The organism is Sphingomonas lacunae, from assembly GCF_012979535.1.
Classification (GTDB): Bacteria; Pseudomonadota; Alphaproteobacteria; order Sphingomonadales; family Sphingomonadaceae; genus Sphingopyxis; species Sphingopyxis lacunae.
The window spans coordinates 2,728,621-2,843,963 of record NZ_CP053015.1; the positions used below are offsets into that span (position 1 = coordinate 2,728,621).

Annotated in this window: 110 protein-coding genes and 2 riboswitches (2 of these 112 only partly in view); of the genes, 34 read left to right on the forward strand and 76 right to left on the reverse strand. The window is 61.9% G+C overall.

Translation table 11 applies throughout. The features are described from left to right. Positions 1–609, forward strand: partial view of an N-acetylmuramoyl-L-alanine amidase gene (locus GV829_RS13045; protein WP_169947318.1) — the 3' portion only. Its footprint begins 177 nt before the window's first position; only the last 609 of its 786 coding nucleotides appear in the window; its start codon lies beyond the left edge, outside the window; it ends in the stop codon at positions 607–609. A 61-nt stretch (positions 610–670) separates the two neighbouring features. Then, entirely contained in the window at positions 671–1,777 is a 1,107-nt protein-coding gene (gene dinB / locus GV829_RS13050; RefSeq protein WP_169947320.1) for a DNA polymerase IV, read from the forward strand. Between the two features lie 16 nt (positions 1,778–1,793). On the opposite strand, the gene GV829_RS13055 is transcribed toward dinB, so the two are convergent. After that, entirely contained in the window at positions 1,794–3,545 is a 1,752-nt protein-coding gene (locus GV829_RS13055; protein ID WP_169947322.1) for an acyl-CoA dehydrogenase, read from the reverse strand. A gap of 73 nt (positions 3,546–3,618) precedes the next feature. Between GV829_RS13055 and GV829_RS13060 the strand changes: the two genes are divergently transcribed. Continuing rightward, positions 3,619–4,587: an L-threonylcarbamoyladenylate synthase gene (locus GV829_RS13060; protein ID WP_425505417.1), complete on the forward strand. Its 969-nt coding sequence runs from the start codon at positions 3,619–3,621 to the stop codon at positions 4,585–4,587. A 32-nt stretch (positions 4,588–4,619) separates the two neighbouring features. Here GV829_RS13060 and GV829_RS13065 read toward each other — a convergent pair whose 3' ends face one another. From GV829_RS13065 to GV829_RS13110, 10 genes are all read right to left on the reverse strand, one after another. After that, complete coding sequence (locus GV829_RS13065) at positions 4,620–4,937, reverse strand: hypothetical protein (protein WP_246202887.1); 318 nt, start codon at positions 4,935–4,937, stop codon at positions 4,620–4,622. 100 nt (positions 4,938–5,037) lie between these two features. Further along, a complete protein-coding gene (gene galU / locus GV829_RS13070; protein ID WP_169947324.1) occupies positions 5,038–5,910 on the reverse strand; it encodes a UTP--glucose-1-phosphate uridylyltransferase GalU in 873 nt (290 codons plus the stop codon). 176 nt (positions 5,911–6,086) lie between these two features. After that, positions 6,087–6,614, reverse strand: a complete 528-nt coding sequence (msrA, locus tag GV829_RS13075) for a peptide-methionine (S)-S-oxide reductase MsrA (RefSeq protein WP_169947326.1) — start codon at positions 6,612–6,614, stop codon at positions 6,087–6,089. A 90-nt stretch (positions 6,615–6,704) separates the two neighbouring features. Then, complete coding sequence (locus GV829_RS13080) at positions 6,705–7,865, reverse strand: M48 family metalloprotease (RefSeq protein ID WP_169947329.1); 1,161 nt, start codon at positions 7,863–7,865, stop codon at positions 6,705–6,707. 7 nt (positions 7,866–7,872) lie between these two features. Further along, a complete protein-coding gene (locus GV829_RS13085; RefSeq protein ID WP_169947330.1) occupies positions 7,873–9,594 on the reverse strand; it encodes a long-chain-fatty-acid--CoA ligase in 1,722 nt (573 codons plus the stop codon). A gap of 65 nt (positions 9,595–9,659) precedes the next feature. After that, positions 9,660–10,565 (reverse strand): tyrosine recombinase XerC, encoded by a 906-nt coding sequence (locus GV829_RS13090; protein ID WP_169947331.1) that lies wholly within the window; start codon positions 10,563–10,565, stop codon positions 9,660–9,662. 41 nt (positions 10,566–10,606) lie between these two features. After that, positions 10,607–11,752 (reverse strand): radical SAM family heme chaperone HemW, encoded by a 1,146-nt coding sequence (gene hemW, locus GV829_RS13095; protein ID WP_169947332.1) that lies wholly within the window; start codon positions 11,750–11,752, stop codon positions 10,607–10,609. Positions 11,753–11,755: 3 nt separating this feature from the next. Beyond that, positions 11,756–12,376, reverse strand: coding sequence for an RdgB/HAM1 family non-canonical purine NTP pyrophosphatase (rdgB, locus tag GV829_RS13100; protein WP_169947334.1), 621 nt, complete (start codon positions 12,374–12,376; stop codon positions 11,756–11,758). A gap of 60 nt (positions 12,377–12,436) precedes the next feature. Next, on the reverse strand, positions 12,437–13,153 hold the full coding sequence (gene rph / locus GV829_RS13105; protein ID WP_169947335.1) for a ribonuclease PH: 717 nt from the start codon (positions 13,151–13,153) through the stop codon (positions 12,437–12,439). A gap of 83 nt (positions 13,154–13,236) precedes the next feature. After that, positions 13,237–13,995 (reverse strand): hypothetical protein, encoded by a 759-nt coding sequence (locus GV829_RS13110; RefSeq protein WP_169947337.1) that lies wholly within the window; start codon positions 13,993–13,995, stop codon positions 13,237–13,239. Here GV829_RS13110 and hrcA point away from each other — a divergent pair. Both hrcA and grpE read left to right on the forward strand, forming a co-directional pair. Continuing rightward, positions 13,985–15,037 (forward strand): heat-inducible transcriptional repressor HrcA, encoded by a 1,053-nt coding sequence (gene hrcA, locus GV829_RS13115; protein ID WP_169947339.1) that lies wholly within the window; start codon positions 13,985–13,987, stop codon positions 15,035–15,037. The two genes, GV829_RS13110 and hrcA, sit on opposite strands and share 11 nt — an antisense overlap. Positions 15,038–15,080: 43 nt before the next feature. After that, complete coding sequence (grpE, locus tag GV829_RS13120; protein WP_169947341.1) at positions 15,081–15,647, forward strand: nucleotide exchange factor GrpE; 567 nt, start codon at positions 15,081–15,083, stop codon at positions 15,645–15,647. Here the strand turns inward: grpE and GV829_RS13125 are convergent. The 4 genes from GV829_RS13125 to GV829_RS13140 form a co-directional block, all read right to left on the reverse strand. Then, a complete protein-coding gene (locus tag GV829_RS13125; protein ID WP_169947343.1) occupies positions 15,595–16,110 on the reverse strand; it encodes a hypothetical protein in 516 nt (171 codons plus the stop codon). The genes grpE and GV829_RS13125 overlap by 53 nt on opposite strands. A 98-nt stretch (positions 16,111–16,208) precedes the next feature. Further along, positions 16,209–16,652, reverse strand: coding sequence for a PH domain-containing protein (locus tag GV829_RS13130; protein WP_169947345.1), 444 nt, complete (start codon positions 16,650–16,652; stop codon positions 16,209–16,211). Between the two features lie 63 nt (positions 16,653–16,715). Continuing rightward, positions 16,716–17,204: a vgr related protein gene (locus GV829_RS13135; protein WP_169947347.1), complete on the reverse strand. Its 489-nt coding sequence runs from the start codon at positions 17,202–17,204 to the stop codon at positions 16,716–16,718. Continuing rightward, positions 17,204–17,752, reverse strand: a complete 549-nt coding sequence (locus GV829_RS13140; protein ID WP_169947349.1) for a copper chaperone PCu(A)C — start codon at positions 17,750–17,752, stop codon at positions 17,204–17,206. The genes GV829_RS13135 and GV829_RS13140 overlap by 1 nt, the downstream gene beginning before the upstream one ends. A 227-nt stretch (positions 17,753–17,979) precedes the next feature. Here GV829_RS13140 and dnaK point away from each other — a divergent pair, with 227 nt between their 5' ends. Further along, positions 17,980–19,896: a molecular chaperone DnaK gene (gene dnaK, locus GV829_RS13145; RefSeq protein WP_169947351.1), complete on the forward strand. Its 1,917-nt coding sequence runs from the start codon at positions 17,980–17,982 to the stop codon at positions 19,894–19,896. A 119-nt stretch (positions 19,897–20,015) separates the two neighbouring features. Further along, entirely contained in the window at positions 20,016–21,155 is a 1,140-nt protein-coding gene (gene dnaJ, locus GV829_RS13150; RefSeq protein ID WP_169947353.1) for a molecular chaperone DnaJ, read from the forward strand. A gap of 53 nt (positions 21,156–21,208) precedes the next feature. Here the strand turns inward: dnaJ and GV829_RS13155 are convergent, their stop codons facing one another. Both GV829_RS13155 and GV829_RS13160 read right to left on the reverse strand, forming a co-directional pair. After that, positions 21,209–21,850 carry a cytochrome b/b6 domain-containing protein gene (locus GV829_RS13155; protein ID WP_169947355.1) on the reverse strand — a complete coding sequence of 214 codons (642 nt, stop codon included), beginning with the start codon at positions 21,848–21,850 and terminating at the stop codon, positions 21,209–21,211. A gap of 87 nt (positions 21,851–21,937) precedes the next feature. Then, the gene (locus GV829_RS13160) at positions 21,938–24,286 is read right to left on the reverse strand and encodes a patatin-like protein (protein WP_169947357.1); all 2,349 of its coding nucleotides are present in this window, start codon (positions 24,284–24,286) and stop codon (positions 21,938–21,940) included. Positions 24,287–24,378: 92 nt separating this feature from the next. Between GV829_RS13160 and GV829_RS13165 the strand changes: the two genes are divergently transcribed. Next, entirely contained in the window at positions 24,379–26,553 is a 2,175-nt protein-coding gene (locus tag GV829_RS13165; protein WP_169948367.1) for a primosomal protein N', read from the forward strand. Positions 26,554–26,633: 80 nt separating this feature from the next. Here GV829_RS13165 and GV829_RS13170 read toward each other — a convergent pair whose 3' ends face one another. The 3 genes from GV829_RS13170 to ada form a co-directional block, all read right to left on the reverse strand. Beyond that, positions 26,634–28,079, reverse strand: a complete 1,446-nt coding sequence (locus GV829_RS13170) for a hypothetical protein (RefSeq protein ID WP_169947359.1) — start codon at positions 28,077–28,079, stop codon at positions 26,634–26,636. 664 nt (positions 28,080–28,743) lie between these two features. Then, a complete protein-coding gene (locus GV829_RS13175; RefSeq protein ID WP_169947361.1) occupies positions 28,744–29,238 on the reverse strand; it encodes a hypothetical protein in 495 nt (164 codons plus the stop codon). Between the two features lie 58 nt (positions 29,239–29,296). After that, a complete protein-coding gene (ada, locus tag GV829_RS13180; protein ID WP_246202888.1) occupies positions 29,297–30,367 on the reverse strand; it encodes a bifunctional DNA-binding transcriptional regulator/O6-methylguanine-DNA methyltransferase Ada in 1,071 nt (356 codons plus the stop codon). A gap of 101 nt (positions 30,368–30,468) precedes the next feature. Between ada and GV829_RS13185 the strand changes: the two genes are divergently transcribed. Beyond that, positions 30,469–32,127 (forward strand): S1 family peptidase, encoded by a 1,659-nt coding sequence (locus tag GV829_RS13185; RefSeq protein ID WP_169947363.1) that lies wholly within the window; start codon positions 30,469–30,471, stop codon positions 32,125–32,127. Here the strand turns inward: GV829_RS13185 and GV829_RS13190 are convergent. Next, on the reverse strand, positions 32,124–32,801 hold the full coding sequence (locus GV829_RS13190; protein WP_169947365.1) for a dienelactone hydrolase family protein: 678 nt from the start codon (positions 32,799–32,801) through the stop codon (positions 32,124–32,126). The genes GV829_RS13185 and GV829_RS13190 overlap by 4 nt on opposite strands. Positions 32,802–33,025: 224 nt before the next feature. On the opposite strand from GV829_RS13190, the gene GV829_RS13195 reads away from it, so the two are divergent. The 5 genes from GV829_RS13195 (at position 33,026) to GV829_RS13215 (ending at position 37,931) form a co-directional block, all read left to right on the forward strand. Further along, positions 33,026–33,580 (forward strand): F0F1 ATP synthase subunit delta, encoded by a 555-nt coding sequence (locus tag GV829_RS13195; protein ID WP_169947367.1) that lies wholly within the window; start codon positions 33,026–33,028, stop codon positions 33,578–33,580. Between the two features lie 3 nt (positions 33,581–33,583). Beyond that, positions 33,584–35,113, forward strand: coding sequence for a F0F1 ATP synthase subunit alpha (atpA, locus tag GV829_RS13200; RefSeq protein WP_169947369.1), 1,530 nt, complete (start codon positions 33,584–33,586; stop codon positions 35,111–35,113). 67 nt (positions 35,114–35,180) lie between these two features. Next, the gene (locus tag GV829_RS13205) at positions 35,181–36,056 is read left to right on the forward strand and encodes a F0F1 ATP synthase subunit gamma (protein WP_169947371.1); all 876 of its coding nucleotides are present in this window, start codon (positions 35,181–35,183) and stop codon (positions 36,054–36,056) included. Between the two features lie 58 nt (positions 36,057–36,114). After that, complete coding sequence (gene atpD / locus GV829_RS13210; protein ID WP_246202889.1) at positions 36,115–37,629, forward strand: F0F1 ATP synthase subunit beta; 1,515 nt, start codon at positions 36,115–36,117, stop codon at positions 37,627–37,629. 50 nt (positions 37,630–37,679) lie between these two features. Beyond that, entirely contained in the window at positions 37,680–37,931 is a 252-nt protein-coding gene (locus GV829_RS13215) for an ATP synthase F1 subunit epsilon (protein ID WP_169947373.1), read from the forward strand. Position 37,932: 1 nt separating this feature from the next. Here the strand turns inward: GV829_RS13215 and GV829_RS13220 are convergent, their stop codons facing one another. After that, the gene (locus GV829_RS13220) at positions 37,933–38,346 is read right to left on the reverse strand and encodes a GtrA family protein (RefSeq protein WP_169947375.1); all 414 of its coding nucleotides are present in this window, start codon (positions 38,344–38,346) and stop codon (positions 37,933–37,935) included. Positions 38,347–38,421: 75 nt separating this feature from the next. Here GV829_RS13220 and GV829_RS13225 point away from each other — a divergent pair, with 75 nt between their 5' ends. Then, positions 38,422–39,921 (forward strand): hypothetical protein, encoded by a 1,500-nt coding sequence (locus GV829_RS13225; protein WP_246202890.1) that lies wholly within the window; start codon positions 38,422–38,424, stop codon positions 39,919–39,921. Here the strand turns inward: GV829_RS13225 and GV829_RS13230 are convergent. From GV829_RS13230 to GV829_RS13240, 3 genes are all read right to left on the reverse strand, one after another. Beyond that, positions 39,918–40,637: a class I SAM-dependent methyltransferase gene (locus tag GV829_RS13230; RefSeq protein ID WP_343042874.1), complete on the reverse strand. Its 720-nt coding sequence runs from the start codon at positions 40,635–40,637 to the stop codon at positions 39,918–39,920. The two genes, GV829_RS13225 and GV829_RS13230, sit on opposite strands and share 4 nt — an antisense overlap. Position 40,638: 1 nt before the next feature. Next, the gene (locus GV829_RS13235) at positions 40,639–41,688 is read right to left on the reverse strand and encodes a glycosyltransferase family 2 protein (RefSeq protein ID WP_169947379.1); all 1,050 of its coding nucleotides are present in this window, start codon (positions 41,686–41,688) and stop codon (positions 40,639–40,641) included. Between the two features lie 94 nt (positions 41,689–41,782). Then, on the reverse strand, positions 41,783–42,709 hold the full coding sequence (locus tag GV829_RS13240; protein WP_169947381.1) for a DMT family transporter: 927 nt from the start codon (positions 42,707–42,709) through the stop codon (positions 41,783–41,785). Positions 42,710–42,896: 187 nt separating this feature from the next. On the opposite strand from GV829_RS13240, the gene GV829_RS13245 reads away from it, so the two are divergent. Together GV829_RS13245 and GV829_RS13250 are read left to right on the forward strand one after the other, a co-directional pair. Then, positions 42,897–44,411 (forward strand): TadA family conjugal transfer-associated ATPase, encoded by a 1,515-nt coding sequence (locus GV829_RS13245; RefSeq protein WP_169947383.1) that lies wholly within the window; start codon positions 42,897–42,899, stop codon positions 44,409–44,411. 135 nt (positions 44,412–44,546) lie between these two features. Then, positions 44,547–45,335, forward strand: coding sequence for an SDR family NAD(P)-dependent oxidoreductase (locus GV829_RS13250; RefSeq protein WP_169947385.1), 789 nt, complete (start codon positions 44,547–44,549; stop codon positions 45,333–45,335). A 7-nt stretch (positions 45,336–45,342) separates the two neighbouring features. On the opposite strand, the gene GV829_RS13255 is transcribed toward GV829_RS13250, so the two are convergent. Then, entirely contained in the window at positions 45,343–45,948 is a 606-nt protein-coding gene (locus tag GV829_RS13255) for a M15 family metallopeptidase (RefSeq protein ID WP_169947387.1), read from the reverse strand. A 308-nt stretch (positions 45,949–46,256) separates the two neighbouring features. Between GV829_RS13255 and GV829_RS13260 the strand changes: the two genes are divergently transcribed. The 5 genes from GV829_RS13260 to GV829_RS13280 all read left to right on the forward strand — a co-directional run bounded on the left by GV829_RS13260 (position 46,257) and on the right by GV829_RS13280 (position 51,990). Beyond that, positions 46,257–47,117 (forward strand): class I SAM-dependent methyltransferase, encoded by an 861-nt coding sequence (locus GV829_RS13260; protein WP_169947390.1) that lies wholly within the window; start codon positions 46,257–46,259, stop codon positions 47,115–47,117. A gap of 5 nt (positions 47,118–47,122) precedes the next feature. Further along, complete coding sequence (locus tag GV829_RS13265; RefSeq protein ID WP_343042832.1) at positions 47,123–48,049, forward strand: DMT family transporter; 927 nt, start codon at positions 47,123–47,125, stop codon at positions 48,047–48,049. A 355-nt stretch (positions 48,050–48,404) separates the two neighbouring features. Continuing rightward, on the forward strand, positions 48,405–49,583 hold the full coding sequence (locus tag GV829_RS13270; RefSeq protein ID WP_169947392.1) for a PepSY-associated TM helix domain-containing protein: 1,179 nt from the start codon (positions 48,405–48,407) through the stop codon (positions 49,581–49,583). Continuing rightward, the gene (locus GV829_RS13275) at positions 49,580–49,759 is read left to right on the forward strand and encodes a hypothetical protein (protein WP_169947394.1); all 180 of its coding nucleotides are present in this window, start codon (positions 49,580–49,582) and stop codon (positions 49,757–49,759) included. The genes GV829_RS13270 and GV829_RS13275 overlap by 4 nt, the downstream gene beginning before the upstream one ends. A 35-nt stretch (positions 49,760–49,794) precedes the next feature. Further along, positions 49,795–51,990 carry a TonB-dependent receptor gene (locus GV829_RS13280; protein WP_169947396.1) on the forward strand — a complete coding sequence of 732 codons (2,196 nt, stop codon included), beginning with the start codon at positions 49,795–49,797 and terminating at the stop codon, positions 51,988–51,990. A gap of 55 nt (positions 51,991–52,045) precedes the next feature. On the opposite strand, the gene GV829_RS13285 is transcribed toward GV829_RS13280, so the two are convergent. From GV829_RS13285 to GV829_RS13420, 28 genes are all read right to left on the reverse strand, one after another. Next, positions 52,046–52,705 carry a DUF938 domain-containing protein gene (locus GV829_RS13285; RefSeq protein ID WP_169947399.1) on the reverse strand — a complete coding sequence of 220 codons (660 nt, stop codon included), beginning with the start codon at positions 52,703–52,705 and terminating at the stop codon, positions 52,046–52,048. Continuing rightward, positions 52,702–53,211, reverse strand: a complete 510-nt coding sequence (locus GV829_RS13290) for an ABA4-like family protein (protein ID WP_169947401.1) — start codon at positions 53,209–53,211, stop codon at positions 52,702–52,704. The genes GV829_RS13285 and GV829_RS13290 overlap by 4 nt, the downstream gene beginning before the upstream one ends. A gap of 24 nt (positions 53,212–53,235) precedes the next feature. Then, on the reverse strand, positions 53,236–54,798 hold the full coding sequence (gene gcvPB, locus GV829_RS13295) for an aminomethyl-transferring glycine dehydrogenase subunit GcvPB (protein WP_169947403.1): 1,563 nt from the start codon (positions 54,796–54,798) through the stop codon (positions 53,236–53,238). Next, complete coding sequence (gcvPA, locus tag GV829_RS13300) at positions 54,795–56,150, reverse strand: aminomethyl-transferring glycine dehydrogenase subunit GcvPA (protein ID WP_169947405.1); 1,356 nt, start codon at positions 56,148–56,150, stop codon at positions 54,795–54,797. Before gcvPA ends, gcvPB begins: the two co-directional genes overlap by 4 nt. Before the next feature lie 90 nt (positions 56,151–56,240). After that, complete coding sequence (gene gcvH, locus GV829_RS13305) at positions 56,241–56,612, reverse strand: glycine cleavage system protein GcvH (RefSeq protein ID WP_169947407.1); 372 nt, start codon at positions 56,610–56,612, stop codon at positions 56,241–56,243. Positions 56,613–56,615: 3 nt separating this feature from the next. Continuing rightward, entirely contained in the window at positions 56,616–57,761 is a 1,146-nt protein-coding gene (gcvT, locus tag GV829_RS13310) for a glycine cleavage system aminomethyltransferase GcvT (protein WP_169947409.1), read from the reverse strand. Positions 57,762–57,821: 60 nt separating this feature from the next. Beyond that, positions 57,822–57,934: riboswitch (glycine riboswitch) on the reverse strand. Position 57,935: 1 nt separating this feature from the next. Continuing rightward, positions 57,936–58,035: riboswitch (glycine riboswitch) on the reverse strand. Between the two features lie 36 nt (positions 58,036–58,071). After that, a complete protein-coding gene (locus GV829_RS13315; RefSeq protein WP_246203123.1) occupies positions 58,072–58,707 on the reverse strand; it encodes a Rossmann-fold NAD(P)-binding domain-containing protein in 636 nt (211 codons plus the stop codon). 1 nt (position 58,708) lies between these two features. Beyond that, positions 58,709–59,917, reverse strand: a complete 1,209-nt coding sequence (locus tag GV829_RS13320; RefSeq protein WP_169947413.1) for a deoxyguanosinetriphosphate triphosphohydrolase — start codon at positions 59,915–59,917, stop codon at positions 58,709–58,711. Continuing rightward, positions 59,917–62,049, reverse strand: coding sequence for a hypothetical protein (locus GV829_RS13325; protein ID WP_169947415.1), 2,133 nt, complete (start codon positions 62,047–62,049; stop codon positions 59,917–59,919). The genes GV829_RS13320 and GV829_RS13325 overlap by 1 nt, the downstream gene beginning before the upstream one ends. Positions 62,050–62,243: 194 nt before the next feature. Further along, a complete protein-coding gene (gene ftsZ, locus GV829_RS13330; RefSeq protein WP_169947417.1) occupies positions 62,244–63,779 on the reverse strand; it encodes a cell division protein FtsZ in 1,536 nt (511 codons plus the stop codon). A 138-nt stretch (positions 63,780–63,917) separates the two neighbouring features. Beyond that, positions 63,918–65,168 (reverse strand): cell division protein FtsA, encoded by a 1,251-nt coding sequence (gene ftsA, locus GV829_RS13335; RefSeq protein ID WP_169947419.1) that lies wholly within the window; start codon positions 65,166–65,168, stop codon positions 63,918–63,920. A gap of 9 nt (positions 65,169–65,177) precedes the next feature. Beyond that, complete coding sequence (locus tag GV829_RS13340; RefSeq protein WP_246202891.1) at positions 65,178–66,137, reverse strand: cell division protein FtsQ/DivIB; 960 nt, start codon at positions 66,135–66,137, stop codon at positions 65,178–65,180. After that, a complete protein-coding gene (locus tag GV829_RS13345) occupies positions 66,134–67,060 on the reverse strand; it encodes a D-alanine--D-alanine ligase (RefSeq protein ID WP_169947421.1) in 927 nt (308 codons plus the stop codon). Before GV829_RS13345 ends, GV829_RS13340 begins: the two co-directional genes overlap by 4 nt. Then, complete coding sequence (murB, locus tag GV829_RS13350; RefSeq protein ID WP_169947423.1) at positions 67,057–67,959, reverse strand: UDP-N-acetylmuramate dehydrogenase; 903 nt, start codon at positions 67,957–67,959, stop codon at positions 67,057–67,059. Before murB ends, GV829_RS13345 begins: the two co-directional genes overlap by 4 nt. Next, positions 67,959–69,392, reverse strand: a complete 1,434-nt coding sequence (gene murC / locus GV829_RS13355) for a UDP-N-acetylmuramate--L-alanine ligase (protein WP_169947425.1) — start codon at positions 69,390–69,392, stop codon at positions 67,959–67,961. The genes murB and murC overlap by 1 nt, the downstream gene beginning before the upstream one ends. A 67-nt stretch (positions 69,393–69,459) precedes the next feature. Then, on the reverse strand, positions 69,460–70,629 hold the full coding sequence (gene murG, locus GV829_RS13360) for an undecaprenyldiphospho-muramoylpentapeptide beta-N-acetylglucosaminyltransferase (RefSeq protein ID WP_169947427.1): 1,170 nt from the start codon (positions 70,627–70,629) through the stop codon (positions 69,460–69,462). After that, entirely contained in the window at positions 70,626–71,858 is a 1,233-nt protein-coding gene (locus tag GV829_RS13365) for an FtsW/RodA/SpoVE family cell cycle protein (protein ID WP_169947429.1), read from the reverse strand. The genes murG and GV829_RS13365 overlap by 4 nt, the downstream gene beginning before the upstream one ends. Further along, positions 71,851–73,206 carry a UDP-N-acetylmuramoyl-L-alanine--D-glutamate ligase gene (murD, locus tag GV829_RS13370; protein ID WP_246202892.1) on the reverse strand — a complete coding sequence of 452 codons (1,356 nt, stop codon included), beginning with the start codon at positions 73,204–73,206 and terminating at the stop codon, positions 71,851–71,853. Before murD ends, GV829_RS13365 begins: the two co-directional genes overlap by 8 nt. Further along, on the reverse strand, positions 73,203–74,273 hold the full coding sequence (gene mraY, locus GV829_RS13375) for a phospho-N-acetylmuramoyl-pentapeptide-transferase (protein ID WP_169947431.1): 1,071 nt from the start codon (positions 74,271–74,273) through the stop codon (positions 73,203–73,205). The genes murD and mraY overlap by 4 nt, the downstream gene beginning before the upstream one ends. Before the next feature lie 2 nt (positions 74,274–74,275). Continuing rightward, positions 74,276–75,679 carry a UDP-N-acetylmuramoyl-tripeptide--D-alanyl-D-alanine ligase gene (locus tag GV829_RS13380; RefSeq protein WP_169947433.1) on the reverse strand — a complete coding sequence of 468 codons (1,404 nt, stop codon included), beginning with the start codon at positions 75,677–75,679 and terminating at the stop codon, positions 74,276–74,278. Continuing rightward, on the reverse strand, positions 75,676–77,124 hold the full coding sequence (locus GV829_RS13385; protein WP_169947435.1) for a UDP-N-acetylmuramoyl-L-alanyl-D-glutamate--2,6-diaminopimelate ligase: 1,449 nt from the start codon (positions 77,122–77,124) through the stop codon (positions 75,676–75,678). Before GV829_RS13385 ends, GV829_RS13380 begins: the two co-directional genes overlap by 4 nt. Next, entirely contained in the window at positions 77,121–78,812 is a 1,692-nt protein-coding gene (locus tag GV829_RS13390; RefSeq protein WP_246202893.1) for a peptidoglycan D,D-transpeptidase FtsI family protein, read from the reverse strand. The genes GV829_RS13385 and GV829_RS13390 overlap by 4 nt, the downstream gene beginning before the upstream one ends. After that, the gene (locus GV829_RS13395) at positions 78,809–79,336 is read right to left on the reverse strand and encodes a hypothetical protein (RefSeq protein WP_169947437.1); all 528 of its coding nucleotides are present in this window, start codon (positions 79,334–79,336) and stop codon (positions 78,809–78,811) included. Before GV829_RS13395 ends, GV829_RS13390 begins: the two co-directional genes overlap by 4 nt. Beyond that, positions 79,333–80,313: a 16S rRNA (cytosine(1402)-N(4))-methyltransferase RsmH gene (gene rsmH / locus GV829_RS13400; RefSeq protein WP_169947439.1), complete on the reverse strand. Its 981-nt coding sequence runs from the start codon at positions 80,311–80,313 to the stop codon at positions 79,333–79,335. The genes GV829_RS13395 and rsmH overlap by 4 nt, the downstream gene beginning before the upstream one ends. Next, the gene (locus GV829_RS13405) at positions 80,310–80,822 is read right to left on the reverse strand and encodes a division/cell wall cluster transcriptional repressor MraZ (protein WP_169947441.1); all 513 of its coding nucleotides are present in this window, start codon (positions 80,820–80,822) and stop codon (positions 80,310–80,312) included. The genes rsmH and GV829_RS13405 overlap by 4 nt, the downstream gene beginning before the upstream one ends. A gap of 321 nt (positions 80,823–81,143) precedes the next feature. Further along, entirely contained in the window at positions 81,144–82,304 is a 1,161-nt protein-coding gene (locus GV829_RS13410) for a Gldg family protein (RefSeq protein WP_169947443.1), read from the reverse strand. A gap of 26 nt (positions 82,305–82,330) precedes the next feature. Continuing rightward, positions 82,331–82,705, reverse strand: a complete 375-nt coding sequence (locus GV829_RS13415; RefSeq protein ID WP_169947445.1) for a hypothetical protein — start codon at positions 82,703–82,705, stop codon at positions 82,331–82,333. After that, positions 82,702–83,715: a cysteine synthase A gene (locus GV829_RS13420; protein WP_425505418.1), complete on the reverse strand. Its 1,014-nt coding sequence runs from the start codon at positions 83,713–83,715 to the stop codon at positions 82,702–82,704. Before GV829_RS13420 ends, GV829_RS13415 begins: the two co-directional genes overlap by 4 nt. 325 nt (positions 83,716–84,040) lie before the next feature. Here GV829_RS13420 and GV829_RS13425 point away from each other — a divergent pair, with 325 nt between their 5' ends. Next, positions 84,041–86,056, forward strand: coding sequence for a TonB-dependent receptor (locus GV829_RS13425; protein ID WP_246202894.1), 2,016 nt, complete (start codon positions 84,041–84,043; stop codon positions 86,054–86,056). Between the two features lie 117 nt (positions 86,057–86,173). On the opposite strand, the gene tatC is transcribed toward GV829_RS13425, so the two are convergent. From tatC to GV829_RS13470, 9 genes are all read right to left on the reverse strand, one after another. After that, complete coding sequence (gene tatC / locus GV829_RS13430) at positions 86,174–86,998, reverse strand: twin-arginine translocase subunit TatC (RefSeq protein ID WP_169947449.1); 825 nt, start codon at positions 86,996–86,998, stop codon at positions 86,174–86,176. Next, the gene (tatB, locus tag GV829_RS13435; RefSeq protein WP_169947451.1) at positions 86,995–87,393 is read right to left on the reverse strand and encodes a Sec-independent protein translocase protein TatB; all 399 of its coding nucleotides are present in this window, start codon (positions 87,391–87,393) and stop codon (positions 86,995–86,997) included. Before tatB ends, tatC begins: the two co-directional genes overlap by 4 nt. 40 nt (positions 87,394–87,433) lie before the next feature. Further along, positions 87,434–87,673, reverse strand: a complete 240-nt coding sequence (locus GV829_RS13440; protein ID WP_169947453.1) for a Sec-independent protein translocase subunit TatA — start codon at positions 87,671–87,673, stop codon at positions 87,434–87,436. A gap of 65 nt (positions 87,674–87,738) precedes the next feature. Further along, positions 87,739–88,320: an SMC-Scp complex subunit ScpB gene (gene scpB, locus GV829_RS13445; protein ID WP_169947455.1), complete on the reverse strand. Its 582-nt coding sequence runs from the start codon at positions 88,318–88,320 to the stop codon at positions 87,739–87,741. Continuing rightward, positions 88,317–89,096 (reverse strand): segregation and condensation protein A, encoded by a 780-nt coding sequence (locus GV829_RS13450; protein ID WP_169947457.1) that lies wholly within the window; start codon positions 89,094–89,096, stop codon positions 88,317–88,319. The genes scpB and GV829_RS13450 overlap by 4 nt, the downstream gene beginning before the upstream one ends. Beyond that, complete coding sequence (gene nagZ, locus GV829_RS13455) at positions 89,093–90,106, reverse strand: beta-N-acetylhexosaminidase (RefSeq protein WP_169947459.1); 1,014 nt, start codon at positions 90,104–90,106, stop codon at positions 89,093–89,095. Before nagZ ends, GV829_RS13450 begins: the two co-directional genes overlap by 4 nt. Before the next feature lie 81 nt (positions 90,107–90,187). Then, on the reverse strand, positions 90,188–90,958 hold the full coding sequence (locus GV829_RS13460; protein ID WP_169947461.1) for an SPOR domain-containing protein: 771 nt from the start codon (positions 90,956–90,958) through the stop codon (positions 90,188–90,190). Further along, positions 90,958–92,688, reverse strand: a complete 1,731-nt coding sequence (gene argS, locus GV829_RS13465; protein ID WP_169947463.1) for an arginine--tRNA ligase — start codon at positions 92,686–92,688, stop codon at positions 90,958–90,960. Before argS ends, GV829_RS13460 begins: the two co-directional genes overlap by 1 nt. A gap of 92 nt (positions 92,689–92,780) precedes the next feature. Beyond that, entirely contained in the window at positions 92,781–93,461 is a 681-nt protein-coding gene (locus tag GV829_RS13470) for a hypothetical protein (protein ID WP_169947465.1), read from the reverse strand. A 206-nt stretch (positions 93,462–93,667) separates the two neighbouring features. Between GV829_RS13470 and ispH the strand changes: the two genes are divergently transcribed. Genes ispH through rnhA form a run of 3 tightly spaced genes read left to right on the forward strand, consistent with a single transcriptional unit; the run spans position 93,668 to position 96,080 of the window. Beyond that, positions 93,668–94,663, forward strand: a complete 996-nt coding sequence (gene ispH / locus GV829_RS13475; protein ID WP_425505419.1) for a 4-hydroxy-3-methylbut-2-enyl diphosphate reductase — start codon at positions 93,668–93,670, stop codon at positions 94,661–94,663. Beyond that, positions 94,663–95,625: a homoserine kinase gene (gene thrB, locus GV829_RS13480; protein WP_169947467.1), complete on the forward strand. Its 963-nt coding sequence runs from the start codon at positions 94,663–94,665 to the stop codon at positions 95,623–95,625. Before ispH ends, thrB begins: the two co-directional genes overlap by 1 nt. Further along, positions 95,622–96,080, forward strand: coding sequence for a ribonuclease HI (rnhA, locus tag GV829_RS13485; RefSeq protein ID WP_169947469.1), 459 nt, complete (start codon positions 95,622–95,624; stop codon positions 96,078–96,080). The genes thrB and rnhA overlap by 4 nt, the downstream gene beginning before the upstream one ends. On the opposite strand, the gene GV829_RS13490 is transcribed toward rnhA, so the two are convergent. From GV829_RS13490 to GV829_RS13505, 4 genes are all read right to left on the reverse strand, one after another. Next, positions 96,077–96,922, reverse strand: coding sequence for a glutaminyl-peptide cyclotransferase (locus GV829_RS13490; RefSeq protein WP_343042834.1), 846 nt, complete (start codon positions 96,920–96,922; stop codon positions 96,077–96,079). The genes rnhA and GV829_RS13490 overlap by 4 nt on opposite strands. Positions 96,923–96,945: 23 nt before the next feature. Beyond that, a complete protein-coding gene (locus GV829_RS13495; RefSeq protein ID WP_169947472.1) occupies positions 96,946–97,122 on the reverse strand; it encodes a YegP family protein in 177 nt (58 codons plus the stop codon). 114 nt (positions 97,123–97,236) lie between these two features. Continuing rightward, on the reverse strand, positions 97,237–98,352 hold the full coding sequence (locus GV829_RS13500; RefSeq protein ID WP_169947474.1) for an NAD(P)/FAD-dependent oxidoreductase: 1,116 nt from the start codon (positions 98,350–98,352) through the stop codon (positions 97,237–97,239). After that, positions 98,352–99,332, reverse strand: a complete 981-nt coding sequence (locus GV829_RS13505) for an alpha/beta fold hydrolase (RefSeq protein ID WP_246202896.1) — start codon at positions 99,330–99,332, stop codon at positions 98,352–98,354. The genes GV829_RS13500 and GV829_RS13505 overlap by 1 nt, the downstream gene beginning before the upstream one ends. A 49-nt stretch (positions 99,333–99,381) precedes the next feature. On the opposite strand from GV829_RS13505, the gene GV829_RS13510 reads away from it, so the two are divergent. The 7 genes from GV829_RS13510 (at position 99,382) to GV829_RS13540 (ending at position 106,614) form a co-directional block, all read left to right on the forward strand. Beyond that, entirely contained in the window at positions 99,382–99,870 is a 489-nt protein-coding gene (locus GV829_RS13510; RefSeq protein WP_169947476.1) for an A24 family peptidase, read from the forward strand. Between the two features lie 43 nt (positions 99,871–99,913). Beyond that, positions 99,914–100,960, forward strand: coding sequence for a Flp pilus assembly protein CpaB (gene cpaB, locus GV829_RS13515; RefSeq protein WP_169947478.1), 1,047 nt, complete (start codon positions 99,914–99,916; stop codon positions 100,958–100,960). A 1-nt stretch (position 100,961) separates the two neighbouring features. After that, positions 100,962–102,548 (forward strand): type II and III secretion system protein family protein, encoded by a 1,587-nt coding sequence (locus tag GV829_RS13520; RefSeq protein WP_246202897.1) that lies wholly within the window; start codon positions 100,962–100,964, stop codon positions 102,546–102,548. Between the two features lie 26 nt (positions 102,549–102,574). Next, complete coding sequence (locus GV829_RS13525; protein ID WP_169947480.1) at positions 102,575–103,246, forward strand: CpaD family pilus assembly protein; 672 nt, start codon at positions 102,575–102,577, stop codon at positions 103,244–103,246. Then, the gene (locus tag GV829_RS13530; protein WP_169947482.1) at positions 103,243–104,538 is read left to right on the forward strand and encodes a CpaE/TadZ family protein; all 1,296 of its coding nucleotides are present in this window, start codon (positions 103,243–103,245) and stop codon (positions 104,536–104,538) included. The genes GV829_RS13525 and GV829_RS13530 overlap by 4 nt, the downstream gene beginning before the upstream one ends. A gap of 73 nt (positions 104,539–104,611) precedes the next feature. Next, on the forward strand, positions 104,612–105,598 hold the full coding sequence (locus GV829_RS13535) for a type II secretion system F family protein (RefSeq protein WP_169947484.1): 987 nt from the start codon (positions 104,612–104,614) through the stop codon (positions 105,596–105,598). A gap of 14 nt (positions 105,599–105,612) precedes the next feature. Beyond that, positions 105,613–106,614 (forward strand): type II secretion system F family protein, encoded by a 1,002-nt coding sequence (locus GV829_RS13540; protein ID WP_169947486.1) that lies wholly within the window; start codon positions 105,613–105,615, stop codon positions 106,612–106,614. Between the two features lie 82 nt (positions 106,615–106,696). Here GV829_RS13540 and GV829_RS13545 read toward each other — a convergent pair whose 3' ends face one another. The 7 genes from GV829_RS13545 to GV829_RS13575 are packed head-to-tail and all read right to left on the reverse strand — an operon-like array spanning position 106,697 to position 112,755. Next, entirely contained in the window at positions 106,697–107,704 is a 1,008-nt protein-coding gene (locus tag GV829_RS13545) for a fumarylacetoacetate hydrolase family protein (protein WP_169947488.1), read from the reverse strand. After that, a complete protein-coding gene (locus tag GV829_RS13550; RefSeq protein WP_169947489.1) occupies positions 107,701–108,261 on the reverse strand; it encodes a VOC family protein in 561 nt (186 codons plus the stop codon). The genes GV829_RS13545 and GV829_RS13550 overlap by 4 nt, the downstream gene beginning before the upstream one ends. Beyond that, entirely contained in the window at positions 108,258–109,361 is a 1,104-nt protein-coding gene (gene hppD / locus GV829_RS13555) for a 4-hydroxyphenylpyruvate dioxygenase (RefSeq protein WP_169947491.1), read from the reverse strand. Before hppD ends, GV829_RS13550 begins: the two co-directional genes overlap by 4 nt. 31 nt (positions 109,362–109,392) lie before the next feature. Beyond that, the gene (locus GV829_RS13560) at positions 109,393–109,839 is read right to left on the reverse strand and encodes a MarR family winged helix-turn-helix transcriptional regulator (protein WP_169947493.1); all 447 of its coding nucleotides are present in this window, start codon (positions 109,837–109,839) and stop codon (positions 109,393–109,395) included. 5 nt (positions 109,840–109,844) lie between these two features. Continuing rightward, positions 109,845–110,483 (reverse strand): maleylacetoacetate isomerase, encoded by a 639-nt coding sequence (maiA, locus tag GV829_RS13565; RefSeq protein WP_169947495.1) that lies wholly within the window; start codon positions 110,481–110,483, stop codon positions 109,845–109,847. Continuing rightward, entirely contained in the window at positions 110,480–111,496 is a 1,017-nt protein-coding gene (locus GV829_RS13570) for an SO2930 family diheme c-type cytochrome (RefSeq protein ID WP_169947497.1), read from the reverse strand. The genes maiA and GV829_RS13570 overlap by 4 nt, the downstream gene beginning before the upstream one ends. A gap of 50 nt (positions 111,497–111,546) precedes the next feature. Continuing rightward, positions 111,547–112,755 (reverse strand): parallel beta-helix domain-containing protein, encoded by a 1,209-nt coding sequence (locus tag GV829_RS13575; RefSeq protein WP_169947499.1) that lies wholly within the window; start codon positions 112,753–112,755, stop codon positions 111,547–111,549. Positions 112,756–112,830: 75 nt separating this feature from the next. Between GV829_RS13575 and GV829_RS13580 the strand changes: the two genes are divergently transcribed. Further along, positions 112,831–113,259, forward strand: coding sequence for a DUF2147 domain-containing protein (locus GV829_RS13580; protein WP_169947501.1), 429 nt, complete (start codon positions 112,831–112,833; stop codon positions 113,257–113,259). A gap of 307 nt (positions 113,260–113,566) precedes the next feature. On the opposite strand, the gene GV829_RS13585 is transcribed toward GV829_RS13580, so the two are convergent. Together GV829_RS13585 and GV829_RS13590 are read right to left on the reverse strand one after the other, a co-directional pair. Then, positions 113,567–114,265 carry an aspartate/glutamate racemase family protein gene (locus tag GV829_RS13585; RefSeq protein ID WP_169947503.1) on the reverse strand — a complete coding sequence of 233 codons (699 nt, stop codon included), beginning with the start codon at positions 114,263–114,265 and terminating at the stop codon, positions 113,567–113,569. 177 nt (positions 114,266–114,442) lie between these two features. After that, positions 114,443–115,343, reverse strand: the 3' portion of a protein-coding gene (locus GV829_RS13590) for an NAD(P)(+) transhydrogenase (Re/Si-specific) subunit beta (protein ID WP_169947505.1). Its footprint extends 554 nt past the window's final position; 901 of the gene's 1,455 nt are visible here — the last part of the coding sequence; the start codon falls outside the window, past its right edge — the gene reads right to left on this strand; it ends in the stop codon at positions 114,443–114,445.

Sequence of the window (115,343 nt, forward strand, 5' to 3'; positions counted from 1 at the left end):
AGCAAGGGCAAGGCAGTCAAGGTCGTGCTGACCCGCGACAAGGACGAAAATTTGGGCCTGTCTGACCGGGCACAGGTGGCGGCAGACAGCGATGCCGACCTGTTCCTCAGCATCCATTGCAATGGTCATCCGGATAATCCTGCCGCGAAAGTGCGTGGCAGCGAGGCATTCATTGACCGCAAATATATGCGCCCTGTCTACAAGGTAATCGCCGGCAAATCCTATCCCCAGGAAGGGCCCGGGGTGCCAGCGTCAGGCGTGCGCAACGTCAATGTAGCGGAAGATGCGGCTTATGCGTCGCGCATTGTCACCGCCTTTGTCGAGACATTGAAGGCTTTTGATCCCGGCGCGAAATATCGGTCGAACGCGTATACCGCCACGACCAATGGCGAGACCTATCGCCCCCCGCAAGGCGTCAAAATGACCGCACTGGGCGTGCTGCGTGACGCAAAGTTGGGCACCACCCGCAATGATTGTCGCGCCTGCCTGTTGGAATGCGAATATATCGACAATGCGACGGTCGACCAGATATTGAACGGAGCGCGGGCGGTGGAAGTGCGCAACGCGCTGGCTGCGGCACTCGGCAAGGCGTTGATCGACAGTCTCTAATCAATGGTCCCCGTCCTGCGCATTTGAATGGCAAGGGTGAACATGGTAGGAACATTCCGCCATGTCCGCCCCGCATTCAAAGCCATTGCCTGGCCTGCGCAAAATCATCCATGTCGATATGGATGCCTTTTACGCATCGGTGGAGCAGCGGGATAATCCCGCCTTGCGCGGGCGACCGGTAGCGGTCGGCGGATCGAGCAAACGCGGGGTGGTGGCAGCGGCAAGTTATGAGGCGCGCAAATTTGGCGTGCGATCAGCGATGCCTTCGGTCACAGCCGCGCGCCAATGCCCGGACCTGATCTTCGTCAAGCCCCGGTTCGACGTCTATCGCGCTGTATCGCAACAGATACGCGCCATCTTTCACGAAGTCGCCGATGCCGTCGAGCCGCTGTCTCTCGATGAGGCCTATCTGGATGTCAGCAGCGACAAGGGCGGATTCGGCAGCGCGACGGCGACTGCCCGCCATATCCGCGCCCGCATCCGCGAGGTCACAGGGCTGACCGCATCCGCCGGGGTTTCGACCAACAAGCTGATCGCCAAGCTGGCGTCGGACCAGAACAAGCCCGATGGGCTGACCATCGTGCCACCGGGGCAGGAGGCGGCCTTTGTCCAGACATTGTCGGTGCGGCGGCTGCACGGCGTTGGACCAGTGACGGCGGGGCGGCTCGAAGCGATGGGCCTGCACAGCGTCGCGAGCCTCGCCGCCTGCCCGCGCGAGGAACTTGCGAAAGAGTTCAAGTCCAGCGCCGACTGGCTGCTGGCGATGGCGCATGGCATTGATGAACGGCCGGTTCGCGAGGACCGGCAACGCAAATCCCTTGGCGCCGAACGGACATTCGAGACTGATTTGACCGAGCCCGAGGAACTGCACCGTGCTCTGGCGATGATCAATGATGCGGTGTGGGAACGCAGCGAGCGTGGCGGTGACGGCCCGGCTCGGACGGTTACTCTCAAGCTCAAATTTGCGGATTTCCGGCAGATCACCCGGTCACGCACCACCGAACAGACAGTGCATGACCGTGCGACGCTTGACCGTTTGTCAGCCGAATTGCTCGACGCTGAATTGCCACCGCCGCTCGGTATCCGGCTGATGGGCGTCACCCTGAGCGGCTTTGCCGTGCAGGAAGCCGAACCGGTCGAGGACCTGCCGCTTTTTGCCGGGGCGTAACCCCGACGACGGCCCCTCAGGCGACCAGTTGGCTGGCCTTAAGGCTGTATAGGTCAGCTGCCCCAGCCGTCGCACCCGCCTTGCGGCCCAGCGCCTCGGGGACGATGCGGTCGAGGAAGAAGCGGGCGGTGGCGATTTTGGCGTTGAGAAAGTCAGGATCGCCCTCGCCCGCGGCCAGCGCTGCCTTTGCCGCGTCATGCTGGATGCGCATCAGCCAGCCGGCGGTGGCCACCGCCATCATCGCCAAATAATCGACGCTGCCGGCAAGCCGGTCATCAACGCTGGCGGCGCGCATCCAGTCGGTCACGTCGGCGCAAGCTGCAGCGAGCGCGAGAAGATTGCCCTCGCCTTGCGCTCCGGCGCGAATGTCGGCGACGAGAGCGGACAGCGGCTCGCCATTGCCCATGCTGAGCTTGCGGCCCACAAGATCGGCCGCCTGAATGCCGTTGGTGCCTTCATAGATGGGGGCAATGCGGGCATCGCGATAATGCTGGGCGGCGCCGGTTTCCTCGACAAAGCCCATGCCGCCGTGGATCTGGATGCCAAGGCTGGCGACTTCGCAGCCAATGTCGGTCGGCCAGGCCTTGGCCAGCGGGATAAGGATATCGGTGCGGGCCCGGGCGGCGTCATCGCCCAGCGTGCCGCGATCCGACTGTCCGGCGGCATAATAGACCAGCGCGCGCGCACCCTCGGTCAGCGCCTTCATGCGCAGCAGCATCCGCCGGACATCGGGATGCTCGATGATCGCCACCGGCCCGGCGGCGGGATCGCTGGCGCGGGCCGATTGCACCCGGTCAGCGGCATAGCGCAGCGCATGCTGGGTGGCGCGTTCGCTGATCTGGATGCCCTGGTTGCCGACCAGCAGGCGGGCAGCGTTCATCATCACGAACATGGCGCGCATGCCGCCAAATTCGCTACCGATCATCTCGCCATAGCTGTCACCATCCTCGCCATAGGCCATGACGCAGGTCGGCGAGTTATGCAGGCCCAGCTTGTGCTCGATGCTGCGGCATCGCACGCCATTGTCGATGGTCGGCCTGCCATCGGCATCAAGGCGATATTTGGGGACGAGGAACAGCGAAATGCCGCGCGTCCCCTCGGGCGCTCCCGGCGTGCGGGCGAGCACGAGGTGAACAATATTGTCGGTGAGGTCATGCTCGCCAAAGGTGATGTAGATTTTCTGGCCGCGGATCTTGTACTGGCCCGCCATCGGCCCGTCGGTCACCAACTCGGCGGTCGAGCGCAAGGCACCGACATCGCTGCCCGCGCCCGGTTCGGTCAGGTTCATCGTGCCGTTCCATTCACCCGACACCAGCTTGGGCAGCCAGGTCGCCTTTTGCTCCTCGCTGCCATAGGCCATCAGCGCGTGGATCGCGCCGGGGGTGAGGATGTTGATCAGGGTGAAGCCCATGTTGGCGGTACCCAGCGATTCGATGATCACATTGGCAAGGCTGAACGGCAGGCCCTGCCCGCCATAGGCCGTCGGTCCGTCGATGCTTCCCCAGCCGCCCTCGACAAAGGCCTTGTACGCCGCCTTGAACCCTTCGGGCATGGTGACGCCAGTGGGCGACCATTTGGGGTTGTTGACATCACCAAAGCGGTTGAGCGGGGCATATTCCCCTTCCGCCAGCTGGCCGATCCCCTCGACAATCGCATCGACCATGTCGGGCGTGGCGTCCGCGAAGCGCTCATGCGCAGCGAGCTCGCCGATCCGCACGACATGATCGAGGACAAAACGCTGTTCGGTGACGGGGGGACGATAGCTCATGACCGGACACTCTTTCAGGACGGTGGGCAGATGCGCTGTTGCGATGACGCGGGCGGGGCTATAGCGCCACAGCGTGACTGGCTCAAATCCACCTGATGGCGAGACGCCCCCGGCAGCCCGATGCCTGCCGCTGGGCGACGAGGCCGTAACGGAAGGCGCGGCCCTGATCCGCGCCGGTCAGTGCGTCGCCGTGCCGACCGAGACAGTCTATGGCCTCGCCGCCGATGCCACCAACGCCGAATCAGTGGCGCGAATCTATGCCACCAAGGGCCGACCCAGCTTCAACCCGCTGATCGTGCACGTGTCCGACCGGACGATGGCTGAGCGGCTGGGACAATTTGACGCCCTCGCGGCCCGGATCGCCGACCAGTGGTGGCCGGGACCGTTGACCATCGTCGTCCCGCGCACCCCCGATTGCTCCGTCGCCAGCATCGCCACGGCAGGGCTCGACACGATTGCATTGAGGATGCCCGCGCATCCGGCGATGCGTTCGCTGATCGCTGCTGCCGGCGTGCCGCTCGCCGCGCCGAGCGCCAATGCGAGCGGCGGCGTCTCCCCGACCAAGGCGCGGCATGTTCTGGCGAGCCTGGACGGGCGCCTATCGCTGGTGATCGACGGCGGCACCTGCACCCGCGGGCTCGAATCGACAATCGTCCGGCCGATGGGTGACCATGTCGTGATACTGCGTCCCGGCCCGGTGACGGCGGAGGAGATCAGCGCGGGGCTGGGCGTGCCGGTGACCGATGATCTGTCAGGAAAGATCAGTGCACCAGGGCAACTGGCCAGCCATTATGCGCCGGGCAAACCAGTGCTGCTCGATCAGGCCGAACCGGTCGAAGGCGCCTTCATGATAGGCTTTGGTCCCGGCCCTTGCGACTATTGCCTCAGCCGCCGCGGTGACCTGACCGAAGCGGCGGCACGGCTGTTCGACGCGCTTCACGCCGGGGCAGCAAGCGATTGCGCCACTATCGCGGTTGCGCCCATCCCGCACGAAGGGCTGGGTGCGGCGATCAACGATCGCCTGGCGCGCGCGGCGGTGTAACGCTCCCTCCCGCAAGCGGGAGAGGGCATTGCTCAATCCACCGGCGCGTTGCGCAGGTCGGCGATCTGACCGTCGAGGTCCTCGGCATCGCGGCACGCGTCCTCCCGCCCGTCCCGACAGCGTTCGGCTGCGCGGGCGCGCTGCCGTTCCAGCCGACCGATCTCGGCCTCGCGCTCGCGCACGCGGCGCCCCAGGTCACGGTCGGCCTCGTCCTGGCTGGTTGTCGTCCAGTCGATCACCTGCCCGGCGGCACGCACCGGGGCAGTAACAACATCAACAGCGGTTCGCGCGATACAGCCACTGAGCAGCGGCATCGTCAGGACGGCAAGACAGGCAATGAGCAGACGCACGGGCTTTCCCCCTTCAAAGGAAAGTCAGACAGGATTGGCTCCTGTCGGCCCTGGTCCATGAACAGGGGCTTAGCCGAAGTCGGGCGACCTGCCCAGCCGCTTATCGGTCCAGCATCGCCCGCATCGAGGCGCGCAGCGGATCGGCGAGATGTGACCGCTCCAGCGCAACGGCAACATTCGCCTCGACATAGCCGAGGTGCGAGCCGCAATCGAAGCGGCGGCCGTCAAAGGTCACGGCGTTGAACGGCTGCGTACCGATCATCCGCGCCATGGCGTCGGTCAGCTGGATCTCACCGCCGGCACCCTTGGCCTGTGTTTCGAGCACGCGCATAACGTCCGGCTGGAGTATGTAACGGCCCGAGATGATGAGGTTCGACGGGGCCTCTTCGACCTTTGGCTTTTCGACAAGGCCAGTCACTTCGGTGATTGCGCCATTGCGACCGCCTGGCGCGATGACGCCATAGCTCGACACCTGGTCATGCGGCACTTCGAGCACCGAGATGAGGTTGCCGCCGGTGGTGGCATAGGCGTCGACCATCTGCTTCATGCAGCCATTGCCGGGCGTACCGAGCATGAATTCGTCGGGCAGGAAAATGGCAAAGGGCTCGTCACCGACAATGTCGCGCGCGCACCAGATAGCATGGCCCAGACCGAGCGGTTCCTGCTGGCGGACAAAGGCGGCGTTGCCGGGTTTCAGCCGGGTGCCGTCAAGGATGGTCACATCCTTGCCCCGGTCGGCCATGGTCCGTTCGAGCTCATAGGCGATGTCAAAATGGTCCTCGATCGCATTCTTGCCGCGACCGGTGACAAAGATCATCTGCTCGATGCCGGCTTCGATAGCCTCATCGACGGCATATTGGATCAGCGGCCGGTCAACGATCGGCAGCATTTCCTTGGGGACGACCTTGGTCGCGGGAAGGAAGCGGGTCCCCATGCCCGCGACCGGAAAAACTGCCTTGCGTACCTGTTTCACTGCTGTGTAGCTCCGTTGCTTCCGGGGAACCCAGGTTCCTGAATTCCTGTTGACGGACCCCGGACGGTTAGCTGGCCTCAATGGCCCCTTTGCGCCCGATCCCTTCGGAAAGGGTTAACGTCCGATCGGCCAACCGATTTAGTGCAGGCGAAGACAGTGTCGCAGTGCCGTCGCGTTCAGGCAAGCCGGTCGGCAAACCCCTTGCGCAGCTTCGCAAGTTTGGGCGGGATGACCGCCAGGCAATAAGGATTGCCCTGCCCCTCTCCAACCCAATAATCTTGGTGATACTCTTCCGCCGGCCACCATTGGCCCTGTTCGATGGTGGTAACGATCGGGGCGGCATGATTGGCCTGTGCCCGGGTGATGGCAGCCCGGGCCGATGCTTCCTGCGCCTCGTTCAGCGGGAAGATGGCGGTACGATATTGCGTGCCAATGTCATTGCCCTGCCGGTTGAGCTGGGTCGGGTCATGCGTCGCGAAATGCACATCAAGCAGATCGTCATAGCTGATCACGTCCGGGTCAAAGCCGATACGGATAGCCTCGGCATGGCCGGTTGTGCCGCTGCACACCGCCTTGTAGGTCGGGTTGTCGACCGAGCCGCCGATGTAGCCGCTCTCTACATCGCTTACCCCGGCGAGGCTTTTGAACACCGCTTCGGTGCACCAGAAACAGCCTCCGGCGAAAATTGCGGTGTCAGCGGCCATTGTCATTCTCCCGAAATTTGGCGAGCTCGATAGATAAGCACCGGGCAATGGCGATCAAGGTGCCAGCGCGACCATGGCTTGCCGGCCGCGTCAGGGCTGGCCAAATATCGGGACCACGTGACGCAGCTCCAGCAGCGCCGGCCGGGCTTGCGGATCCGCCGCGAGCGCCGCCCGCATCAGCCGCAATTCATCCTCCAGTGCAGCAACGCGGGTCCGCCAGGGATCATGCAGACGACCATAGGGGTGCGCACTGTCATGATTGGGGCCAAAACGCTGCCAAAAGGTCACCGGCGCGCTGGGCGTATAGCCGGCAATGTGGAGTATCCACACCGACAAGCGATCGGCTTCTTCCTCCATCTTGCGAGAAACGCGCGAATAGCGGTTGAGGTAGCGGGTATAGTCGTTCGGCGTGCCCGCTTCTTGGCTGCGGGCAATATGGCGCAATATGTTATGCGCCAGTTCATGCGCCATGACGGCGGCAAGTTCTTCATCATTGCCGTCGGTATAGGTGCCCATGCCGGCGGTTACCTGTACCACACGTCCATCGGCATAGGCCTGCTCCTCGGTTTCGTCAGACAGCTCGAAACGGGTCGGACACGCAGGGCGCGATTGCAATTCCCAGCTTCGCCGGGTGCCATCATTGGCCAGTGTTTCGAACTGGAGCGGTCCGTTTTCCAGCCTTCGCGCGATCAACCGTTCGCTCGCTTCAAGTGCATGGCGCGACGGCATGGCATAGGGATTGCGCATCGGCGAGCGACCAGCAAGCGAGACAATTGCCATCCCCGGCGTAATTCCCGCACGGGCCGCTGCCCCGTCCGGCGCAACCGAAGCGACGAACAAAACGGCGCCTTCAGGCAATCGCCACTGGTTCTTCACCGCCTGTCGCAAGTCTTTGGGATATTGGCCGATTTCTCCAAGAGTCCAGCCCAGCGATTGCCCCGGATCGCACCAGCCGGCATTGGCCGCTGCAACCGATATGCGCTCACCAATGGCGAGGACACGGTCTTCCTGCTTGCGCCATGTCGTCAATCGGTCCTGTGCCGTCTGCGGACGTGCCGGTGCCGTATCGGCCGGCGCAGAGGGCGGAGGTACCGGTGATGATGAGGGATCTTGTGAGGGCGACGTCGTTTGCGCCGTGGCCGGGGCCAGACCAGGCAGCATGGCGGCAAACAGGGCTGCGGTTGCAAGCCATGACCACCGTCCCGCCCACACCGATCCTCCGCTCATCACCTGTTCCCCAACGATCGCCATGGCCGGATCACTCCCCGACATCCTGACTGGCAATCTCCGCTCTCAATGCCTTGCGGTCAAGCTTGCCGATCATCGTCTTGGGCATGCTGTCCCGGATCACGACAGCATCAACCCGTTCATGCTTGCCCAGTTGATCATTGAGCCAGTGAGTGAGATCTGCCGCGCTGACTCCCGGAGCCTCCGCGTTGAGCGTCACATAGGCGCGCGGGCTTTCGCCGCGGTAGGCATCGGGGACGCCGATCACCAGCGCCTCCTTGACGGCAGGATGCGCATAAAGCAGCGTTTCGATGGTCGAGGGATACACCTTGAACCCGCCGACAGCGATCATGTCCTTCAGCCGGTCAACGATACGGATATAGCCGTCGGAATCAATGGTGCCGACATCACCGGTGCGCAGCCAGTCGCCACTCTCCAGCCGGACAAAGCTGTCGGCATCGGCTTCGGGCCTGTTCCAATAGCCCTGCATGATCTGGGGCCCGGCAACGACAATCTCTCCGGGTTCGCCATCCGGTGCCGGTCGGGTGGGATCTTCCTTGTCCACCAGCCGCACCATGGTCGCGGGGATTGGCTGGCCAATGGTTCCGCTTCGACCGCCACTTTCATAAGGATTGCAGCTGACGACTCCCGCGCTCTCAGTCAGGCCATAGCCTTCGACCAGTTTTGATCCGGTCGCCGCCTCGAACCGCGCCTTGAGCTCGGCGGCCATCGGCGCACCGCCCGAAATGCAAACCCGCAAAGACGACCAGTCGGTACGCGCCATGTCGGGATGATCGAGCAACGCCTGATACATGGTCGGGACGCCCGGCATGGCGGTGACCCTTGTTCGCCGGACGGCAGCCAGCGCCTGGGCAGCGTCAAATCGGGGGAGCATGACAATCTGCCCGCCGTTGAGCACGGTGCGGTTCAGCACAGCCGTATTGGCAAACACATGGAAAAAGGGAAGCACGCCGAGTATCCGGTCCTCACGGTCTTGTTCCGGGTCAATCGCATTGACCTGCCGCGCATTGGCGGTGAGATTCTGGTGCGTCAGGCGCGCGCCCTTGGGCGTACCTGTGGTGCCGCCGGTATACTGGATCAGCGCCACATCCTGTTCCGGATCGATCAGAGGTGCGGCGACATAGCCGGCATTGTCGATCAGCGAGGAAAAGCGGGTGATGCGCGGATCGTCGGGGATATCCACCCGCTCGGCCCGCTTGAACAGGCGATAGGCCAGCGATTTCACCGGTGGCAGCACGCCGGCCACCGAACCGACGATCAGCCGCTCAAGGCTTGATCCCTGCAACACCTTGAACGCGGCGGGCAAAAGCGCCGTGGCCGATAGGGTGACAAGCAGGCGCGCGCCCGAATCCTCCACCTGATGGTTCAGTTCATCGACCGTATAGAGCGGCGAGAAATTGACCACCGTCGCGCCCGCGAGCAGCGCGCCATAATAAGCCGCGAGATAATGGGGCACATTGGGCAGGAACAGGCCGACCCGGTCGCCCTTGCCCACGCCCATTGCCTGCAAGCCTGCGGCAAAGCGGCGGACGCCCTCTGCCACCCGCGTGTAGCTGTAGCGGCGACCCATGAAATCGAGCAGCGGCCGGGGACCGAAGCGCAGCGCCGAGGAGAGGAACATGTCGGGCAGCGACAGTGGCGGGAACCGCATGTCCCATTCAGAGGGATGCTCATAATGGCGCGACCATGGACCGCTTGGGTCAAAGGCCGGCCGGGGGGAGGCGCTGGTCATCGGGGGGTCGCCTTTCTTGCTGGTCTGAACCAGAAGTAATGGCCTGCGGCAAGAGCGCAAGGCCCTCAGGCACGCGGATGCGCGCTCGCATAGACGTCAAGCAGGCGCGCGGTATCGACCGCTGTATAGACCTGTGTCGAGGTCAGGCTGGCGTGGCCGAGCAGTTCCTGCAAACTTCTGAGATCTGCCCCGGCGGCGAGCAGGTGCGTGGCAAAACTGTGGCGCAGCGCATGGGGCGTGGTGCGGTCGCTGAGGCCGAGCCGGCGGCGCGCGCCCTGCACCGAGCGGCGGATCAGCGCCGGGCTGAGCGGACCGCCCCGAGCACCCCGGAAAAGCGGCTCACCCTTGGCGGGTGGCCATGGGCAAAGCGCGACATAATCGGCCAGCGCTTCGCGTATCTGCGGCAACAACGGCACCTGCCGGGTCTTGCCGCGTTTGCCGGTGACGCGCAGCACGTCCCGCGAGTCCAGTGCGCTTCCATCGAGCGACAGTGCCTCTCCGATACGCAAGCCCGCGCCATAGAGCAGCAGGAGCACGGCAAAGTCGCGCGCACCGATCCAGGGTTCGCGCGCCGTGTCGGCAATCTCTCCGGCAAGATCGATTGCCTGATCCGGGGACACCGGTCGCGGCAGGCCGCGCTTGACCCGCGGGCCGCGCACCGCCGGGACGGTTGCTACCGCGCCCCCGGCAAAGGCGAGGAATCCCCGCACGGCGGACAATTCCCTTGCCGTCGAGGCATTGGACAGGCCATCGCCGCGCCGGTCGGCCAGAAAGGCGCGCAGGTCCGCCGGGCCGAGCGTGCCTAGGCTGGCCGCGGTTGGCACCTCGCCATGATAGCGCATCAGGAAATCACACAGCCGTTGGGCAGTAGCGACATAGGCACGGACGGTGTGGATCGACCGCCGCTGCTCCAGCGCCAGCCGGTCTCGCCATGCGGCGACCAGGGGGTGAAGGGGTGCGTCGTCACTCATGGCGCGAGCATAGGCTCAGCCGGCCCCGGTGGGAATCCCCCTCAGCCGAGAGCGACAACCTCGGGCAGGATCGCATCGAGCAGCAACATGCCGGCGGGCAGGACGGCGAGGCGCGGACCGGTCAGGCTCAACAGGCCATGTCCAGCCAGCCGCCGCACTGCCGCCTCATCGACCAGCCTGTCACGGGCGACACCGCTCAGCGCCGCGACATGGTCAAGGTCAACGCCTTCGCGCAGGCGCAGCCCCATCAGCAACGCCTCGGTAGCGCGGGTTTCGGGCGTCAGGTGGCGCTCCGCCTTGATGCCATGCCCCTGTCCGGCAATGGCGGCGAGCCAATTCTCGGGCTTCTTGTGCCGTTCGGTCGCGATGCCATTCCTTCGGCCATGCGCCCCCGGCCCTATGCCGACATAGTCGCCAGAGCGCCAATAGGTGAGATTGTGGCGGCTCTCCTGCCCAACCCGCGCATGATTGCTGATCTCATAGGCGGGCAGTCCTGCCGCCGCCGTCTGTTCCGCCGTCGCGGCGAACAGGTCGGCAGACAGGTCCTCGTCGGGCAGGATGATTTCGCCCCGGTCGAACAGCGTCTTGAACCGCGTGCCAGGCTCGATGGTCAGCTGGTAGAGCGACAGGTGATCGGTGCCAAAGGCCAGCGCGCGGGCCAGTTCGGCCTGCCACTCGGCTAGGCTCTGCCCCGGCCGGGCAGTGATCAGATCAAAGCTGACCCGGGCGAAATGTGCTTGTGCCGCAGCAATCGCCGCCAACCCTTCATCGACACTGTGCGCTCTTCCAAAGAAGCGCAAGGTTTCGTCGTCAAGTGCCTGTATTCCTATCGAAACACGGTTGACCCCGGCGCTTGCCAGTGCGGCGAAATTGGCGACCTCAACCGAATTGGGATTGGCCTCCAGCGTGATTTCGCACTCAGCCGTCAGCCCCCAATGCCGCTCCGCCGCCTCGATCAGCGCGGCCACCGTCGCGGGCGGCATCAGGCTGGGCGTCCCGCCACCAAAGAAGATCGAGCTGACCCGCCGCCCCGCGGTTAGCCCCGCCTCATGCGCCATGTCCGCCAGCAGCGCATCGCGCCACTGCGCCTGATCAACACTCTCCCGCACATGACTGTTAAAGTCGCAATAGGGGCATTTGCTGACGCAAAACGGCCAGTGGATGTAGAGGGCGATAGGCGCGCTCACGCCTCAGAACACCGCCTTCACCAACTTGGCGAATGCGTCCGCCCGGTGGCTGATGGCATGTTTATGCTCCGGGTCGATTTCGGCGAAGGTCTGATCCATGCCCTTGGCAACAAACACCGGATCATAGCCGAAACCGAGCGCCCCGCGTGGCGGCCAGGTGAGGCTGCCCTGCACTTCGCCCTCGACGACCAGCTCTTCGCCATCCGGCCAGACCAGCGCCAGCGTGCAGACGAACCGCGCGCTGCGATCGACATCAGGCCCCATTTCGGCGAGCATCCCCTCAACCTTGCCCATCGCCATATACCAGTCGCGGCCGGCTTCCCCCTCGAACCACTGCCGCTCGGCCCAGTCGGCGGTATAGACGCCGGGGCGTCCGCCAAGTGCCGCGACCTGCAAGCCGCTGTCGTCAGACAGGGCGACATAGCCACTCGCCGCCGCACTGCGCGCCTTTATGAGGGCGTTCTCGGCAAAGGTGGTCCCGGTCTCCTCGGGCTCGGGCAGGCCGAGGTCAGCCGCGCTGATCGCTTCCATGCCATAGGGTTCGACCAGCGCGCGGATTTCCTTGAGCTTGCCCTTGTTATGGCTGGCGAGGACGAGTTTGCCGGGGGTCAGTTTGCGGGTCATGGATGTTCCAATCTCAGCCATCAAAGCCCTCTCCCCAAGGGAGAGGGCTGGATGAGGGGTTCAGCGCCCCGTCGCCTTCCGCTGCGCTGCGAAGATTTCGTCGCAGCCGATGCGGGCAAGGCGCAATAGGCGCAGCAGTTGCTCCTCGTCATAGGGCGCGCCCTCTGCGGTCGCCTGCACTTCGGCGAGACGACCGTCGCCAAGCAGGACGAAGTTTGCGTCGGCTTCGGCATTGCTGTCCTCGATATAATCAAGGTCGAGCACAGGCGTGCCTTCGTAAATGCCACAGCTGATGCCGGCGATCTGCTGGAACAACGGGTCTTCGGTGATCAGTTTTTGTGCCAGCAAGCCATCGATGGCGAGGCGCAGGGCAATCCATGCGCCCGAGATGGAGGCGGTGCGGGTGCCGCCGTCGGCCTGGATGACATCGCAGTCGAGAACGATCTGGCGCTCGCCCAGCTTCTTCATGTCGCAGACGGCGCGCAGGCTGCGGCCGATCAAACGCTGAATTTCCTGCGTGCGACCCGACTGCTTGCCCTTGGCCGCTTCACGGCTGCCGCGGGTGTGGGTGGCGCGGGGCAGCATGCCATATTCCGCCGTCACCCAGCCCTTGCCGGTGTTGCGCATCCAACCGGGCACCTTTTCCTCGATGCTGGCGGTGACCAGCACCTTGGTATCGCCAAAACCGATCAGCACGCTGCCTTCGGCATGCTTGGTGAAGTTGGTTTCGACACTGATGGTGCGCATGGCGTCTGCCGCGCGGCCGGATGGGCGCATGTGGGATTCTCCTGATAGCCTGATGTTGGCGACTGCGAGGCGCGATAGCGGGGCACTCACCCAATTGCACGGAGAAATCCGGATTACGGCTGCAGGACGTATAGGCGCCTGAAGGGATGCACCCTTGCGTCCGCGGGAATGGCGAGCCCCAGCTCATCCAGCAGAGCCCGCATGTCGCGGATAGACGCTTCCGTCGGCTGGAAACACCGGGACTCATGGGACGCGACGCCGGCTCCCACGGGAAAGACTTGCACGTCCAGCGGGCTTTGGGAATCGGACAAAGGCGGACAAGAGTGGGGACGAAGGGGCAAGCCCCGCTTGGGCGCCTTTGCTGGTGGCTGCCAGCCAAGCCGGTACATCTTGGCCATTGCCCGTGCCGCACGCGCAGGACTGATACGCAACTTCTGGCTCGCGATCATCGTCGAGATGAAAGACTTGTCTGCTGTTCCATCCCTGTTTGGCACGGCCATATCCAATGGCAGGCAATGGTTGACCAAACGGCCCATCGCAGACCAATTGACGAACAGGACCCCGTTCTTGCGCAACCCCACGTCGACCATAAGCGGACAATGTCCGAAACGCTCGGGCTGGCCATGGTCATATACCACCCGCACCCATGCCCTCTCAAACTGGTCGGGAGGCTTGGACAGCGCGGCACCAACTGCCGTGCCGATCGCAACAATTAGGACAAGGGCTAAAGCCAAAAGGTTGGACCGCTTCATCTGGGTAGCTTGCATCATGCTGGTGGCGGCATCAACCGCCACCCTCTTGGCGACCAACAGCCTGTTGACGACTCTTGAGCCTGTCATGAATTGCGCTACATCTGCATCCATGATGCCCATGCCGATCAATGACCTCAATGATCGCGCCCGCTCGATCTTCCAGCTGGTGGTCGAGGCCTATATTGATGACGGCCAGCCGGTGGGATCTCGCACCATTTCGCGCCGCTCGACGCTCAACCTGTCACCGGCCTCGATCCGCAATGTCATGCAGGATCTGGAAGAGGCTGGCCTGCTCGCCGCGCCGCATACCAGTGCGGGCCGCGTGCCGACCGAATTGGGGCTTAGGCTGTTCGTCGACGGCATGATGCAGGTCGCCGAACCAAGCGCCGAGGATCGCGCGCAGATAGAGGCGAGCCTGTCGGGCGCTGGTACCAACGGCCCGGTCGAAACCGCGCTGGCCAATGCCACCGCTGCCCTGTCTGGCCTGTCGGCCTGTGCCGGGCTCGTCATGGTGCCGGGGCATGAGCGGGTACTGAAACAGGTTGCCTTTGCCCCCCTGTCAGATCGGCAGGCCTTGGTGGTGCTCGTGGCGATGGATGGCAGCATCGAAAATCGCGTGATTGACGTACCGGCAGGCCTGACTCCGTCGATGCTGGTCGAGGCGGGCAATTACATCACCGCCACCCTCTCCGGCCTGACGCTCGCCGAAGCGCAGGCGCGGATGCGGGCGGAGATCGCCAGCCAGCAACTGGCGATGGACCGGGCGGCGGCGCGGCTGGTCGAGGCGGGGCTGGCGATATGGAGCGCCGACCACAGCGAACGGCCGGTGCTGATCGTGCGCGGACAAGCCAATCTGATCGATGAAAATGCGCGCGGTGACATAGATCGTGTCCGCCAATTGCTCGATGAGCTTGAAACCAAGGAAGACATTTCCCAATTGCTGGCTTCGGCCGGAGAGGGTGCATCGACCCGCATCTTCATCGGCTCCGAGAACAAGCTGTTCGCCCTGTCCGGTTCGTCGGTGATTGCCGCGCCCTGGCGGGGCAGCGACGGCCGGGTGATCGGCGTTGTCGGTGTCATCGGCCCGACTCGGTTGAACTATGCGCGGATCGTGCCAATGGTGGATTTCACCGCGCAAACCTTGTCCCGGCTGATGCGTTGACACTGGCTGGGCGGACACAAATTGCCGAACGAGATTGAAACCAATGACTGCTGAAGAAAGCGAAACTCCCCGCGTGAACGAAGCCAATGACATCGCCAATGAAGCCGCCGCCGAAGCGGTGCAGGAAGCCGCTGACGAAAGCGCGGCCCGCATCGCCGCGCTGGAGGAGCAGCTGGCCAACGCTCAGCAGGAAACACTCTACGCCAAGGCGGAAGTACAGAATGTCCGCCGTCGCGCGGAAAAGGAAGTGGCGGATGCCCACGCCTATTCTGCGACAAAATTCGCCCGCGACATATTGTCGGTGGCCGACAATATCGGCCGCGCGCTCGATGCCATTCCTGCGGCTGCGCGCGAGGATGAGGCGTGGAAGGGGCTGGTAACCGGCCTTGAAGCCACCGGGCGCGAGCTGTCAGCCGTGTTCGAGCGCAATGGCATCACACGCATTGATTCAGTCGGCCAGCCGCTCGACCCCAATTTGCATCAGGCGATGATGGAAATTCCCAGCACCGACGCTGCGCCGGGCACGGTCATCCAGGAAATCCAGTCCGGTTACATGATCAAGGACCGGCTGTTGCGTCCGGCGCTGGTGGGCGTGGCAAAGGCGGGTTGAGGATCTGTCCCAGCTGATGCGTCAGCTGCTTGATCCGGCCGGTCGCCGCCGCCATCTGTGCCTTGCTGACCAGGACACAGCGGTCCAGCGGATCGCTGGCTGTCTGGGCGTTGCGCAAAAGCCAGTGGGTTTCACCGTCAATCTCCAGCTGGGTGGCGGTGCTGTGCGCGCATTCACGGCGCAGCGCGAGCAGCTTGTCCGCTTCGGCCAATATGATCGCTACCCGCCCCTGCTGCCGTTGCTGCAACCCACTGGACTGCTTGGCCGACAACAGGTCAAGGATCGCCCTGATCTTTTGTGAGGGCATCAGCCGGGGATTGGCCGCCGGGTCCAGCACACGCATCAACAGGGTCAGCTTGGCCTCAAAGGCGGCCGTGGCGACAATCAGCCGCCCGATAGCGGCTTCGGCTGGCTCGACCGGTCCGGTCGAACCATGCAAGGGATGATGCAAGGGGGCGTTCATGCAACCTATGTGCCACGCACTTCTTTGCAAAAGTATAAAATCGATATTTTCAACCAATGTGGACTAAAAAATGAATAGTCCCCAACAAAATCCCTTTACTACAAGGGATCTCCGGTAAAGTCGACTTCGCGCACCCGCCGCTTTTGCCGGGCGGTGTCGACCAGCGCGCGGAGCCGCTCACGGCGCGCCGCAGCGTCGGCGATATGGTGCATCACCAGCGGCGCCTCGCGGGTCGTCTCGTCGCTGCTGTCGATGGTGATGGTGCCGATGCCGGCCATCTGGTTGATCAACGTGAAATCGAGCCGGACATCCTTGACCCGGTACAGTTCAATCTCGTCGACACTTTTGACGAAAATGCCCTTGCGCAGCACCAGCCGGTCAGCCGTCAGTTCATAGGTGATGCCAAGGTTACGCACCCAGACGGTGAGGATGATCAGGAAACCCACCCCGGCAAGGCACAGCAACAAGGTGCCCCAGCCGGCCAGCGTCCCCCGCAGCCAGCCCCAGGTCGAGGAACGGAATGTGTCGAGTATCTCTTCCATCGTCTGCCCCCATCAGATCAGTCAGGCATCGCGCAAATGTCGGCGCGAGTCCACATCTGTTGATCAGGCCGGCACGAACGGCAAGATGGATCGGTAGCTCTCGATCGGAGGCGCACCCGGCACGGCATGGCCCCGGCTCAGCAGGAAATAGTGCCGGACAATTTCTGCCTGTTGTTCCAGCCCGTACCGCTCCAGCGGCCAGCCCGGTTTGAGCGTATAGCTGTACCGGTCGGTCGGCCAGCGCATCAGCACCAGGAACCAGCGCCCGCGCGTCTGGGCCTGCCAGACATGCGTCATTTCATGGATGAACAGAGCCTGCAAATTGATCGGCGCTTCGCAGAAATCATCACAATAGAGTCCGCCGCCAGGATTGAAATGGAGATGCCCCATCGGCGCCATCACCACCCGCGAAGGCTGGAAAAAGGCCCATTTGCGGTTGCGTATCTCCACCGCGTCATAATCAATGGCATCGCCGAAGACCGAACGGGCGAGTGCCCGTTCAGTCCCGGTCAGGCCGCGCGACGCGCCGGATGCGGTCGCGGCTGACGGCATCAATGGCCTTCATGCTCGGCGGCACCACCGTCGTCATGCTCGCCGGCCTCTTCGCTGTCAGGAGCAACGACTGCTTCGGCTTCAAGCGTCGCACCACTGGCAAAAGTCAGTACCAGCTTGATCTTGCCCGCTGTGCGCGCTGCCTCGCTGATCTCGTAAAGCATGATGTGCTTGCCGCCCTGGCGGAACTCGACCGTCCCGCCTGCTGCGACCGGGACAGAAGAAATCGCGGCCATCGTCATCATGCCGCCTTCCATCTTGCTTTCATGCATTTCGGTTCGCGCGGCATCGGGCGAACTGGCCGAAACAAGACTGTCATCGCTCGCGCCGCCGGTCAGCACGAAATAGGCTGCAGATGGCGCGGAAGCGTTGGGGTTGAGCCGCAAGCGGGCGTCCTTTACCGCCAGCTCTCCGGTCGCGGCGGGCGCTTCGGCCGCAGCCGATTCCTCGGCCGCCTTTTCCGCCTGCCCGCCACAGCCGGCAACCATCAGCGCAGACAGGGCTGCCAAGGCAATGGCAGGGCGGAAAGTGCGGTGGCGAACAGTCATACAAGGCTCCATCTGGCTCTGGTCGGGGCTTGGCGCCATCGCGCCTGCCGTGCATCAGATACCTAACGATGCATTTGCTGCATGCCAACCGCTTGTCGCAGCGAAATGCCTACCTATATGCCGCTTCAAGCATCGGGGGGATGCGCCAACGCCGGATATGTCCGGCGGATGGCTCGCCCCCGCTATAGACAACAACCTGCGTTGAATAAGAGGCGTCAGAGGGCAGTATGGCAAAAGTAATCGGCATCGACCTGGGCACGACCAACAGCTGTGTCGCGGTGATGGAGGGCGGCAGCCCCAAGGTGATTGAAAATGCGGAAGGCGCGCGCACGACCCCCTCGGTGGTCGCCTTCAGCAAGGACGGGGAGCGCCTGATCGGCCAGCCCGCCAAGCGTCAGGCCGTGACCAATCCGGACGGCACCATCTATGCGGTGAAGCGCCTCATCGGCCGCCGCTATGACGACCCCATGACCAAGAAGGACATGGAATTGGTCCCCTACACCATCGCCCGTGGCGGCAATGGCGACGCATGGGTGACCGCAGGCGGAACCGACTACAGCCCATCGCAGATTTCGGCCTTCATCCTGCAAAAGATGAAGGAAACGGCTGAAGCCTATCTGGGCGAGACCGTGACCCAGGCGGTCATTACCGTCCCCGCCTATTTCAACGACGCCCAGCGTCAGGCAACCAAGGACGCCGGTCAGATCGCCGGGCTCGAAGTGCTGCGCATAATCAACGAGCCGACTGCGGCTGCGCTGGCTTATGGTCTCGACAAGAGCGAGAACAAGACGATCGCCGTCTATGACCTTGGCGGCGGCACCTTTGACATCTCGATCCTCGAAGTCGGTGACGGCGTGTTCGAGGTGAAGTCAACCAACGGCGACACCTTCCTCGGCGGTGAGGATTTTGACACCAAGCTCGTCGATTACCTTGCCGACAAGTTCAAGACCAAGGAAGGCATTGACCTGCGCAGCGACAAGCTCGCTTTGCAGCGGCTCAAGGAAGCCTCGGAAAAGGCGAAGATCGAGCTGTCGAGTGCCCAGACCACCGAGGTCAACCTGCCGTTCATCACCGCCCGCATGGAAGGTGGCGCGACCACGCCGCTGCACCTCGTCGAAACCATCAGCCGCGCCGACCTTGAAAAGCTGGTTGATGACCTGATCAAGCGCACGCTTGAACCGCTCAAGAAGGCGATGACCGACGCGGGCCTCAAGAATGAGCAGATCGACGAAGTCGTCATGGTCGGCGGCATGACCCGCATGCCCAAGGTGCGCGATGTCGTGAAACAGTTCTTTGGCAAGGAACCGCACACCGGCGTCAACCCGGACGAAGTCGTTGCCATTGGCGCGGCCATTCAGGCCGGCGTTCTCCAGGGCGACGTCAAGGATGTCCTGCTTCTCGACGTGACCCCGCTGTCGCTCGGCATCGAAACGCTGGGTGGCGTGTTCACCCGCATGATCGACCGTAACACGACCATCCCGACCAAGAAGGCCCAGACCTACTCGACCGCTGACGACAATCAGCAGGCCGTGACGATCCGCGTCTTCCAGGGCGAGCGTGAAATGGCGGCGGACAACAAGCTGCTCGGCCAGTTCGACCTCGTCGGCATTCCGCCCGCTCCGCGCGGCGTGCCGCAGATCGAGGTGACCTTTGACATTGACGCCAACGGTCTCGTCAGCGTCAGCGCAAAGGACAAGGGCACCGGCAAGGAACAGCAGATCCGCATTCAGGCCTCGGGCGGCCTCAGCGACGCCGACATCGAACAGATGGTCAAGGACGCCGAGCGCTTTGCCGAAGAAGACAAGAAGCGCAAGGAAGCGGCTGAAGCCAAGAACAACGCCGAAAGCCTGATCCACACCACCGAACGCCAGCTGGCCGAACATGGTGACAAGGTCGATGGTGCGCTCAAGGGCGAGATCGAAGCCGCTATCGCGGAAGCCAAGACCGCCGTCGAAGGCGGCGATGTCGAGGCGATGAAGGACAAGTCGACCGCACTTGCCAATGTCGCGATGAAGCTTGGTCAGGCCATTTATGAAAAGGAGCAGGCGGCGTCTGCTGGCGGCGAAGCGGCGGAAGCTGCCCAGCCGACGGACGACAATGTCGTCGATGCCGAATTCTCCGAAGTCGAAGACGACAAGAAGTAAGGATGAACGTCGCCCCGGCCCGCGAGCCAGGGCTGCTGTCCCCGGAGCCCGACACAGCGCTCTGGCATGACAGTGGCCCCGGATCAGGTCCGGGGCGACGCATTCCGGCGGGGTAATCTATGTCGGTCGATATCGACTTTTACGAACTGCTCGAAGTCGAGCGCACGGCGGATGAGGCGACACTCAAATCCGCCTATCGCAAGCTGGCGATGAAATATCACCCGGACAAAAATCCGGGATGCAAAGACAGCGAGGCACGCTTCAAGGCAATCAACGAAGCCTATGACTGCCTGAAAGATCCGCAAAAGCGGGCCGCCTATGACCGGTTCGGCAAGGACGCGTTTCGCAACGGCGCCGCCGGCGGTGGCGGCGGCGGCTTTGGTGGTGGCGACTTTGCCGACATCGGCGACATTTTCGAGACCATTTTTGGCCAGGGCTTTGGCGGCGGACAGGGGCGTCAGCGCGGCCCCGCGCGGGGTGCGGACCTGCGCTACGACATGGAGATCTCCCTCGACGACGCCTTTCACGGCAAGAGCGTCGACATTGCCGTCGAAGTGGCGGTTGCCTGTGGCCCCTGTGGCGGCACCGGGGCCAAGCCGGGTACCCATGCCAAGCGTTGCGGCACCTGTTCGGGCCATGGCAAGGTCCGTGCGCAACAGGGTTTCTTCATGGTCGAACGCACCTGCCCCGCCTGTCATGGCGCGGGAGAGGTCATCGCCGATCCGTGCGACGCCTGTCATGGCCAGGGCCGGGTCGACAAGAAAAAGACGCTGACCGTCACCATTCCCAAAGGTGTGGACGAAGGCACGCGGATCCGCCTGTCAGGCGAAGGGGAAGCCGGAGCGCGCGGTGCACCTGCGGGCGACCTTTACATCTTCCTCCACGTCAAACGGCACAGCGTGTTCAGCCGTGAAGGCACCACCCTGTTCGCCGAGGTGCCGATCAGTTTTACCACGGCGGCTCTGGGCGGCACCGTGAAGGTGCCGGGGCTTGACCGGGTGGAGCATGAATTCCGCATCCCCGCCGGCATCCAGTCGGGCAAGCAATTGCGCATGCGTGGCGCTGGCATGCCGGTGCTCAACGGTCGCGGCATGGGCGATCTGGTCATAGAGCTGGCGGTCGAGACACCGACCCGCCTGACCGCCAAGCAGCGTGAGCTGCTTGAAGCGTTCAGGGAGACCGAAACAGGCGAAGAATGCCCGCAGTCGCGCGGGTTTTTCGATAAACTCAAGGATATGTGGGACGATCTGACCGATTGATACCTGCCGATTGGTCCCGCCCGGCTCAGGCCTGACGGGACCTGGCGGCTTGGTCAGGCCGATCCCTTGCGCCGTGGCCAGAACAGCATGAACTGCGCCAATGACAGGCGGAACAACACCAGATAAGCGACATGCACGCCAACCAGCGGCAGCAGCAGCTTGGCGAACAGTTCGTGCAGCTCACCGAGCGGGCCTTCCTCGCCTTCCTCGCCCTCTTCGCCTTCATCATCCGTTTGGCCATGATAGGCAAATCCGGCGGTCATTACTGGCTGTGGCTGTGGCTGCGGCATTGCGGGACGCAGTGCTTCACCCTCTTCCCGGTCATCGTCATGTTCACCCTCTTCGCCGTCACCCAACGTGAACTGCGGATTGGCAAGGGCCTGGCCCTGATCCATCATGACGCCGGTCGTGGCGGCTCCGGCGGTGCAGGTCAGAATGGCCAGTACCAGCACCCGACTGATTGCCGGGTGCTTCAGCCCGCGCTGGCTGGCCGGGGCCTGAAGCCGGGGAAGCCAGCGGGAAAGGCCAAACACGCCGCCGGTCAGAGACAGCACCAGGCGGACAGTCAGAACAGTGGCGACACCGTAGCCAATCAGCTTGTGAATGCCGCCACCAGCCTCACCGGTGATATAAGCGGCGGTTGCACCAAGCGCGAGCAACAGGTGCGAAAAACGCAATGACTTGAGCGTAAGCATGGGAGAGCAATCCTGTATCCAATGCGTGAGCCCCCGCTTCGCACTGGCAGCCATGGCCGGTCGCGCGGCCTGCCGCATTGATGCAGATCAGTTTGTCCCCGTCGCCGCCGTCACCTCGCTATTGTTCAGTTGTGCCCTGAGCTCGGCAATCAGGTCTGTCACGGTGGTCAGACGCGGGGCCTCCTCTTCGAGGATGGCGAGGAAGGCGGCCTTTCGCAGCCGCTCGACCTCCCCGGCATCCAATCCCCGGCCTTCCGGCGCGGTGCTGGCAGCAATGTCGATCAGCCGTTCGGCGGCATGGAGTCGACCCCACAAATAATCATTCTCCCGGAACGTCCGGCTGAAAAAGGCACCAAAGGCATTGAACTGTATGCCCTTCAGCGTTGCCTCCGCCCCGCCCTTGCGAATGGCACCGGCATCATCGGGCGATATGCGGTCAATCTTGATCGGGTCAAATTCGCCCTGCCCTTCGCCCTGCAACAGCGGCAGTGTCGCCGCGTCAAAAAAGGGAAAGCCGAGATAACTGTGCAGCATCGCCCGTCGCGCCGCTTTGGGCAGTTGGGCCAAGCCCTCGGCGATGCGTTCATCTGCTGCCTGATCGACCATCATCAGTGCGCGGCGCGCGGCGACACGTTCAATGAGCTGACCAGGCTGAGGCGCATCAACGTCAGTGGCAAGCAGTCCGGAATAAAAATCCCGGGATTCCCGGTCCAGATAGGGACCAAGCGCCTCATAAATGGCATTGCGCATGGCTTCGCTGGCGTCCGGCGGCACACCCTGATCGCTCCCCGCCACCTCGTCGAGCCTGCGCACCAGATGCCGCAAGCGGCGGATGCGAAAGCCCAGGTCGTGCCCCCGCAGGAACGCGATCAGCGCCTCATTCTCGCCACCCTTGCCGCTGCCGATCCGGTCGAGGCCGCCAGCGCGGACCTCGTCCCAGAGGCGGTTGCGCCAGTGCAGCCGCGCACCATCATCGGTCAGGCCCAGCACATCCGATACGACCCGCGCCAGTTCCTCGACGATGAGCGACAATTTCAGATGGTCATAGGCGACATAGCCATAACCGGCTTCCTGCCTCGCCCGCGCCTGCGCGGTTGCCCGCCAACCAGCCAATCGCGCCGCGGTCGGTGAATCGAGGAAAAAGCTATAGCCCAGCGCCGCCTCGATCCGCGCTTCCACCTCAGGTTGCATCGCCGTGATGATGTGACGCATCCGGCGGATACGCTGCGACATGGCTTCGAGTGCCTCGACATTGTCGCGGATCGGTTGAGCGCGGGGAATGTCCGACATGGTCTTGAGGATAGCACCGAAAAAGCCGGGCAGCTCCGGGCTGCCATCCGGGTTTACGCCGCGGCGTCCCAGAGAGATGGCACGCCTGCCCGGCTTGGGGTCGATATAGACAAAGCGCCGGTCCACCTCGCGTCGCGCCGGGCGCTCGCGCAGGGCGGCCATGGCCGGACGGAATGGCGCATTGGCGAGAACAGAGCCATCAACAAGAATGCGATGTTGCGCTTCCCCGGGCATGTCCGCCGACAATTGCCTGGCCAAAAAAGTTTCCCGCTGAGGCCAAGCCCGCCCGCGCTGTTTCAGCACAGCATCCAGTTCCGTCGCCGTAAAAGCAGGAAAGGCGCCGGGAAAGCTCGCCGTCGCCCGCGCGGCAAAGGTCAGGCCCGACACATCCGCCATGTCATGCGCCCGCCCCGGTGCATGGCGAAAGGCAAAGATCAGCCGGTGCTCGGTCTCCTTCACCTGAGCCGGGCTGTTGAGCCGCATCACTTCGGCATAGCCGGCGAAATCGGTGACCGTGACCATGAGGTCCACCGGCTGCCCCGGCGGCACCAGCGGTTCGCCCTTGGGTCCTGCCGCCATCGCGTCAAAGGCATCGAGCAACAGGCCAGAGAAGACTTCTCCACCAAAGGGCGGCGCGAACCAGCGCGCGCGGACAAAGTTGGACAGCTTGCGCCGCACTTCTGGTCGGGCCCCGCGCTCCACGGTTGAATCAATCGCGTTGCGCCGGGTGCGCATCACCAGCCAGGCGATCGGCACCGCCCAGAATTTGGTGAAGCGGGAGAGCGGCCGCGCATCGGGATCAAGCAGCACCTCGACATCGGCGCGTTCGAGCCACAGGTCGGTCAGCGGATCGAGCGATTCCCCGGTGGTGATCGCCCGGGCGAGGAAGATGCCGTTGATCCCGCCCGCAGACGCCCCGGCGATAATATCGGCCATCACCCGCAAGCGGGCATCGGTCCGGCTCTCGATCAGCGCCAGCAGCTCGCGATAGACCGCCTCGACGCCTTCGGACGGCGACGCCCCGTCATGCTGGGCCCGGCTCGCCCGTGCCAGCCGCCAAATCTCCTTGGTCACGCCATGCATGTAGACGGCGAGGCTGATGCCGCCGTAGCAAACCAGGGCAAGGCGCAGCTCTTTCTCCCGCATGGCCCACCCGTAGCGCGCAGGCCGGGGTGAGGCAAATGCCACGCCATCCCCCCTCGCCAGCCCGCGCCTGTTCCCCTATGGTTCCGCGCAGCATGGCCCGTATCCGCGTCCTCCTCACCAACACCGCCCTCGGACCGCTCGATTACCGGCTTGATCCGGGCATCGAGGCGCCGCCCGGCACCCTCGTTGAGGTGCCGCTCGGGCCCCGCCGCATGCTCGGCTGCGTCTGGGATGAGGGCAGTGAGAGCGCGGCGATGGCGGCGGAGAGCGTCGGCGACAACCGCCTGCGGCCCATCTTTGGCACCTACCCCATGCCGCCGCTCCCACTCGAGCTGCGCCGGCTGATCGAATGGACCGCGGACTATTATCTCGCCCCCGCCGGCGCGGTGCTGCGCATGGTGGTGCCGGGCGTCGCGCTGCGCGATGGCGGCCGCCCGATCATCGAATATCGCGCCACCGGCACCACCCCGCCGCGCATGACCCCGCAACGCAGCGAGGCGCTGGAGAAAATCGGTGAGCGGCAGGGCAGCCTGCGTGACCTCGCCGACATGAGCGGCGCGAGCGAGGCGGTGCTGCGCGGCCTGATCAAGGCGGGCGCGCTTGAAGCCATCGCCCTCTCGCCCGACGTGCCGCCGCCCCTCCCCGATCCCGCCTTCGCCCCGCCCGCGCTCAGCGAGGAACAGGCGGCGGCCTCGGCCACCTTCCGCAGCGCGATCAACGCCGGCTTCCAGCCCTTTCTGCTCGATGGCGTCACCGGATCGGGCAAGACCGAAGTCTATTTCGAGGCCGTGGCGGAGGCCATCCGCCAGGGCAAACAGAGCGTCATCCTCCTCCCCGAAATCGCCCTGACCGAGCCGATGCTGCGCCGGTTCGAGGCGCGCTTCGGCTGCGCCCCCGTCGCCTGGCACTCGGGCCTCAGGCAGACCGAGCGCCGCGCCAACTGGCGGGCCATCGCTTCGGGTGAGGCGCTGGTCACCATCGGCGCGCGCTCCGCCCTCTTCCTCCCTTACGCCAACCTCGGCCTGATTGTGGTGGATGAGGCGCATGAGGCAAGCTTCAAGCAGGAGGATGGCGTCCATTACCACGCCCGCGATGTTGCGGTGATGCGCGCCAAATTCGCCGATGTGCCCATCATCCTCGCCAGCGCCACCCCGGCCATCGAAAGCCGGGCACAGGTCGAGGCCGGGCGCTATCGGGAGATACAGCTCCCCGCCCGCTTTGGCGGCGCGACCCTGCCTGCCATCCGCGCCATCGACCTGCGCAACGACCCGCCTGATCGCGGCGCGTGGATCAGCCCGCCGCTCGTCGCCGAGCTCAGCGAGCGGCTCGAACGCGGCGAGCAATCGCTCCTCTTCCTAAACCGGCGCGGCTATGCCCCGCTCACCCTGTGCCGCACCTGCGGCCACCGCATCGAATGCCCCAATTGCACCGCCTGGATGGTCGAGCACCGCCTCGCCCGCCGCCTGTCGTGCCACCATTGCGGCCATGTCATGCCGCCGCCGCGCCTCTGCCCCGAATGCCAGAATGAGGATACTTTGGTCGCCTGTGGCCCCGGCGTCGAGCGGGTGGCGGACGAGGTCAAGGCCCGCTGGCCAGAGGCGCGCACCGCCATCGTCACCAGCGACACGCTATGGAGCCCGGCCCGCGCGGCGGAGTTCGTCGAGCATATGGAGGCCGGGATGATCGACATCGTCATCGGCACCCAGCTGGTGACCAAGGGCTATCACTTCCCCAACCTCACCCTCGTCGGGGTGATCGATGCCGACATCGGCCTGTCAGGCGGGGATTTGCGCGCCAGTGAACGCAGCTTCCAGCAAATCGCCCAGGTCGCCGGACGCGCCGGACGTGGTGACAAGCCCGGCGAAGTGCTGATCCAGACCCGCCAGCCCGAAGCCCCCGTCATGGCCGCGCTGATCGCCGGAGACAGCGCCGCCTTCTACGCCGCCGAGACCGAGGCCCGCAAAGACGCGCGCATGCCCCCCTATGGCCGCCTCGCCGCGATCATCATCTCCAGCGAGGACGCCGTCGCCGCCGAACGCGCCGCCAAGGCCATAGGCGCCGCCGCCCCCGACAGCCCCGACATGGAAGTGTGGGGCCCCGTCCCCGCCCCGCTGGCAATGCTCAGGGGCAGGCACCGGCACCGGTTGCTGGTCCACGCCGCCCGCAACTTCCCGCTGCAAAAGGTGATGCGGGAGTGGCTGGGGGCGTGTGAGTGGCCGGCGAAGGTGCGGGTCGCGGTGGATGTTGATCCGTACAGTTTTGTTTGAATTATGAGTTCACCGAATGCTCAAATTCTAATCTATATATAGCATTTCATAAAAATGCCGTATGAGCAATTAAATTGCAATTACTCACTAATACTGGAAGAATCAACGACAGCCTCAAACAATGGCTCATTGAAGACATTTAAGAATTTTTCTTGAAATTTATCATTGTTTCTAATAAAATCAAATACGGGCCACTCTCTAAAATCATTTTTCTCCATTTTACCTGAACTTACGACCGGCGCAAAGAGATCGCATACTAGGTCAATATCCTCCCTTAGTGCGGCGACACATATTCCGTACCTGTCTGATACAGCTGACCAATCCACAGAATTTAAAACCTCATTGCACTCATCAACTTTATCCATGTGCCGGTATGAACTAGCAAGATTTACCTTCATCATCAGAATTGTCGCCTGATCAACATCGGTATTTTTTAGCCCTGTAACGTATTCAATTATCTTTACGGGTACAGAATAGCGTGCTTGCGATATGAATCGATAGCATACTTCATTTATCGTATCGAAAGCATGTTTTTGCTGTTCGGGAAATTGCTTCCTCCAAATTGAAAAAATCATTAAAATTGAGAACTCTGTCAATATAGACAATGACTTCGTCAAATACGATCTGTCAATTTGAATCTTATCGCCCAAGCGGGACGCGCAATCACGTACCTTGTTTTTCGAACAAATGGAAACATATCTTTGTGTGTATAACTTTTCACCGTGAGCAATCAAATTTCTTCTTTCAAAAATTTCTATAAAATCTCCCCACCTTTCCCAGGACTCCGATATTTTTATATCAAACCAACGCTCAATTGACTGGACTTGTGATTCGTGACTACCTCTCGAAAAAGCATAAACTTCATCATCTACAATTCTCGATTTAAAATCTTCAAATGATTCATTTCCCAATATATCTGCTATTTTTACAGTTTTTTCCAGACTTACGAATCGCTCTGGATTTTTACCTAACATTGTCCTAACAATGTCCGCGGTAATTGAATCAAACGTTGCCACTATAGTTAAAAGAACTGATGTAGGTATAACCTCGAAACCACGATCCATTCTGTTCAATCTGCGGTGTTCTGATCTTACCTTTATCAAGCGATCTTGAGTTATTGAGTAAATTTTATAGTCATCACCCTCCTCGATCAGTGGCGAGGATTCTTCAATTGGCTTTACTATCTCCGAACGAGTGACGACATCTGTTAGTGCGCTTGCCACACTGCTAAGTGCGAGTATAAGCTCAGACAGTCCCAAAGCCATATCGGCGGCTCGAGACATTAGTTCAGCCAACTGATGCTCTGTTGAAGGGGCAATTTCGGTCGGCGTAGCTGGTGGAGTTTCCAGCTCGCCATGCTTCGCTGGGCTTTTCGCCCAGGATTTAATCCCTTCCAAATCAGTTCCAAACGAAAATCCTTTATAGTCAGAGCCTTGACCAATTCGGATTGCAAAGAAGGCTTGACTAGGCTGGGGACTCTGCATCTGTTTGAAGGCCTTATTTACATAAAACTCGATCTGCTGCATGATGCTAGTTAAATTCTATATCGCAACCTTTAATTTGGATTGTGTTGATTTCGTGCAATAGAGGTTCCCCCGCCCACCTTGGCCACTCGGCGCAAGTCATCTTCAAGTCTCAACCGCCGCGCCCAGCCCAAAATGCCCCTCCACCAGCTTCGCTGGTCCCCCTCCCCCAAGGGGGAGGACCTGCGTCTGCCGCCACAGCACCGCCCTCCTCCGCGCCTCTGCGCGAACAAGTCTTTGTGGCTTTGTGTCTTTGTGTGAGATCATCTTGCACCCACCGCCCTCACCGTCAGGCGACAAGCCGCGCGGAAGCACCAGACCATGGGTCCCCGGTCAAGCCGGGGATACAGCGGCTTTTGGAGAGTGAAGAGAAAAAGAACAAAAGTGGATCAAATTCCGCTTTCCTACATGGCCCCACTTGTGAGACCATCGCGCCATGGCCGCGACTCTGCCTTTTTTGCACGCCTTTCTTTCCTTCCCCCTGGATGGGGGAAGGATGCGCAGCCTTACGCAGCGCAGCGGCGTTAGGCGAAGCTGGATGAGGGTGGCTGTCACGGCATTGGCGCAAAACCATGAACGGGACGGCGGCGCTCCCCACCCTCATCAAGGTCCGCCAGGCGCTGCGCGCCAAGCTCTCCTGTCCTCTCTCGCCAGCGGGAGAGGAACTTCACCCCTCGAGCAGCGCCGCCGCTTGCAACAGGCGGTTGCCATGGTCGCTTTCCTCGACGCCATTTTGCCTGAGCAGGGCGGCGGCTTCCGGATGGTCGATCGTCGCGGCCCATGTGGCATAGAGCTGGTCGCCGTTGAACTCGCTCTCTGCCGTCTTGCGCAGCCCCTCGGGGGTCAATGTCGCGACCGGGATATGGCCGGTGAGATAGGGGTTGTCTTCCCGCGCCGGCGGCGGGAAATCTTCGCCGGAAAGGAGCCTGATCACCTCTGACACGCGCCGGGCGTGCTTCATTTCCTCGACGCCATTGTCCTTGAGCAGCGCCTTGACGCCCGCATGGTCGGTGCCCTCGGCGCTGACATCATAGAGCGTCTGTCCGGCCGCCTCGACCAGCACCATCACCTTGAAATCGGTGATGGTCGGCGCGGTGACCGCGTTGATATGGGCAAAGGCCGCGCCGAGATTGTCGGGGGCACCTTCGGGGATGGCTCGCATGATCATCTCTCCTCCGCGTTTCTCTCTCTGTTGCGGGGGAGAATGGCAGAGCCGGCCGTCAGGGCAAGCTGTCAGATTCGCGAGCCAGCAGCGCCTGCTTGCGGTCCAGCCCCCAGGCATAGCCGCCCAGGCTGCCGTCGCTGCGGACGACTCGGTGGCAGGGGATGAGGACGGCGACCGGGTTGGCGCCATTGGCACTGCCCGCCGCGCGCACCGCGCCGGGCCGGCCGACGGCGGCGGCGATCTGCGCATAGCTGCGCGTTTCGCCGGGAGGGATGCGCATCAGCTCGGCCCACACCGCCTGCTGGAAGGCGGTGCCGGCGACATCGAGCGGCAGGCTCGCCATACGCCCCGGCCGGTCGACCGCGGCGACAGCGGCGGCGAGCAGGTCGGCCATGCCCTCCCCGCCCGCTTCGAGCCGGGCCTTGGGAAAGCGGGCCGCGAGCTCGGCCTCGCCCTCGTCAAACGACAGGCGGCAAATGCCCTTGGCCGTGGCGGCGAGCAGCATGGTGCCGAGGTGGGTTTGTGCGGTGGCCCAGCGGATGGTGACGCCCGCGCCGCCATCCCGCCAGGCACTCGGGGTCATGCCCATGCGGGCACCGGCCTCTGCGTAGAAACGACTGGGCCCGGAATAGCCCGCGTCATAAATGGCGTCGGTCACCCGGCCTCCTTCGGCCAGAACCGCCTGCGCCCGCTCGCCCCTCAGCGCACGGACCCAGGCACCCGGCGTAACGCCCGTCGCGCGTTTGAACAGGCGGTGGAAATGATGGGGAGCATAACCGACAGCGGCGGCCAGCGCCTCCAGCCGGGGCGGTTCTTCCTGCGACAGCAGGTCGATCGCCTTGGCCACAGCCGCCTCGTCCCGCGCGACATCATCGGGCAGGCAGCGTTTGCAGGGCCGCAGCCCCGCTCCCCGCGCCGCCGCACCATCGGCAAAGAAGCGCACATTGGCCCGCGCCGGATGGCGGGCGGCGCAGCTCGGCCGGCAATAGATGCCTGTGCTCAGCACGCCTGTGACAAAGCGGCCGTCATGAGCCCGGTCGCGGGCCATGACCGCGCGCCATGCCTGATCGGGATCAATGATCGCGTCGGCGGGGCGGTTCATCTGTTCGGGCGGGCTCTGGGTCATGCCCTTCGTCTATTAGCGCAGGCGAAGGCCCGCGTCCCGATGCTTGCTTTCAAAACGCAAGGGGCTAGGCAAGGAGCCATGCCGTGTCAGGAGCCGACCAGATGCTGACGAGATTGCGACGCCTGCTGCTGCCCTTCGGCCTGCTGCTGTGTGCCGCCGCGCCGTTGCCTGCGCTGCTCGCCGCGCCTGCCGCGCCCAAAGCCACCACGCCACAGGCCGTCGCCCCGCGCCCCGCCACGGCCCAGCCAGTGGGGGAGACCGACGATGTCGCCGCCACCGAGCGCAGCGTCGTGCGTGTTGTCACGGTGGCGATGGTCAATGGCGAAGTGGTCGGTTTCGGGCATGGCAGCGGCTTTGCCATCTCCCCCACCCGTATCGTCACCAACGCCCATGTCGTCGCCGACGCTGCCGAATATCCCGACAATGTCGTCATCGGCATCGTCCCCAGCGAAGGCAGCCGCAGCTATGCCGGGCGGCTGGTTCGGCTCGACACGCGTCGCGATCTCGCTATCGTCGAGTTGCGTCAGGGCCGTATTCCGCCCGCCGCCCTTTATCTCGGCCCGGTACGGCAACGCTCGACCGTCTATGCACTCGGCTATCCCGGCAATGTCGATCTTGCCACCGCGCAGAACATGGATGATTTCATCCGCCCGCGCACCCCGGTCGCTTCTGACGGCATCATCTCGTCAACCGACACAATCAACGGCATCGCCGCGCTCGTCCATGATGCCGACATCGCGCGCGGCAATTCCGGGGGGCCGCTGGTTGATCGCTGCGGCCGGGTGCTTGGCGTCAACAGCTTTGTCTCCCGCGCTGATGAAGGCGATTCGCCCTTTTCCTTTGCCGTGACGGTGCGCGAACTCGCCGCCTTTCTCACCGATGCGCGCCAGGATTTCACCTCGGTCACCACCGCCTGCCTTTCGGCAGACGAAGCCCGCGCGCGGGAAGCGGCGATGACCGCCGAGGAACGCCGCGCTGCTGCCGAAGCTGAGGCGCGTGAACGCGAGGCCCGGGCCACCCGCACCGCCGAACAACTCGCCATCGCCCGCGCCGACGCGCAGGAAAGCCGCGAAAACTATATGGCCTTTGCCATCCTCCTGTTCGGCCTCGCCATCGTCAGCCTGTCGGCGAGTTTCAAGTTCGAGGTACAAAGGAAGGCGTCTGAACGCCGCGCCGCCCTGCTCGGTGCGGCTGTGCTGGCTCTCGGCGCGCTGATCGTCTTCTTGCTGCGCCCCAGCCCGGCCGACATACGCGCCACGGTGGAGACCGAGGTTGCGGCCGCTACCGCAGAGCCGGCCCCCGCGCCCAGGACCGGCCCACTCTCCTGCACGGTCGACCGCAGCCGGGGGCGGCTGACCGTCTCTGAAGGGCAGGACACACAGCTCAACTTCCGCGGTGATGGCTGTGTCAATGGCCGCACCCAATATGTGCGCGGCGCGGACGATATCTGGACGCGCACCCTCGTCCCCAACGAGGATGCGACCATCTCACGCCTCTCCTATGATCCGGCAACCGGCGACTATGTCGTCAAACGCTATCTCATGTCCCTCGAAGGCATGGAGGCGGCCCGCCGCCAGCGCGATTCCCTCGCGGTGCAGGGCTGCACCGCCGATCCTACCACCATCGCCCGCCTCACCCAGCGCGAGGTCGCCATCGCCTCGATGCTGCCCGCAGAACCGCACGAAGAGATCGTCAGCCGCTGCCAGATCAGCGAGGCGGCGGCAACGGCTGCTCCCGCGGCCACGCCCGCCAAGCGTTAGCCCCCACAGGCTCTGAACAGCGCAAGTGTCCGTTCCCGGGCAAGTTCGCTCGATTCCTCGTGGTAATCCTTGCGCCGGTCCGAGTTGAAGCCGTGGTTGGCTTCATAGACATAGATTTGCGCGAGCGGATGGGCCTTTTCGATCAACGCCTGGACGCCCTCCATCGGAATTCCGGCATCGAATCGGCCAAAATGGGCAATGGTCGGGCATTTGGGTGCCTGGTCACCATAAACGGTCGGCACCATGCTGCCGTAATAGCTGCTGGCGGCGGCTAGATCGTCACTCTTCCCCGCCATCGCCCAAGCGACCGATCCGCCGTAGCAATAGCCGGTGATGAACACCGGTCCCTTGTCCTTCAGCGCATCGATACAGCTCTGCGCATCATCGAGGCTCTGGTCGAATGGGTGCAGTTGACGCGCCAGTTCGACCGCCCGGTTGAAGTCCGCACCTGTATATTCAGCCTCGAATCCCGGATGTTCGCGGTCATAAAGGCTGGGGGACAGCACCTCATAGCCATCAGCCGCATATTCGTCGCACAGGTCACGGATGTGGTCGGTGACGCCAAATATTTCCTGGATCAGCACCAGCCCGCCACGCCGCTCCCCCGCGGCCGGGGCATGATAGACGCCGATCTCTGCCCCATCGCCCATCGTCATGCGGATCATTTCGCCCATGAAAACACCCTTTCCTGTCATTCACTTGCCACGCTGATGCAATTCTCTTCACCTTTACGTCAACCGGCATGTCCCTTCACCTTGCATCGCAGCAAGAGCGATGCTAACGGCGCGGCGAGTTCGCGACGGGCGGCGATTTTTCGCCATTTTCGCCATGCGACTCAACTGCCCATCTGGGCAGGCAATTTGTCCCCTGGACAACGGCAAAAGGGAAGAACGGACGCGTGGAGCACTCCGGCGGAATGCAGGCAAGTCTGGCAGGGCGATACGCCCTTGCCCTGTTTGATCTTGCTCAGGACGGTTCGGCACTGCCGGCAGTCGAAGCGAGCGTGGCAAAGCTGGGTGACGCACTCACCGCTTCGCCCGAGCTCAAGGCGCTGGTCACGAGCCCGGTCATCTCACGCGCTGACGCAGGTCGCGCGGTCGCAGGCGTCGCCCAGTCGCTCAAGCTTGATCCGCTGACCACCAAATTCCTTGGCGTGCTCGCCAAGAATCGCCGTCTCGGCGAACTTGGCAATGTCGTTCGCGCCTTTGCGAACCTTGCCGCTGCCCACCGTGGCGAGGCTTCGGCCGATGTCACCTCCGCCCATCCGCTGAGCGACGCTCAGGTCAAGGCGCTCAAGGCCAAGCTGGCCGGCCGTCTTGGTCGTGATGTAGCCGTCAACCTGTCTGTCGATCCCGCCATTCTCGGTGGTCTCGTTGTCAAGGTCGGCAGCCGTCTCGTCGACTCGTCGATCCGCACCCGTCTCAATACCCTCGCGCAAGCGATGAAAGGCTGAACCATGGAAATCCGTGCCGCAGAAATCTCCCGCGTCATCAAGGACCAGATCGCCAGCTTTGGCGATGATGCCACGGTCTCCGAAATCGGCCAGGTCCTCTCGGTCGGTGACGGTATCGCCCGCGTCCATGGCCTCGACAATGTCCAGGCCGGTGAAATGGTCGAGTTTGCCAATGGCGTGAAGGGCATGGCCCTGAACCTCGAGGCCGACAATGTCGGTATCGTTATCTTCGGTTCGGACTCGGAAATTCGCGAAGGCGACACTGTCCGCCGCACCGAAACCATTGTGGACGTGCCAGTTGGCAAGGGCCTGCTGGGCCGCGTCGTCGACGCTCTTGGCAACCCGATTGACGGCAAAGGCCCGATCGTTGCCGAAAAGCGCAGCCGCGTTGAAGTGAAGGCTCCGGGCATCATCCCGCGCAAGTCGGTGCACGAACCGGTGCAGACCGGCCTCAAGGCTCTCGATGCTCTCGTTCCGGTTGGCCGTGGCCAGCGCGAATTGATCATCGGTGACCGTCAGACCGGCAAGACCGCCGTCGCGATCGACACCTTCATCAACCAGAAGACGGTGAACCAGGGCGACGACGAATCCAAGAAGCTCTATTGCATCTATGTCGCCGTCGGCCAGAAGCGTTCGACTGTTGCCCAGATCGTCCGCGCGCTGGAAGAAAATGGCGCGATGGAATATTCGATCGTTGTCGCCGCCACCGCTTCGGAACCGGCTCCGCTCCAGTATCTCGCGCCCTACACCGGTGTGACCATGGGCGAATATTTCCGCGACAACGGCATGCACGCCGTGATCGTTTATGACGACTTGTCAAAGCAGGCGGTCGCCTATCGCCAGATGTCGTTGCTGCTGCGTCGTCCTCCGGGCCGCGAAGCCTATCCGGGTGACGTTTTCTACCTGCACAGCCGTCTGCTGGAACGCGCCGCCAAGATGAACGACGACTTCGGCGCCGGTTCGCTGACCGCGCTGCCGATCATCGAAACGCAGGCCGGTGACGTCTCCGCCTATATTCCGACCAACGTGATCTCGATCACCGACGGCCAGATCTTCCTCGAAACCAACCTCTTCTACCAAGGCATCCGTCCGGCCATCAACGTTGGTCTGTCGGTGTCGCGCGTCGGCTCGGCCGCCCAGACCAAGGCGATGAAGAAGGTGTCGGGTTCGATCAAGCTGGAGCTCGCCCAGTATCGCGAAATGGAAGCCTTTGCCCAGTTCGGCTCGGATCTCGACGCCTCGACGCAAAAGCTGCTCAACCGTGGTGCGCGCTTGACCCAGCTGCTCAAGCAGGCCCAGTTCGCGCCGATGCCGTTCGAAGAGCAGACCGCGTCAATCTACGCCGGCACCAACGGCTTCCTCGACAGCGTCGCGGTGACCGACGTATCGCGCTACGAAGAAGCCATGATCGGTTACCTGCGCAGCGAGCATGCCGACATTCTCGCCGACATTCGTGAAACGCGCGACTTCAGCGATGCAACCAAGGGCAAACTCAAGGACGCCCTGACCACCTTTGCCGGTCAGTTTGCCTGATGACCGTGCCCCGGTCTCGCCCGGGGTCCAGTCTGCTTTTGGAAGTTGGAACACGTAAGGGGCCGCAATGGCAACTTTGAAAGAACTGAAGGGCCGGATCGCGTCGGTGAAGTCGACGCAAAAGATCACCAAGGCCAAGAAGATGGTCGCTTCGGCCAAGCTTCGGCGCGCTCAGGCCGCTGCTGAAAACGGTAGGCCCTATGCCGAACGTCTTGAAGCAGTCGTCGCCAGCCTTGCGGCCAAGGTCGGCCAGTCGGATAGCGCGCCCAAGCTTCTTGGCGGCACCGGCAAGGAAGACGTGCATCTGCTGCTCGTCCTCAACTCTGACCGTGGCCTCGCCGGCGCGTTCAACTCGAACATCGTCAAGGCTGCCCGCGACAAGGCGCTGGAACTCAAGGGTGCCGGCAAGACGGTCAAGTTCATGCTGGTCGGCCGCAAGGGCCGCCCTGTAATCAACCGGCTGTTCCCCAATCAGACCGTGGCGACCTACGACACGACTGGTTACCGCGAGCTGGGCTTCGACAATGCGCGCGACATCGCCGATCAGGTCATGGCGATGTACGAGGCCGGCGAGTTCGACGTCGCCCACATCTTCTTTTCGAAATTCCGTTCGGCCCTGCTTCAGGAACCAACCGGGCAGCAGATCATCCCTGTCGCGCCGTCGGAAAACGCCCCGGTTTCGACTGGTGCTGCTGTCGAATATGAGCCTGACGAGGAAGCGATCCTTGCTGACCTGCTGCCGCGCAACGTCACGGTACAGGTGTTCAAGGGACTGCTCGAAAACGCAGCGTCGGAACAGGGCGCGTCGATGACCGCGATGGACAATGCCACGCGTAACGCCGGCGACCTGATCAACAAGCTGACCATCCAGTACAACCGCAGCCGTCAGGCCGCGATTACAACTGAACTCATCGAAATCATTGCTGGCGCGGAAGCGCTCTAGCATCAACCCTAACGCGGGCGCGGAAGCGCTCTGACAGCCAGTAGCCGAGGAAAAGATCATGGCCACCGCAGCAACTGAAACTCCCGCCAAGAAGCCCCGCGCCAAAAAGGCTGCCGCTCCGGCTGCCGCCGCCGCCAGCGGTGCGAACACTGGCCGCATCAGCCAGGTCATCGGCGCCGTCGTCGACGTCGCTTTCGACCGCGAAGTGCCGAAGATCCTCTCGGCGCTGGAAACGGACAACAACGGCAACCGCCTCGTTCTCGAAGTGGCACAGCACCTCGGCGAAAACGTCGTGCGCACCATCGCCATGGACTCGACCGACGGCCTGACCCGTGGGCAGGAAGTACGCGATACTGGTTCGCAGATCCGCGTTCCGGTTGGCCCGCAAACCCTCGGCCGCATTCTTAACGTCGTCGGTGAGCCGATCGACGACCAGGGTCCGGTTGCCACGGACCTGTCGGCACCAATCCACGCCGAAGCCCCGCTGTTCGTCGACCAGTCGACCGAAACCGAAATTCTCGTCACCGGGATCAAGGTCATCGACCTTCTTGCCCCCTATGCAAAGGGCGGCAAGATCGGTCTGTTCGGCGGCGCCGGCGTTGGCAAGACGGTTCTCATTCAGGAACTGATCAACAACATCGCCAAGGGCCACGGCGGCACCTCGGTGTTCGCGGGCGTTGGTGAGCGTACCCGTGAAGGCAACGACCTTTATCACGAGTTCCTCGACGCTGGCGTTATCGCCAAGGACGCTGACGGTAACCCGACGCCGGACGGCTCGAAGGTGGCTCTCGTCTTTGGACAGATGAATGAACCGCCGGGCGCCCGTGCCCGCGTTGCCCTCTCGGGTCTGACCATCGCCGAATATTTCCGCGATGTCGAAGGCCAGGACGTGCTGTTCTTCGTCGACAACATCTTCCGCTTCACCCAGGCGGGTTCGGAAGTGTCGGCGCTTCTCGGCCGTATTCCGTCGGCCGTGGGTTACCAGCCGACGCTCGCCACCGACATGGGCGCGCTGCAGGAACGCATCACCTCGACCAACAAGGGTTCGATCACCTCGGTGCAGGCCATTTACGTGCCGGCCGACGACTTGACCGACCCTGCGCCGGCCACCTCCTTCGCCCACTTGGACGCCACGACGGTTCTCAACCGCGCCATTTCCGAACTCGGCATCTATCCGGCCGTCGACCCGCTCGACTCGACCTCGCGCGTTCTGACCGCCGCCGTTGTCGGCCAGGAGCACTATGAAACCGCTCGCCGCGTTCAGGAAACGCTGCAGAAGTACAAGTCGCTGCAGGACATCATCGCCATTCTCGGCATGGATGAACTGTCGGAAGAAGATAAGCTGACCGTGGCCCGCGCCCGCAAGATCCAGCGCTTCCTCTCGCAGCCGTTCCACGTGGCCGAAGTCTTCACCAACATCCCCGGCAAGTTCGTGTCGATCGAGGACACGGTGAAGTCGTTCAAGGCGGTGGTCGATGGTGAATATGACCATCTGCCCGAAGCGGCCTTCTACATGGTCGGCGGCATCGATGAAGCCGTCGAAAAGGCCAAGAAGCTGGCTGCCGAAGCCTGATCCTGTTCCCCCCTCTCCGTTCCGGCGGGGAGGGGCATTAGGAAATCCCGATGCTGCATTTTGAACTCGTCACCCCGACCGCCCTCGTCCGCAGCGAGGATGTGTACATGGTCTCCGTCCCCGGCAGCGAGGGTGACTTTGGCGTGCTTGGAGGCCATGCTCCCTTCATGTCGACGGTCAAAGCCGGCGAACTCCTGATATACAAGAGCGCTGGTGCTGACCCGGAAAAGCTGTCGATCGAGGGCGGCTTTGCCGAAGTCAACGAAGCTGGCCTGACCATCCTCGCCGAAAAGGTCGGCTGAGCTAGGCTGCCGAACCATCCGACCCGGGCAATACTGCCCGGTCGGGAAACACCCAGTACCGCATCGCCAGATAGGTGCCGCTCGCCAGCAGCGGCAGCAAAAGCAGTTGTGCGAGCAGTGGTCCCAGTCCCAGTTGCGCCAGTCCCGCCAGAAGCAGCGCGTTGATCGTGCACTGTCCGACGTAAACCGCCAGGAAGCGCGGCAACAGCGTTACATCCTTGCTGGCAAAGACCAGCACGCCAATCGAGCCGAAGTTGAACAAGGCGCCCAGCGCGGTTGATGCCGCGACGGCCACCAGCGTCGGCGCCTCCGCCAGCACAAAGGCGGCGAACAGCGCATAGCCGATCACGGTGTTGAGCACGCCCACGCCGAGGAAGCGGACAAAGGGCATGGCGAGGAGACGGCTCAGCGGCATCCCTTTCCCTTGCCTGAAAGCGGTTAATTCGCGATTACGAAGGTGGACGCCGACAGCGCGACAAGGGGGCCGAACATGAAGCGCATCTGGCCGATCAACTGGGACAGCGGCGGCGCATCAATGCCCGCATCTGCCCTGCTAGCCCTTATCACGGCCTGGTTGGCGATAGATCAATTGCTGCTGTGGCGATTCCTCGGCTGGTCCTGGCTGCCGCTGGCAGGCGGGTTGGTGGTGGCGGCCGTGCTGGTGCACCGTATCGCCAGCAGCACGGTCATCGACGTCCGCATCCCGCTTCCCCGGTTCGTCCTGTGCTGCGCCCTGGCTCTCATCTTGCTCATGCTCGGCGGCGAAGGTCGATTCTTTTATGCCAACATCGACTGGCAGGTTCGCGAAGCCGTGCTGCGCGACATGGCGATCCATCCATGGCCCTTTGTCTACCTCGAAGGGAATGGCCCCCAGCTGCTGCGTGCACCAATCGGGATGTTCCTCGTCCCCGCACTCGTTTTCAAGGCCGCCGGTCCGCTCGCCGGCGATATGGCCTTGCTGGCCCAGAACGGATTGCTCAGCGGTGCGCTACTGGCGCTCGGATCGGTGCTGTTTGACACAAAACGGTCCCGACTGATTGCCGTCGGCACCGTCCTTTTCTTCAGCGGCCTCGATCTGGTCGGCACGCTGATCTTTCACGGTGGTTGGCGCGATCATCTGGAATTTTGGTTTGCGACGATGCAATATTCCTCGCACATCACCCAGGCCTTCTGGGTGCCGCAGCATGGCTTTGCGGGATGGCTGGCGGCCATATTGTTCCTCCTCTGGCATCGCGGTCGGATGGCATTGTGGCCGCTTCTGGCGGTGCTTCCGCTGACGGCGCTCTGGTCGCCGCTGGCATTGATCGGCGCCATGCCCTTTGCCCTGTGGGCCGGCCTTTCGGCCCTTGTCGAGCGCAAGTTGACCATCGCCGATATAGGCTGGCCGGCCTTGTCGGTCCTCCTCGCCTTCCCCGGTCTTGTCTATCTGGCAGCGGCGCCCGACGGCGTCGGCATCCGCCCCTATCCGCTCCAGATGCTCGCCTGGCTCATCTTCGTTTCACTGGAACTGCTGGTCTACGCCCTGCCGCTCTTCTTTGCCTTGCGCAATGATCCCCGGCAGCGCCTCTTGCTCTCGATTGCCACGCTCTGGTTGTTGATCGTTCCGTTCATCCAGATCGGCTGGTCGCTTGACTTCATGATGCGCGCTTCGATCCCCGCGCTAATGATCCTGGCAGTTATGGTCGCTCAATCACTGGCAGACTCCCCGTCGCGCGCCCTGCGCTTGTGGCTGATGCTGATGCTTCTGGTCGGCAGCGTCACCGGCCTGACCGAGATCGCCCGCGCTTTCACCCAACCCCCGTCTCCGCGCGGTCAGTGCAGCTTTTTCGGCGCTTGGGACGTCAGCTTTGGCGCTTACCCAAAGGGCAGCTACCTCGCCCCGCTTGATCAACTGCCGGCGATGATCAGGCCTGCCGACCCCGCAAGGATTATGATCCGCGACCCATCGACCTGTTGGGATGGGCCGTGGGCGCGTCCGGAAGGAGTCTAGGCCCGCCGCCGCGCAACCGCATAAAGCGACAGCCCGATGGGAAAACCCATCCGGCCCAGCATATGCCGTTCAGCAGCGAAAATGGTTTGCAGGGCAGCGTTGACTGGCGCTGATGGCAGGGCGTCAATCGGTTGCCGGCTACCCGTCACCTTGGCGGCAATGCGCTGTGCCAGAGCAAGGGGGAACAACAGGCTGTTGAAATAGCTTATTGTTTCAACCTCCAGTCCCGCAGAGGAACAGACCTCGGCCAATCCATCCCTGGTATAGCGCCGCTTGTGGTGGTGCAATTCATCATGGCTCGACCACAGCGCCGGAACCGCGGGCACAGTCAGCAACAACCGTCCATCGTCGGCCAGCATCCCGGCCAGCGTCTCCAAAGAGGCGACATCTTGATCGACATGTTCCAGCACATCCAGCATGGCGATGAGGTCATAGGGCGCACCCGATACATCTACCCGGTCGGGCAAGGCACCAAAATCGACAGGGCACACACCCTTGGCTGCCGACAGCGCACGCGCATCGTCATCAAATTCAAACGCTTCGAGTTGCCCATAGCGCGCAAGCATGCCAAGATTCCCGCCCGTGCCACAGCCAGCCTCCAGAATGCGGGCATTGCCCGGCAAGTGCATCCGGTCGATCAGCGCAGCAATAATCTGCCTCCGCGCGACAAACCACCAATGCCGGTCCTCTATCGCCGCCATGCCGGCATAGGCCATCCTATCCACGCGCGTGCCTCCGTACCGTCGCAGCCGCACGGATTGGCGGCCTACCCTGGCCCGCACCGGGGGCCTCTCCGGCACCATCATCACCTATAGTTTGGATGCCATGGCTATCCGCCTCGATCACATAGAGCGGGCGGTTGCGCACCTCCTTGGCAATGCGACCGACATATTCACCCATGATGCCGAGGCTGACCAGATTGAGCGCGCCGAGCAACAGCACGCTGACCATGATCGAGGCATAGCCGGGCGTTTCCACCCCCGTGGTCAATGTATGGATAATCAGAAAGCTCGCATAGGCCACCGCACCCATGGCGGTCAGCCCGCCGACATAGGTCCATATGCGCAAAGGCGCCGTGGTCGAGGATGTGATGCCGTCCAGCGCCAGATGCCAAAGGCCCCGCAACCGCCACTTGCTGTCACCAGCCTCACGCGGGGCGCGTTCATAGCTCACCTCAGCAACACGGAATCCGACCCAACTGAACAGCCCCTTGTTGAACCGCGACGTTTCGCTCAACTGGTTGATGACATCGACGGCCACTCTGTCGAGTAAGCGGAAATCGCCGACATTTTCCGGAATAGGCGTGTCGGCCATCATGTTGATCAACCGGTAAAACGCATTGGCGCTCCACCGCTTGAAGCGGCCGTCGCTGCTGCGATCTGCACGCCGGGCGTTGACCACTTTGGCCCCGCCCAGCCAGTGGCGGACCATCAATGGAATAATCGCTGGAGGGTCCTGCAAATCAACATCCATCGGAATGACCGCGTCACCCGATGCGTGGCGAAGACCTGCGGCCAGGGCCGCCTCCTTGCCGAAATTGCGAGACAGGCGCAGCGAACGGACATCCGTGTTGAGCCGCGACAAAAGCATCAGCACATCGCCGGTGCGATCTGTGCTGCCATCATCAACAAACAGATACTCGGCGCGCGCCTCCGGCCCTATCAGCGCGAGCGCGTCATCGACGTGCGGCCGGGCCGTTTCAAGAAAGCGGGAGATGCTTTCCTGTTCGTTGAGGACAGGAACAATGATCGAAAGGCTCGGCTTCACGGGACCAGAATTTCCTTCTCATGCGCCATCCTCTTGGACGGGCATATCCAGTTGCCATCCGGTAAGTGAAATAGGTTAACCGCCTGTTAGCGTGTCAGGTCGGCGTTTCGACTATCTCGTCATCCACAGGCTTGCCGGCGCGCGTGCTTGCGCGCCACAACCACAGCCCGGCGACGATGATGCACGTGGTTCCTGCCAACGCCAACAGGTCGGGCCAGTCTCCAAACACCAGCAGACCCAGCACCAGCGCGACGATGATCTGCACATAGCCGGCAGGGACAATGCTCGCCGCCGATGCGCGGGTGGTCGCCATGAAAATCAGCGAATGGGCGATACTGGCGGTGACAGCGACAATCGCGCAGCGCAGCAGCACGCTGGCCGGCAGGGGGCCGACATGCAATTCCGGCACGGCACTGATATGGCCGGCGAACGCGAAGGCAACGCAAATCGGCGTGGCCCATGCCGATGCCCAGAACATGGCACCCAGCGCATCCGTATCCCGCGCTGTCTGCCGGTTGAGCAAAATATAGGCGGACATGATGACCGTCGATGCCAGCGGCAACAACGCCGTCCAGCCCAAGACAGCGACATTGGGCCGCAGCACCAATATCACCCCGGCACTGGCCAGCACCATTGCACCCCAGGTAGCGCGGGGCAGCTTCTCCCCCAACAAGGCGGCAGACACCAGCGCGGTGACGATGGGTCCGGCAAAAAGGATCGCCACCGCCTCTGCCATCGGCATGATGAAGATGGAGAAGATGAAGGCCAGCGATGCTCCGGCCAGCGCCGCGCCGCGCGCCAGCTGCATCCATGGCCGGGGAACGGCAAAAGCTGCCCTGCCCTCTTTCCAGACCAGCACCAGACCCAGACCGATGGCGCCAAGGGCAAAACGCAGCGCAACTACCGCCAGGGCTGGCCAGACGCCTGACATGGACTTCATCACCGCATCCCCGCAGGCCAGGATAACGTAGCCGGCGAGGGCCAGCAGCAGGGCCTGCGGAACGGCGTCTTGCTTGTGCATGAATCACTCTGTCCTGAAGCCAAATCGCCGGTGCGGTGAATGGCGCAGCGTTGGTTACTGAGCCGTTTTCCTTAGGCCGCATTAAAACCTTGTCAAAGTTTTCACCTTAATTGTCGCGCCATCACAACAGGAGATCGCCCAATTTGGCGCGATTTCAATGAGTCGTCTCGCAGGGAGCAATTGGCAAATGAGCGCATTCGGCCGCAAGCCAGGAACCCAGTCAGCCCGACCCGCCTTTGGCGTGGCAAAGCCCATGCATGGCGGCGGTGTCGCTGCACCCCGCGAAGATCAGGGTGGCGGCCAGTTTCCGCCAATCGATGTTGCCTCGCTGCCACCGGCCGTTGATGTCCCGACCGGCGCGGTCATGCCGGAAGACGCCATGTCGCGCCTCAACACCCGCATGGCGACCGATCACAGCGATGTCGAACGCCCACAGGGTTTTGAGGCATCGGTCCACAAGATCAAGGAACAGGTGCTGCCGCGCCTGCTGGAGCGCGTCGATCCGGAAGCAGCCTCGACCCTGTCGAAGGATGAGCTGACCGAAGAATTCCGTCCAATCATCCTTGAGGTTCTGGCCGAGCTCAAGATCACCCTCAACCGCCGCGAACAGTTTGCGCTGGAAAAGGTGCTGGTTGACGAATTGCTCGGTTTTGGGCCGCTCGAAGAACTGCTCAACGATAGCGAAATCTCCGATATCATGGTCAATGGTCCGGACCAGACCTATATCGAGCGCAAGGGCAAGCTGGAGCTTTCCAGCTGCGTCTTTCGCGACGAGGACCATCTGTTCCAGATCGCCCAGCGCATCGTCAACCAGGTCGGTCGCCGTGTCGACCAGACCACGCCGCTGGCTGATGCCCGTTTGAAGGACGGTAGCCGCGTCAACGTCATCGTACCTCCGCTCAGCTTGCGCGGAACTGCCATTTCGATCCGTAAATTTTCGGCCAAGCCAATCACGCTCGACATGCTGCGCGACTGGAACGCCATGTCGAACAAGATGTGCACCGCGCTCAAGATCGCCGGGGCCTGCCGTTTCAACATCGTCATCTCGGGCGGTACGGGTTCGGGCAAGACCACGATGCTCAACGCCCTGTCAAAGATGATCGACCCGACCGAGCGCGTGCTGACCATCGAAGACGCGGCCGAATTGCGCTTGCAACAGCCGCACTGGCTGCCGCTTGAAACGCGTCCGCCGAACCTTGAAGGGCAAGGCGCGATCACCATCGGTGACCTCGTCAAGAACGCCCTGCGTATGCGCCCTGACCGCATCATCCTCGGCGAAATTCGTGGCGCGGAGTGCTTTGACCTGCTCGCCGCGATGAACACCGGTCACGATGGGTCAATGTGTACACTGCACGCCAACAGCCCGCGCGAATGTCTGGGCCGTATGGAAAACATGATCCTGATGGGCGACATCAAGATCCCGAAGGAAGCGATTTCGCGCCAGATTGCCGACTCGGTCGACCTGATCGTCCAGATCAAGCGTCTGCGTGACGGTTCGCGTCGCGTCACCTCGGTGACCGAGGTGATCGGCATGGAAGGCGACGTCATCGTCACCCAGGAACTGTTCAAATTCGAATATCTTGACGAGGACAAGGACGGCAAGATCATCGGCGAATATCGCGCCCTCGGATTGCGCCCCTACACCCTTGAAAAAGCACGTCAATTTGGCTTTGATCAGCCGTTCCTTGAAGCCTGTCTCTAAGGGCGCTAAGTCGCTCTACTTCGGCCTCTGCCACGCTACTGCGATGCCCCTCCCCTGATAGCAGCGGAGGGGCTTTGATTTTCGGCCCGCCCAGTGCATGGACGCCTGATTCCGTCCCCAAACGCCAGGTGCCCGATGACCGACAACCGTCAATCCGACCAATGGGCCGCCGGCCGCATCGCCTTCGTCACCGGCGCCACCTCCGGTTTTGGTGCGGCCTTCGCTCGCCGCATCGCTCGCGCTGGCGGCAAAGTAATCGCCACAGGCCGCCGGGTTGAGCGGCTCGAATCCCTCGCTGCCGAATTTTCGCCCGGCAGCGTCCTGATCCGCCCGCTCGATCTTGGCGATACCAGCGCAATCAAGGGGGTGGTGGAGGAATTGCCTGAGGCGTTCGCGGCGATCGACTTGTTGTTCAACAACGCCGGCCTCGCGCTCGGACTCGGCAAAGCACCTGACGCCAGTCTCGCCGACTGGGACGAGATGATCGCGACCAACATACGCGCGCTGGTCCATGTAACACACGCGATCCTGCCGGGCATGGTGGCCCGCAACCGGGGGCATATCGTCAACCTAAGCTCGGTCGCGGCCAGCTATCCTTATCCCGGCGGGAATGTTTATGGCGCGACCAAGGCTTTCGTCCGGCAATTCTCCCTCAATTTGCGCGCTGATCTCCTGGGCAGTGCGGTGAAAGTCAGCTCGGTCGAGCCGGGCATGTGCGAGACCGAATTCTCACAGGTCCGCTTCAAGGGCGACAACAAGGCGGCTGAAGCGGTCTATGCCGGGATGCGCCCATTGTCAGCCGACGACGTTACCGATGCGGTCGAGGCGCTGCTGCGGCTGCCGGACCATCTCAACGTCAACACGATCGAATTGATGCCCGTACAACAGGCGTTTAGTCCCTTTGCCGTGTCACGCGACAGCTGAGCTCCGCTCAGACCAACGGCTGGTCCATTATCGGATAGTTGCGCCAGCCTTCCCAGTCGAAATGCCACCATTCGTTGGGTAGCGGGATGAAGCCTTCCGCCACCATCCAATCCTCAAGCCGTCGCCGATTGGCATGTTCTTCGGCTGTGCCACCCATAAAGCTGCGATAGGCCTTTTCGGTGAAGTCATCATAGGCTGACGGCATTGGCACAGCCATGCCGCCCCGATGGAGGGTCAGGTCAATGGCGCATCCGCGATTGTGACGGGAACCGCTGGCAGGATCCGCGACAAACTCCCGTTGGGCCAGCGGCGTTTCATCCCACATCATTTTCGTAATGCGCCAGGGACGATAAGCGTCATGAATCAGCAAGCCGTAGCCAGCAGCCTCAGCTCTGTCCTGGACACGTTTCAAAGCCTCAGCCGCTGGTCGCTGCGCCATGGCACGAGCAACAGGATAGAGAGTTCTAAGCATAAAATTGTTCGGCGTAGCATAGCGGATGTCGAGGCGCAGGCGCGGGTCGAAGCGGGCGAGATCGACCAGATCAGGCAATGCCGTTGCATTGGGATCTACCGGCATCGCGACAGCTGAGGATGCTGCTCCTGAGCGGCTCATGCAACCCGACAAAAGGAAAGCCGCACCCGCACCAACAAACAAGCGACGGCTAGGTTGATACTGGTTCATTGGACTGCCTTTATCGCGAGAGCAAAGAAGAGAAGGGTCCCCAGTGTGCCAATGATCGTAATCAGGGTCCAAGGCATGAACCCCACTGAGTCCAGGTTGCCCCGTCGTAGCCGGCGCCTTTCGGCACAGCTGGCCAACACGGTCATTGCCAAGGTGACAAACCCGACTACTGCCAAACCGCCTTGCACTGAACAATCACTCCGATACAGATGAGGTTCCCCCCAAGGATGGAGTGCATAATGGCTTTCCTCGCAAAATCCGCAAGTCTCGCAGCGATCGCTGCCTTCGCCACCCTATCCGGCGCAGCCGCCATTGCCGCAACCGACGATCCGCCTACTGCTGTGTCCGCGGATAGCGTGCAGCCCATTCGCGACGCCGTCGCGTCCCCGAACCGAAGCGAAAATTTCAGGCAGAGGGACAGTTACCGCAATCCGGTGGAGACACTGAGCTTCTTTGGTCTTCAGCCGGGTCAGACAGTGGTCGAACTGTGGCCCGGCGGCGGTTGGTACACTGAGGTTCTGGGCAATTACAGCCGCAGCACATCGCCGGCAGGCACCAGACTGATTGTCGCCGCGCCCTGGGAAAGGGGGCTCAACGCCATCCGGCGAATGCAAACCAGCCAACCTGACCTTTGGAATCACATTCAGCTGGCAGAATTTCCAGCCCCAAGCGGAACCACCAATCCGACCGTTGCACCCGGCAGCGCGGACCTGGTTTTGACCTTCCGCAATGTCCACAATTGGCGCTTTGGCGGCCAGGATCAGGTTGCAGAGAATTTCCGGCAGATCTTTTCAATGCTTAAGCCGGGTGGGCGCCTAGGTGTGGTCGAGCATCGACTGCCAGAAGAGATGGACTCTGCCCTCGAGGAAACGAGCGGATATATGAAGCGCAGCTCGGTTGTGGCCTATGCGGAGGCAGCAGGCTTCCGCCTGATTGGCGAAAGCGAGATCAACGCTAATTCGCGTGACACCCACAATTGGCCACGCGGCGTCTGGACATTGCCGCCTGTCCTGCGGGGGGCGGACCAGGATCCACGACGTGACGAGTATATTGCCGTCGGCGAGAGCGACAGGATGACATTGTTGTTCGTTAAACCCTGACAAGCGTGAACACGGACCGAAATGATGAAAGGCTGAGCCGTCCAATCGCCGCCATCTTCATGCGACTGGCGGCAGTTGCGGCGCTTGGCATCATGTTCGCTCTGGTAAAGCTGGGCAGTGAACGCGGCGTCACTTTGGTTGAATCGGTGTTTTACCGGCAATTGCTGTCGCTGCCGCTGATCCTTGGCTGGGTTTCACTGGGGCCGGGATTTGCCAGCCTCAAGACACAGCGGGTGGGATCGCACGTTATCCGCATGGTGATGGGTCTGGTGGCGATGTCGCTCAATTTCCTGTCGATAATAATGCTCCCGCTGGCGGAGGCGACGGTGATAGGCTTTGCCGTGCCACTGTTTGCGACGGTGCTAGCGGCGTTTCTGCTCAAGGAGCCGACAGGGAAGTACCGCTGGGGAGCGGTCGTGCTCGGGTTGATCGGTGTCATACTCGTGGTTCGACCGGACGGCGAAGCCCTGTATTCGACCGGCGCGCTGGTCGCGGTGGCAGCCGCGCTGGCGACAGCGAGTGTCACCATTTTCATCCGGCAATTGGGCGCCACAGAACCAGCCGCGACGACGGTGGTGTGGTTTACCGCCTCATCACTCATTCCCCTTGGCACAGCCATGCTGTGGTTCGGACAGATGCATGACCCGCTGACCTGGGTGCTGTTGCTGGCGATGGGGACGGCCGGCGGGACGGCGCAGCTGTTGCTGACCGCCTCGCTGAGGATGGCGCCGGTGAGCGTTGTGCTGCCGATGGATTATACCGGGCTGATCTGGGCAACATTGTGGGGGTGGCTGCTGTTCAGCACCTTGCCGCTGTCGGCGACGCTGCTGGGCGCGCCGATCATCATTGCTTCGGGATTGATCATCCTGTGGCGCGAGCATCAGTTGGGCAAGGCGCAGCGGCTGGGTGTGAGCGAGGCGGAGGCTGTTTAGGGCGGACAGCGACAGGGGTGCACTGCGGGTGTCTGGATAGTTATTTCGGCCGAAGTAGAGGGCAAGACAGAGCGGGTTTCGGCCCCTTCCGCTGCCTCTAAAGTTTCCACTTAGTTCAATAGAATCAATGTATTGCCTCGATCACCGGAGCGGCACAGCCGGCGGCAGCGGATCACTTCTGTAAATGATAATGATTTGCATTTACAGAAGTCGGCGGCGGGGCTATTTGAGGTCGCATGACGAGTCGGGGGTGGAACGGACAGAAGGGGTTGGACCTGTGCGCCTGTGCGGGCGGGCCGTCCGGCCGCAACGCCAGCTGTGCCAACACCTGTGCCGTCCTTTCAGCGGAGGCCGCATGAACCGTTCGACGATCAAGGCGTGGGTATGGGTGCACAAATGGGCGAGCCTGATCTGCACCGCATTCCTGCTGATGCTGTGCCTCACCGGCCTGCCGCTGATCTTTCATGACGAAATTGACTACCTGACCGAGGAGCAGCCGCAGTTGGGGATGCCCGGCGTCGGATCATCGGGCACGGCCGAGGGCCTGCTGCCGCTTGACGAGATGCTGGCCCGCGCCCTCGCCGCGCGCCCGGGTGAAGTGCCGCTGTACATGGCATTCGACAATGACCAGCCGTCAATGACCATCACCACCGGACCGCGTCCGGATGCACCGGCAGAGGAGATGACGATCCTGTCGTTCGACCGGTCTACCGGCGAGCAGATCGGCATGGTGTCGGAAGACAGCGTCAGCGGCGTCGGCGCGGTCATGCATTTCCTGTTGCAGCTGCACACCGACATGTTCCTCGGCCTGCCTGGAATGCTGTTCCTCTGCGCGATGGGGCTCGCCTTTGTGATCGCGCTGGTTTCCGGCGTGGTGCTCTATGCCCCCTTCATGCGCAAGCTCGACTTTGGCACACTGCGCACCGACCGCACCGCACGGACCAAATGGCTGGACTATCACAATCTGCTGGGTATCGCCGCCCTCGCCTGGATGTTGGTGGTTGGCCTGACGGGGGTGATCAACGCACTGGCGGTGCCGATCGAAAAAATGTGGAAGGCCGACGAACTGGCGGCGATGACCCGCGACTATGCCGATCGCGCGCCGCTATATCCGGCCGATTACGGATCGCTGGACAAGGCAATGGCAGCGGCCCGCGCCGCCCTGCCCGGCAACAACCCGCAGTTCATTGCCTTCCCCGGCGGCACCTTCAGTTCCAACCATCATTATGCAGTCTTCTTTCAGGGCGACACGCCGCTGACCGAGCGGCTGCTGACCCCCGCCCTGATTGATGCCGAAACCGGCACCTTTACCGCTGCCCGACCGATGCCATGGTATTACCAGGCGCTGTCGCTGTCGCGCCCGCTGCACTTTGGGGATTATGGCGGGCTTCCGCTCAAGTTGTTGTGGGCCGCGCTGACACTGTTCACCATGCATATCCTCGGCACAGGCCTGTATCTGTGGCTGACCCGGCGGCGCGCGAGCGTGACGGCCAGAGTGAGCGACAGCAGCCCGCTGGCGGAGCCTGCCGAATGAACCGCTCTCGTTCCCTGTCGACCATTTTCGGCTGGCCACTGCTGATCCTCGTCACCGGCCTTGCCGGGCTTGTGATCGCACTGACTGGCGACGGCTGGCGCGATGTGGCGGCCTGGATCGCCCTTTCGGTGCCGGTTCTGGCCGTTATCCGGGCGATGCGCGCCCGACACCGCTGATCCTCCCCCCCTCACCTTCAACAAGGACCCTTCCCGTGACTGCTCTTTCCCTTCACCAACGCCTGCTGATCGCCACGGCACTCGCCCTTGTCCTGCCCGCCGTTCCCGCGGCAGCACAGCAGCAAGCGGACGACGACAATGACATCATCGTCATCGCGCAGCAGGAGAACCAATCGGGCGTGGTGCAGCAAGGCAGCGTCGGCGTTCTGGGCGACAAGGATGCCGCCGATGTGCCGTTCAGCATCCGCAGCTACAACGCCGCGTTGATCCTGAACCAGCAGCCGCAAACCCTGGGTCAGGTGCTGGAGAATGACCCGACCATCCGCACCACCACCGGCTTTGGCATTGCCGGCGAATTGTTTGTCATTCGGGGATTTGCCCTGGCTGGCGACGACATCGGTTATGACGGGCTGTACGGGATCATGCCGCGCCAGCTGGTGGCGCCTGAACTGTATGAATCGGTGCAGGTGCTGAACGGATCCAGCGCGTTCCTCAACGGGGCGGCCCCCGGGGGCACGGGCATTGGCGGCAGTGTCAACCTGATCCCCAAGCGCGCCAGTGATGAGGCCATCAATGTGGCCACGCTGGGCTTCGCCGGACCAGAGCATGTCGGCGGCAGTTTCGATTTTGGTCGCAGGCTGGGGACAGGCGGCGAATGGGGCATCCGCATCAATGGCACTGTGCGCGAAGGCGATGCGTCAATCGACAATGAGTTCCGCAGCACCCGAGTGCTGGGTGCGGCGATCGATTACAGCAGCGGGCCGTTCCGCGCCTCGCTCGACCTTGCCTACCAGCGGGTCGAAGTGTCGCATTTCCGTCCCAAGCTGCGCGTCAACACGCTGACGGCGATCCCCCGCGCACCCGATGCCGCGACAAATTTCGGCCAGCCTTGGCAATATACGACATTGCGCGACATTTTCGGTCAGGCGCGACTGGAATATGACATTGCCCGAGATGTGATGGTCTATGCCGCATTTGGTGCCCGCGACGGGGCCGAGGCAGGCATTTACAGCACGCCGACGCTGATCAACGCGGCGAGCGGCGAAACCACGGTCAGCAGTTCCTTCATCCCGCGCACCGACAATAATGAAGCCGCCACCGCCGGCATCCGCGCGAGGTTCGCGACCGGCGGGATAACCCAGGAGATCAATGCGGGCGGATCGATGAACTGGCTGGTCAACCGCAATGCCTTTGAATTCTATGCCTTGTCAGCGCAGCGCACCAATATCTATGCGCCGGTCGCGGTGACGCCGTCGAGCACCATCACCTTTGTCGGCGGCAACCTTGCCGATCCCTTCCCGATCGGTCGCACGCGGCTGGGCAGCGCCTTCATCTCGAACAGCATCGGCCTGATGGATGATCGCATCCTGTTCACTGCCGGACTGCGGCTGCAGGCGATCAATGTCCGGTCCTATTCCAACGCGACCGGCCTGCTGACCGGTGAATATGACGAAAGCAAGGTCACGCCAGTGTTCGGTCTGGTCATCAAGCCGGTCGAGGGGCTGTCAATTTATGCCAACCGTATCGAGGCGCTGGTACAGGGCGCGGTCGCGCCGGCCAGCGGTGCAAACCCCTCCGGCGGAGCTGCGCTGCCGGTGAGCAATGCGGGCGCGGTGTTGCCGCCGTTCGTTTCCGAACAATATGAAATCGGCGGCAAGCTGGCGCTCGGCGGGATGGATCTGTCGCTCGCCCTGTTCCAGATCGACCGCGAGACGGCGATCCTGAGGCTCGACCCCGATCAGGCAGGTGCGCTGGAATTCGGGCCGTTCGGCATCCAGCGAAACCGCGGCCTTGAATTCACCCTCGCGGGCGAAGTGGCACAGGGCCTGCGCCTGATCGCAGGCGGCTCGGTCATCGACGCGAAATTGCGCCGCACGCAGAACGGGGTGAACGAGGGCAATCAGGCGGTCGGCGTGCCTGAATATACGCTCAACGCCAATGTGGAATGGGACGTGCCATTTGTTCCCGCCCTGACCCTGACCGGGCGACTGGTCCACACCGGCGAGCAGGCAGCCAATATCGACAACAGCCTGTTCCTTGACGACTGGACCCGGTTCGACATCGGTGCGCGCTATGTCGCGGTGGTGGGCGGGCAGCCGCTGACCTTCCGGGTCAACCTCGATAATGTCGCTGACAGCGATTATTGGGCATCGGCCTTTGACAGCTTCCGTCCCGACCTGCAGCTGGGCGCACCGCGCACCTTCAAGGCATCGGTCAGCTACAGCTTCTGATCCGTCATCGCGGGCGGGGGCGGATTTGCCCCCGCCCGAAAGCAGTAGCGTCAGATCAACCCGGACTCTTGCGATACAGCAAGACGATATTGTTGGCTGGCATCGCCAGCCGCGCCGCCCGATCCAGGCCATTTGCACGCGCTAAGCGGTCAACATCCTGCGTCTGGCGCAAGCCCCATTCCGGATTGCGTGCCTTGAGCGATTGGTCGAATTCAAGGTTGCTTGGCGCTGTTTCGATCCCGGCTTCGAGAAACGGGCCGTAGAGGATCAGCGGTGCGCCGGCGGAGAGCAATCGCCCTGCTCCGGCCATCAGGCCGACCGTGGCCTGCCATGGGGCGATGTGGGTCATGTTGCAGCAGAGAATGGCGTCGGCGCCGTTTAAAGGCCAGTCCGCGGCCGGTGCCGACGCATCGAGCAGGAGCGGCGGCAGGACGGAGCCGTGCATCACATCGCTGCGCCAAGCATTGATCGACGCCAGCGCTGCCGGGTCAGGATCGCTGGGTTGCCAGACGAGGTCAGGCAACTGGTCGGCGAACCACACGGCATGTTCGCCCGAGCCACTGGCGATTTCGAGCACTGTGCCGCTGGCGGGCAAATGGTCCCGCAGCACGGCGAGGATCGGCTCGCGATTGCGCAGGGTCGCCGGAGCATGGCGGCGGGCGTCGGCATCCACAGGCGCTTCACCCGGCTGCCATGGCTGGGCGGGACCGCTCAAGCGCTTGCCGCCGCCTTTGCCGCAGCCTTGGCGGCAGCCGCTTCGGCGGCCTTGGCGTCCTTTGCCATCGCCCTTGCGCGCCTTTCACGCACCACCAGCCAAATGAGCAGGCCGACCGGCCCGACCATCAGCGTGGCAAAGAGGATCGGGACCTGGACGATGCGGCTGAACCCTTTGGCATCGGCGTCCCGCGCGATCCACAGGCCGGTGAACAGGTCAAAGGCAAGATAATGGGTCCAGCCGATGACCGCGCCGCCCTTGCTGTCAAACAGCGCCATGACACCGGCAAGACTGGTGAAGTCCATTGTGCCCGGGGTTCCGCCGCCTGCATCGAGCTGGCCACTGACCAGACCGGCCAGTGCGACGGCATAGACCAGACACAGCAACGCGACGACCAGATAAAGGACGAAGCTCAACAGGAACGGCTTGCGGGGCAGGAAGGCAAGGATGACCCATCCTACCATGGCCCAGCCATTGGTCAGCGAGAAGAGTGTTTCCCAAGCCATGCCTATCCCCTGCCCTCAATCGATTCAAATGGTCGCGTCTTTCCATACCAGCACGGGCTTGCGGGCGGCCAGCGTTTCGTCGAGACGGGCGCGGGGGGCAAAGTGGGGAGCGGTCTTGAGCGCCTCTTCGCCTGCCCGTGCGCGCTCGGCGACGTGACGCAGCGCGCCGATGAACTGATCGAGCGCGGCCTTGCTCTCGGTCTCGGTCGGTTCGACCAGCATCGCGCCATGGACAACCAGCGGGAAATAGACGGTCATCGGGTGATACCCCTCGTCAATCAGCCCCTTGGCCACGTCGAGCGTCGAGAAACCCTCTGCCAGCCCATTGTCGCTGAACAGCGCCTCATGCATGCACGGGCCGCTGGCAGCGAAGGGCGCGTCGAGCACGTCCTCAAGACTGCGCAGGACATAGTTGGCGTTGAGCACAGCGTCTTCGGCAACCTGACGCAGTCCATCAGCACCATGGCTGAGGATGTAGGTCAGCGCGCGGCTGAACATGCCCATCTGGCCGTGGAAGGCGACCATGCGGCCAAAGGCACTGCCATGATGATCGCCAGCCGTCTCCTCTTCAACGAGGTGGTAGCGGCCATCAGCGGTCTTTTCGACAAAAGGCAGCGGTGCGAAAGGCGCCAGCGCTTCGGAGAAGACGACCGGGCCGGAACCGGGGCCACCGCCGCCGTGCGGGGTCGAGAAGGTCTTGTGCAGGTTGATGTGCATGGCATCGACGCCAAGGTCGCCCGGACGAACACGGCCGACGATGGCGTTGAAATTGGCCCCGTCGCAATAAACGAGCCCGCCAGCGGCATGGACCGCATCGGCAATCGTCTTGAGGTCACGTTCAAACAGGCCGCAGGTGTTGGGGTTGGTGATCATCACCCCGGCAACGTCCGGTCCCAGCCGAGCCTTGAGCGCATCGACATCGACGCGGCCGTCAGCGGTCGCCGGAATATCCTCGACCTTGTAACCCGCAAAGGCGGCGGTGGCGGGATTGGTGCCATGGGCGCTTTCGGGAACGAGGATGACGCTGCGCGCGTCACCACGAGCCTCGAGAGCGGCGCGGATCGCAAGGATGCCGCAAAGCTCGCCATGCGCGCCGGCCTTGGGCGACATGGCAACGGCAGCCATACCGGTCAGTTTGACCAGCCATTCGCCGAGTTCATGGATCACGGCGAGCGCACCCTGCACCGTGTCGACCGGCTGGAGCGGGTGGACATCGGCGAAACCGGGCAGACGCGCCATTTTCTCGTTGAGGCGCGGGTTGTGCTTCATCGTGCAGCTGCCGAGCGGAAACAGGCCAAGGTCGATGGCGTAATTCTGGCGGCTGAGGCGGGTATAGTGACGCACCGTTTCCGCCTCTGACAGGCCGGGGAGGCCGATGGGGTCGCTGCGGAGCAGGTTGCCCAGCACCGAGGACGGCGCGGCAGCGGCCTTGTCCTCGAAATCAACGCCGGTACGGCTGGTGCTGCCAATCTCGAAGATCAGCGGTTCTTCCAGCATCAGGGCGCGATTGCCGGTGAAGGTGGCAGGCGCCTCGCCCTCGCCAGCGATCATTTCAGGGCGCCATCCGGCGGCATTGGGCTTGTTCATGCCAGCAACTCCTTGAGCGACGTGGCGAAGGCGGTGATGTCCGCATCGGTGACGGTTTCGGTGACGGCGACGACGAGGCCGTTGGCGAGGCCCGGCTGCTCGGGATAGAGGCGGCCCAGCGAGACACCGCCGAGCACGCCCTTGTCAGCCAGCGCGCGGACGATCGGCCGGGCTTCGTCCGGAAGATCAACGGTGAATTCGTTGAAAAAGGCCGGCGTGCGCAGGGTGACGCCGGGAATGGCGGTAAGCGCCGATGCCGTCGCCTGTGCCTTGGCATGGTTGATCGCCGCCAGCTGTCGCAGTCCCGCTTCACCGAGCAGGGTCATGTGGATGCTGAAGGCCAGCGCACAAAGCCCTGAATTGGTGCAAATATTCGACGTCGCCTTTTCGCGGCGGATATGCTGCTCGCGGGTCGAGAGGGTGAGCACGAAGCCGCGCTTGCCATTGGCATCGACGGTTTCGCCACAGAGGCGGCCGGGCATCTGCCGGACATATTTCTCCTTGCAGGCGAACAGGCCCACGTACGGCCCGCCGAACTGTAGGCCGACGCCGAGTGACTGGCCTTCGCCCACGACAATGTCGGCACCCATCGCGCCGGGGCTTTCGATCAGGCCGAGGGCGACGGGTTCGGTGACCACGGCGATGAGCAGCGCGCCTGCCGCATGGGCGGCGTCGGCAATCGGGCGCAGATCGAAGACATTGCCGAAAATGTCGGGATATTGGACGACGACGCAGCTGGTTTCGCCATCGATCGCGGCGCTGGCGGCAGTGGCGGTATCGGCGTCAACCGCGACCGGCAGTTCCACCAGCGTGTCCCCGGTGAATTTCGCCATGGTGCGGGCAACGCCGACATAGTGCGGGTGGAGACCACCGGCGAGGACCGCCTTGCTGCGCTTGGTGACGCGGCCGGCCATGCCGATAGCTTCCCAGCACGCCGTCGAGCCATCATACATCGACGCATTGGCGATGTCGCAGCCGAGCAGGCGGGCGACCTGCGTCTGGAATTCAAACAGCATCTGCAGTGTGCCCTGCGCGATTTCCGGCTGATAGGGCGTGTAGGCGGTAAGGAATTCGCCGCGCTGGATCAAATGATCGACGCTGGCCGGAACATGGTGCCGATAGGCGCCGGCGCCGAGGAAAAAGGGCACTTCGCCCGCGACCAGATTCCTGCCCGCTAGGCCGCGCATGTGGCGTTCGACCGCCATTTCGCTGGCGTGATGGGGCAGCCCCTCAATCGGGCCCGACAGGCGGGCCAATTCAGGCACGTCGACAAACAGGTCGTCGATCGAACCCGCGCCGATGCGGTCAAGCATGGCGCTGCGGTCTTCATTGGTCAGCGGGAGATAACGCATGGAAGGATTCCTGTGGCGGATGGTCGTCGGACGTGGGCATCAGCGCCCTGCCCCGCCCCCTCCCGCAGCCGGGAGGGGAGTCGGTCAAGATCAAAGGCTGTCGATGAACGCCTTGTAGCCGGCTTCGTCCATCAGGCCGTCGAGCTGTGACGGGTCGCTCAGCGTCATGCGGAAGAACCAGCCGTCGCTTTCTGCGGCAGTGTTGACCAGCGAGGGGTCCCCCTCAAGCGCTTCATTCGCTTCGGTGACGCTGCCCGAAACCGGAGCATAGACGTCCGACGCCGCCTTGACCGATTCAACGACGGCCGCGTCATTGCCCTTGGTCACTGCGCTGCCGACGGCCGGGAGATCAACGAACACGACGTCGCCGAGTTGTCCCTGGGCATAATCGGTGATGCCGACGGTGGCGGTGGTGCCGTCCACGTCAATCCATTCGTGGTCTTCGGTGAAATAGCGGGTCATGGGTCAGGCTCCCTTGCGGACGTAACGATGGGGGATGAAAGGCATGGCGGCGACAGTAACGGGCACGCGCTTGCCGCGGACTTCAGCTTCGAGGGCGGTGCCGAGCGCGGTGTGCGCGGCATCGACATAAGCCATGGCGATGGGGGCGCCGACGCTGGGGGCAAATCCGCCCGAGGTAACGCGGCCGACCTTGTCGTCACCGGCGAAGATCTCGGCACCTTCGCGCACCGGCATCCGCCCTTCGACCGAAAGGCCGACGCGCTTGCAGATCGGCCCCTTGACCAGTTGATCGAGGATCAGCGCGGCGCCGGGGAAGCCGCCTTCCTCCCGCCGGCGTTTGGAAATGGCGAAGGCGAGATCGCCCTCTACCGGCGAGGTGTTGGTGTCGAGATCATGGCCGTAAAGCGGGAGGCCGGCTTCGAGACGCAGCGAATCCCGCGCGCCGAGGCCGCAGGGCTTAACCTCGGGCTGGGCGCACAGCGAATCGGCGAGCGCCTCGACATGATCTGCGGGGACGGAAATTTCATAGCCGTCTTCCCCGGTGTAGCCCGAGCGACTGATGCCGAGGGGCACGCCATTCCAGTCAAAGCTGGCCGCCTGCATGAAGACGAGGGCTTCGACGCCGGGGACGAGGCGCGACAGGGCATCAACGGCTTTGGGCCCTTGCAACGCCAGCAGGGCGTGCTCGTCGAGCACAGTGACAGTGATTTCGTCGGGCAATTCCATGCGCATGTGGGCGATGTCGTCCCACTTCACCGCGCCATTGACGACAAGATACAGATGGTCGCCGGCATTGGTGATCATCAGGTCATCGAGGATGCCGCCTTCCTCATCGAGCAGCAGCGAATAGCGCATCCGGCCGGGCTTCAATGCACTGATGTCGCCGGGGACGAGGGCTTCGAGCGCGGTCGCGGCGTCGGGGCCGGTGAGATGGAGCTGGCCCATGTGGCTGACATCGAACAGGCCGGCGGATTCGCGGGTCCACAGATGTTCGGCCATGATGCCGTCATATTGGACGGGCATGTGATAGCCGGCAAATTCAACCATGCGGCCGCCACGCACACGATGCCATGCGTCGAGCGGCAGGGTGAGGATTTCGGGCTCGGTGCCTTCCTCATCATCGGGGAGGTCGAGGGGCGTATCGCTCATGTTCCAAGGCTCCGGCAGCGGGATTCGCAATCCTGCACCGCCGCGCTGGCGACGATACGGACTGCCCCCTCTGTCACGGATACCTGAGAGCTTTCCCACAATAGGCCGGAGCCTGCGCGGTTACCCCTTCGGTGGCCGCCCGGTGAGGGGCAACGCTTTCCAGAGTATCGCTAATGACAGGACGCGGTCCTTTTGCCTGAGAGATTCCGGGGCGGTTGCTCCTTCGGCGGCGTGGGATGCTTGCGAATCCCCTGCCCTCTCCCGCGCTGTCAGCGACGGGAAGCAGCCTTGGCGGGCGGGCGGCGCGGAGTCAATCGGCGAGCGACATGATCGCGTCATGCTCATGGACATGTACGCCGGTGCCGCCGGTTGCGGCGAGGGTGAGGATGGCGCGGGCGACAGCACTGGCGCGGACCGAGCGGTAGCGGCGCAAGGGGCCCTGCATAAGCGCATCAGTGAGCGGGGCGAGGAGCATGGCCATGGCTTCACCTGTGCGGCGCGGCCCCTGCCGGTCGCCCATCAGGAGGCCGGGACGCAGGAGATCGACCCGATCGAAACCGAGCGCGGCGAGTTCATCCTCCACCTGTCCCTTGGTCGAGAGGTAGAAGTTGCGGCTGGCGGCGCTGGCACCGACCGAGGAGACGGCGATCATGTGGCGCGTGCCGGCGGCGCGGGCCGCGCCGGCGGCGGTGAGGACGAGATCATGATCGACGGCGCGGAAAGCAGCCTGTGACCCGGCCTGGGCGATGGTGGTGCCGAGCGCGCTGATAAGGATGCGCGGGGCGAGGGTGGCGATGGCTGCGGGCCAGTCTTCGGACGGGGAGATGGTGACGCGGGAAACGTCAACGCCGGGTGGCGAGTGACGGGCGAGGACGTGGAGCGGGGCGCCACCCGCTTCGGCAATGACCGCACTGCCGACCATGCCGGTGGCGCCGATGAGGAGCATGTCAGTCACGGCGCAATCCTTCGGGAATGGCATCGCGACCGAATATTTCGGCAAAGCGGTCCATGGCGAACCGGTCGGTCATGCCAGCAATATAGTCGGCGATGTGGCGGGCGCGCTCGACTTCGTCATGGGGCAGTCGATGGCGCCAATCACCGCCCATGGCGGATGGCTCACCCTGATAATGGACGAAGAGGCTGGTGACGATTTCACGGGCAGCATCGGCGGCGGCGAGCTGGCTGGGGTGGTGGTAGAGCGAGGCGTACATGAAGCGTTTGAGGGCCTTTTCCTCGGCGGCGAGGCCGGCTGAGAAGCCTCCCAGCGTGCGGCCTGCGGCGCGGACGTCGGCGACGTTGGCAACTCCGGCTTCGGCACAGGCGGCCTGTGTGGCGTCGATCACATCATTGACCATCAGGCCGATCTGGCTGCGCACCAGTTCGCGCAGCAACCGTTCCTGCGGCACCCCGGGCCAGCGCCGCTCAACCTCTTGCCAGTTGGCGGCGACAAAGGGTTGATCGAGCAATTGGTCGAGTGTCAGCAGGCCGGCGCGCAGGCCGTCGTCAATATCGTGATTGTCATAGGCGATGTCGTCGGCCACCGCAGCGACTTGCGCCTCCAGCGAGGCGTGGCTGGCGAGATCGAGCGGGAAGGCCTGATCCACCTCCTCCATCGCCCAGGTGGGATCATGGATCGGGCCATTGTGCTTGGCGAGCCCTTCGAGCGTTTCCCATGTCAGGTTCAGGCCGTCAAAGCGCGGATAGGGGGTTTCGAGCTGGGTCAGGGTGCGCAGCGTCTGGGCGTTGTGATCAAAGCCGCCGTATGGTGCGAGACAGGCCTCCAGCGCATCCTCCCCCGCGTGGCCGAACGGAGGGTGCCCAATGTCGTGCGCGAGGCACAATGCCTCGGTGAGATCTTCGTTGAGACCGAGCGCGCGGGCAATGGTACGGCCAATCTGTGCAACTTCGAGGCTGTGGGTCAGGCGGACGCGGAAGTGATCCCCGTCGGGGGCGACGAACACCTGGGTCTTGTGACGCAGCCGGCGAAAGGCGATCGAATGGATGATCCGGTCACGGTCACGCTGGAAGGCATCTCGCGGGCCGCGCTGCGGGGCAGCGCCGTCAGACGGGCGCAGCTCGGCATGCTGGCGCCCCCTGCTGGCCGCGGCCACGCAGGCCAGATGGCCCAGACTGGCGGTTGACGCTAGCGCGTGCATCAGCGGCGTCCGACCGGAGTCACTTCCTCCCCGGCCTCACTGTTCCAGATGAAGCCGGCATTTCCACCGGCCCGTGAATAGGCGGAACCCCATTCGCGCGCCGCAGTGGCATTGCGGAAGGGCCCGACGACCAGCCGACGCGTGCGGTTCCAGCTGGCGGTCGAGCAGGTCTGGGTGCCGAAAGCCTCGGCAAACTGGCGCTGCAGACGGCGGCAATCAAAGGCAAGCGCTGCCGGATCGGCACCCGTCGCGATCTGATACCAGACGCGGGCCGGATGACGGCGGATGCGTTCCTGTTCGGCGCGGCGTTCGGCTTCGGCTGCAGCGCGTTCCCGCGCCTGCACCTCTGCTTGCTCCCGTGCCCTCGTCTCCGCCAGTGCGCGGGCGCGAGCGCGGGCCTCCGCCGCCTGCTGCTCCTGCTGGAGCCGGCGTTCAGCAGCGATCGCTTCGATCTCGGCAAGCGAAAGGCCTGGCACGGTCGCCGTCCGTTCCGCCTCCGGAACCTCAAGCGATTCCACAACAGTATCCAGTGACCATCCGGGCACAACAGTCGAACCGTCAGCCGAGGCGTTCCCGGGCGCTGGCGCGGCTTGCACCGGGGCGGCAGCAGGAGCGCCCTGGCCGGTCGCAGCCTCCGAAACAGCGGGCTCGACTGGCGCTGCGTTGAGCGGGTTGGACGCCGGGCCGGCAAGCGCTGATGGCGGGTTGGAGGCCGTGGCAACCGATGGCAATGAACTGAAACCCGGCCCATCCGTGTCCGGCGGCCCCTGTATCGGCGCCCCCGCAGCTATCGGGCTGGCCGGGGCGCTGTCGGGGGTCGGGGTGACAGCGACGGTTTCAGCCACAGGCTGGGGTGCGGTTACAGGCTGGGGTGGGGGTGCAGGGGTTGTCACTGTCGCAGCCGCAGTTACCGCAGGACCGGGCGTCGGCACCGCCTCTGCTGTTGGCGCAGCAGAGGGAACTGACGCGGGTACTGGCTGCGGTGCTGGCGTTGATGATGGCGCGATCGGCTGAACCACCGGTTGGCTCACCATTGGAACCGCAGGAGGTGCCGAAGGGGGCGGGGGGGCTGCGGCAAGGCCCGGTACCCCGATGTCCGCACGCGCAAGTGCAACAGGGGCAGGCGAAGCTGTTCCTGTGGGCGCCGTCCCCCGTGGTGCAGTTGCTTCCCGGCGATTGGTGGCTCGTGCCGAGTCCCGCCGATTCGCTTCCGTACTTGTCCTGCCGCGTCCGCGGTTGCCGGTTGCCCGGTCCCGACCGCGGGCAGCATTGGTCGGAGTGGTTGTGGGAGCGGCAACGGCGACTCTGACCGCAGAGCCGCGTTGAGGCTGCGCCCTTACCGTTTCATAGGGCGGAAAGCGGCCAAAGTGAGACGCGAAGGCCAATTGCGCGGGCGTCAGCCGGTCCATGAGCCCAAGATAGGGATCAATCCCCTGCGCCAATTGCGCGGGCATGGTGGCTCTGGCGATCTGCCGAGCCTCTTCGGATCGACCATTCATGGCAAGAATCATTGCCCTTGAACGCCATGCAGCTCGATCCTGAGCACGCAACAGCGGCCCCAGCATCTGTACCGCTTGGTCCGTCTGCCCCGAAATGCCGAGCGATATCGCATAACGGCGAGTGAGTTCGGCAGAGGGATGAGATTGCACTGCAACCGCATAGTCGGCCTGCGCGCGGCTCTGGTTACCCAACAGGTCAAAGGCCAACCCACGATCACCCAGATAGGCGCGGTCAAGACCTCCGGCCGATACCGCCGCATCAAAGTATCGCATGGCGCCCTGCGGTTCTTCGAGCAAAACCATAGCGGCGCCCAATGCCGCCTTGATCGTGGGGTCGCGGGAATTCAGCGCCTCGGCCCTTGCCAGAAAACCAAGCGCGGCGCGGCCATCCCCCAAGACGATGGCTGCCCGACCGGCCTGACTGAGCGCCATCCAGTCACTGCTGTCGGCTGCTATACGGGCTAGCGAGGCAGTCAATTGCTGTTGCGCAGAAAGCCTGGCAGCGGCTTCGGGATCAAGCGTGGACGGATCGACCGATTGTGGGGACGATTGTGCGAGAGGTCGGGCCGGTGGCAAGTCCTGAGCCAGCAGCGACTGACCAGACAGAAGTCCGACCACAGCGGTGGCAGCCATCAGGGCTGAACGCCAAGCCGATGGCGACACCCAACCAGGGGTTGCAGGACCAGCAAGTCCGATCGGGGATTGGGAAGGCAGGTAGCCGGACGTCATAATGATCATGCGCCCGGCCCTATCATGCCTTTGCTATGCGGTCTGCCCTGCCCGGCGCAGACGGAGTGCAATCCGTCGCATCCGGCCAATGACAGTGGTTACTGATTGGTCTGCCTACCGAGGAACCGAGGAATTGACGGAAAGCCGCCATCATCACCGTCGCCATCGTCATCATCGCCCTTGGATTCCATCCGCGACAATTGCTTCATCCGTTCGAACAGGGTCGACCCGCCCGCAGGTGGCGGTGCATCAGCAGCTGGCGGAGCTGCCGCAGCCGGCGGCGTGGCGGGGGCATCCGGAGCGCCAAAGGAAGGGCTGTCGAGAACCAGTTCATCGTCCCCAAGTCCATCCGGTTCAGGTGCAGCGACCGGCGGACTGATATGCGCCTCTCCGGCGATATCGTCATAGACGGCAAAGCCAGGTGCCGGCGCTGCAGGCTGAGGGGCTTCGGCTGGCGGGGCTTCAAACGACAGGCTGGGAGAGGCAGGAGGCGGCGACAATGACACTTCCTCTTCCACCGGAAGCGGCTCAGGCTCAGCGGCCGGAATTGGTTGCGCGGCCAGAGGAGCAGCGGCCCCGAGCGTAGGCGCGATTGACGGTGCGGCGGCAGCAGGCCGTTGCTGGAAAGCGAAACCGCCACTGCGCTGCACCGGCTGGGACTCCGCATTGGCGGGTTCCAGACCCGTCGCAACGACCGATACGCGAATTCGGCCATTCAGCGCCGGATTGAATGCCGAACCCCAAATGATATTGGCATCGGGATCCACCAGATCACGGATATGATCACCAGCTTCCTGCAATTCGAACAGGCCCAGGTCTTCACCCCCGGAAATAGAGATAATGACGCCCTTCGCTCCCTGCATCGACACACCGTCGAGCAGCGGATTGGCAATGGCCTGTTGCGCGGCGAGCAGGGCGCGGCCTTCGCCTTCGGCCTCCCCAGTACCCATCATCGCTTTGCCGGCATCACGCATCACCGATTTGACATCGGCAAAGTCCAGGTTGACCAGGCCAGGCATGACCATCAGGTCAGTAATCCCGCGCACACCCTGTTGCAGCACCTCGTCCGCCATGCGGAACGCCTCGATGAAGGTCGTCTTCGCTTCAGCGATCATGAACAGGTTCTGGTTCGGAATGACGATCAGCGTATCGACGTGCTGTTGCAGCTCTTCGATCCCGGCTTCAGCCGAGCGCATCCGGCGCGCACCTTCGAAACTGAACGGCTTGGTGACGACACCAACGGTCAATATGCCCTTGTCGCGCGCTGCCTTGGCGATCACGGGAGCGGCGCCCGTACCGGTACCACCACCCATGCCCGCAGCAATGAAAACCATGTGCATCCCGTCGAGCGCCTGTTCCAGTTCGACGATGCTTTCTTCGGCAGCAGCGCGGCCAACTTCGGGTCGCGAACCAGCGCCCAGACCCTGCGTGATCTGCGCGCCCAACTGAAGCCGCCGCTCAGCCTTGCTGGTATTGAGCGCCTGGGCATCGGTATTGGCGACCAGGAAATCGACTCCAGCGACCTCCGCCGCGATCATATTGGCAATGGCATTACCGCCCGCACCGCCGACCCCGATGACCGCGATTTTCGGCTTGAGGCCATCCAGCGACGGCAGACCGATGTTGATGCTCATGCACTTAACTCCTGTGGCTGTATTGTTTCAGCCGTCGTTTCATTGCACCAATTGCGGTGCCCCTTTAACCAGATGTTGAATCCTTGCACAATTGGCCGAAGGATTGAATCCCCAATTTACCAATATGGCAATTTAATTTCACTTGCCGCGGTCCCACATGGCCATCATCCGCCGCCACCATCGCTGCGGACCTTCGACCTCTGGCCGATCACGCCCGACCGGACGAATGTCCTCTGGCGGATCCGCGGCGTAGAGGACAAGTCCAACAGCGGTTGAAAAGGCTGGATTGACGTTTGCCGACGGCAGGCTGACAACGCCTGAAGGTCTGGCTGTTCTGGCCGAACCACCCAGCACATTCTGGACATAGTCCGCCATACCCTTGAGCTCCGAGGTACCCCCGGTCAGCACAACCTGGCGCGATCCGGGTCCCCCGTCCCCCAACTGTTTGAGGACTTCGCCGATCTGGGGCACGAAATGGTCGAGCCGCTTGCGGATGACGGCGTTGAGCTGGGCCCGGGTGATTTTCGGCCGACCGCCCTCATCCTCATCGCCGGTGCCGATATCGAGCTGGTCCTGATGATCGCGCGGGCTGGACATTGCCGAGCCATAAAAACACTTCAACCGCTCTGCCTGGCTACGGCGCGTGCCGAATTCGTTGGCAATGTCATCGGTGATGTCGTTGCCGCCAGCAGAGATGGTGGCAATGCCAACGAGCATTCCCCCGGCGAACAGACCGATGTTGGTCAGCGACGCACCAATATCGACCAGCGCCGTACCGAGGTCTCGCTGTTCCTCGGTAAGGCTGGAGCGGCCCGTTGCCATCATCGTCGCCACGACTTCGCGAATGTCGACATGGGCGGCGCGAACAGCGGTGACGAGATTGGACACCGGACCACGATCAGCCTCAACCATGTGGATGGCGACCCCAAAACGATCAGCGAACAGGCCCACCGGGTCCTTTATCCCATGATTTCCGTCGAGCGTGTACAGGGTCGGCTGGGCATGAAGGATGGCGCGGTCATCACGCAAATATTGGCTGCGAGCCCGAGCCAGCAGTTCGTCGACATCCTCGGGCTCGATCTGACCGCGATTGAAGGGGTCCTCATGCTCGATGATGCGGCTGGTCAGCGAGCCGCCTCCAAAGCTGACCCAGGCATGCTGGACTTCTATCCCGGCCATGCGTTCAGCCTGTTCAAGCGCCTCCCGCACGGAGCGGTCAACCGCCGGAATATCGACAACATAGCCACGCTTGACGCCAAGGCTCTCGCGCACGCCGGTGCCGAGTGCGTGGAGTGTCCCATCAGCCGTCTGTCCCGCGATGAGCACGGCGACCTTGGACGAGCCAACATCAATGGCGGTGAGCAATCGTTCAACCCGGGGTGGAGCCATGACTGCTGGTCACCCCCCGTTTTCATTGTCGGTGCGCGGCTGTTCGACACGGGTCGTCCGGTCGCTCGCGCTGATCAGATTGAGGTCGCCAAGATCGCCGTCGCGGCCCGGCCGCAGGACGAAACGACCCGCGATGCGCATGTCGAAGCGGCGAATGCCCCTGCCCAGCAGGCGGTTCACGCCATCCAGCCGTGCAAATTCGGCATAGGCATCTGCCGCACGCTTGGCATCCTCTGGCAGTGCCAATACCTCACCCGTCTTGAAGCGGAGATCCCACCGGCGATTGCCGATCCAACTCGCACCAGCCAGTTGCGGCCTAAGCGCGGGAGCCGCATCAAGCAGCCGGTCAAGATCAGCCATGCGCTCATTGGCACCTTGACCCGCCAAGACAGGCAAGCCGGTCACACTTGCAGGATCAACGCCGGGCAGAATGACGCCCTTGCTGTCAATCAGCGTATAGCGGCCCCGATCCTGCCAGATGGCGACAGGCGTGCGCTCGACAAGGTCGATCACAAGCGTGTCGGGGAGTCGGCGACTGACCCGTGCATCGGCCACCCAGCCATAGCGCAACAGATCCTGTCGCACCTCTTCCAAATCAAATGCCAGCATCGACCGGTCCCGCTGTTCCAGGGCAATATCATACACCCGCACGCGATCGATCCGGTTCGCGCCAAACACCTCTACCTTTTTGACGGCGAAACCCGCGCGACCGACCGCATCGACCGCTTCGGCGCGCAGATAGGCGTTGACCCCGGTCATAGAGGCGATCTGGTACAGGATGATCAGGGCCACACCGACAAACACTGTCACGGCGACGCGGCGCAAGACGGCAGGCGAAAAGGGTTGTGCGGCAAGCCCCCGAGCGAGCAACGATGGCCGGCGCGGTCCCGTTCGCCGGGGCGCAGAGCGTGGCTTTGCCGCCTTACCCCGCTTCACCGTCTGCTTGGCCTTGCCCCCGCCGCGTGTCATAGCGCCTCCTCGACGATCCTCTCTACCAGTTCCGCATAATCCATGCCGCAATATTTTGCCTGTTCGGGGACCAGGCTGAGCGGGGTCATGCCCGGCTGGGTATTCACCTCCAGCAGGAAGATGCCGTCGAGGCCCAATTCGTCGTCCCACCGGAAATCAGAGCGCGAGGCGCCTTTGCAGCCCAGCAGCTGATGGGCATGCAGTGCCAAGGCCTTCATCCGTTCGGCGATGTCTTGGGGGATTTGCGCGGGGCAGATGTGCTGCGTCATCCCATCGGTATATTTGGCGTCAAAGTCATAGAAATCTCCCGATTTCACCACCAACTCAGTCACCGCGAGCGCCTTGCCGCCGAGCACCGCCACCGTCAGTTCGCGGCCCTTTATGAAGGGCTCGGCAAGCAGTTCGGCAAAATCCTGCCACGGCCCCTTGGCATCGCGCGCGATCGGATGTCCGTAATTGCTGTCACTGCGGACGATGGCGACACCAACCGACGAGCCTTCATTGACTGGTTTGAGCACATAGGGTCGCGGCATCGGGTCTGCGGCAAAGATGCTCTCTGACGAAACGATATGGCCACCAGGCATCGGGATGCCGTGCGGGACGAGGCGCTGCTTGGTCAGTTCCTTGTCGATGGCGATGACCGATGTGACCATTCCGCTATGGGTGTATTTCAATCCCATCAGGTCGAGCATCCCCTGCACAGTGCCATCCTCACCGGGCACGCCGTGGAGAGCATTGAACACGACATCGGGCGCAGCCTCGGTCAGGCGCGCTGCGACATCACGACCCATGTCGATACGGGTAACGCGATGCCCGCGCGATTCCAGCGCAGTGGCGACACCCTCCCCGCTCATCAGCGAGACCGGACGTTCATTCGACCAACCGCCCATGAGGACGGCAACATGCCAAGGGCCGCGGGTCATCCGGCTTTCCCCACGCGCTGTATCTCCCACTGCAACTCGACTCCGCTCTTTTCCCTGACCCGGCGACGGACTTCCTCCCCAAGCGCTTCTATGTCGCTGCTGGTGGCATTGCCGGTATTGATCAGGAAATTGGTGTGCTTTTCGCTGACCTGGGCCCCACCCATGGTCAATCCGCGACAGCCCGCTTCATCGACCAGTTGCCAAGCCTTGTGCCCGTCAGGATTCTTGAAGGTCGAGCCGCCGGTCTTGCTGCGCAACGGCTGACTGGCCTCGCGGCTGGCAGCGATGCGGTCCATCTCGGCTTGAATGGCGGCAGGTTCGTCAGCATGGCCGTGAAAGGTCGCACCGATCACGATGGCACCATCAGGCAGTTCGCTATGGCGGTAGGTGTAGTGCAGCTCTGCCACCGAAAGAGTCTTGCGCTGTCCGCTGCGGAGCACGACGTCGCACTCCACGAGAATGTCGCATGTCTCACGGCCATAAGCCCCGCCGTTCATGCGGACAAAGCCGCCGACGGTTCCCGGAATGGACCGCAGGAATTCGAGTCCGCCGATGCCTGCATCTCGGGCAGTCGAGGACACGAGAATGCCCGAGGCTCCACCCCCGCAGCGCAAGGTCGTTCCATCGACCTGCTCTACCGTGGCGAATGCCTTGCCGAGGCGGACGACGACGCCGGACACACCACCATCGCGGACGATGAGGTTCGAGCCAAGGCCAAGCGCCATCACCGGCACGGCAGGATCAAGCGCTGCAAGAAAGGCTGACAGATCTTCGGCATCCCTGGGTTCAAAAAGCCATTGCGCAGCGCCACCCGATTTGAACCAGACGAGCGGGGCAAGGGGGGCATTGGCGGTCAGCTTGCCCCTGACTGTCGGCACGCTTTCGGCGCTGGCCGCCATCACAATTGCGCCTCGACCGCCGCTTGCAAGCCAGCGGCCATTTTGGTGATGTCACCCGCGCCAAGACAAATGACCATGTCGCCTGCGCCTATTTCCCCATCCCTGATAGCCCGGGCGATATGGCCGGCAAGGCCCGCTGCGCCATCGGCGACCACCGCCTGCCGGTGGCCACGCCGTTTGAGCCCGGCAACAAGTGCATCGGACGTGACCCCGTCAATCGGGCTTTCGCCGGCGGTATAGACCGGCAGGGCAATAACGGCGTCTGCATCGTTAAACGCCTGCTGAAAATCGTCCATATGCTCGCCAAGCCGTGTGAAGCGGTGAGGCTGGACAACGCCGACAACGCGCCCTGCACCCACGCCTTCACGCGCGGCTGACAGAACCGCACGGATTTCCACAGGGTGATGCGCATAATCGTCAATCACTGTCACGACGCCACCGACCACAGGGATTTCGCCCACTTTGGTAAAGCGCCGTTTGACCCCGCCAAAGCCCTTGAAACCGGTGATGATGGCATCGTCCGAAACGCCCATGTGCAGGGCGACGGCAATCGCGGCCAGGGCATTCTGGACATTGTGACGCCCGGACATGGGCAAATGCACGCCCTCGACCGTCCGGCTTTGGCCATCCCTGTCGCGTACAACCACGTCAAACCGGTTACCGTCTGGTCCCGGCTGGATGTTCGTGCCCCGCACATCCGCCTGAGCCGAAAATCCGTAGGTTATGATGCGACGGTCACGAATGCGCGGAATGATCGCCTGCACTTCGGGATGATCAAGGCAAAGGATGGCGGCGCCGTAAAAGGGAACATTCTCGACAAATTCGATGAAGGCCGCCTTGACCTTGTCGAAGCTGCCATAATGGTCAAGATGTTCGGGATCGATATTGGTGACAACCGCAATCGTCCCATCAAGGCGAAGGAAGCTGCCGTCGCTTTCGTCAGCCTCGACGACCATCCAGTCGGACGCGCCGAGCCGGGCATTGGAGCCGTAGCTGTTGATGATGCCTCCGTTGATAACGGTGGGGTCGACGCCGCCGGCATCGAGCAGCGCTGCGACGAGACTTGTCGTGGTTGTCTTGCCATGGGTCCCGGCGACCGCGACGGTCGATTTGAGGCGCATCAGTTCCGCAAGCATTTCGGCACGACGCACCAGCGGAATACGGTTTTCCAACGCGGCCTCGACTTCCGGATTGCCGCGCTTGACCGCAGTCGATGTCACAACAACCGAAACACCTTCGACATTTTCCGCCCGTTGGCCGATGATCACCTTGATCCCGCGCTTGCGCAGTCCTTCCACCACATAGCTCTCGGCAATATCGCTACCCTGCACCTGATAGCCAAGATTGTGCATGACCTCAGCAATGCCGGACATGCCGATCCCGCCAATGCCGGCGAAGTGGATAATGCCAATATCGGTACCAACGCCCTTCACTTCAGGCTCCCCCGCATATTCTCAATTGTCGTAAAAGGGCATGACGCGCCAATCGCCGCGTCGCTTGTCACGCCGCCGCTCCCGCGAACCCACCGGCAGCTTTGGGTGAGGACGTGCCGACGCGAATGACATCCATCAAGGGCGCTCCGCCGCTCCGTTCGACAAGATCGGCAAGATCGCGGGTCGCGTCCGGTCGGCCAATGCTGTGCGCCCGCCTGGCGGCGTTTTCCAATGCGCCGGGTTCAAGCGCCAGTTTCTGCATCTGCTTGGCCAGTTCGACAGTGTTGAACCGATTTTGCGGAATTGCCCGCGCACCGCCAACGCCGACTATTTCCCGGGCATTGGCGGTCTGGTGATCATCCGTAGCCGAAGGCAATGGTATCAGGATGGCAGGCCTGCCGGCGCATGTCAGTTCAGCGATGGTCGATGCCCCTGCGCGCGCAATAACCAAATGGGCCCAACCCAGCTTTTCCGCCATGTTGTCGATATAGGTGCTGAGATCAGCTGGAATGCCATGCGCCGCATAGGCCGCGCGTACCCGCTCAATATCCTCAGGCCTGCATTGCTGGGTGACCTGCAAACGCTGCCGGAACGATAACGGCATCAAGGCCAGAGCATCCGGTACAACATCCGAAAGGACGCTGGCGCCTTGGCTCCCGCCGGTAACGAGCATCCGGAAAATGCCGTCCTCATCAATGGGTGGGAAGCCCTGTGTCCGAAGAGCCAGCACTGCCTCGCGCACGGGGTTGCCGACGAGATGTACCTTGTTTGCCACGCCGGCGGGCATGCGCCGTATGTCGGGATAGGCAGTGGCAATGGCGTCAACACGGCTGGCAAGCAGACGGTTGACCCGGCCCAGCACGGCATTTTGTTCGTGGATGACCGTCGGCACACCCAGGGAACGGGCGGCAAGCAGTGTGGGCAATGCAGGATAGCCACCAAAACCGATGACCGCAGCAGGGCGGAAATGGCGGAGCAGCTCGATCGCCATCGCCCGTCCACGCCATATGCCCAAGCCGGCGCGAATCCAGCCGATCGGTCCGCCCTGCAAGCGTCCAGCCGGCAGGACATGCACTTGTCCGTCCTCGAAACTGCCGGGGATCTTCGCGCCCCGCTCATCGGTTACCAAGGCCACCCGATGGCCGCGTGAGACCAGTTCGGCACCAAGTGCATAAGCTGGGATCATGTGCCCACCGGTACCACCGGCGGCCAGAACATAGTGGCGGGATACACTCATCGCGGATTCCATCCGTTGAGATTCAGCGGGGGAGCCCGATAGGGGTTACGGCGGGTCAATGCCAGCAGGAATCCCATGGTGATGGACAAGGCCCACAAGGATGAACCGCCATAGCTGATGAAGGGCAGCGTCATGCCCTTTGACGGGGCCAGTTGCAGATTGACGGCGATATTGATCATCACCTGGCCACCAAACTGCGCGACCAGGCCGGTACCGGCAAGAATGACGAACTGGTCCCTCTCCTCTCGCAACCTCTGAAGCACCCGGACAATCAGGGCGACATAGAGCACCAGTATGCCGGCGCAGGCAATCAGGCCGAATTCCTCTCCGATAACTGAATAGATATAGTCGGTATGCGCCTCAGGCAGCCGGAACTTGGCGGTGCCGGTGAACGGGCCAGACCCGATGAGCCCACTATTCGACAATGTATCAAGTCCGCGGTCGACCTGGTGACTGTCCCCCTGACCAAACAGGAAGCCATCGATGCGGTTGCGGGCATTGTCGTAAAGGAAATAGGTGCCGAGCAGGAAAGCACCAATCCCGCCCCCAAGATAGCCCATGGCCCGCATCGGCAACCCAGCGACAAAGACAAGGACAACCCATGTGCCTACATACAGCACTGTCTGGCCGAAATCCGGTTCCAGCATCAACAAGGCGGCGACAAGGGCAGTGGTGATCATCGTCAGGGAGAAAACAGGCAATGTTTCATCCTCCACCCGGCAAGAGAGTATCCATGCCATGGAAACGGCGAACATCGGCTTGAGAAACTCCGACGGCTGAAGACGCAGGACGCCCGAACCCAGCCAACGTTGCGAACCATTCACCTCGGTGCCGACAACCAGCACCGCAAACAATGCCAATATGCCCGCCACAGTGCCCCACAGAGCAATGCGGCGAACCTCCAGCTTGCTCCTCATGCCAAAGAAGATCATGAATCCGATGCCCGTCGCCACCCAGAAAAGTTGGCGCCACAGATAATACATCTCGCCAAATTCCTGTCCGCGACGGGCAGCGACCCTCGCGCCGACCGGCGATGCCACAGCGACGGCCAGCAAGCCAATCGCCATCAGGCCAAGGATCATCGCAAGAAGGCCGCGATCCACCTCTGCATACCATTTCGCCAGCGGGCTGCGGTCAGCCCGGCTGAGGGGAGCGGGACGACGACGCCCATGCAACTCTGGCGGAACGATCGGGGTCTCCGCACCGGTATCGGTCGATGAATTATTCATGCACCTGCCCCTGTTCCCACAGTCCCGTCACAATGGCGCGAAAGGCATCGCCGCGCGCCTCAAAATCGCGGAACTGGTCGAAGGATGCGGCAGCCGGAGACAGCAGCACGACATCGCCCGCTTGCGCATGGACCCGGGCGGCGGCCACCGCGGTGTCGAGCGTGCCGCTGACTGCATGCGGCACCCTGTCACCCAGCACGCGTGCAAGCATCGGGGCTGCATCCCCGATCAGATAGGCTCGCGCGACATGGCCCAGCCACGCGTCACATTCCCCAACGCCCTCAACCTTTGCGAGGCCACCAACAATCCAGTGAATGCGGGGGCGACCATCGACGGCGGGAGGATATGCCGCCAGCGCGGGCGCAGCGGCTTCGGCGTTAGTGGCCTTGCTGTCGTTCACGTAAAGAACGCCGCCAATCTCTGCTATCCGTTCCATGCGGTGGGAAAGGCCGGGGTATGTCGCCAGCCCCTTGGCGATGTGGGCGTCATCGATACCGAGCGCACGGGCAACAGCGAGAGCACAAGCGACATTCTGGGCGTTGTGCGGCCCTTGCAAGGCGGGCCATGCGGCTTGCTCAGCCGGAACGACATCCTTTGCCGACACCCGCAGCAAGCGGTGGGTCACATGGCTGGCAATCGCCCGACAACGATCATCATCGGTGGCGATCACCGCAATCTGATCGGCGTGCTGCATGCCAAAAAGACGCTGCTTGGATGCAGCATAGGCAAGGAAGTCGCCGTCATAACGATCCAGATGATCAGGGGTGATGTTGGTCAACACCGCAACATCGCAGGCGAGACTGTGAGTCAAATCAATCTGATAACTCGAAAGCTCGAGGACATAGACACCGCCTGCCGGCAACGGCGCCTGCGCCAAGATCGGCAGGCCGATGTTACCACCAAGACGCGCCTGCATGCCGCCAGCCTCAACCAGATGGGCGATGAGGCTTGTCGTCGTCGATTTACCATTGGTGCCAGTGATGCCCACCACCTTGTGCGGTGGCAGGCTGGGCCTTGCCAGGGCGAACAATTCGATATCGCCGAGGATGGGCACCTTCGACTGACGGGCACGACGGGCCAGCGGGTGGACGTTGATGGGCACGCCCGGCGAAACCAACAGGCCCGTGAAACCCGCGAGGTCAATGTTCATCAGATCAGCGATATCGGCGCCCAATGCCGCGCCTTGATCCCTCGCTTCGGCCTTGTCATCCCAAGCGACGACGTCCGCACCAGCCGCAATCAGCGCGGCAACTGTGGCCAGACCTGTGCGGGCGAGGCCCAACACTGCGTAGCGCGCGCCGGCAACGGTCGCGCCGAGAGGAAGGATGGAACCGCTCGCCGAGCTCACCGCAGCTTCAGCGTGGCGAGGCCAGCGAGCGCCAGCACGATGGAGACAATCCAGAAACGGATGACAACGGTCGATTCGGCCCAGCCAAGCTGCTCGAAATGATGATGAATGGGCGCCATCCGGAAGATCCGTTTGCCGGTCCGTTTGTACCAGCCGACCTGAATGATGACAGACAGGGCCTCAACCACGAAAAGGCCGCCGATGATCGGCAGAACCAGCTCGTGCTGGGCCGTTACCGCGATGGCCGCAAGGGCGCCGCCAAGGGCGAGACTGCCGGTATCGCCCATGAATATGGCCGCCGGCGGAGCATTGAACCAGAGGAAGGCAAGCCCTGCCCCGATGATCGCCCCACAGAATATGGCGAGATCCCCAGCGCCGGGAACATGGGCGATGCCCAGATAGGCCGCAAACTTTGCGTTGCCGGTCAGATAGACAATCACCAGCAGTGCCAGACTGGCCATGATCACCGGGAAGGTGGCGAGACCGTCGAGTCCGTCAGTCAGGTTCACCGCATTGCCGAAACCGACAATCAAGACCATCGCGAAAGCATAGTAGAGCGGGCCCAGATGGATCACGACATTATTGAAAAAGGGCAGATACAGGTCCGTCCCGGTGCGATCCACGATCAGGAACACAACGATGCCGGCCACTATGAATTCGAGCAGCAGACGCACCTTGCCCGAAACGCCCTTGTGGCTGCGCTTGGTCACCTTGTCATAATCATCAGCAAAACCGATGGCGCCGAAACCGGCAGTAACGAACAGGCACGCCCAGACAAAACTGTTGCTGAGGTCCATCCACAACAGGCTGGAAACAATCAGCGAGGTCAGGATCATCAGGCCGCCCATCGTGGGCGTACCGCGCTTGGCAAGGTGGGTTTGCGGTCCATCCTCGCGAATCGGCTGGCCTTTGCCCTGCCGGATACGCAGCATCATGATGAAGCGCGGCCCGATGACGAGACCGATCAGCAGCGCTGTAAAAACGGCTGCCCCAGTCCGGAAGGACAAATAACGTATGAGGTTGAGTGGTCCCGGAAATCCCAACCATTCCGCCAGCAGATACAACATTCTTATTCTCCGCCCGTCAGTGCTGCCACGATCCGTGACAGCCCGACGGCGTTAGACCCCTTGATCAGGATGGCGTCGCCCGGGTGGATATCCCCCTCAATCTTCACCAGCGCCTGTGCAACATCCGGCTCATGCGTGAAATTCAATCGGGCCTCAAGCGGTTTGGCTGCGAGTGCATCTGCCAGCGCCCGCATCTCTGGCCCGACCAATATCGCGCGCGCAACACCTGCACGCTCAAGATGGTCAGCTAACGCCGCATGAAAGCCGTCGCTGCCTTCACCCAGTTCCCGCATGGAACCCAGGATCACCACCCGCCGAACCGCCGGCTCGCGCCCCAGTTGGGCGATGGTTGCCGCCATAGATGCCGGATTGGCATTGTAGCTTTCATCAATGAGCAAGGCCTCACCCGATCCGACGGCGATCATGTGCCGCGCACCCCGCCCAGCGAGGCCTGGCAGTTCGGCAAGCGCTACCCCGGCAGCGGCGAGGTCACCCCCGGCAGCCTCGACCGCCGCAAGCACCGCCATCGCATTGGCCACCCAATGATCACCCGGCGGCGCGAGCGAGAAACACAGGCTGCTCCCGCCCAATTCTGCGGTGATCAGGCTGCCACCAGTGGCGGAATCGGCAACCCAGTCACGGGCATGAATGTCAGCGCCATCAGTGAGGCCAAAGCTGACGATCCGGGCACCATGGAGTTGTGCCGCTGCAACGAGTTGGCCATGATATGGGCTGTCGAACGGAATGATGGCAGTTCCACCGGCCTCCAGACCTTGGAAAATTTCCGCCTTGGCGTCGGCAATCGCCTCCATGCTGCCCAAATTCTCGATATGGGCCGGAGCGATGGTGGTTATGACCGCAACATGCGGACGGGCGAGGCGCGTCAATGCTGCAATTTCACCGGCATGATTCATGCCCATTTCCAGGACGGCAAATTCCGCATTGCGCGGCATCCGGGCCAGGCTGAGCGGAACGCCAGTGTGGTTATTATAGCTTTTCACCGATCGATGAACCTGACCCGGACGAAAGCGGTCCAGGGCAGCGGCGATCGCCTCTTTTGTGCCGGTTTTGCCGACCGAACCGGTGACAGCGATGATCGTCGCCCGGCTGCGCGCCCGCGATGCGCGGCCCAAATCGGTCAGTGCCTTTACTGAATCGGCAACCCGGATATGCGGCCCGTCTATCGCGGTTTCACAAATCACGCCGGCTGCCCCAGCAGCCAGCGCCTTGTCAATGAACCGATGGCCGTCAGTCGTTTCACCGCGCATGGCGATGAAGAGGTCCCCCGGGCCAACCTCGCGACTGTCAAACGCCACGCCGGTTACCGCGAAGTGGCCGTGGGCTTCCCCACCCGTCGCTTCTGCTATTTCCGTAGAGGTCCACAGCGTCGGAACATCAAAAGTCACTGGCCCGCTTCCTCCCGAGCAACTGTGGCGTCATCGAATGGCAGCACACGCATGGCATCCCCTCGACCGATAATTTGCCCTTGCTCATGCCCCTTACCGGCTATGACAATGATGTCACCTGCCTGTGCCTCATCGACGGCCCGGGCAATGGCAGCGCGGCGATCCGCCATCTCAATGGCACCTGGCGCACCAGACAGGATAGACCGGCGAATAAGTGCCGGATCTTCTCCGCGCGGATTGTCATCCGTCACGATCACCATATCCGCTCCGCGCACCGCTTCTGCGCCCATTGCAGGGCGCTTACCGGCATCGCGATCGCCGCCAGCACCAAAAACAGCGATCAGGCGACCGTGCGCATGTGGCCGCAGGGCAGCCAATGCCGCGGCCAGCGCGTCAGGCGTATGCGCATAATCGATATAGATGGGGGCACCCGAACGCGTCAGAGCGGCCCGTTCGAGTCGGCCGCGCACCGGTTGCACCCGCGCCAGGGCATCAATGACAGCAGCAGCGTCCGCGCCTGTGGCAATGGCCAAGCCGGCCGAGACCAGCGCATTGGCTGCCTGATAGGCGCCGATCAGTGGCAAGTTGACGCTACGGCGGCCAATGGTGGCAACATCCAGTTCAAGACTTTGACCCAGCGCGGTTGGTTGACGGTCGAGCAAGCGAATGGCCTGCCCCGCGGCGCCAACCGTGAACAAGCGCAGTCCGCGACGGCTGGCGTGGCCGATTGCCCGATCAGACCATTCATCATCGGCCCAGAAAACAGCGGCACCATCCGCCGCCACGACTTCGTCAAACAGCCGCATTTTCGCCGCGAAATAGCTGTCCATGTCGAGATGATAGTCCAAGTGATCACGCGACAGGTTGGTAAAGGCGGCGGCAGCAACACGCGGACCCTCGGTTCGATACTGATCCAGACCATGGCTTGACGCCTCAAAGGCGACATGACTGACCCCTTCAGCAGACAATCCGGAGAGATTGGCGAGAAAGGTAACGATGTCTGGGGTGGTCAGGCCGGTTTTGACCTGTTCATCGGTCGTCGTGATACCCAGCGTCCCGATTGAAGCGGCACTATGCCCCAATTGCCGCCAAATCTGACGCGTCAATTCGACACAGGAGGTCTTGCCATTGGTCCCGGTGACTGCGACCAACGTTTCCGGGGCACGGTCAAAAAAACGCGCTGCGGCCAAGGCAAAGGCGCGACGCGGTTCGTCCGCCTCAATGTGGAATGCCCCCTCCACGACAACGCCCGGGCGTGTGATGACGGCCACCGCTCCCGCGGCAATGGCATCAGGAATGACGTCTTCGGCATTGAAGCGGGCGCCACGGAACGCGCCGAACAGCGCGCCACGGGTGACCTGACGGTGATCTATGGCAACAGCTGTCACCTGGATCTCAGCCTCTGCATTGGCGAGGCCATCGATCAACCGGCCGAGCCGCGTCATCGTTCAGCCCTTGGCTTCCAAAGCAAGGGCTCCAACTCGCTGATGTCCACATCGCGATGGGCATCAGGGTAGATACCAACCATGGGCCCAATCCGCTGAACCACCTTGCGCACAACAGGGGCGGCCGTGAAACCAGCGGTACGCTGACCCAGCGAATAAGCATTGCCGGGCGGGCGGTCGATCATCACCAGCACCACATAGCGCGGACGGTCCATCGGAAAAGCCCCGGCAAAGGTCGCGACGACCGAATTGCCGACATAGGTGCCGTCGATCACCCGTTCCGCCGAGCCCGTCTTGCCACCGACGCGGTACCCCGGCGCATCAGCGCGCGAACCGGTGCCACTGGCAACAATCATCCGCAGCAACTGGCGCATGCGCGCACTCGTCGATTCAGTGAACACGCGGCGTCCCTGTACCACATGGCCCTCTTCGACCTTCAGGATCGTAGCGGGGCGCCAGATGCCACCGTTGACCAGTGCGGCATATGCGCTCGCCAGATGCAGCGGCGTCACCATGATCGAGTGACCAAAACCGGCCGTCATTGTCGTGGTCCGACCCCAGCTACGCGGCCATTGCGGCAGACCACGTTCAGGCAGCTCGATAGTCGGGCGTTTGTCGAAATCGAGCGCGCGGAACGTCGCCTGGAGCCTGTCCTTGCCTAAATCATCGGCAATTTGCGCGGTCACGACATTGGATGAATGGACCAGAGCCTCTGGCACGTTCAGCCAACGATCGGCCGAATGCGAATCGCTGATACGATGTCCGCCGACCGTAAGCGGACGCGTGGCATCATATCTCCGCGCCATATCAGTGATTACGCCTGCATCCATTGCTGCAGCTACGGTGATGGGCTTGAAAGTGGAACCCAGCTCAAAGGTGGTGAACGACACCGAGTTCCATTGCGCCGCCGGATCGGAGAAATTGACGCGGTTCGGATCAAAGGTGGGCATCGATGCCATGGCCAGCACTTCACCGGTATCGACATCCAGAACCAGCCCCGCCCCGCCCTTGGCTTCAAGCTGCGTCACCGCATCGCCGAGTTCCAGCTCTAGAGCCGCCTGAACGCGGGTGTCCAAGGAAAGTGCAAACGGCTCTCCCCGGGCTGCATTGGCGGCAAGTTGTTCATCGAACCGCCTTTCAATGCCCATTACACCACCGCGACCGGGAGCAACAAAGCCCAGAACATGGGCGGCAATCGGCCCCTGTGGATAAAGGCGCTCCGGTTCTTCGGGATATTCAAATCCGATTTCGGCCAGTTCATTCACCGCATTGAGCTGGTCGGGCGTTGCACGCCGCCGGATAATGGAGGAAGGGCGGCCGGTCAGCCGACTGTAAAAGGTCGCTTCGGTCGTGTCTGGAAAGATGCGCGCCAGTTCGCGGGCCAGCATCCGCGGATCGTGCATCAGTTTGGAGCGCACTGAGCGGATACTGTGCACCGGAATTGAACGGGCCAGCGGCACACCATTGCGGTCAACAATGTCGGCGCGGTCAAACATGGCCGCCGGTGCGGCGCCACCACCATTTATAAGCCCCATGATGAAAATGTGCCCGATCCGCGCAAGCAAGACAGCACCGATGAACAGGAATGCGAGCAGCAAGATACGAAGCCGTTGATCAGCGGCGAGTGCGAACCGTTGCCGGCAATCGGCACGGCGCATGGGCACCGGCCGCGCGATTGAGGCGCTCAACGCCCACCTCCGACAGCCACCACCGGAATGGTGCGAGCAATATCCCGCAGCGCCCGATCAGCAACCACCGCACGGTCGGCCATCGCAATCCGGCGCGGAATGGCGTTGTCGTCGTTTCCAGTATCGACCTCGCCGGCGTCCTGATCAGCGGTCTGCCGAACCGGCATCTCGTCATCCGCCATCGCCATCAGAACCGGAGCCTTGGGTGCAGCATCAGCTGGCGGGCGCAGCCGATCGAGGTTTGCAAGCGCACGCTCACCGGCCAGATACTGTCCGGCGGTCGGCGAAACATAGCCGAGATATTCGCGATTCCACCGGTCAAGCTGACGGACATTGGCCAGCACCGCGATATCCCCCTCAAGCATACGGTTACGCCTGCGTGTTTCGGCAATTTGCTGTTCCACCTTTTGCAGTTCCGCACGAGTCGCCGATACTTTGAGCGATATCGGATAAGCGATCAAAAAGCAGAAGGTCACCAGCAAAATCAGGCCAATGCCCTGCAATTTGCGAATGGCAATGCTCATGGGCGATCTCCAACAGCGGAACCTGTCGACCAGGCAGGGGCAGATGTTCGGATAGCGGTACGCAAGGTGGCTGAACGGGCGCGGGGATTGCGGGCCAGTTCAGCTTCGGCAGGACGCACAGCCTTGCCAATATTGACAAAGGTCGGAGCCGGGCCCGCCGCGGCCTGTGGTGGCAGATGACGCGAACCGGACCCGAGTCCGCCACTGCGCTGTCTCAGAAACTGCTTCACGATCCGGTCCTCAAGGCTCTGGAATGAGACGACGGCAAGCCGACCGCCGGGAGCAAGCACGCGTTCCGCAGCCTCCAGACCGCGCTCCAGCTCGCCCAACTCGTCATTGACGACAATTCGGATTGCCTGAAAACTGCGCGTAGCCGGATCCTTGGGCGCGCCCGGCCGGTAGCCCAGCGCCTTGCGGACAACGGCAGCCAGCTCGCCAGTGCGACTGATCGGACGGGCGGCCACAATCGCCCGGGCAACCCGCCGCGATTGCCGCTCCTCGCCATATAGATAGAGCGTATCGGCAATCTCGCTTTCGCTCGCCCGGTCTATCCACTCCGCCGCCGTCTCCCCTTCTTGCTGCATCCGCATGTCGAGCGGACCGTCGAGCGAGAAGGCGAAACCGCGCCGCGCCTGATCGAGCTGCATCGAGGACACGCCGATATCGAGCGTGACGCCATCCACCCGTGCATGACCTGCCAGGGCAGCATGGCGATCCAGCTCCGAAAATGTACCGGCAACCAGCGTCAGTCGCCCGTCAAATTCGGCGACCATTGCCTGTCCATCCGCAATGGCATCGGGATCACGATCAATCGCAATGACATCGGCACCAGAATCAAGGATGGCACGGCTGTATCCACCAGCGCCAAAAGTGCCATCAACAATCACCTGCCCCCGGGAAGGCGCAAGGGCAGCGACCACTTCATCCCGCAAGACTGGAATGTGCCGGCTGGCAGACGGGGCAACCACGGCACTCATTCACTCGCCGCCTTTTTGGCTGCCTGCTTGTCCCGCACCCTCAGGGCCGCACGCGCCGCCGCCTGCGCCGGGGCATAAGCAGGGTCCTTCATCGCCAACAAGCGCCCCAGGTCCCATATTTCGAAATACTGACCGGCACCGAACAGGAAAATCTCGCCTTCAAATTCGGCCAGTTCGATCAGCACGTCCGAAAGTGAAAAGCGGCCACTACCGTCCATCGGCACGGTTTCACCAGGGCCGACCAGACGCCGCTCAAGTGCAAAGCGGTCAAACTCCTTGCCCTGTTGCGCGGCAAGATCTTCCGAACGGTCAATCCGCGCCTGAATGCGAGCAATACGATCGACACCCGAGCCCACCAGACAGGGCGCAACCTCATGGGTGGTGACAAACAACTGACGCGCAGAGGAACCAGAGGGCAGAAATTTGCGGAAAGCAGCAGGCAGGGCAATCCGACCCTTGTCATCAAGGGCAGCGAGCGCAGCTCCGGAAAAGAACCCCTCTTGCGACATTTACCCCTTGCTTCCCCGTCACCGCCCGCCGTGTGGCCGGCGACAAAATCCTCCCGCCGCCGGAAGCGTGCGTCACGCACCGGCCGAGCCTGTGATTGCCATGGTGAAGGACCACCCCTTTCACTCATCAGTATGTATCAAGAGAACCTTGGGGAAGAAAGGGGATATTACGGGATATTCTTGTTTTGTTCTTAAAAATAGCCAAAAAAACGCCAAAATGGTCCGTGCGCGGCATATATCGCGAAATGCGACCAGCCACGCCCGAAAGGCTATCCGGACGACAAATGACCGAGTTTCAAAGCGTTGAAGAAAATGGCCCGTTCAGTGGACCCAGACCGGCCGCGCCAAAGCCGGACGACGCGACACGCCAGCCAGATTGTCGAGTCGGGCCAACAGCCAATGGGGATTGGATGCTGACCAGTTCGCTTCTGTGCCGTGGCCATCCCCGGGCACGGCAGGAAGCCAGCTTGCCTGGTTCAACAAATCCGCGTCAGCAACGATGATCGCCCGCCCTTGTCCGATCCGGCAATCAGCCATCTTGCCTTGATGAATGACCCGGCACCCTCCCCTGACCCGGCGCAATTGGCCGGGACTTACCATTGTCACCTTGTGCCCCATGTCCTGAACGGACAGGTGGCGCTCTTGCAAGCCGGAGGGTGCGTCAAGTTCCAGCCCCCAATGGGCAAGCAAAGGGCCGAGCATACTGGTCAAAGGCGGATTCGCGGGATCGCCGATCGGACGTTCTGGCGCCCAGGACAACAAGCCATCCGCCAAGATCACTGCCCCACCACCATTACGGATCCAGGCGTCAATGGCCACCAGCTGATCTGGCGGCAGAGCGCGGGGATGAGCCAGAAGCAGCAACGGACCTGCGGGCGACCTATCCGCAGCAACTCGATCAATCAGCCGGACGTTCGCATGTTGGCGCAACGACAAGAGGACCGGCGCATCCGGCGCTGCCATTCCGGCCAGTTGATCGGTCAAGCCGGCAGGCGACTGCAACGGCAATGCGGTCAACACGTCAACCGACAGACTCCGATCGCCCACACGTGCTGGATCATACATCCATTGGACCGCTGGCCAGGACAGCCATTGCACCAGCACGCCCAGCCCGATGGCCATCACTGCGGCTGCCGCCCGCCGACCCCAGCCTTTGGCAGTAATGCGGCGGAGCCGGGTCCAAAGGAAAAGCGCCGTGGTAACGGCAATCCAACTACCAAACCCAGTAAGGAGCAGCTGCACCATAGGCAGGCGATTGGCCAACAGACTGCACGTCACGGCAAAGATCAATAGCAGCAGCAATGTGGCGACAGATGCAATGGTGCGATCAGCGCGTGGGTGCAACAGGACCAGGATCGACGCTGCCCAGCCCATTCCCGGGAGGGCCAACAGCGGATCAACCCGGCCCAGAGTCAGCCATCCTCCACCCACAACAGCAATAGCAACAACAGCGACAACCATCGCCAGATAAGCCCTGAACACGCGAGGTTCCAAGGGTATCATCCGTATCACCGCATGGACTTTTGCGCTTCGAGCTGCGGATCGGGTTCCAGATCAGGCACCCGCCCTACGGCATTGGTTGCAGCTGGGGCATTAGGCAATGGAACGGACACTGCCGCATCATCAACAGAAGGAGCAACGCCCAGATCGGCCAGCGGCTCATTAGATGCTGGGGCACCAACCCCGGGATTTGCCACACCAGCCGCCTGTGCTTGCGCCATTGCGGCATCGGCTTCCTTGCGTGCCCGATCAGTCACCAGCCCGGCAAGAACCACCAGCAACAGCATGGCGGTGAGCCCAGACAGGCCGACCAAAAGTCGGCGCCGCGCCTCCTTGCGGGTATCGTGCGAGGCTGGCTGCGATCTGTGACGCAGGCCAGTCATAGCGCTGCCTCTGACGGCTCGACCAACGCAGCATCAAGCGGGGCGAAACCCTTGCTCGCCCGCCAGTCCGCATTGTACAACGACGACAGATAGCGAAAACCGGTATCGCACAAAATCGTGACGATCCGTTTGCCCGGGCCCAGTTGCCGACCCAAAGCCACCGCGCCGGCGACGTTTATGCCCGAAGAAAGGCCCAGGCACAGCCCCTCTTCGCGCAGCAGCCTTTGCACCCAATAGTCAGCTGCCGCATCCGACATACGGAACTGGGTGTCGATCGGCGCGCCATCCAGATTGGCCGTGATGCGCCCCTGCCCTATACCTTCGGCAACGCTACTGCCCTCCGCCCGCAATTCGCCGTGCGCGAAATAATGAAAGAGGGCAGCGCCATAGGGGTCTGTCAGGGCAATGGTCACATCCGGATCAAATGCCTTCAGCCCCATGCCCACACCGGCGATTGTTCCTCCTGTCCCGGCTGCACAAGTGAAGCCGTCGATACGGTGCTCCATCTGCTCCCAGATCTCGACCGCCGTGCCGATCACATGCGCCTTGCGATTGGCGATGTTATCAAACTGGTTGGCCCATACAGCACCTGGGGTCTCCTCGGCGATGCGACGCGAGGTGTGAACAAAGTGGCCGGGATTGGCAAATGGGGCAGGCGGTACGAGCACCAGTTCGGCACCCAGTGCCCGCAACGTGTCCATCTTTTCACGGCTTTGCGTGTCGGGCATGACGATGATCGTCTTGTACCCACAGGCATTGGCAACAAGGGCAAGGCCAATACCGGTATTGCCTGCGGTGCCCTCGACAATCGTGCCACCAGGCCGCAACGCGCCGCGCTCCTCTGCATCGCGAACGATGAAAAGGGCGGCCCGGTCCTTTACCGATGCGCCTGGATTGGCATATTCGCATTTGCCGAAAATGTCGCAGCCCGCGGCTGCGCTCGGCCCAGCGAGACGAACGAGCGGCGTATTGCCGATTAGCGAAAGCGTGTCTTGAGCTATGGTCACCATTGCGATGTAAACTTCTGATTGGCCTGGAGCAAGCTAAGACGGAACCTGTGCACTTTCTGATGGCCCTGCTCCGCCTTGCCAGGAGCCATGACGACAAACCAAGTTTGTCACCAAATCATCATTGCACAAGTTATTTTATATCATTACAATCCATCCTGTTGTGGCCCTTTCCCCGGAGTATTCCCCTTTGCGCCTTTCCCTGCTTCTTGCCTCTACCTCCCTCTCCATCACGGCCCCCGCTTTTGCGCAATCCGTTCCCGCGCAGCCCGCAGTCAGCGCGACAGCAACCGACGGAGATGATTTTCATACAACAAATGAGGAACTGGTGGTCACGGCGCCCTTTGCACGCAGCCTGGACCTGTTCGGCAACATCGGCATTGTTCAAGGCAATGAGCTCGCGCGTGAGATGCGCCCGCAAATCGGCGACATGCTGGCGCGTCAGCCCGGCGTCTCCGCAACGAGCTTTTCGCCTGGTTCCTCCCGCCCGGTGTTGAGAGGATTGCAGGGAGACAGGGTTCGGATCATGACCGACGGATTGGGGTCCCTCGATGCGTCCAACACATCGGTGGATCACGCAGTTGCCATTGATCCGTTGACAGCCGAGCGGGTTGAAATTGTCCATGGGCCAGCCAGCCTGTTGTTCGGATCCAGCGCCACAGGGGGCGCGGTCAATATTTTTGATCGCCGCATTCCGCGGGCGATGCCCGAATCACCGCTGCATATCGATGCCATTGCCAACTATGCCAGCGCCTCTTCCTTGCGGAGTGGTGGCGCCTCGTTCGATCTGCCGATTGGCTCGCGTCTCGTCTGGCACGTTGACGGCAATTACAGCCAGTCAGGAGATATGCGTATCGGCGGGTTTCAGGTTGCACCTGGCCTGCGGGACGAGTTGCTGGATGAAGCCGCCGAAGAATTGGCCGAAGGCCATGCCGAAGAAGCCGAAGAGCTGACTGAAGCAGCCAATCGGAGAAACCGCGTGCCCAACAGCGCGACCGAGAGCTGGTCTGCAGGCACGGGCTTGGCACTGATCACCGACACAGGCAGCCTGGGTGTTTCGATTGGTTATCTTGACAGCCGTTATGGCGTTCCAGGGCGCCCTGGCGCCGGCCATCATCATGACCATGGAGCTCCCCCTGTAGCTGGTGCTGCGGAACCCGACCATGGTGAGGAAGATGTGACAATCGGTTTGAAGCAATGGCGGGCCGACATCAGAGGCGAGGTGGAGCTCGGCAATGGCTTTTTCGAGCGATTGCGTATCCGGGCAGGCTTCGCCGATTATCAGCATATTGAATTCGAAGGCGATGAGGTAGGCACCACATTCCTCAACCAGGGGCTCGAAGGTCGCGCGGAACTGGTCCAAGCTGACCATGATGGCTGGCGCGGCGCGACTGGTGTCCAATATTTCTTCAGGGATTTTAACGCGATCGGGGCTGAGGCATTCGTTCCGCAGAATGACACTGAACAATTTGCCCTGTTCACATTTCAGGAAGTCACATTGGGGCCAGTGTCGCTGGAAGCGGCAGGCCGGTTTGAACATAGCCAGATCAGCGCCAATGCTTCCGGGATTTCCCGGTCGTTCAACGCCTGGTCCGGGGCGGTAGGCGTGTCCCATGGATTTGGTAACAACAGCAAAGTTGGCGTGAATATCTCCAGAACAGAAAGGGCGCCGGCCGCCGAGGAGTTACTGTCCGACGGGCCGCACATTGCAACGCAAAGCTATGAAGTGGGCGACCCCGACTTTGGACTGGAAAGGTCGGTTGGGCTGGAGGCCTATGCCAAGCTCAGGACTGATGCGGTCAACCTCAGCATCACGGCCTTCGCCAATTGGTTCGACAATTTCATTTATGCACGCGAAACTGGTGGCACCATCGATGACCTGCCAGTCTTTTCCTATGCGCAGACAGATGCACGTTTCGTTGGCTTGGAAATTGAGGCAGAGGCACCCTTGTTGCATGTTGGCGGCTTCACGCTGCTGGGTAACATCACCGCAGATATGGTCCGCGCCCGATTGGCAAATGGTGGCGGTAACGTTCCGCGCATTCCACCAGCCCGGGTCCGCGGGGGAGTGGAACTGCGCGGGGAAATGCTGACAGTCGCTGGCGAGGTCGAATGGACAGCCAAGCAGGACCGGATTGCCGCCTATGAGACAGCGACCGAAGGCTTCACCATGGTGAACGCGTCGATTGACTGGAAGCCGTTGGGCCCGGAAAGCGGCGTGTCGCTTATCCTCTCGGCCAACAACATCTTTGATGTGATTGGCCGGCGCCATGCGAGCTTTACGAAGGATTTTGTTCCGCTGTCCGGACGCGACATCAGGGCAACCGTCCGGTTCAGCTTCTGACAGGCATCACGGGCGGTGCGCAAATAGGCGGAGGCAAGGCCGCCGCCCCTCTTCGGCCATCCGCGCCGCATTCACGTCCCGCGTTTAAACCGACCGGCTTTGCCGGTCGGCCAGGATTCAGTCCTTTGCCACTCGAGAGCGACGGCGGCGCGTAATCCTTATCGCTATCAGCGACAGTTCGTAGAGCAAGCACAGAGGTACAGCGAGCAACAGCATGCTGACAATGTCAGGTGGTGTGGCGACCGCAGCAATGCCAAACGCGGCCACGATCATGTAGCGGCGGACAGAGGTCATTTGTTCCAGCGTGACAAGACCGGCGCGTTCCAGCAACATCAGCAGGATCGGCAGCAAAGCCGCTATGCCGAACGCCAGCATGAAATGCATGATGAAGTCGAGGTAATTGCCGACCGCAGGCATGGCTTCCTGTTCCACCCCGCCGACATTCCCCTGAAAACCGAGAAGGAAGCGCAAGGCGACCGGCACGGCCACATAATAGGCCGCTGCCGCTCCCCCTGCGAAAAAGACCGGCGTGGCCAGCAGGAAGGGCAAAACTGCCTTCTTCTCCTTGCTATAAAGGCCCGGGGCAATGAACCGCCAAATCTGTGTCGCAATGACCGGAAAGGCTAGCATGAAGGCGCCAAACAAGGCCACTTTCACTTCAACAAAAAAAGCCTCGAACAACTGCGTGTAGATTAACCGGTTTTGCCCGGCGACCAGAAGCGGCTGAACCAGGAAACCGAAAATCTCCTTCGCAACCGAGAGGCATCCGAAAAAGGCGACTGCCAGAGCAGCCAGCGACCATAGCAGCCGCCGACGCAATTCTATGAGATGATCGAGCAGCGGTGCCTTGGTCGAATCAATCGCCGCCTGCTCCGGGTCATACGGTTCCACAGGCGCGGGCGGCAAATCCACCTCCACCTTGGAAACAGAGGGATCGCTCATCCCTTTGCGCCCTTTTCGTCCGATCCGGCCAAGGTGGCATCTGCCGATTTAACTGCGTGTGCAGCCGGCGCCTGCCGCTTGTCGGATGGTTGGGCCGGCGGCTCTATCGGGGCCATTCCGCCCGAACCGGCTGCACCGTCCGGAGCGGGCAAATCAACGTTGGGATAGGCCCGCATGATCGCCTCATTTTGGGCACGCCACTGCTTTTCCAGTTCCTCAAGTTCCGCTTCCCGTATCATTGTGTCGATACCGGAGCGGAAATGACGCGCCATCCCCCTCGCCTTTCCGACCCACTTGCCAACAAAGCGCATCGCTTTGGGCAGGTCTTTCGGACCGATGACCACGATCGCGACAATGGCGAACAGCAGCATCTCAGAAGGAGCAATCTCAAACATTCATTCTCGACCCGTCAGCAAGAGCGGTGCCCGGCCCTGGTTAGATGGACCGGTCCGTCTCGCGGGTCTCTGCAACCGGAATGTCATTGGCCGGTCGGCCATCAAGCCGAGCAGCCGGGCGATCAGCTGACGTGGCCTCTTCATCTTCGGCCATGCCCTTTTTGAAATTCTTGATGCCCTTGGCGACGTCACCCATCAAATTGGAAAAACGACCACCGCCGAGCAGCAATATGGCCACCAGGCCAAACAGCAGAATGTGAGTCAGGCTGAAACCGCCCATGATCCGTCTCCTTGTCCGTTCAGCAGCAGAACTGCAGCCGACGGTAAAACCCTCTTGACCCTTATCTAGTCGGTCTCGTCCGCTTGTGCCAGTTCCAGCGCATCAAAAGCGACATCAATGGGGTCAAGGAGGCCGGCAGCGCGCAAATCCTCGATTCCCGGCAGATCCCGGCGGCTCGACAGGCCGAAATGTGTCAGGAAATCCGCAGTTGTCCGATAGATGAGAGGCCGTCCCGGTACATCGCGCCGGCCAGCGGGGCGAATCCAGCCCGACTCCATCAACACATCGAGCGTGCCCTTGGCGGTCTGCACACCTCTTATCGCCTCAATTTCAGCCCGGCTAACCGGCTCATGATAGGCAATGATTGCCAACACTTCCAACGCGGCCCTCGATAGCCGGCGCGGTTCCTCGCGCTCGCGACGCAGCAAATGGGCCAGATCACCGGGAGTCTGGAAATGCCAGCGCCCTCCCCTTTCAACCAATTCGATCCCGCTGCCTGCGTGTCGGCTGCGAATGGCAACCAGGGCGGCCTTTATATCTCCGTCCCCCACATAGGTGGCCAACCTGTCCACGCTGAGTGGTTCCCCACTTGCGAACAGGGCTGCTTCTACTCCGCGTTCGAAATCGGGAATGATTTGGTCTGTCATCTCGCCTTCTTTACAAAGAGAGGAGAGAAAGCCTCGTCCTGTCGAATGTCAACCTTGCCGGTGCGGGCGAGTTCCAACGCAGCCACAAAGGAAGACGCCAAAGCGGAACGTCGCAGATCGCCTGCTATATCGGGTGGCAGGAACGAGCGCAGGTCGCTCCAATCAACTGCCATACCGATGAGACGGCTTAGACGCTCGATCGCCGCATCCAGCGGCATGACTTCCCGCCGCGCGACCATGTGCACCACGGGACGAGTGCGCGCCTGCACCACGCCATAGGCCTGAAGCAGCTCGAACAGGCTGGCTTCCCACAACCGCTTCGTCTCCGTGCGCAATCCTTCCGGAGCCTCGCGCAGAAACACATCACGGCCAATGCGGTCCCTGGCAAACAATCTGGCTCCGGCCTCACGCATGGCCTGCAACCGCTGCAGCCGCAGTTGGAGCCTCAACGCCAGCTCATCGGGATCTGGATCGGCCTCCACGTCCCGTGGCAGCAAAAGGGCGGACTTCAGCAGGGCGAGCCATGCTGCCATCACCAGATAGTCAGCCGCCAACTCGACCGAAAGATGCTCCGCTCGCTCAATATAGTCGAGATATTGCTCCACCAGTTGCAAGATGGAAATCTGCTTCAAATCCACCTTCTGGCTGCGAGCCAGAGCGAGCAGAAGATCCAGCGGCCCTTCCCAACCATCCAGGTCGAGGCGCAGTCGCTCCTCGGCTGTCGAAGCCGCGACCACCGGCTCCTCAAATGGAAAGCGAGGGGCGTCAGCGGTCATGCTGCAAGCGCCAGAAGCGCGTCGCGGTGGGCGAGCGCCTGTTCCAAACGAGCGGGATCGGCCGACCCAAGCGATCCGGACCGCGCACGTTCGAGCCGATCCAGCGTTCCCTGCGAAATCGGCGACAAAGCCGCCGCGATGGCCTGCATCGCTGCCATATCGCCGGAGCAGTGCAGCACGATGTCGCACCCTGCGGCAATTGCGGCCTTCGCCCGATCGGCAACCGGTCCGGTCAAGGCATTCATCTCGATGTCATCACTTAACAGCAATCCGCTAAAGCCGATCTGTTGACGGATGACCGAGCTGATGATGGTCGGCGAAAGGGTCGCCGGCGAGTCCTTGTCCCATGCCCGATAAACGATATGGGCGGTCATCGCGATACGCGCTTTGCCGGCCAATGCGGCAAATGGTGCCATGTCCTGCAACAATTGATCAGGCGAAGCATCCACGGTCGGCAGGTCATGGTGACTGTCACAGCAAGCACGGCCATGGCCAGGCACATGTTTGACGACCCCCACAGCTCCACCTGCTGCCATTCCATCGAGCATGGCCCCGCCGAGAGCCGCCACCTGCATGGCGTCACTTCCAAATGAGCGGTCGCCGACAATATCGTGGCCAGACGTCTGCCGAACATCCAGCATTGGTGCGCAGTTTATGTTGATGCCAACGTCAACCAACGTAAGCGCAAGGGCTAGTCCGTTTGACCGGGCGGCCGCGATGGCTGAGGCGGGCGCTTGATGATAGAGGCGGTCAAAGCGCTCCGCTGGCGGGAATGCCGGCCAGTGCGGTGGCTTGAGCCTAACCACACGTCCCCCTTCCTGATCCACAAGAATCGGCAAGCAAGGCTGGCCATTGATTGCCCTGAGATCCTCGGTGAGCGCACGCACCTGCTCTGGATCAGCAATATTGCGACCAAAGAGAATGAAACCGGCCGGTTGCACTGAAGAAAAGAAGCGCCGCTCCTCATCGGTCAGGGTCAGTCCAGCCAAGCCAAAAATGACAGGAATCACGGCATGCCGCCTCACTCTTCACCGATCGTGCATGATGCCCTGTTTAGGCAAAGTCACAAAGGGTGAAAAGCAGGGCAGCAATCAAGGAAGGATCAAGCAGTCTTCGCCAGCTATCCGCAAACGACCGCAAAGGTCACGAGCAGCGCTGGCAGAGCCAGCGGCAGCACGGAGCCTATAGACTGTGCGCCCATTCACTTCTCCCGCGACAATGGACCGGTTGACCGGGCCCAGCCAGGTAAAGCGCCCTTTGAGATCATCCCAAGCGCGGGCTGCAGTCGCCTCACTTGCGAAGGCACCGAGTTGTATCATGCCCCCACCGGTGGCGGGAGCCGCAGCAGGAGCAGCCGGGCGGGGAGCAGGCGCCACAGGCGCGGCTGCTGCCGGCCGAGCCGGTGCCACCGGTGCCGATGCCACAACGCCCTTGGGTTGCGGCAAAGAGGCAGGTCGGGATGCAGGGGCAACAACTGTCGGCGCGGGCGAGCCACCTGCCACCGCAGGCGGGACAGGCGCCTCTGGCAATTGGTTGGGATCAACCTGACCCGGCGTCTCCACACCCTCAGCAGCAGCAACGGCAATATTGCCATCTCCGTCAAATCGGCCGGGCTCTGCCGGCGGCGGCACTCGATAATTCCCTTCTGGAGCGGCAATCAATTCGCCGCGCGGCCGACCGCCATTATTCTGCCACCACCAAAGACCACCGACGACAACGCCAATGCCAACCAGGCCGGTGAGCACAAGACCGACAAGCCGACCAAGCGAGGTGTCCCGCTCCTCGGCGTCCTCTATCGGTTCAAGCCAGGGGAGCCTTTCCTCCTCCTCAAAATGCAGCGGCTTGCTGTCAGGCTCATTCATCAGCGCATCTCCATGACGGGCTCCACCCCCATGATCGAGAGCCCGTTGCGCAATATTTGCCCGATTGTTGAAGTTAAGAAAAGCCTTGTAGATGTGGTTAACAAATCTTCCTGCAAAACAGCCCTGCGAGCAGGATCATCATTTCCTAGATTGTACCACCCATGAAATGCAGCAGCCACATCGCTGAGATAGAAAGCTATTCTGTGCGGTTCACGTGCCTGTGCCGCTGACTCGACAATCCGCGGAAAGGTGGCTGCAAGCTTGATGAGATCAAGATCAACTGTATCCAAACAGGACAGGTCCGGCGCAGGCAAGGCAACAATTCCCATTTCGGCGGGCTTTCGAGACAGCGACTGGATCCGTGCATGGGCATATTGCACGTAGAAAACCGGATTGTCCTTTGATGCCTCCACCACTTTGGCAAAGTCAAAATCCATCTGTGCGTCAGCCTTGCGGGTAAGCATGGTAAAGCGCACCACATCCTTGCCCACTTCGCGCACCACATCCGCCAACGTGACGAAGTTTCCGGCACGCTTGGACATTTTGATCGGTTCACCGTCGCGCATCAGCCGAACCATCTGGACCAGCTTTACATCAAAACGGGTTTTGCCGCCGGTCAGCGCCGCGACAGCAGCCTGGATGCGTTTGACGGTACCGGCATGATCGGCACCCCAGATGTCGATCAAGGCGTCTGACCGCTTGGCCTTTTCATGATGATAGGCAAGATCCGCACCGAAATAGGTCCAACTGCCATTGGACTTCTTTATTGGCCGGTCCTGATCATCGCCGAAGCGCGTTGAGCGGAACAGGGGCAGCTCCACCGGTTCCCAATCATCCGGCAACTCACCCTTGGGCGCTTCGAGCACGCCATCATAAACCAGATCATGCTCACGCAGCCAAGCCTCCGCCGCTTCGGGCATTCCAGCGGCCTGCAGTTCGGCTTCGGATGAGAAGATATCGTGATGGATGCCAAGCAAGGCCAAATCAGCCTTGATCAGTTCCATCATTCGGCCAACCGCAAAGCGGCGGAAGGTTTCCAGCCATTCGCTCTCCGGTGCGTCGACAAATTGACTGCCGAATTCATCGGCAAGGGCCTGCCCGACAGGGACAAGATAGTCCCCCGGATAGAGGCCTTCAGGAACAGCCCCAACCGGCTCTCCCAATGCTTCACAATAGCGCAAATGGGCCGAACGGGCCAAGACATCGACCTGCCCGCCGGCATCATTGACATAATATTCGCGAATCACATTGTGTCCGGAATATTCAAGCAGGTTCGCCAGCGCATCACCCACAACCGCTCCGCGACAATGCCCCATATGCATGGGGCCGGTTGGATTGGCTGACACATATTCGACATTGACTACAGCGGATGCACCAAGGGTCGACCGGCCGTAGTCCGCACCGAGCTCCGCAATCAGCCGTGCCTCCTGACGCCATACATCATCTGTCAGACGCAGATTGATGAAACCGGGTCCGGCGATAGCCGCTTCGCTGACCTCTTCAAGAGCCAAGAGTTGGTGGACCAGCCGATCGGCCAGTGCGCGCGGATTGGATCCAGCAGGCTTTGCCAAAACCATGGCAGCATTGGTAGCCATATCCCCGTGGCTCGCGTCACGCGGCGGCTCCAAAGTGATAGCGCCGCGAGCGAGGCCTTGAGGCAGACTGCCGTCCGCTTCCATGGCATCGAGGGCCCCATTCAGATGGTCCGCCATACGGGCAAAAATCGTCATAATCTCAATCCTGAAGCCTGACAGGCATGTCATACGCCAAATGACCTGCGGAGGGTGCCCCGCCGGTCATAAGGTTGGCGGGGATCGCCAGATCAGCGGGTTACATTGTATTGGAGCTGCTCGGCAGTGAGCTGAAAACCAATCAACAGTTCAAAACTGGCACGGGTAACCGCCGCCCTCACTTCGGGTTCCGACATCGGGTCAATGGCGGCATCCTGCTCCCCGGCGCGACGTCGGCGCGTAATCCGTTCACGAATATCTTCAGGCAGCGTCGCGGCAACGCGGTCAACATAAGCCCCGGCGGTCGCCGATGCGGTTGCGCGCGTTTGACCGGCCTCAAAGCGGAGAGTGACCTGGTTGTCGTCCTTGGCCACGACCGCGGTTCCGCCCTGAACGACTGCGGAATAATAGGGCAACGTCACATCGCGCGCAGGACCCGCGTCACGACGGGTTGCAACCACGTCAAAGCTGCTGCCGGCATAAAGACGTTCACCAACATCGTTGCAGGTCGTGCGGACGTTGGTAATCGAGGCCACCACATCAATGGCCGCAGCGTCCCGGCTCCCCGGCGGGTCGAACAGGGTGATGTCGCCGGTATGGTTGGGAACGCCCACCGAAGGACAGAGGGAACGACTAGATGTAATGCCCACGCCGGTGGAGATATCGATCTCATTGTCCCGCGCGCACCCGGAGAGGGCCACAGCCGCGAGAGCACCGAGAGCAGCAACGGATTTGACGCCTGCGCGGGCGGTGCGGCGGGGGAGAGCGGTCATCTGTCGGCAAATCCTCAACTGGTGCGGTCCGACCGCGATGCAACCGCGGGTCGGCGAAAGTCCGCCGCATCCTTATCCCCGGGGCCGTCTATCTGCAACATAGCAAGCATAGCTGGCAACAGTTGGCCTTCACACCCTGCAAGGCTTGCAGTTCAGAGCCGTGACCAATAGGGACGGCCGTGAGGGAAAAAGCGAGCACAACGACCATGAGTTTCGATGCAACCCAACCGATGACACGGTCGACGACGGACGGCAAACCGCCGCTGACACTGCTGGTGGCCGCACCGCGAGGCTTTTGCGCGGGTGTTGACCGGGCCATTCGGATTGTTGAACTGGCGCTCGAACGGTTCGGCGCGCCAGTGTATGTGCGTCATGAAATCGTTCACAACAAATTTGTTGTCGACAGCCTGCGCGATCAGGGTGCTGTCTTTGTCGAAACGCTGGACGATGTGCCGGATGGCGTTCCGGTCGTGTTCAGCGCACACGGTGTACCGAAAGCGGTGCCGGCAAAGGCCGAAGCCAGAGGTTTGTCCTATATCGACGCGACATGCCCGCTTGTCAGCAAGGTTCACCGGCAGGCAGAGCGCAATCATGACTCGGGGCGCCACATCATCTTTATCGGCCATGCGGGTCACCCAGAAGTCATCGGTACATTTGGACAGTTGCCGCCAGGCGCGATGACGTTGGTGGAGACTGTCGAAGATGTCGAACGGCTGGCGCCTGACGACCCCGAAAATTTGGCCTTTCTGACCCAAACAACCTTGTCCGTCGATGATACTGCCCAAATCATCGAAGCCCTGCAAAGGCGGTTTCCGTCGATCGTCGCCCCCAAGGGCGAGGACATTTGTTATGCGACCTCAAATCGTCAGGAAGCTGTCAAAGCCATAGCACCGCAGTGCGAGATGCTGTTGGTTATCGGGGCACCGAACAGTTCCAATTCGTTGCGACTGGTCGAAGTCGCTGAACGGGTGGGAACGCCAGCCAGGCTGATTCAAAGGGCGCATGAAATTGACCTCAGCTGGTTTGACGGCATGGCTAGCATCGGTCTCACCGCAGGTGCGTCGGCCCCAGAACTGTTGGTCCGGGAGGTTGTCGACCGCCTGTCCGAGGGTTTCGAGGTGACGGAGCATCAAGTCGAAACTGCCACCGAAGCGATGGTGTTCAAGCTTCCGCGCGGACTTGAAACAGCGGACAAGGACTGATGGCCGTTTATACCCAGGTCGGCGCGGAGGATATGGCGACCTTCCTGGACCTATATGGTGTCGGGCCGCTGATCAGCGCGAAAGGAATCGCCGAAGGCGTCGAAAACAGCAATTACTTGGTCGACAGCCAGGGCGGCCGTTTCATTCTGACCCTCTACGAAAAGCGGGTGGATCAACGTGATCTGCCTTTCTTCATATCCTTGATCGACCATCTCGCCGACAAGGGCAATCCGGTTCCCCGCATTCTGCCGGACCTCAGCGGACAGCATGTGCAGACATTATGCGGCAAACCCGCTTGCCTTATACAGTTCCTCAACGGGATTTCGGTCAGCCGGCCGACCAGCCGCCAGGCCTTTGCCGCGGGCCAGGCTCTCGCCAGGATGCACAGCGCGGCGGCCGACTTTTCAGGCGGACCACCTAATCCGCTGACGCTCAATGGGTGGCGCCAACTGGCAGATCGGCTCGGATCAAGACTTGACAGCATCAGCCCGGGTCTGACGGACGAAGTGGCCGACGAACTGGGGTATCTGTCGGCCAATTGGCCCGACCATTTGCCACAATCGGTCATTCATGCCGATCTTTTCCCCGACAATGTGTTGATGACCGGCGAAAATGTGAGCGGCATAATCGACTTTTATTTCGCCTGTCGGGACATCACCGCTTATGATTTTGCGGTTACCCACGGCGCCTGGTGTTTCAGCAATGACGGGTCGACCTATTTACCGGCACTGGCCGCTGCCATGGCAAAAGGGTATCAGGATGTCCGTCCTTTCTCCATTGCCGAACAACAGGCATTGCCAGTGCTGGCGCGGGGTGCGGCCCTGCGCTTCATGCTGACCCGGTCGCTTGACTGGCTCGAAACACCGGCTGATGCGCTCGTGGCCCGCAAGGATCCTCTGGCCTATCGTCGGCGCCTGTCATTTTTCCGCACCGCCACCTCTGACAGCATCCTGGGCCGATGACCGCCACGCGGCCCGCTGTCATCATTGCGACCGATGGCGCCTGCAAGGGCAACCCGGGTCCGGGAGGCTGGGGGGCCGTTTTGCGCTTTGGTGAGGTGGAAAAGGAATTGTCAGGCGGAGAGGCCATCACAACCAACAACCGGATGGAAATGATGGCGGCTATTATGGCACTCGAAGCCCTGAAACGGCCATGCGATGTCATCCTGTCTACAGATAGTGTCTATGTCCGCGACGGCATAACCAAATGGATCCATGGCTGGAAACGCAATGGCTGGAGAAATGCGGCCAAAAAGCCGGTTGCCAATGCCGAGTTGTGGCAAAGGCTGGACGCTGCCACCCAGCACCACCGGATCGAATGGCGGTGGGTCAAGGGTCATGCCGGTGACCCTGACAATGAACGGGCGGATCGTTTGGCCAGCGATGCCGCCATCGCCGCAAAAGGCACAGGCGCCTAAGGTTGCAGGGGCGGCAAGCCGATTTCGAAAAGGGTTGGCCAGAGCTTGCCGGTCACGAACAGTCGCCGGGCATCAGCATCCCATGCTATGCCATTTGCCACCGCATCAAGGTCACGCTGCCCAACTTCCTGAACCAGTTGCGTGAGATCGAGCATGGCGACCACTCGCCCATCAGCAGGATTTATCAACGCAATATCCCGGCTCATCCAAACGTTCGCCCAAACCAGGCCGTTGATAAACTCCAGCTCATTGAGGCGCTCAAGTGGACGACCCGCGAGCGTCACCGTAATGCTACGTCGCACCGCAAATGTTTCAGGATCACGGAAATACAGGGTCGCGCTGCCATCGGACTGGATCAGATTGACGCCATCGCTGGTTAGTCCCCAGCCCTCACCCTGATAGCGGAAAACACCAGTGGGCGTGAGATCGCTGAGGCGCCAGCGGCGCGCGACACCACTGGTCCACGTCAAGGCGACGAGTTCATCCTGCCAGACGGCAAGCCCCTCGCCAAACTCCCGGCTGTCAAATCGGGCACGGGCCAGTACATGGCCTGTCGTCAAATCCACTTTCCGGATGTCAGAGCGCCCCTCGCCTCCCGTGCTCTCGTGCAATTGCCCTTCATGGACCAACAGTCCCTGAGTGAAAGCACGTGGATCATGCGGATAGCGATTGATGATTTCAGCCGTGAACCGATGGATCGGAGAGCCGGCAACAGGCTGAAGGGGTTGCTCCAGCGTATCGCGGTCCCGCCCCAGTGTGCACGCTGCCACCAACGGTAGCAGCGCAGCACATAAGAGGACCCGCCAACACAGCCCGTGGTTGATGGTTTCAAATCTCACCACAGGACACCTGACAGGTGAAGGCGTTATTCCGCGTCCTTGGTTGCGGCGCCGGGACCATTTTTCTTGATCGATTCGATAGCATTTTGTGCGCCCGCACGGCTCGAATAGCCTTCGGTCCAGAATATGGTCTCGCTGTTGTATTTGAATTTAGCGACAAATTCGCCAGCCTTGTTCTTTTCGATAACGAAATGATGCGCCATGGACATGCTCCCCATAATGGCAGTCTGCGCAAAGAGGATAAGCCATGCCTATATCGGATACCAGCCTCTCTCAGCCCTTGAGTCGCAATATTTGACCACAATCAACCGACTTCTTTATGCAAAGCGGGACGGCGAATAGATCGTCGCATCGATCGTTGATATCCTGGGGTCAGGGTCCCTGGTCAAAAGCAAAGATGCAGCAAGTAACGCCGCTGACGGGGCGGTTTGAATGCCAAAACCGCCCTGCCCGGCGCACCAGAAGAAGCCCGGCATATCTGGCGCGAAACCCAGAACCGGCAAGCGGTCAGGAGCGAAGCTACGCAGACCTGCCCAACGACGCTCTACGGCGGCAATTGGCCAGTCCACGACCTGTTGGAACCGGTGAATCGCCAGCGCGATGTCATGCTCTTCGGCTGCAACATCATGTGGAAAGTCAGCTGTCTCATCATGGGGGCTGAGCCATATTCGGCCTACGCCCTCCCCTTTGAAGTAAAACTCTCCGCGTGCATCAATAACAAGAGGCAAGCTGGCAGGGGTCTCCCTGCCCAATCGCAGTTGGACCATTGTCCGTCGATAGGGCGTTATCCCCATAGGGGCGGCTCCGGCCAGCCCGGCGACTTGATCGGCCCATGCCCCGGCCGCATTGACGATGACTGAGGCGGTGAGTGACAATGAACCACTTTGCACTTGCCAGCGGCCATCGCTGCGCCGAACCGCACCGGTGAAAGGCGAGCGCGTCAGCAGCGTCGCTCCACGCCTGCGCGCCAGAGCGAGGTTGGCATGGTGAAGCGCTGCAACATCAATATCTTCGCATTGTGGCTGAGCCAGCGCCGAAGACCAGCCGGGCAACAAGCCGGGAAGCATGGTGGATAAACAAGCACCGGAAACCGGGTCCAGACTGACCGGCGTGCCCGCAAAATCAGCAACCATTGCATCCAGCAGGGCTTCATCTCCATTCCGGGCGATGATCAACCCGCCGCGAGGCCTCAGGAAACTATGGCCCCCCATCTCCTCACCCGGAGAACGGAGCATCGGACCGGCGGCGGTAGTCAATGGCTGAATGCCGGGACCACCATAGCTCTCGTCATAAAATGCCGCGGAACGCCCGGTCGCATGGCGGCCGGGCATGTCCTCTGCCTCTACCAGCACGGTCATCCGTTCCGCCGCCACTGCTGCGGCGAGCGACGCCCCGGCTATACCGGCGCCGACGATGAGCAGGTCAGTTTCCATCAGCGCCTCGGCGCCACCTGATCGAGAAAGGATGTGATCCGGGCCAGAGCATCGTCGCGAACATTGTCTGCTTCCCGCAGCAATTCATGCGCAGCTTCCTGTCCATATATGTGGAGAGTGCCTTTGGTCAGGCGCCTTGCTGTCTTCCGGATCGCCGATGCCGAAACAAGCGCGTCCTTAGACGCTGCCAATATCAGTACAGGTGTCACTATGGCTTCGATCTGGCCACTCTTGGCGAGGCCGATAAAGGAGGCATAGGCTTGTTCAACCCAACGCCAGCTTGCTGGGCCCAGCGCGAGGTCAGGCCTTTGAGACTTCCACCATAATTCGTCATCATATCGACTATCGTCATGCGTCAGCAATTTCTGGCGCAGCCGGAGCGGGCTGCCCGGCTTTTCACTGACACTCCATGCACCGCGTTCGGGATCCCCGATCTTGGTCATGGCCCGAGCGACCAGCAGACCCAACCAATTTGGATAGGGCGCCGTAAAACCAAGCATTGGTGCTACAAGTACGGCAGCGTCGGGCGCGATCCGGCCTTCGGCGAGAGTGCGAAGCGCCAGATGCCCGCCCATTGAGTGAGCAATCACCACATGAGGCGCCGGCGTGCGGGCCTGCCAGTCGGCGTAATGCCGGGCCAGATCATCGATCCACTGACCGAAATCATGGACATGACCAACACAGGGGTCATGAGCAAGACGACCTGAACCTCCCTGCCCGCGCCAGTCCAAGCTTTCAACTTGCCAGCCAGCCAGCCGCCAATCTTCGAAACTTTCCAGATATTTCTCGAAATGATCGCCCCGCCCCCCCAGAAACAGGATGGAACCCCGTGGGGTGCCCAAGGGAGGCGTCCAGCGGATTGTGCGCAACGGCCATCCGTCGGTCGCCTTGACCATGCAGGTATCAGCATCCTCAGGCACGTGACGGCGGAAGCCCGCAGGGGCCGGCCTCGCTACTTTGCTGGTCGGAAGATCAGTCATCCAGCCATGGTTACGGTTTTGAAAGGCATTTCGTCTAGTCCCCAGCGTCATGAATGGGGAACTCACCATATTTGTAGCACCCGCCCTTCTGGTCGGAATGCTGCTCACCGCCTGCTACACTGACCTCAAGAGCCGGACCATCCCGAACCTTTTGAACGTCGCAATCGCGCTGGTCGCTCCTCTTGTCTGGTGGACAATGGGGTGGGAGTTGTGGCCCGACATCGCTTGGCAGGTTGGTGTCGCCCTGGCATTGCTTGTCGCCTTCTTTGGCCTTTTTGCGTTGGGTCAGATGGGCGGCGGCGATGTAAAGATGATCGCGGCGCTCGCCCTTTCAATCGATGTCCGGCTCATCCTGCCAATGATGCTGGTGTTCTCGATTGCTGGCGGCGTCGTCGCTGGCGCCATGTTGATCCACCAGAAAATGCAAAAAATGGAGAAACCGCCAGAGGTTCCATACGGCCTCGCCATAGCCTTTGGCGGATTCTGGGCGATCTACCAACAGTATATTAACCATTTGCCGGTTATTCCGGCAGCTTGAAGACCATGTCCGGCACCCGCCGAACCAGGAGGCTTGAAACGTCATGGACGTGAAAAAGATCATGCTGATCGTTGGTGCGATGATTGTCGCACTCGGCGCTGCATTTGGCGTCAACCAGCTGATGCGCGGTTCTACCGGACCGGAAGCTCGAGCTGCCGCCACCCCGAAGATCGAAGGGCCGAAGGTCATGGTCGCAACGCGGGCACTGCCCGTCGGCACCATTTTGACCGCCGATGCGCTGCGCTTTCAGGCATGGCCAGAGGGTCTGGTGAAGCCGGATCAATATTATGTCGAGGGACAGGCTGGCATTGATGCCCTAGTCGGTTCGGTGGTGCGCGTGCCCATGACAGCAGGCGCCCCGATCACCAAGGGCGCGCTTGTCAATCCGGGTGATCGTGGTTTCCTTGCCGCCGCTCTTGGACCGGGCATGCGCGCCGTGACGGTTCCCCTGTCGCCTGATCAAGGCGTGGCCGGCTTTGTCTTTCCTGGCGATCGGGTCGATGTCTTGCTTACCCTCCAGATCGAAGGTGAAGGTGGCTCGGGCACGTCCAACAATCTGGCAACCACGGAAACCATCGTCCGCAACATGCGCGTTCTCGCGGTCGACCAGCGTACCGCGCCGACTGACGAAAATGGCAATTCCACGCCCACGGTCTTTGGCACTGTGACGCTGGAAGCCACACCGCAGATTGCCGAGAAGATTGCGGTTGCCCGCAGTGTTGGCACCTTGTCGCTGGCTCTGCGTTCTTTGGCAGAAAATGCGTCCGAACTTGAAGAGGCCATAGCCTCAGGTCAGGTTTCGGTGGCGCGCGACGGTGACAGCCGTGGTGAAGCCAGAATGCTGCGCGGAGCCTCAAGCCGGCCCGTTGACCGCGGCACAACCGCTGTAACCGGCGGGGATGTCTCGCGTTACCTGCGGCGCAGCCTGCCCCGCAGCAACCCCAATACCGCAGCTATGGCTCCATCGGCTCCGTCTGCTCCGGCAGCCGCGCCCAGCGCAGCGCCTTCCGAACCCGCCGCACCCGTCGGCCCGACCGTCCGGGTAGTCCGTGGTGACCAGGTAACCGTTGTCCCAGTTGGGGGTAGGTAAAATGACGAACGTCAAAATGATGCGACAGAAGCTGATGGCTGGCGCGCTGGTCGCAGGGATGATCCTGACCGGCACCATCACCACCCCGGCTTCGGCCCAGTCCAGCCGCAATCAGAGCCAGACGACGACCAACGCAGACCTGTTGCTGTCTGTCGGGCGCGGTCGCCTGATCACCCTCCCCACACCCATGAACGATGTGTTCGTTGCCAACCAGGAAGTTGCCGATGTGCAGGTCCGGTCGTCAACACAGCTCTATGTTTTCGGCAAAGCACCGGGCGAAACCAGCATCTATGCGACTGATGCCGCAGGACGGGTCGTCTACTCCGTTGTTGCCCGCGTCGGCAACAACATCGAAACAATTGACCAGATGCTGATGCTGGCCATGCCCGATGCCCAGATCAACGTGAATACAATGAACGGCTTCGTGCTGCTGACCGGAACGGTGGCTTCGCCTCAGGACGCCGCGGAAGCTGATCGTTTGGTCACCGCATTTGTCGGTGAAGGAACACGCGTCATTTCCCGTTTGCAGACGGCAACCCCGCTGCAGGTTAATCTGCAAGTGCGGATTGCGGAAGTGAACCGTTCACTTGTCCGGGAAATCGGTGGCAACCTGTTGTCGAGAGACAATTCCGGTGGCCAGTTCCTGTTCGGTGCGTTCCGCGGCCGGAACATCGGCAGCATTTCCGCGCCTGATCCGGTCACCGGAGGTGTCACAGTCACGACTTCCGCACTTATCGACAAGACCACACTGACTGCTGCTGGCCGACTGTTCGGTGTCGATTTGCTCGGTGCGCTCGACATGGGTGAGCGGACCGGGATGGTCGCGACTCTGGCGCAGCCAAACCTGACCACAGTGTCCGGGGAGACTGCAGACTTTCTTGCAGGTGGCGAGTTTCCGATCCCGGTTCCCAATCCGATGACCGGGAACATCACTATCGAATATCGCAAGTTCGGCGTCAGCTTGGCCTATACACCCACTGTCCTTTCCAACGGCCGGATCTCTTTGCGAGTCCGTCCGGAAGTATCGGAACTTTCGACAGAAGGTGCGATCCGCGTTAACGGCTTCGAGATTCCAGCCCTTAGCGTCCGCCGCACCGAGACCACCGTGGAGTTGGGTTCAGGCGAGAGCTTCATGATCGCCGGACTGATGAGCAACCGGTCGGTCAGCGCTGTCGATGCCACACCAGGTCTCGGTCAAATCCCGATCCTAGGCACGTTGTTCCGTTCGGACACGTTCCGCCGTGGTGACAGCGAACTGGTGATTGTTGTGACACCGTATCTCGTTCGACCAGTCAATGCCGACCAGATCGTTCTGCCGACCGATGGTTTCCGCAGCGCGACGGACATGCAGCGTGGCGTCATCGGCCAATCCATCGACGGCGAAAGCGGCGTGCGCCGTCCGATGCCCCAGATGGTCGTTGAAAGCGAGACTGCTGCTGAACCTGGCATGGCATCGGCACCCTCTGCAGCAACGACAGCCACCGCACCGACCAACGTTGCCCCACAGGCCAGTGCTGAACCGGAACGCCGTCGTCGCCGCTCGGATGCGGCTAGCAACGCCGCACCCGGCTTCAGCTTCAACCAGTGACTGTGCATTCAGGAGGATAAGTCATCATGCGTATCAGAATCCTCGCATCAGCCGTCGCCATGAGCGCTGCGCTGTCAGGCTGCATGGGCACCGGCCCCGGTAACACGGCAGCGGTCAACCGCGGTCTGGATTCGGTCCATCAACCCGTGGTCAGACTGGCTAGCTATGTCATCGACGCAGATGCAACTTCAGGCATGCTCCCGCCTTCGGAGATGCGCCGGGTGAACGACTGGCTCGATGCAATGGAAGCCGGTTATGGTGATCGGATTTCCGTCGATGAGAGCGCAGCCAGCAATGGCCGGGCTGCCCGCGACGCGGTGGCCATGCTGGTGGCGCGCAAGGGCTTGCTGTTGGCCGCTCATGCGCCTGTCACATCAGGTACCATCCAGCCGGGCTTTATCCGGATCGTGATCACCCGTTCAACCGCCAGTGTCCCCAGCTGTCCAGACTGGTCGACGCGGATGACCGCTAACAACCATAATGCGACCACCTCAAACTATGGATGCGCGACCAATGCCAACATCGCCGCAATGGTGGCGGATGCAAGCGACCTGGTCCGTGGCCAGAACTCGGGCGAGAATGATCCGCTGACCGCCTCAAAGGCGATCGAGAGCTATCGCAACAATCCGCCTACCGGAGCCGGGGGCCTTTCGAACATCAGCCCTAGCGGTGGTGGCAGCAGTGGAGGCGGCCAGTGAACGCACCTTTTCGACCCAGTTCGCCACATCAGCGCGAACCTTTTGCGGCCTATCTGTGCGACGATGACTCGGTGGACATGATCCGCCCGATTGCCAATGACATGGGATGGGCTGTCGACAAGGTCCACCGCGGAGGCCTTCGTAACGCTGTCCAGTCGCTCTCGATTACAGCTAGCCCGAGCATCCTGCTGGTGGACCTGTCAGAATCGAGCGACCCGATCAATGACATCAATGGCCTTGCCGAAGTTTGCGAACCAGGCACCGTGGTCATCGCCATGGGACAGGTGAACGACGTCCGTCTGTTCCGTGACCTGGTGGCCAGTGGCATCCATGATTATCTGTTGAAGCCGGTTTTCCCAGAACAGGTGCGCGACGTGCTGATGCACGCCCAGGCAATGCTGAACGCGCCGCGTTCCAACGAGCCCGCACAGAATATCAAGCACACGCTGACCGCTGTGGTTGGCACGCGGGGCGGCGTTGGTGCTTCGACGATCGCGACCTCTCTGGCGTGGCTCTTGAGCCAGCAGGGCAAGCGCAATTCGGCCCTGCTTGACCTTGATGTGCATTTTGGCACTGGCGCACTGGCGCTCGATCTGGAACCCGGCCGTGGCCTGATTGACGCGATCGACAACCCTGCCCGTATCGATGGCTTGTTCATCGAACGTGCAATGGTGCGGGCCAATGACAATCTGGCCATTTTGTCGGCGGAAGCACCGATCAACCAACCGCTGTTGAGCGACGGTGGAACATTTTTCCACCTTCGCGAAGAGATCAACGCTGCGTTTGAATCGACGGTCATCGACTTGCCGCGAAACATGATGATCGCCTACCCCCACATGCTGTCCGAAGTGCAGAATGTGGTCTTGGTGACCGAGCTCACTTTGGCATCCGCGCGTGATGCTATCCGGCTGCTGGCTGGCTTCAAGACAACCTGCCCCGGTGCAAGGGTTACTCTTGTGGCCAACAAGGTCCCCGCAAGCGGCAGCGAGATTTCCCGCAAGGATTTCGAAACGTCGATTGAGCACGCCGTTGACCTGGTCATCCCGCTGGACACAAAACTCGCTGTGAAGGCTGCGAAACTCGGCAAATGCCTTGCTGAAACGGCTCGGGGAACAAAATTGTCTTCGCCGCTTAGCAAGCTCGTCAACATAGTCCTCAGTGCGGAGGTCATGGACGATGAAGATATGCCGAGCACCGCGCCGATCAGCAAGGCGCCGGAAAAGTCAGCGTCACTTCTTGGCAAGCTGACTGACATCGGTTCGCTGATGCCAAAGAAGAAGGCCAAGGCCTGACGGTTGGAACCCGGCCGGCGCCGTGCGCGACCGGCCAGCCAGCCTCATGCCAGCAAGGAAAGCAGCTTCGTTCATGGATACCACCACGATCCTGATTGCACTCGCGTTTGCGACCGTCCTGGTGATGCTGGTCTTTGCCTTTGCCGGTCCCTCGCCTGCGGCCGCTCTTAAGCGTCGCCTGAATGCAATCACTGACCGTTATGTTCCCTCGAACGAGGCAGCGTTGGCTGCGCAAATGCGCAAGACAATCGCTGCACGATTGCCAACACAGGAACTGGGCCTCGGCAAGTTGTTGCCGAATCCGGAAAAGCTTGCGCTTCGGCTGCGGCAGACCGGTAACAAGTGGACGCTCAAAAACTATATGGCGATCAATGCCGGTATCGCTGTGGTTTTCGCTGGTCTGGTCATGACCCAGGGCATGCCTTTCTTGCTCGCCTTGCTGCTAGGCCTGATGGCGGGGTTTGGTATTCCGCACATGGTGATCAGCAAACTGATCAAGAAGCGCGTGGCCGACTTCAATGCCCGCTTTCCGGACGCGATTGACTTGCTGGTTCGCGGCCTGCGGTCAGGTTTGCCGATTGCGGAAACTCTCCAGGCTGTCAGCACTGAAATCCCCGGCCCGGTCGGTGTCGAATTCAAACAGGTGATCGAACGCGTTCGCATAGGCAAATCCATGGAAGCCGCATTGCAGGACAGCGCCGACACGCTTGGGACACCCGAGTTCCAGTTTTTCTGTATCACTTTGGCGATTCAGCGGGAAACGGGCGGCAACCTCGCTGAAACCCTTGCCAACCTCTCCGAAGTTTTGCGCAAACGCGCGCAAATGAAGCTGAAGATCAACGCCATGTCTTCCGAAGCGAAGGCCTCCGCGTGGATCGTGGGGTCATTGCCATTCCTCGTCTTCATCCTCGTCTATGTGATGAACCCGGATTATGTGGCGGCCTTCTTCCCTGGTTCCGACAAGTATGACGTTCGCGTCATGCTGACCGGCCTTGGTGGCCTCGGGTGGATGAGTATCGGCGTGTTCATCATGTCGCAGATGATCGACTTCGAAATCTGAGGAACGGCTAGATCATGGACACTACAGTTCCTCCCCAGCACTTTTCGCTCTTTGGCCTCGATGTGGTTTGGGCTGCCACATTCTTGGCTGCGGTTGGCGTGGTTGCCGTCATTGTAGCGATCTACAATGCAGCGACCGTACGCGATCCCATGGCGCGCCGCATCAAGTCACTGAATGAGCGCCGCGAGCAATTGAAGGCCGGGATTACCGCTTCAACGGCAAAGCGCCGGGCCAAGCTGGTCAAAAAGAACGTCACCACGAACCGCATCCGGGCACTTCTCTCGTCATTGCAGGTGCTGCAGGACAGCCAGCTGAAACAAGTTCAGCAGGCACTGGCCCAGGCAGGTATCCGGTCCAAGGATCTGGCGGTAACCGTCATTTTCGCCCGCATGGTGCTGCCCATCGTTGTGGGTGTGACGGCAGCGGTACTGATTTACGGGATCGACATGTGGCCTGACATGTCGGCGCTCAAGAAGTTCGCCAGCTTTGCCGGTCCTCTTATCCTTGCTTACAAAGCGCCAGATCTTTTGATCAACAACAAGAAGGCCAAGCGCACCGCCAACATTCGCAAGGGCTTGCCTGACGCGCTTGATCTGTTGGTGATCTGCGCCGAAGCTGGTCTGACGGTGGACGCCAGCTTTGCCCGCGTCAGCCGCGAGCTTGGCAAGGCCTATCCTGATCTTGGCGAGGAATTTGCCCTAACCTCGATCGAGTTGTCGTTCCTGACCGAACGCCGCCAGGCTTTGGAAAACCTTGCCTATCGCGTCGATCTCGACTCGGTGCGTGGTGTGGTGACCACGCTCATCCAGACCGAAAAATATGGTACGCCACTGGCCTCCGCTCTGCGCGTTCTGTCGGCTGAATTCCGCAACGAACGCATGATGCGCGCCGAGGAAAAGGCCGCACGATTGCCGGCCATCATGACCGTGCCGCTGATTGTGTTCATTCTGCCGGTGCTGTTCGTGGTTATCCTTGGGCCGGCTGCATGCAATATCAAGGACGCGCTGGTGAAATAAGCTAGGCGCTCGCCCTTGATCCAGACAGAAGGGGCGGCAAGGTTACCCTGCCGCCCCTTTGCTTTCCGGCTCGATCAACAGTTCAACCGCCCATCACCGCCTGCTCAATCACCCCAAAAATGGGATGGTGATGACCGTCTTCCATCCAGATGCGGACAGTGTCACCATGCTTGAGGAAGGGCGTCACAGGCGCACCGGCCCGGATGGTTTCAATAGTGCGCACCTCCGCCAGACAGCTGTAACCGACGCCGCCATCGGCCACCGGACGCCCGGGACCTCCGTCGGCGTCGCGGTTCGAGACCGTGCCTGAACCGATGATAGTACCGGCCACAAGACTGCGAGTCTTGGCAGCGTGCGCTATGAGCTGGCCAAAATCGAAGGTCATGTCGACGCCGGCGTCAGCGCGTCCCAGCGGCTTGCCGTTAAGGTCAACGCACAACGCCCCGTGCAATTTTCCACCGTCCCAGCGATCCCCCAGCGCGTCAGGCGTGACAAAGACCGGCGATATGGCGCTGGCGGGCTTGGACTGGAAAAAGCCGAAGCCCTTTGCCAACTCCCCCGGGATGAGGTTACGCAGGCTGACGTCGTTTGTCAGTCCAACAAGTCGGATGTAACCGCGCGCTTCGTCTGCCGTCACGCCCATTGGCACGTCGCCGGTGACGACGACGACTTCGGCCTCCATGTCACAGCCCCAGCTTTCATCAGCCAGAGGAATCGGATCCCTCGGGCCGAGAAATCCATCGCTGCCGCCCTGATACATCAAAGGATCGTGCCAAAAACTGTCCGGCATTTCAGCACCGCGTGCCTGACGGACGAGCGCCACATGATTCACATAAGCGCTACCATCAGCCCATTGATAGGCGCGGGGCAGAGGCGAAGCAGCCAGCCGCTCATGGAAACGCTGCATCGGGATGACTTCATGCGCCAGATCTGTCGCCAATGAGCGCAGCCGAGGTTCGCAATCCTCCCAATTATCAAGCGCCGCCTGCATGGTTGGGGCAATGTGCGTTGCATCGGCAAACCAGGCGAGATCATCCGAGACAACAACCAGGCGGCCGTCACGCCCCGACTTCAGCGATGCGAGTTTCATTGCCTCTCCTTCTCCTTCTCCGGATCCTGGTGCAGCCAGTCGGCGTGGCGCGGTGCCTTCTTGGTCTGGCTCCACTCCGCAAGCATCAACGGTGCCACCCGCCGCAATTCGGCATGCTGGTCCGCTGTACCGATATTGCAAGCCAATTCGAGCCGGTGGCCATTGGGATCGAAGAAATAGATGGACCGAAAAATGCCGTGATAGGTTGGGCCTAGCACCTCAATACCCTCGGCCTCGATATGCGCCTTGGCAGCAAGCAGCGTGTCCATATCCGCCACTTCAAAGGCAAGATGCTGGACCCAGGCCGGCGTGTTGGCATCGCGGCCCATATCGGGCTGATTGGGCAGCTCGAAAAAGGCCAGGACATTGCCGCCACCAGCGTCAAGGAAGATGTGCATATAGGGGTCATAAGCACCGGTCGACGGCACATGATCCTCGGCAAAGGCGGTCACATAGTCCATGCCGAGCACGCGCTGGTACCATTCCACCGTTTCCGCGGCGTCACGGCAGCGATAGGCGACATGGTGGATACGATTGAGCGCAAAGGGATGAGTCATCCGGCCGCTCCTTCTACCTCAAGCGCGCCGCGGCGCATCTGGTCCCGTTCCATCGATTTGAAAAGCGCGGTGAAATTGCCTTCCCCGAAACCTTCATCTTTCTTGCGCTGGATGAATTCAAAGAAGACAGGGCCGATCTGTGTTTCGGAGAAAATCTGGAGGAGCAGGCGGGGATCACCAGCTGCAGTCGACCCATCGAGAAGGATGCCGCGCTGCTGAAGATCGGCAACCGGTTCGCCGTGTCCGGGCAGGCGCTCTTCGAGCATTTCATAATAGGTGTCGGGCGGAGGGCTCATCATGGGGGTGCCCATGGCCTTGAGCCTGTCCCAGCACCCGATCAGATCATCACAGATAAAGGCGATGTGCTGAATGCCTTCACCATTATATTGGCGCAAGAACTCTTCGATCTGGCCGCCTCCAGCCTTGCCTTCCTCGTTAAGGGGAATGCGGATCTTGCCATCCGGAGCAGTCATCGCCTTACTGGTCAGGCCCGTATATTCGCCCTTGATGTCGAAATAGCGGATTTCCCGGAAGTTGAAGACACGCTCATAAAAGCGCGCCCAATGCTCCATGCGCCCGCCATACACATTGTGGGTCAAATGGTCGATCCGGAGCATGCCGGCGCCCACCGGGTTACGATCGACACCCGGCAAATAGTCAAAATCAATATCATAGATGCTGAGCGCGTCGGGGCTTTCGAGTGTGGCGTAACGGTCGGTGAAATAGATGATCGCACCCCCGATGCCGCGAATGGCGGGGAGCCGCAGTTCCATCGGGCCGGTCCGGGTTTCGACAGGCTCAGCGCCCCGTTCAAGCGCCAGCTTATAGGCCTCTGCCGCATTACGCACACGAAAGCCCATGCCACAGGCCGAGGGGCCATGTTCTGCGGCAAAATAGGCGGCAGGGCTGCGCGGCTCGTAATTGGCGATCAGGTTGATTTCACCCTGCCGCCAGAGATCGACGTCCTTTGAACGGTGACGGGCAATCCGACTGAAGCCCATGCGAGCAAATACGGCCTCAAGCTCACCCTTTTCCGGCGCGCAAAATTCGATGAAATCGAACCCGTCGAGCCCTAGCGGATTGTCGAACAGGTCGGTCATGGGAGAGTCCTCACATTAGTTGCAACTGCAACTATGTAGACTGATCGGCTGCCTCACGCAACCTGGCCAACAAGCTCGATAGCTGCGTCCGCTCATCGGGAGAAAGGCAAGCCAGCAATTCGCGCTCCATGGCAAGGGCTACTGGGGCAATCTCCTCATAAAGCGATTGTCCAGCATCAGTTAGCGCCAGCAGATGCGACCGGCCGTCACGCTCGCTGGCCGCGCGGGAGACAAGGCCCCTGTCGGTCAGGGCGGCGGAAGCGCGGCTGACCGTCACCTTGTCCATCCGAGTGGCATGCACCAGATCCCGCTGGGTCATCGCCGTCCCCTGCCCCAGCACGGCCATTAGCCGCCACTCCGGGATCTTGAGGCCGAACCGGACCTGATACTGGCGAGCGATCCTGTCCGAAACGGCATTGGAGGCAATTGACAGTTGATAGGGAAGAAAGGCGGAGAGGTTCAGTTGCTGGTTTGGCATCGCATTCAATCCTGTGGCTTGACCCGTTCGGGCGCCGCCGCCGCAAATGCCTCAAGCCCCAGCGCATTGGCTTCACAGGTTGCCAAGGTCGGGAAAGAGGCAAGGGAAATATCATAGCGGCGGGCATTGGCCAGTTGGGGGACGAGGAAAATGTCAGCGATGTTGGGCGTATCCCCGCCCAGAAAAGGGCCCGCGCCCTGTGCCATCGCTTCCAGTGCCGTCAATCCTTCGACAACCCAGTGGATATACCAGCGGTCACGAACTTCGTCGCGCAAGCCCAGGTCGTGGGTCAGATATTTGAGCACGCGAAGATTGTTCAGCGGATGGATATCACAGGCAATCGCCATAGTCATGGCCAAAGCCCCGGCCCGTTCCACAGGGTCTTCGGGTATCAGGCGCGGCTCGGGATATGTCCGATCCAACCAATCAATGATGGCGAAGCTTTGCGTGAATACCAGACCATCCACCTCCAACGCGGGCACAAGCCCTTGTGGATTCAACGCAAGGTAGGCGTCGCTTCTCTGATCGCCGGCGAGCAGGCTGGTTGGCACCGAGTGATAATTCACACCCTTCAGATTCAAGGCAATGCGGACGCGGTAACTGGCCGAGGAACGGAAATAATCGTGGAGAACGGGATCGGTCATGGCCGGGCCTCCGATGCAGGGGGTGTTCCGGCGGGCATGGCCGCGATCCACTCATCAATCAAGCGCAGACCCTCCCGATGGACCACGGCCCTACCCAGTTCCGGCATGGCAATGCCGGGATCGGTGCTGCCCATCCGATAGGCAAGAATCGAATGTTCAGGATGACCGGGGGCAATAGCATAGTCATGACCGCCACTGCCCCGCCCAGCCGCCACGGGTCGTTTGAACAAGCCAGTCGTCATTGACGGCGGCCGTTCATATTCCAGAAAGAGGCCGCTGTTGGAGGCACTGCCACGTGGGTTGTGGCAATGCGCACAGTTCACATCGAGATAGGCGCGGGCGCGGGCATCGAGGCTGCCGGTTCCGGCATCGTCCCAGCGCGGCATGGACGCCAAGGTCCAGTCGGCGCCGGTAACAAGGGCGCGGGCTGGCGCTGCCAATTCCATGTTGCGCAATTTAGGCCCGATGGGCGTCACCGCGCCGGAAAGTTCGTGGCAGGTCTTGCACTGGTTACGATTGGGCACGGCATAGCTGATGCTGTAGCGATTGCCCGCAGAATCGGCGAAATCGACCATCTGTCGTGCGCCAGCGACGCGCAAATCAGCATCGCTGCCATCCGGACGCCAAATATAGGGGAGCGCAACCCAGCCGCTCGCCCGGCGCAGCAACAGCCGCGTCTCGATGGTGCGATAGCTGCCGTCCGCCTGGGGGTAGCCAAAGCTCTTGATCAGTGCCGTGCCGACAGGAAATTCGATCAATCCGTCGGCATTAGCATGCATCCGCGAGCCCTGCGGGACATAGATGTAGCGCCGCTTCTCCGCATAATCACTGAAGAGAGGCGTCGCCAGCGTATAGGGAATCAGCAACGGTGACGGGCGATCGGGTGATCCGAGGAAGAAGCCATAGGCCGACAGCGTCGGCGCATTGGACTCCCCGGTAATGACAGCGTCGGCAACCGCCAGATTCGTCCCTTGGGCAGGCAGGACCGCGAGCATGGCAAGGGCGGCGAACATGGCCACCCCCGCCCGGGCTAACCAACGAGACGAGAGGGACGCGAGCATCATCAGGGCGCGGCGGCGGCCGCTTCCATGCTGGCAGGCAGCACCACGGCGGCGACACGTGGCCAATTGGCTTCGCCGGACAGATCAACCGGTGCCGGCGACGCCGCCGATACGGGCTGTGCCAGATCAGGCAGGTTGAGGGTCAGCGCGGCGACATCATCGGCAATGCGGATGTCAGTTCCGGCCCCGTCCCACATGACCGGCGGCAGGCTGCCCCCAAAGGCCTGAGCCATTTCCGCACCACCGGGCAAGCCCGGCTGAAAGCCGGCGCGACCGTGCCGGTTGCCCATCGCCCGAATGCGCATCGGCATGGGCTGGTAATCGGCAGGCGTCGAACCATAGCGATAACCAGTGATCATGATGTTTGACGTGCCATTCCCGTCAAATTCATTGTCGAAGATTTCAACGTCGCGATTGGCCATGACAATGACACCCGATCCGGCAGGGACTGTGGCGACAATATTGCCCGCTGGCGCGAAGTTGGGCGTCATGTTGTTGACGATGATATTGTCGAACACACGGACACTGTGACCACCCTGTTGCGGCAGGCCCGGCAGGTCGAACACCAAAATGCCACCAGTGTTGCCAGTCGCCAGATTGTCATGGACGTCTGCGTTATAGCTGTTCTCTATCTCTATGCCGGCGACATTCTGCACCGCCGTCGATTCCCGCACGATGATGTGGCGGGATTGGCCGACATAAATGCCGGCGTCACTGGCGCCGCGAACGGTAACGCCATCAACCAGCACATATTCGCTTTCGACGGGATAGATTCCATAGGCGCCGTTGGTCGTGCGTGGCTCACCGGACCAGTCAACACGCAGGGATAGATAAACGATGCGATCGGCATTCTTTGACTTGATGCCGTCTCCGCGGGTGTCGCGGACGGTAAAATCCCGCAGCACGACATCGTCGGATGTGACCAGCAGCCCTTCACCCGCGCCTTGCTGGCCGGAAAAATCGAGGATCGTCTGTTCAATGCCGGCACCGCGCACCGTCACCCCGTCAACGTCGAGGCTGAGGCCGTCGGTCAGGCGGAATGTGCCCGGACCGATGCGCACCACATCACCCGGCTGGGCGTTGATCAGTGCTTCCTGAAGGCGGGTCTGGGCGTCGTCTCCGGCAGCCACCTCTATCGTCCTCGCCTCGACCGTCGTGGCGGCAACCAGGGCAAGCGCACTGCCTAACAGCGATGTCAATTGATGCTTCATATCTGTCTCTCCCCACTGCATAGTGCCGGGACGAGCGGCCGTTGCCAAGAGCCGCCAAACAATGAGGAGAAAGCCATGTTGCGACGTCTGGCCTTGATCGCCCTGCCGCTGACGGCAATGGTGGCGACGAGCGGCACCGCGCAATCAAGCGCCAATATTGCCGGCCGCTGGCGGACCGATGATGGCAATGCGATCATCCTCGTTGCTCCTTGTGCCGGCAACGCCCGGCAATTTTGCGGGCGCATCACCCAGATGACCAACCCGACGCTGGCGCGGGCGACCGACACCAACAATCCGGACGAATCGCTGCGGTCCCGGCCGCTGGTCGGCGTGCCGGTGCTGACCGGCCTGACCCCCAGCGGGCAGCGCTTCACCGGGCGAGGGTATAGCCCCGAGGAAGGCCGCAATTTCAATGCGACAGTCCATGTCGAAAACGGCCGGCTGAACGTACGCGGCTGTGTCGCCGTCTTCTGCCGGACGGTAGTGTGGACCCGGGCGCAGTGACGGTCCAAACGGCGAGAAAATTCATCTGAATTACGGTAATCCGCCGCGCAACCGGTTGACACTGGTTGACACTCCAGAGGGATGATTCAACGGCCGCCTGCGGGTTTCAGCGGTGATTTGCGGGTGTGGTGTAAACATAATACAGTGAGCCTGTGCCGTGCATCCGCACAATCGCGGCACCTGGCGTTGGTGTGATGCGCCCCTGCCTTCGCAATGGCCCAATGGCATCAGCTGGCCAAGCGACGGCCATCGACGAGTCTCTCACAGATGCGGCCATGTAGGAAAGCGAAATAGGATCAGTGCCTTGTCAGGGCGTGTCGCCGAGGATCCACGCCACGCCTTCGAGCGCGTGGAGGCGGGTGGAATCGAAGATCGGCAGCACATTGGCCTCTGTATCGACCAGCATCGACAGTTCGGTGCTGGCGAGCGCCACCGCGTCGACATCCTGCTGATCCCATTTGGTGATCAGCGTCTTCAGCTCGCGCTCGGAGGATTTTTCCACCCTGCCCTGCATCAGCTCGTCATAGATGATGCGATCGACCATGGTGACGGTGGCCTCGTCAATCGGCGCGAGGCTGACGCCATGGCCAACAATGCGCTGGCGGTACCATTTCTCGCTCATGACATTGCGGGTGCCGAGCAGTGCGGCGGTCTTGATACCGGCGGCCTTCATTGCCCGCCCGACGGGATCGACGATGTTGATGATCGGGATGCTGATCCCGGCCTGCACCTGATCGGCGACCTTGTACATCGAGTTGGCGCAGATGAGCAGCGCTGTGGCACCTGCAGCTTCGAGCCTGCGGGCGCTGTCAGTCAGCACGCTGGTGGCATGGGCCCATTGCTCATCGGTCGACAGGCGGGCGAGATCGCAGAAATTGAGGCTTTCGATGACCAAGGGTGGCGAGCAGGCCGGACCCGAGCGGCGCTGTGTTTCGCTATTGATCATCCGGTAATAGCTTTCGGTGGCGGCCCAGCTGATGCCACCGATGAGTCCCAGTTTGCGCAACTTATGTTCCCTTTAGTCCCTGATCGTCATTGCGAGCGAAGCGACGCAATCCAGTGTTGGCTCAGACCGCCCTAGATTGCTTCGTCGCTGCGCTCCTCGCAATGACGTTGATTAATGCGCCAAGGCTTTGACGCCCTCATGTCGTCAGTGCGCCAAGGCTTTGACGCCCTCATGTCGTCAGTGCGCCAAGGCTTTGACGATGTCCTCGCACATCTTTTTTGCGTCGGCGAGCAGCATCATCGTCTGGTCCATGTAGAAGACGTCATTGTCGACGCCGGCATAGCCCACCCCGCCCATGCTGCGCTTGACAAAGAAAATGGTCTTGGCCTTGTCCACATCGAACACCGGCATGCCATAGATGGGTGAGGATTTGTCGGTCTTGGCGGCCGGATTGACCACGTCATTGGCGCCGATGATGAAGGCAACGTCGGCCTGGGCGAATTCGCTGTTGATGTCCTCCAGCTCGAACACCTCGTCATAGGGCACATTGGCTTCGGCCAGCAGGACGTTCATGTGGCCGGGCATGCGACCCGCGACCGGGTGGATGGCATATTTGACCGAAACGCCCTCTTTTTTGAGCAGGTCCGCCATCTCGCGCAGGGCATGCTGGGCCTGCGCCACCGCCATGCCATAGCCGGGGATGATGATGACGCTGTCGGCCTGTTTCATCATATAGGCGGCGTCTTCGGCCGAGCCGCGCTTCCACGGCCGCTGTTCCCTGGCCTCACCGCCACCGACCGAGGCATCAGCGCCAAAGCCACCGGCGATGACGCTGATGAAGCTGCGGTTCATCGCCTTGCACATGATGTAGGAAAGGATCGCCCCCGACGAACCGACCAGCGCGCCGGTGATGATCATCGCGCTGTTGCCAAGCGTGAAGCCCATGGCGGCAGCGGCCCAGCCCGAATAGCTGTTGAGCATCGACACGACGACCGGCATGTCGGCGCCGCCGATGGGGATGATCAGCAGGAAACCGATGACAAAGGCGAGGACTGTGATCGTCCAGAACACCCACGGGCTCTGATCGACAGTGAAATAACCGGTCAGACCGAGGATGACGGCAATGGTGCCAAGGTTG

Bases quoted from the DNA above. Each gene is read 5' to 3' on its own strand.
- dinB (WP_169947320.1), top strand. From the start codon at position 671: ATGTCCGCCCCGCATTCAAAGCCATTGCCTGGCCTGCGCAAAATCATC.
- GV829_RS13055 (WP_169947322.1), bottom strand. From the start codon at position 3,545: ATGAGCTATCGTCCCCCCGTCACCGAACAGCGTTTTGTCCTCGATCAT.
- msrA (WP_169947326.1), bottom strand. From the start codon at position 6,614: ATGGCCGCTGACACCGCAATTTTCGCCGGAGGCTGTTTCTGGTGCACC.
- GV829_RS13080 (WP_169947329.1), bottom strand. From the start codon at position 7,865: ATGGCGATCGTTGGGGAACAGGTGATGAGCGGAGGATCGGTGTGGGCG.
- GV829_RS13085 (WP_169947330.1), bottom strand. From the start codon at position 9,594: ATGACCAGCGCCTCCCCCCGGCCGGCCTTTGACCCAAGCGGTCCATGG.
- GV829_RS13090 (WP_169947331.1), bottom strand. From the start codon at position 10,565: ATGAGTGACGACGCACCCCTTCACCCCCTGGTCGCCGCATGGCGAGAC.
- rdgB (WP_169947334.1), bottom strand. From the start codon at position 12,376: ATGACCCGCAAACTGACCCCCGGCAAACTCGTCCTCGCCAGCCATAAC.
- rph (WP_169947335.1), bottom strand. From the start codon at position 13,153: ATGCGCCCATCCGGCCGCGCGGCAGACGCCATGCGCACCATCAGTGTC.
- hrcA (WP_169947339.1), top strand. From the start codon at position 13,985: ATGATGCCCATGCCGATCAATGACCTCAATGATCGCGCCCGCTCGATC.
- GV829_RS13110 (WP_169947337.1), bottom strand. From the start codon at position 13,995: ATGGGCATCATGGATGCAGATGTAGCGCAATTCATGACAGGCTCAAGA.
- grpE (WP_169947341.1), top strand. From the start codon at position 15,081: ATGACTGCTGAAGAAAGCGAAACTCCCCGCGTGAACGAAGCCAATGAC.
- GV829_RS13125 (WP_169947343.1), bottom strand. From the start codon at position 16,110: ATGAACGCCCCCTTGCATCATCCCTTGCATGGTTCGACCGGACCGGTC.
- GV829_RS13130 (WP_169947345.1), bottom strand. From the start codon at position 16,652: ATGGAAGAGATACTCGACACATTCCGTTCCTCGACCTGGGGCTGGCTG.
- GV829_RS13135 (WP_169947347.1), bottom strand. From the start codon at position 17,204: ATGCCGTCAGCCGCGACCGCATCCGGCGCGTCGCGCGGCCTGACCGGG.
- GV829_RS13140 (WP_169947349.1), bottom strand. From the start codon at position 17,752: ATGACTGTTCGCCACCGCACTTTCCGCCCTGCCATTGCCTTGGCAGCC.
- dnaK (WP_169947351.1), top strand. From the start codon at position 17,980: ATGGCAAAAGTAATCGGCATCGACCTGGGCACGACCAACAGCTGTGTC.
- dnaJ (WP_169947353.1), top strand. From the start codon at position 20,016: ATGTCGGTCGATATCGACTTTTACGAACTGCTCGAAGTCGAGCGCACG.
- GV829_RS13155 (WP_169947355.1), bottom strand. From the start codon at position 21,850: ATGCTTACGCTCAAGTCATTGCGTTTTTCGCACCTGTTGCTCGCGCTT.
- GV829_RS13160 (WP_169947357.1), bottom strand. From the start codon at position 24,286: ATGCGGGAGAAAGAGCTGCGCCTTGCCCTGGTTTGCTACGGCGGCATC.
- GV829_RS13165 (WP_169948367.1), top strand. From the start codon at position 24,379: ATGGCCCGTATCCGCGTCCTCCTCACCAACACCGCCCTCGGACCGCTC.
- GV829_RS13170 (WP_169947359.1), bottom strand. From the start codon at position 28,079: ATGCAGCAGATCGAGTTTTATGTAAATAAGGCCTTCAAACAGATGCAG.
- GV829_RS13175 (WP_169947361.1), bottom strand. From the start codon at position 29,238: ATGCGAGCCATCCCCGAAGGTGCCCCCGACAATCTCGGCGCGGCCTTT.
- ada (WP_246202888.1), bottom strand. From the start codon at position 30,367: ATGACCCAGAGCCCGCCCGAACAGATGAACCGCCCCGCCGACGCGATC.
- GV829_RS13185 (WP_169947363.1), top strand. From the start codon at position 30,469: ATGCTGACGAGATTGCGACGCCTGCTGCTGCCCTTCGGCCTGCTGCTG.
- GV829_RS13190 (WP_169947365.1), bottom strand. From the start codon at position 32,801: ATGGGCGAAATGATCCGCATGACGATGGGCGATGGGGCAGAGATCGGC.
- atpA (WP_169947369.1), top strand. From the start codon at position 33,584: ATGGAAATCCGTGCCGCAGAAATCTCCCGCGTCATCAAGGACCAGATC.
- GV829_RS13205 (WP_169947371.1), top strand. From the start codon at position 35,181: ATGGCAACTTTGAAAGAACTGAAGGGCCGGATCGCGTCGGTGAAGTCG.
- atpD (WP_246202889.1), top strand. From the start codon at position 36,115: ATGGCCACCGCAGCAACTGAAACTCCCGCCAAGAAGCCCCGCGCCAAA.
- GV829_RS13215 (WP_169947373.1), top strand. From the start codon at position 37,680: ATGCTGCATTTTGAACTCGTCACCCCGACCGCCCTCGTCCGCAGCGAG.
- GV829_RS13220 (WP_169947375.1), bottom strand. From the start codon at position 38,346: ATGCCGCTGAGCCGTCTCCTCGCCATGCCCTTTGTCCGCTTCCTCGGC.
- GV829_RS13225 (WP_246202890.1), top strand. From the start codon at position 38,422: ATGAAGCGCATCTGGCCGATCAACTGGGACAGCGGCGGCGCATCAATG.
- GV829_RS13230 (WP_343042874.1), bottom strand. From the start codon at position 40,637: ATGGCCTATGCCGGCATGGCGGCGATAGAGGACCGGCATTGGTGGTTT.
- GV829_RS13240 (WP_169947381.1), bottom strand. From the start codon at position 42,709: ATGCACAAGCAAGACGCCGTTCCGCAGGCCCTGCTGCTGGCCCTCGCC.
- GV829_RS13245 (WP_169947383.1), top strand. From the start codon at position 42,897: ATGAGCGCATTCGGCCGCAAGCCAGGAACCCAGTCAGCCCGACCCGCC.
- GV829_RS13250 (WP_169947385.1), top strand. From the start codon at position 44,547: ATGACCGACAACCGTCAATCCGACCAATGGGCCGCCGGCCGCATCGCC.
- GV829_RS13255 (WP_169947387.1), bottom strand. From the start codon at position 45,948: ATGAGCCGCTCAGGAGCAGCATCCTCAGCTGTCGCGATGCCGGTAGAT.
- GV829_RS13260 (WP_169947390.1), top strand. From the start codon at position 46,257: ATGGCTTTCCTCGCAAAATCCGCAAGTCTCGCAGCGATCGCTGCCTTC.
- GV829_RS13270 (WP_169947392.1), top strand. From the start codon at position 48,405: ATGAACCGTTCGACGATCAAGGCGTGGGTATGGGTGCACAAATGGGCG.
- GV829_RS13275 (WP_169947394.1), top strand. From the start codon at position 49,580: ATGAACCGCTCTCGTTCCCTGTCGACCATTTTCGGCTGGCCACTGCTG.
- GV829_RS13290 (WP_169947401.1), bottom strand. From the start codon at position 53,211: ATGGCTTGGGAAACACTCTTCTCGCTGACCAATGGCTGGGCCATGGTA.
- gcvPB (WP_169947403.1), bottom strand. From the start codon at position 54,798: ATGAACAAGCCCAATGCCGCCGGATGGCGCCCTGAAATGATCGCTGGC.
- gcvPA (WP_169947405.1), bottom strand. From the start codon at position 56,150: ATGCGTTATCTCCCGCTGACCAATGAAGACCGCAGCGCCATGCTTGAC.
- gcvH (WP_169947407.1), bottom strand. From the start codon at position 56,612: ATGACCCGCTATTTCACCGAAGACCACGAATGGATTGACGTGGACGGC.
- gcvT (WP_169947409.1), bottom strand. From the start codon at position 57,761: ATGAGCGATACGCCCCTCGACCTCCCCGATGATGAGGAAGGCACCGAG.
- GV829_RS13315 (WP_246203123.1), bottom strand. From the start codon at position 58,707: ATGCTCCTCATCGGCGCCACCGGCATGGTCGGCAGTGCGGTCATTGCC.
- GV829_RS13320 (WP_169947413.1), bottom strand. From the start codon at position 59,917: ATGCACGCGCTAGCGTCAACCGCCAGTCTGGGCCATCTGGCCTGCGTG.
- GV829_RS13325 (WP_169947415.1), bottom strand. From the start codon at position 62,049: ATGGCTGCCACCGCTGTGGTCGGACTTCTGTCTGGTCAGTCGCTGCTG.
- ftsZ (WP_169947417.1), bottom strand. From the start codon at position 63,779: ATGAGCATCAACATCGGTCTGCCGTCGCTGGATGGCCTCAAGCCGAAA.
- ftsA (WP_169947419.1), bottom strand. From the start codon at position 65,168: ATGGCTCCACCCCGGGTTGAACGATTGCTCACCGCCATTGATGTTGGC.
- GV829_RS13340 (WP_246202891.1), bottom strand. From the start codon at position 66,137: ATGACACGCGGCGGGGGCAAGGCCAAGCAGACGGTGAAGCGGGGTAAG.
- GV829_RS13345 (WP_169947421.1), bottom strand. From the start codon at position 67,060: ATGACCCGCGGCCCTTGGCATGTTGCCGTCCTCATGGGCGGTTGGTCG.
- murB (WP_169947423.1), bottom strand. From the start codon at position 67,959: ATGGCGGCCAGCGCCGAAAGCGTGCCGACAGTCAGGGGCAAGCTGACC.
- murG (WP_169947427.1), bottom strand. From the start codon at position 70,629: ATGAGTGTATCCCGCCACTATGTTCTGGCCGCCGGTGGTACCGGTGGG.
- GV829_RS13365 (WP_169947429.1), bottom strand. From the start codon at position 71,858: ATGAATAATTCATCGACCGATACCGGTGCGGAGACCCCGATCGTTCCG.
- mraY (WP_169947431.1), bottom strand. From the start codon at position 74,273: ATGTTGTATCTGCTGGCGGAATGGTTGGGATTTCCGGGACCACTCAAC.
- GV829_RS13385 (WP_169947435.1), bottom strand. From the start codon at position 77,124: ATGACGCGGCTCGGCCGGTTGATCGATGGCCTCGCCAATGCAGAGGCT.
- GV829_RS13395 (WP_169947437.1), bottom strand. From the start codon at position 79,336: ATGAGCATTGCCATTCGCAAATTGCAGGGCATTGGCCTGATTTTGCTG.
- rsmH (WP_169947439.1), bottom strand. From the start codon at position 80,313: ATGAGTGCCGTGGTTGCCCCGTCTGCCAGCCGGCACATTCCAGTCTTG.
- GV829_RS13405 (WP_169947441.1), bottom strand. From the start codon at position 80,822: ATGTCGCAAGAGGGGTTCTTTTCCGGAGCTGCGCTCGCTGCCCTTGAT.
- GV829_RS13415 (WP_169947445.1), bottom strand. From the start codon at position 82,705: ATGACTGGCCTGCGTCACAGATCGCAGCCAGCCTCGCACGATACCCGC.
- GV829_RS13420 (WP_425505418.1), bottom strand. From the start codon at position 83,715: ATGGTGACCATAGCTCAAGACACGCTTTCGCTAATCGGCAATACGCCG.
- tatC (WP_169947449.1), bottom strand. From the start codon at position 86,998: ATGAGCGATCCCTCTGTTTCCAAGGTGGAGGTGGATTTGCCGCCCGCG.
- tatB (WP_169947451.1), bottom strand. From the start codon at position 87,393: ATGTTTGAGATTGCTCCTTCTGAGATGCTGCTGTTCGCCATTGTCGCG.
- GV829_RS13440 (WP_169947453.1), bottom strand. From the start codon at position 87,673: ATGGGCGGTTTCAGCCTGACTCACATTCTGCTGTTTGGCCTGGTGGCC.
- scpB (WP_169947455.1), bottom strand. From the start codon at position 88,320: ATGACAGACCAAATCATTCCCGATTTCGAACGCGGAGTAGAAGCAGCC.
- GV829_RS13450 (WP_169947457.1), bottom strand. From the start codon at position 89,096: ATGACCGCTGACGCCCCTCGCTTTCCATTTGAGGAGCCGGTGGTCGCG.
- GV829_RS13460 (WP_169947461.1), bottom strand. From the start codon at position 90,958: ATGAATGAGCCTGACAGCAAGCCGCTGCATTTTGAGGAGGAGGAAAGG.
- argS (WP_169947463.1), bottom strand. From the start codon at position 92,688: ATGACGATTTTTGCCCGTATGGCGGACCATCTGAATGGGGCCCTCGAT.
- GV829_RS13470 (WP_169947465.1), bottom strand. From the start codon at position 93,461: ATGACCGCTCTCCCCCGCCGCACCGCCCGCGCAGGCGTCAAATCCGTT.
- ispH (WP_425505419.1), top strand. From the start codon at position 93,668: ATGAGTTTCGATGCAACCCAACCGATGACACGGTCGACGACGGACGGC.
- thrB (WP_169947467.1), top strand. From the start codon at position 94,663: ATGGCCGTTTATACCCAGGTCGGCGCGGAGGATATGGCGACCTTCCTG.
- rnhA (WP_169947469.1), top strand. From the start codon at position 95,622: ATGACCGCCACGCGGCCCGCTGTCATCATTGCGACCGATGGCGCCTGC.
- GV829_RS13495 (WP_169947472.1), bottom strand. From the start codon at position 97,122: ATGGCGCATCATTTCGTTATCGAAAAGAACAAGGCTGGCGAATTTGTC.
- GV829_RS13500 (WP_169947474.1), bottom strand. From the start codon at position 98,352: ATGGAAACTGACCTGCTCATCGTCGGCGCCGGTATAGCCGGGGCGTCG.
- GV829_RS13505 (WP_246202896.1), bottom strand. From the start codon at position 99,332: ATGACTGATCTTCCGACCAGCAAAGTAGCGAGGCCGGCCCCTGCGGGC.
- GV829_RS13510 (WP_169947476.1), top strand. From the start codon at position 99,382: ATGAATGGGGAACTCACCATATTTGTAGCACCCGCCCTTCTGGTCGGA.
- cpaB (WP_169947478.1), top strand. From the start codon at position 99,914: ATGGACGTGAAAAAGATCATGCTGATCGTTGGTGCGATGATTGTCGCA.
- GV829_RS13520 (WP_246202897.1), top strand. From the start codon at position 100,962: ATGACGAACGTCAAAATGATGCGACAGAAGCTGATGGCTGGCGCGCTG.
- GV829_RS13525 (WP_169947480.1), top strand. From the start codon at position 102,575: ATGCGTATCAGAATCCTCGCATCAGCCGTCGCCATGAGCGCTGCGCTG.
- GV829_RS13535 (WP_169947484.1), top strand. From the start codon at position 104,612: ATGGATACCACCACGATCCTGATTGCACTCGCGTTTGCGACCGTCCTG.
- GV829_RS13540 (WP_169947486.1), top strand. From the start codon at position 105,613: ATGGACACTACAGTTCCTCCCCAGCACTTTTCGCTCTTTGGCCTCGAT.
- GV829_RS13545 (WP_169947488.1), bottom strand. From the start codon at position 107,704: ATGAAACTCGCATCGCTGAAGTCGGGGCGTGACGGCCGCCTGGTTGTT.
- GV829_RS13550 (WP_169947489.1), bottom strand. From the start codon at position 108,261: ATGACTCATCCCTTTGCGCTCAATCGTATCCACCATGTCGCCTATCGC.
- hppD (WP_169947491.1), bottom strand. From the start codon at position 109,361: ATGACCGACCTGTTCGACAATCCGCTAGGGCTCGACGGGTTCGATTTC.
- GV829_RS13560 (WP_169947493.1), bottom strand. From the start codon at position 109,839: ATGCCAAACCAGCAACTGAACCTCTCCGCCTTTCTTCCCTATCAACTG.
- maiA (WP_169947495.1), bottom strand. From the start codon at position 110,483: ATGACCGATCCCGTTCTCCACGATTATTTCCGTTCCTCGGCCAGTTAC.
- GV829_RS13570 (WP_169947497.1), bottom strand. From the start codon at position 111,496: ATGTTCGCCGCCCTTGCCATGCTCGCGGTCCTGCCTGCCCAAGGGACG.
- GV829_RS13575 (WP_169947499.1), bottom strand. From the start codon at position 112,755: ATGAAGCATCAATTGACATCGCTGTTAGGCAGTGCGCTTGCCCTGGTT.
- GV829_RS13580 (WP_169947501.1), top strand. From the start codon at position 112,831: ATGTTGCGACGTCTGGCCTTGATCGCCCTGCCGCTGACGGCAATGGTG.